This is a genomic window from Sinomonas sp. ASV486 (genome assembly GCF_030908215.1).
Taxonomy (GTDB): domain Bacteria; phylum Actinomycetota; class Actinomycetes; order Actinomycetales; family Micrococcaceae; genus Sinomonas; species Sinomonas puerhi.
Genome location: NZ_JAVFJK010000001.1, coordinates 1 through 115343, shown reverse-complemented (window position 1 = coordinate 115343; position 115343 = coordinate 1). Strand labels below are relative to the sequence as shown.

Here is a 115343-nt window from a genome sequence, read left to right as displayed (position 1 = left end):
CACCGCGCTACGGCGCCCGCATGACCATCCAGGACCACCGCTTCCACTGACCGGCCCTCGCCGCCACAGTTCATGAGCGGCAGCAGCGATCCGCGCGGCGCCCGCGTCCGAGCCGCTTTGGTCGTCCCTAGACTGTTCCCATGCCCTTGGCCGCAGTGGGAGCCGTGCTCCTCGTCCTGGGGGGCGCTGCGGCGGCCGCAGGCATCCTGCCCTGGCCAGCGGTGGGTGCCCTCGCCGACCGGATCGTTCCCATCCTCGCGTTCGTCGCGGCGATCACGGTCGTGACGGAACTGCTCAATGCGGCGGGACTGTTCGAGTGGATGGCCTCCCATTTCCGCCGCTGGGGCCGCGGGCGCACCTTGGTGCTCTGGGCGCTCGTCGCCGTGCTGTCGCTGGCCGCGACGGTCTTCCTCTCGCTGGACACGACAGCGGTGCTCCTGACGCCGATCGTCGTGCTCCTCGCCAGGCGTTGCGGACTCCCCCCGCTGCCCTTCGCACTCACGGCCGTGTGGCTCGCCAACACCGGATCGCTGCTCCTCCCGGTCTCGAACCTCACGAACCTGCTCGCCCTGCACAGCCTCGGGAACGTGCCGCCCTCGGCGTTCGCGGCGCGGATGGCGCTGCCCGCGCTGTGGTGCGCGCTCGTGCCGGTGGCCGCCGTCGCGGTCCTCTTCCGCCGGGAGCTGCGCGGGAGGTACTCCACGGTCCGCACCTCCCGTGTGCACGGGCAGCCCGAGGCGCCCGCCCCGCCGGACCCGGTCCTCCTCGGTGTCGGGGCATCGGTCCTCGCGGGGCTGCTGCCCGCCCTCGTCTCAGGTGTTCCCGTCTGGATTCCCTCGACCGTGGCGGCCGCCGTCCTCGTGCTCGCCTTCGCCGCACGACGGCGCGCGGTGCTCAGGTGGGCGCTCGTGCCGTGGCAGCTCCTCCTCTTTGCGGCCGGCCTGTTCGCGGTCATGGAGGCACTCCAGCACCTGGGCGCCCGCGAGCTCGCCGCCGGACTCCTGGGGTCGGGGAGCGGGCCGATCGACCTCATCCGCGTCTCGGCAGCCGGCGCCGCGGGTGCCAACGTGGTCAACAACCTTCCCGCCTATCTTGCCTTCGAGAACGCAGCTGGCAGTCCGGCCCGCCTCGCGGCGCTCCTCATCGGCGTCAACGCCGGTCCCCTCATCACGCCGTGGGCCTCGCTCGCGACCCTCATCTGGCACGAGCAGCTGCGGCGGCTCGGCGTCGCCATCTCATGGTGGGGCTACGCGGCAGCGGGCCTGGTCCTCGTGCCGGTGATGGTCATCCCGGCGGCCCTGCTCGCGGCGATCCCGTGAGCCGTCTGGCGCCGCGTGGGAGGACGGGAAGATGACTGGCCCGGACAGGCTCGAGGACCCTGCCGTGGAGCGGTAACCCCCGTGTCAGCCGAGCCCGAGGCGCTCCACGGCCTCGTCGCGCATCTGGACCTTGCGGATCTTCCCGGACACCGTCATCGGGAACGACTCCCGGATGTCCACGTACCGCGGGACCTTGTAGTGCGCGAGCCGGCCGCGGCAGTATGCCCCGACATCCTCGGCGGACAGCTCCTCGGCGCCGGGCTTGAGGATGATGCACGCCATGAGCTCCTCGCCGTACTTCGCATCCGGCACACCGATGACCTGCACATCCTGGATGGACGGGTGCTGGTACAGGAACTCCTCGACCTCTCGCGGGTAGATGTTCTCGCCCCCGCGGATCACCATGTCCTTGATCCGGCCCTCGATCAGAAGGTACCCGTCGGCGTCCATGCGGGCGAGATCGCCGGTATGCATCCAGCCGTCGGCGTCGATGGCCTCGGCGGTCTTGTCCGGCTGGTCCCAGTAGCCGGCCATCACGGCGTAGCCGCGGGTGCACAGCTCTCCGATGACGCCGCGCTCCACGGTGGCCCCGGTGGCGTCCACGATCTTGCTTTCGAGGTTCGGCATGGTCCGGCCCACGGTCTCGGTGCGCTGGGCGAGGGTGTCGCCGTCACGGGTCATGGTCGAGACGGGCGAGGTCTCGGTCATCCCGTAGCAGATCGCCACGTCCTCCATGTGCATGTCAGAGATGACGCGCTTCATCACCTCGATCGGGCATAGCGATCCGGCCATGACGCCGGTCCGGAGGGTGCCGAGCCGGTAGGAGGAGAAGTCCGGCAGCGCGAGTTCGGCGATGAACATCGTGGGCACGCCGTAGAGCGATGTTCCTCCGAAGTCCTGGACCGCGCGCAGCGTCGCATCGGGCTTGAAGCCCCTTCCCGGCAGGATCGTGGCACAGCCGTGCGAGTACGCGGCGAGATTTCCGATCACCATTCCGAAGCAGTGGTAGAAGGGCACGGGGATCACCACGCGGTCCGCTTCGGTGTACTCCAGGAGCTCGCCGATCGAGTATCCGTTGTTGAGGATGTTCCGGTGAGTGAGCGTCGCGCCCTTGGGGAATCCCGTGGTCCCGGACGTGTACTGGATGTTGATCGGGTCCTCCGCCGTCAGGGTCGCGGCACGCTCGGCGACGGCCGACGCCGGCACCTCGCCCGCGCGGGCAACGAGGGCTTCCCACGTGGTCTCCCCGGGCGTCGACGGGATCCCGGCCTCGAATCCGGCGCTCCCCGCGTGGGGGACCGGCAGGAACACGAGCTCGCGCAGGTCGGGGCACACGGCGAGCGCCTCGCGCGCCATCCCCACGTACTCGCTCGTCCGGTCGCTTGGCGCAACGACGAGCATCCGCATGCCGTTCTGCTTCACGACGAACACGAGCTCGTGGCTCCGGTATGCGGGGTTGACGTTGACGAGGATGGCCCCGATCACCGCCGTGGCGTACTGGAGGATGGTCCACTCGGCGCAGTTCGGGCTCCAGATGCCCACCCGATCGCCTTGTCCGATGCCCGCGGCGAGGAGCCCGCGGGCTGCCGCGTCGACGTCGTGCGCGAGTTCGGCGAACGTCCAGCGGCGGGCGGCGTCAGCACCGCCGTCGGCCGCCGCCTCGATCAGGGCCTCACGGTCGGGGAAGCGCGCAGCGATCCGGGCGAAGTTCGTTCCGATGGTCTCTTCGAGAAGCGCCGCTCCGTTGCGGCCGCCCTCCGTGTAGGACTCCATGGGGGAACGCTACCAAGTGGATAGGCTTGGTGCCCATGACAGATCCCGTTCGTCTCCAGGCCATTTTCATCCCCAACGAGGGCGAGTCCTTCCGTGTCAAGCTAGCCCTCGAGATCGCGATCGAGGAGGTCGTGCGCGAGCCCGGCTGCCTCCAGTATGAGATCACGGACGAGTCCGAGGAGCGGATCGTCCTGTCCGAACTGTGGGCTTCTGCGGAGGACCTCGAGAAGCACTCGAACGGCATCGCCGTGCAGGACCTCAACGAGTCGCTCAGCGCCCTGCTCGCCGAGCCGGTCAAGATCGAGCGCCTCTAACCTCCTCCGCCTGCCCACCCAGCCCTAGACGCGACGGCGCCGCTCCCCAGCTGCGGGAGCGGCGCCGTCGTGCGATGCGAGTGGACTCTCAGTGCGTCAGTTCTCGTTGCCCTTGGCCTGCGCCTCGGCGACCTTCTGGTGGACGTCCTCCATGTCCAGGCCCTTCACCGCGGTGATGACCTGCTCGAGCGCGGACGCCGGAAGGGCGCCGGGCTGCGAGAAGACGAGGACCTTCTCGCGGAAGGCCATAAGGGTCGGGATCGAGGTGATGTTCGCCTGGGCGGCGAGCATCTGCTCCGCCTCGGTGTCTACCTTGGCGAAGACGACGTCCGGGTGCTTCTCGGACGCGGCCTCGTAGGTCGGGGCGAACTGGCGGCAGGGGCCGCACCATGATGCCCAGAAGTCCACCAGGACGATGTCGTTGCTGTCGATGACCTCGGCGAACTGCTCGCCGGTGACGTTCTTCGTTGCCATGCCGCGCTCCTCACTGTTTGTGCGGGTTTCGGACATTTCAACGATACCCACCGGGGTTTCATTCCCACGAGGTCTGCGAGCTCAGATCGCCGCGGGCTCGTGCTCCTGGACGAACTTCTTCCCCGTGAGCGCGATCACTATGGCCACCACGAGGGCCGCGGCCGAGGCGTAGAAGGGCACCGGCGCGCCGAAGGTCTCACCGAGCCACGTGGCGATGAACGGCGCGAGCGCGCCGCCCATCCAGCGCACAAAGTTGTAACCGGCGCTCGCCACGGGACGGGGCGCGTCGGAGACGCCCATCGCGAGCTCGGTGTAGACCGTGTTGTTTACGCCCAGGAGCGCGCCGGCAACGATTGTGAGGACCACGACGGCGGGCACTGCGTGCAGCGTGGCGGCCACGGCCACGCCGACCAGGACGACCGCAAGTCCGGACAGGGTACCGGCGAGGACCTTGATGTCGCCGAACTTCGCCTGCAGCGGCGGCGCCACGAAGACGGAGAACACGGCTAGGGCCACGCCCCAGCCGAAGAACACGGCACCGATGCCGTAGGCGCCCATCCCCAGGATGAACGGCACGAACGCGAGGATCGTGTAGAAGCCGAAGTTGTAGAAGAACGCGCTGCCGGCAACGGACCTCAGACCCGCGTGTCCGAGGGCGAGGAGCGGGTCCCGGAACCGCGTCTTCATGCCCGCGGGCGGCGTCTTGGGCAGGGTGGCCATGATCGCCATGAACGCGATCGCCATGAGCGTCGCGGTGCCGAAGAACGGCATGCGCCACTGCCATCCGCCGAGGAGGGCGCCGGCGAGGGGGCCAAGCGAGAGCCCCAGGCCGAGCGCGGCCTCGTACAGGATGATCGCGGTGGAGGTCCCGCCCGAGGCGACGCCCACGATCACGGCGAGCGCCGTGGCGACGAACAGGGAGTTCCCGAGACCCCAGCCGGCGCGCCAGCCGATGAGCTCAGCCACGCTGCCGCTCGTGCCGGAGAGGCTCGCGAAGACCACGATGAGGGCCAGGCCGATGAGCAGGGTCTTCTTGCCGCCGATGCGGGAGGACACCCAGCCGGTGACGAGCATCATGACGGCCGTGACGAGGAAGTAGCTCGTGAACAGGAGCGAGACCTGGCTCGGGGACGCCTGCAGGTTCTGCGCGATGGCCGGGAGGATCGGGTCGACGAGCCCGATGCCCATGAAGGCGAACACGGACGCCGCGGCGGTAGCCCAGACGGCCTTCGGCTGGCGGAAGAAGGAGGCCTTCTCCGCCGCGAGCGTCTCATGACCCGCGGGGTGTCCCTGATGGGTTGTCTGGTGTTCGAGGGTCGAAGGCTCTGAGTCTTCGACGACGCCGGGTTCGGCGGTCATACGGGCATCTCCTGGTTCGTCACATACTGGTTGATCTTGTCCATCACGGGCAGGGCGGCCCTGAGCGCTGCCCGCTCGTCGTCGTCGAGCACCGCGAGCGCGGCGGCCATCCGCTCAGTGCGGCGGTCGTTGGCGCTGCGGGCAGCCTCGTCCCCGGCCGGGGTACGGCGCACGACGACGACCCGTGCGTCGCGCGGGTCGTTGCACCTTTCGAGGAGGCCGGCCTTCTCGAGACGGGCCACCTGTTCGGTCGCGGAGGGCACACGGACGCCGAGGTTCTTGGCCACGGCCCCCATCCGGAGCCCCTCCCCCGCCGTCATGTTAAGCACACTGAGCTGGGACGCGGACAGCTCGGAGACCTCATCCAGACGGCGTGCAACGTACACGCCGTGACGGAGCGCGTCGCGGAATGCGTGTGCCAGCTCGGCCAACTCGTCGTTCATATTTAGGTATCCTAATAGTTAGGTAGCTTAAATGCAATCGGGACAAGCGCAGGTCACGGCCCGGATGGGGTTGTGCCGCGGCAAGCCCACCACGGCACCCGGCCACATCATCGGGCCCCTGCACGCACGGTGGCGGCGACCACCCGGAACTCACTGCGACGGCGCGCCCCCATCACGACGCAACAGATCGGCCAATTCATCACCGGCGGGACAACGGATGGGCCTTTTCGCCTGGACCAATACCCACAAAATCTGGACCAATACCCAGAAAAGATCCTCGCGAAACAAAGATCCCCGCGAAACCGTGGAGTACGCGGAAAACCCAATAGAACCAGCCAAACGGGATCCGGTCCTACCCCGTTCATCATGAATTAATAGCGCTTCCCCGGCCACTCTTACCCAGTAGCAGGAGAAATAAACGTGTGAATTCCAGCGACTGTCGAATAGCCTCGACTTGGTACGGGACACAACAAAAGGGTCACCCACTCGCGAGCCTTCTTGGCCGGCAAATGGGTGACCCCTGAAACGCGTTCGTCACGCCCGCGACGAAAGCAAACGTCAGCTAGGCATGAGCAATGGTGACAGGCCCGGTTGGCGTCGTGCAGACCGTCTGGCTGACGCCCGTCGTCGCGGCCTGATGCGCGAGTACGGCCACCGGGCCGACCGCCACGTTGCACACATTGGCTGCGACCTGGGCAGCGACGCCGACGTTCGCATTGTTGAGAACACTCACGTCACCAACTTGGACATTGACCAGTCCGCTCTGCGCCTGATTCGCGGCCTGGGCTGGCGCCGCCAGTCCCCCAGCCAACAGTAGGGAGCCGGCAAGCGCTGCACCTGCAAAGGACTTCTTCATGATTCTCATGATTTACCTCCTATGATTAGGTCTGGTCTACGCTACGCAGAGATGCGTAGCGAGGTCAATAAAATTGCCATCTTGAATAGTATTCACCGTGAGGGGCGCGCGCTCCCCGCTTGCGGCTCATTACCCGGGTCTGGAGGTCAATACCCGGAGAACGCAGCTATAAACACCGGCCAAACCAAAATGGTGGACTGGCCAGTCGTCGGCGCGCTGGCGCTAGCCCAGGGGGCCCGAATCGTCGGTGCCGGGGGCCGAGGAGCACCGGTCCGGACCGATCCACGAGCTGCGGCTTACTGTTCGCGCTAATCCAGCCCGAGGCCAGGCAAGGCTAGTGAGCACACCCGTGGGCAAGGCCTGCTCACCCTGTGCCCACATCGACCCGTCCGAGGGCAAAAAGAAGGACCCGCTGTCCCCTCCGTAGAGGTTCTAGCGGGTCCAACAGGCCCGGAATTCCGGGGATTTTGTGGCAGATGAGGGATTCGAACCCCCGTAGGCAATGCCAGCTGATTTACAGTCAGCCCCCTTTGGCCGCTCGGGTAATCTGCCGAACGCCACTCCGCTGACTACGGCAGGCTTGTGGCCGATGCCGTGTTCCGCGGTGCGAGCAAGACAACCTTACAGAACATTCGGCCACGCGTCGAATCGGCCCGAGCACTGCGGAATCAGACGGTCGAAACGTCTCGCGAGCCTGCGGCGCCGGACGTCGGCGAGGCCTCCTCCGAGGAGATCGAGCGGGCGATCTGCGCCTCGAGGAACGCCGCCTGCTCGTCCGTGATCTGGCGGAGGGCGACGGCGCGTGCGAGATCCTGATGGACGCCATTGAGCCGCGCAGAGGGCGCCGGGGCCGGGGACATCACGATGCCGGCAGCGAGGGCAGCGACCGCGACAACGCCGCTCGCCGCCGCTGCAGCCCGTCCTGCAATCGACTTCTTCACGGGCGCATCCCCGTCGGGGCCTGTCGCGTCCTTTGCCACCGGTTCCTCCCCTCTGCCAGCCGTTCATGTGATCCAACGTACCCAGTCCCGCTTGCGATCCCACTGGGCTTCGGCTGTGAGTGAACTGTGGGGCCTCGCCCGGGTCCCGGCCGTCGCATTCCGGCTCTCCGCGGGCCCGAGCGGCTAGGCTGGTTGGCAGCATCAGACCCACGAATCCGGGAGGTTTCCATGGCAGATTCGACATTCGACGTCGTCAGCAAGGTGGACAAGCAGGAGGTCGCCAACGCCCTCAACCAGGCGCAGAAGGAGATCGCCCAGCGCTACGACTTTAAGGGCGTCGGAGCCGAGATCGACTTCAGCGGCGAGAAGATCCTCCTGAAGGCCAACTCGGAGGAGCGGGTCAAGGCTGTTCTGGACGTCTTCGAGTCCAAGCTCATCAAGCGCGGCATCTCCCTCAAGTCCCTCGACGCCGGCGAGCCCTATGCCTCCGGCAAGGAGTACCGCCTCGAAGCCTCCATGAAGGAGGGCATCTCGCAGGAGCACGCGAAGAAGATCTCCAAGCTCATCCGCGACGAGGCACCCAAGACCGTCAAGGCGCAGATCCAGGGCGACGAGCTGCGCGTCTCCTCGAAGTCCCGCGACGACCTTCAGTCGACGATCGCCCTCCTGAAGGGCTATGAAGACGTCGACCTGCAGTTCATCAACTTCCGCTAATATGGCCCGTTCTGCCGCGTGTGGCGGAGATCGTGGAGGGTGTACTCCTCGGGGAGCCCTGCGGCCTTGCGCACGCTGCGCCACTGGTTCCCCGCGGCGTTGCGGTTAAGGAGCAGCCCGGCCTTGAGGTCCGCGCGCTCTCGACGGCGTCGGCGACGCTGAGGCCCGTCTCGCTCTGCGACCGGATCATCAAGACCGTTGCCGAGACGAGCGGCCTCCGCCACCCGCTCAGGAGTCGCCCTTCCTCCCGGCCTCGAGGGCTGCTGTGAGTCTGGCCATCTGGTCCGACAGAGACCGGATTTGGTCCTCGAGGGGCTCGTCAATGGCCTCGATTGCTGCCACGGCCGCGTCTGTGACTTCCTTCGCCCTCGCCGCTGTCTCGGTCGACACGCTCTCGACCAGCCAGGATGCAATCGACGCCGTCACGACACCGAGTACCGCGATACCCGCAACCATCAGCCCGGCCGCCGCCAGACGGCCCACGATCGTGACTGGGTAGTGGTCGCCGTATCCCACCGTCGTTATGGTCGTGAGCGCCCACCACAGTGCATCGCCGATGGACTTGATGTTGGCTTCCGGGTCATTCTGCTCCGCATCCAGGGCGGCGAGTGCGCCGCAGTAGACAAGCATGGTTGCCGAGGCGATCACGTAGACCAGCAGCCGCCCGCGCAGAGCGTTTCCCGCACGGCCGTACACCACCTTCAGCAGTGTCACGAGCCGAAGGAGACGGAGCGGCCTGAGCGCCGGTAAGGCCAGGATCGCCAGCTCATGGAGGTTCCGGACGAACCACCGGCGCCGGTTCGGTGCAAGCCAAAGGCGTGCCCCGTAGTCCACTAGGAACACGGCCCATGCCACCCACACCACCTCGTCAGCCCAGATCCCCTCGTTGTCGGGGAGATCCGCGATGACTTGGACCGAGTAGGCGACGAGGAACAGGAGCGCGGCCACCACCATGGGCCACTCGGACATCTTCTGCCAGCGTTCGAGCGTCATAACCGAAAGCTACTCTCAAGGAACGCAACCAACGCCTAAGGGCGGACCGGCAAAATGGACACGCTGAGGCCGTCAGCCCAGTCCCAGCATCGAGCTGCCCCGCGCCGAGGCACTCGGCCTCATGGCAGCCCGGTCACGCCGCCGTAGTTCGTCAACTTCCGCTGACCCGTACACGCGCAGCTGCTAGCATCCGCGCATGTACATCGGCCACTACGCTGCGGCGGCGGCGCTTCTCGCAGTCGCTCCCGAGACCCCGGTGCTGCCCATCGCCGTAGCGGTCGCTTGGCCGGACGTCGTGTGGTCGGGCCTCGTGGCCTCCGGCGTCGAGAAGGTCCGCGTCGACCCGAGCAGCCCGCTCCAGAGCACGATCCGGTTCACGTGGTACCCGTACTCCCACTCGCTTGTCCTCTCGGCAGCACTCACGCTCATCCCGGCCTTGGCCTTCGGCCTGATCTACCAGAGCGCGTGGGTGGGGATCGCCTTCTGGCTCGGCGCCGTCTCGCACTGGCTCCTCGACGTGCCCGTACACGGCAGGGACCTACCGGTCCTCGGGCGGGTGGGCAGCCGCGACGGGCGGGGCGACCGGTTCGTGGGGTGGGGGCTATGGTCCCGCCCGCGCCTCGCCTTCGTGGCCGAGTACACCTTCTTTGCCCTCGTAGCGCTCACGACGGCGCCCCGCTCGGCTCTCGTGGGCCTGCTCGCCGGGGCGCTCCTGCTCCATCTCCTCAACGCGAACTCGTTCTTCGGGTTCACGCGGGGCAACCCCACGGGGACGCCGCGCCGGTACGCCGGCTTCGCGCTCGCCGGCTTCGCCGCAGCGATCGCCTGGTTCACGCTCGCTTGGCAGTAGGGGCGCACGACGCCGCGGGGACGGGCCGCGAGCGAGTCCGCGACCGCCGTCGTACTCACCGCTACGGCGTAGGGTTCTCCGCGTCGTAGCGGGCGAACCGCGGCTGCGCGACGTGCAGCACCCAGACTAGCGCGATGCACACGAGCGCACCGACCACAATCGACCAGCCCTCGCCCAGCCAGGAAGCCGTCCCGCCGGAGAAAACGTCCCCGAGGCGGGGACCGCCGCCCACCACCACCGTGAACACCCCCTGGAGGCGCCCGCGCATCGAGTCCGGAGTCGCGGCCTGGAGGATGGTGGACCGCAGGGCGGCGCTCGTCGAATCGGCGGCTCCGGCCGCGACCATGCACAGGATCGCGGGCAGGATCCACCACGTGCCTCCGTCCGGCGACGTGCGCCCCGCAGCGAGCACCACGATCCCGAACGCGAGGATGCTGGCCCCCCACGAGACCACTGCCCACTGGACCCCGCGCCCCTGCCAGCGCAGCCGCGCCACCGGCCCCGAGAACAGCCCACCGAGGAATGTCCCGCCGGCGATCCCGGCGAGGAGGGCATCTGCGGTCGCCGCGCCGCCGCCGAGCGAGAGCACGGCGACGGCCGGGAGCACCGCCCGCGGCATCGCGAAGACCATGGCGCACATGTCGATGAGGAACGTCATGCGGATGTTCGCCGCGTCCCGAGGAAGCCGAAGCCCTCCGCGACGGAACGGATGCCGGCCCTCCGCACCGTGCCCTCGGGCGGGAGCGGGGGGAGGCGGAACAGCGCCCACATGGCCACCGTGAAGCTCGCGACGTCGATCGTGTAGGTCCAGCCGTAGCCGACCGTCGCCACAAGGGCCCCCGCGAGGAGCGGGCCTGCTGCGCCGCCGAGGCCGAAGGTGATCATGTTGAGCGCGTTCGCCGCGGCAAGCTTATCCGGGCGGATGAGCCGCGGGATGATGGCACTGCGGGCTGGCATGTTGATGCCTGTCCCCAGCGCCTGGAGCCCCACGAGGACGTACACCAGCAGGACGTTCCCAAGCTGCAGCCAGGCCTGCAGGGCGATGAGCGCGCTCGTGCCCCACAGCAGCCACGACGAGAGGAGCGCGACCGTGCGCCGGTCATGCGCGTCCACGATCGCGCCGCCGTAGAGCCCGGCGAACACGAACGGCAGCAGTGCCACGAGGCCCAGCAACCCCACATTGAAGCTCGAGTGCGTGAGGGCATAGACCTGCAGGCTCACGGCCGTGACCGTCAGCTGGGAGCCGAGGATGCTCAGCAGCTGGCCGATCCACATGCGCCGGAATTCGAGGCTTTCCGTCAGCGGGGAAGTATCGGCCAGGAGGGTGCGCACCGCAATAGCCTAGTGCCGCTGTCCGGGCCCACCGCCGGTGCCGCGCACGACCCCGGTGGCCCGCCTTCGCTGTGCCCGGCGGGTGTCGTGGTGGTCGCCACGGATCACCCGAGCCGCTGGACGACCTCCGCGGGCGCGAAGAACCGGCGGCTGCCTTCGACCTCGTGCACCAACCGGGTGATGGCGGCGTTGACGGGTGCCTCGATGCCGAGCGCGTGGGCGCGCTCGGCGACGGCACCGTTGAGGTAGTCGATCTCGGTGGGCAGGCCGCGATGGACGCTCTGGAGGGTTGAGCCGAGGACCGGCTCACTGCCGAGCCGCCGTGCCATGATGCGCAGCAGGAGGCGTCCGACGGCGGGCGGCGCGGATCCGAGCAGGCCGAGCGTGAGCGGGTTCATTCCCTCGAGGGAACCGAACGCCACGCCCTGCCTCCGCCCGATGTGGATGGCCTCGCGCATGCTCGCGAAGACGGCGCCGCACAGCCTGGAGTCGGCGATGGTGGCCTGGACGCTCATCCCCGTGATGGCGGGCATCGCATTGATCTGGTTGACGACCAGCTTGGTCCACTGGCAGCCGACGAAGTTCCCCACCGCCTTGGCGGAGATGCCGGAACTCAGGACGCCAGCCGCGTTGACGGCGTCGGCCGTGGGCTCGCCGTCGCCCGCGCCGAGGTAGAGCGGCCCCGGGACGAGGACCCTGACATGGCCCGGGGCCGGGCAGTCCGCGGCGAAGAAGGCGATGGCGCCGACGGTGGGTGAGCCTCCGTGGAGCCTTTGCGCCTGAGCCAGCCCGTCGAGCCCGTTCTGCACCACCACGAGCGGGACCCCCTCGAGGGCCGCGGCGTTGGCCCGGATAGCGTCCGCCTCGTCCTGGGCCTTCACGCTGATCAAGGCGAGGTCGGGCGCCGTCGTCAGCCGCTCGCCGGCGGCGATCTGTGCGACGTGCTCGCCCCAGGCTCCGGAGAGGTGGATCCCGCCGCTCTTGATCGCGGCGAGCCGGTCACCACGGGCCGTCGCTTCGACGGTGTGGCCGGCGCGGTCCATCAGGGCCGCGATGGTTCCACCGATCGCACCGGCTCCGATCACGCCCACCCTCATGGCTCGGCTCCTATCCGCCGCAGGGACCACGATCAGTAGACCACCGCAGGGCGGCATGGCGGAAGGAGACGACGAGCGGCGGATCCGGCTACTAGCCGATCTGGACTACTGGCCGATCTGGCGTCCCGCCATCTGCTCGAGGCGCGCGATCCTGTCCGCCATCGGCGGGTGGGTCGAGAACATGCGCTGGAGGCCCGCTCCGCCGCGGAACGGGTTGGCGATCATGAGGTGGGAGGCGTTGACGAGCTTCTGGTCGTCCGCTGGGAGCGGCGCCGCACGGACTCCGCCCTCGATCTTGTTCAGGGCCGAGGCAAGCGCGAGCGGGTCGCCCGTGAGCTGGGAGCCGTCCTCATCCGCGTCGTACTCCCGCGTGCGCGAGATCGCGAGCTGGATGAGCGAGGCCGCGAACGGCGCGAGGAGGCTCAGCGCGAGCAGCGCGAACGGGTTCGCGTTGCGGTCCCGGCCCCCCCCGAAGAACATCGCGAACTGCGCTACGGAGGTGATGACGCCGGCCACGGCCGCGGCGATCGAGGACGTGAGGATGTCCCTGTTGTAGACGTGCATGAGCTCGTGCCCGAGCACCCCGCGCAGCTCACGAGCGTCGAGCAGCTGGAGGATTCCCTCGGTGCAGCAGACTGCGGCGTTCTTGGGGTCCCGACCCGTCGCGAACGCATTCGGGGACTGCGTCGGGGAGATGTAGATGCGCGGCATCGGCTGGTTGGCGCGCTGCGAGAGCTCACGGACGATCTGGTAGAGCCCCGGCGCCTGCTCCTCGGTGACGGGATAGGCCTGCATCGCGCGCAGCGCGATCTTGTCGCTGTTCCAGTAGCTGTAGAACGTCACGGCGACCCCGAGGGCGGCGAAGATCAGGATCGGCGATCCGCTCCGCGACCAGACGCCCACGAGCGCCCCGATTCCCAGCAGTACCGCCCAGAGCACGCCGAAGAGTGTGGCCGTCTTGAGCCCGTTGTGGTGTTTGTGCACGGTTCCTCCTGTACCTCCTGCCGCTTCAACGAGTATGGCCCCCCGCGCAGTTCCGCGGGATCGGTTAGGCTCACCTTATTGTGAACTTATCAAAATAAGTGTTTGAATGAGGCCATGGAACCGAGCGCGGAGCACATCGAATGGGCAACTGCCCTGCGAGCTCACGGACGCCGGGTCACCAAGCAGCGGCTTGCGGTGCTGGGTGCCATCGAGTCTCATCCGCACTCGTCGGCAGACGCGATCCTGGCCGCGGCCCGTGACGATCTGCCGGAGATCACTCCGCAGTCCGTCTACGTGGTCCTCGGCGACCTCACGGACCTCGGCATGCTGCGCCGCTTCGAACCGCCGCACTCCCCCGCCCTCTACGAGACGCGGGTCGGCGACAACCACCACCACGCGATCTGCTCGGTGTGCGGTCGCGTCGAGGACGTCGAGTGCGCCGTCGGCCATGCCCCCTGCCTCACCCCCAGCAATACCCACGGGATGACGATCATGATCGCGGACGTGACGTATATCGGCCTCTGCGCCGAGTGCGCCGCGAAGACTGCTCCGTCCGCTCCCACCCCCGCGGTCTGAACCGCACCACAGCTCCCCTCCCACGAAACCAGTACAGCGCAGTACGCGCGGAACAGAAGGAGAGACATGACGGTCAACTACTCGACCACCCAGTCCGGCGCCCCGGTCGCCTCGGATGCGCACGCCCAGTCAGTCGGTGCTGACGGCGCGATCATCCTCACGGATCACTACCTGATCGAGAAGCTCGCCCAGTTCAACCGCGAGCGCGTGCCGGAGCGCGTGGTCCACGCCAAGGGCGGCGGGGCCTTCGGCGTCTTCAAGACCACCGAGGATGTCTCGAAGTACACCAAGGCGGCCCTCTTCCAGCCGAACGTCGAGACCGAGATGCTCATCCGCTTCTCCTCGGTGGCCGGCGAGAACGGCTCCCCCGACACGTGGCGCGATCCGCGTGGGTTCGCCGTCAAGTTCTACACGACCGAGGGCAACTACGACCTCGTGGGCAACAACACCCCGGTGTTCTTCATCCGCGACGGCATCAAGTTCCCCGACTTCATCCACTCGCAGAAGCGACTCCCGGGCAGCCACCTCCGCGACGCGGACATGCAGTGGGACTTCTGGACGCTCTCCCCGGAGTCTGCCCACCAGGTGACGTGGCTCATGGGCGACCGCGGCCTGCCGAAGACGTGGCGTAACATGCAGGGCTACGGCTCGCACACCTACCAGTGGATCAACGCGGAGGGCGAGCGCTTCTGGGTCAAGTACCACTTCCACACGAACCAGGGCGTCGAGAACCTCACGGGCGAGGAGGCCGAGCGGATCGCCGGCGAGAACGCCGACTACTACATCCAGGACCTCTACGAGAACATCGCCGAGGCCAACTTCCCGAGCTGGGACCTCTTCGTCCAGGTCATGCCGTACGAGGACGCCAAGACCTACCGGTACAACCCGTTCGATCTGACGAAGACGTGGTCCAAGGAGGACTACCCGCTCATGAAGGTCGGCACGATGGAGCTCAACCGGAACCCGGAGAACTACTTCGCGCAGATCGAGCAGGCCGCGTTCGCGCCGTCGAACTTCGTGCCTGGCATCGCCGGGTCGCCGGACAAGATGCTCCAGGCGCGCATCTTCTCCTATGCTGACGCGCACCGCTACCGCGTGGGCACGAACCACGCGCAGATCCCGGTCAACGCACCGAAGAGCGAGGTGCGCAACTACAGCCAGGACGGCGCCGGCCGCCTGAGCTTCAACTCTGCGGCCGCCCCGGTCTATGCGCCGAACTCGCTCGGCGGCCCGGCCGCCGTCGAGTCCTCTGTGGCTGGCGGCGTCGGCGGCGGCTGGGAGAACGACGGCGAGCTCACGCTGTCCGCCCACTCCCTCCACGCCGAGGATGGCGACTTCGTTCAGCCGGGCATCCTCTACCGCGAGGTGTTCGACGACGCTGCGCGCGCCCGCTTCCTCGACACGATCGCAGGCGCCGTCGGGGGTGTGACGAGGGAGGACATCAAGGAGCGTGCGATCCAGTACTGGACGAACGTCGATGCCGACCTCGGCGCCAAACTCCGAGCAGAGCTCGGCAGGTAGAAGCTCGGCAAGTCAAGTCTCAGGCAACCCGAGCCTGATCCACGGGGAAGGCCCGGTGCACATGCACCGGGCCTTCCCCGTGTGGAGCAGCAGTCCGATGGTCCCGCATCAGGACACGCGGTGATGGGCCGCCCCTTCGTACTGCGCGACGAACGCCTCGGACAGGAGGTCGAAGCTCTCGAGCACGGCGCGCTTGTCCCCCGTGATGACGAAGTCGTAGAGGAGCCCAAGGATCGATCCGACGTAGAGTCGCGCCAAGGCATCAGCCCGTTTGGCCGCGACGCCCTGGCCGCGCAGCCAGCGCGCGAGGAACCCGCGCCAGCGCGCGTAGCTCGCGACGCCGGCTCCCCGCGGTCGCTCGGCCACCACGTCCTGGACGGACGCCTCGAACTCGAGGCGCTGGAGGTGCCGGCCGCGGTGGTCGAGACACAGTTCGAACGCCTTGCGGGCCCACACCACAAAATCGCTGGGCGAGGCGGATGCGGGAGTCCCGGACTCGAGGGGCTCGTATCGCCCCATGATGCCGTGGATGATCTCCGTGACGAGCTGCTCGCGGCTGCCGAAGTGGTAGACGAGCACATAGCTGCTGATGCCCAGTCCGTCCGCGAGGCTGCGGAAGGTCAGGTCGGCGAGGGTCGAGTCGAGGAGGAAGTCCAGGATCTGGTCGAGCAGTTCGTACTTGCGTTCGGGCCGTGGGGGTCTCGCCATGACGCCCATCATAGACTCGATCACTCATCTTTGTGACAAGACTTGCAATATCTTGCCCACTTCCTGCACAGCACGCGACTACTTCGGAGCGTCCTCGACTGCTCGGCGCTCCGCTGCGAAGCGCTCGTTGAGTCGCGAATGGCGCTGGCCATACGTGAAGTAGATGAGGAGGCCTACCACGAGCCAGCCCGCGAAGTAGATCCACGTCTCGACCGCGAGGTTGGTCATGAGGTACAGGCACAGGAGAGCGGAGACGATCGGGATCACCTTGCCGAACGGCACCCGGAAGGCCGGCTTGAGGTCGGGGCGCTTCCGGCGCAGGACGATGATGCCGAGGCTGACGACGACGAATGCCGAGAGCGTGCCGATGTTGATCATCTCCTCGAGCACGTCCACCTTCGTGAGGCCCGCAACGAGGGCCACCGCAACGCCGCAGATGATCTGCACGCGTGCCGGCGTGGAGCGCTTGGCGCTTGTCACGGACAACGCGTGCGGGAGGAGTCCATCGCGGCTCATCGCGAGGATCACCCGGGCGAGGCCCATGAGGAGCACCATGATCACGGTGGTGAGGCCGACGAGGGAGCCGAACGCGATGACCTTGGCGGCATCGGTGTTGCCCACGGCTTCGAACGCGGTGGTGAGGGTCGGCGCCTCGGCCTGGGCCAAGACCGTGTAGGGCACCATCCCCGTCAGCGCGAGGGAGACGAGGATGTAGAGGAGCGTCACGATGGCCAGACCACCGAAGATCCCCCGCGGGAGCGTCCTCTGCGGGTCCTTGACCTCCTCGGCGCTCGTGGCCACGACATCGAAGCCGATGAACGCGAAGAAGACGAGTGCCGCCCCGCCGAACACGCCGAAGAGTCCGTAGTGGGCCGGGGCCGAGCCGGTGAGGAACGAGAACAGGGACTGCTGGAGGACCTCGGTGCCACCCGCGCTCTTCGCGGCCACGGCGTCCGGGATGAAGGGCGCGAAGTTCTCGGCCTTGACATAGAAGAAGCCGACGACGATCACGAACAGCACGACGGCGATCTTGATGACCGTGAAGACGTTGGCAACCCGGGCCGAGAGTTTGGTGCCGATCACGAGGAGCGCCGTGAAGACCGCGACGATAAGGAAGGGCCCCCACACAAGCTCGATGGGTCCGAACTGGATGCTGGGCGGGACATCGAGGCCTGCGAGCGAGAACACCTTGCTGAGGTAGATGCCCCAGTACTTGGCGATCACGGCAGCAGCGGTGAAGAGCTCGAGGATGAGGTTCCACCCGATGATCCAGGCCAGCAGCTCGCCCATCGTCGCATAGGTGAAGACGTAGGCCGAGCCGGCAACCGGGATCGCGGTGGCGAATTCGGCGTAGCACATGATCGCGAGCGCGCACGCGACGGCGGCGATGGCGAAGGAGAGCGTGACCGCGGGGCCCGCGAAGTTGGCTGCGGCCTTGGCACCGACGGAGAAGATGCCAGCGCCCACTGCGACGGCGACTCCCATGATCATGAGGTCCCACGTGCTCAGCGAGCGTTTGAGACGGCGACCCGGCTCGTGTGTCTCGGCGATAGTCGCCTCGATCGGCTTGGTGCGGAAAATCTGCATCCCGGACTCCTGATGCTTCAGGGAATTGAACAAACCCGTCTACTTTACGAGTCCAGCCAGTGAGATCTTCACCGGGTCTCACATGATGAGACGACTCGTGCGGACTCCGGCGCCGCGGGTTCAGGTGCCGAAGGTGACCGGCTGGGCCAGCGTGCCGAGCGACGCCGTGGCGCTGACCCCGGACAGCGACTGCTGGGTGGTGGTCCAGACGACGCCCACTGCAGGAAGCGCCCCGCCCTTGAGCACGCCTTGATGCGTGCAGTGCACGGTGCTGCCCGCGGTCGTGCAGTTCCAGCCGTTGCCAGTCACGGTGAACGTGCCCTGGGCGGTCCCGGGGTACGTGATGTCGAGTGTGACCGTGGCCGTCTGCTGCTTCCCCGAGGCGAGGTCCGCCGATACCGCGAACCTGTCGGTCCGCTGCCCGCGGCTCGCGGACCACGTCTGGGCGAGCGAGCCCGACAGGACATAGGGGAACCCCATCGGGGCTGGCGCTGGGCTGGCAGTGGGCGCAGGCGTCGGGGCGGGCGTGGTGGGGAAGGCAGCGGGCGCAACCGCCACGGGCGGCGCCGGAGCGGCAGCAAGGGGGACCAGCACCGGCGCGGGTCCGGCCGGTGGCGCGACGGGCACTGCTGCCGGCGGATCATAGGCCAGCGCGGGTGTCTCATCGGCCGGGGCGGACTCCGGCGCCGGTTCCTCGGGGATCGGCGACGCCGCAGACTCAGCCGTCACGGCCGGTGCGGGAGTACTGGGTGCAGGAAGGCTCGGCGTGACGGCTGCCGCGGGGGGCTGCTCCGACGTCGTCGGCGCCTCCAGCACCCCGAACGCGATGCTGCCGGCCACGACGGTGACGGTCGCGGCGCCGGCAAGGACCGCGTTGCCGATGCCCATCTTCTCGATGATCTGCCGGAACCACTCGGCGATGGCAAGGAAGATCCCGCCCACAGCCGCCTTCGACGCAGCCACGGGGACGAAGGCGAGGCCGGTGACGAGCGGGAAGACGACGCCCCGCATGCCGTAGCCCACGTCTTGGATCTGCAGGAGGGCAGCGGTGCACCGAGGGCATTCCTCGAGGTGCTCTCTCACCTTCGCCTCGTTGCGGGGGCTCAGGGCGCCACGCGCGTGGGCACCGAGCTTGTCGGCGAATGGCGCGCACTTGTCCTCGACCGCGCTCGCATCCACATGGGCTTGGAGGTAGGCCTGCCGCAGCCCCTCCCGGGCGCGCAGCGCCAGCGCCGAGACGCCGTTGGCCGAGAGCCCTAGCAGCGGGGCCACGGCCGCAGGCGTCAGGCCGTCCACCTCGGTGTACCAGAGAACGGCCTGCCAGCGCTCCGGGAGAGTCCTGAAGGCCGTCGAGACGGTGTCCGATTCGAAGCCCACCATGACCGGGTCGTCGTAGACCTGCTCTCCCTCATACTTCTCCATCTCGTCGCTGGGCGTCTGGCGGCTCGCCTTGACGTTGCCGCGGGCCGCGAGCCGCGAAATGGAGGTGAAGAGGTACGCGCGGAAGAAGACGTCGGGACCCGAGCCGCCCGTGATCGCGGTGAAGACGTTCGTGAATCCCTCGGCCGCGAGATCCTCAGCGTCCGAGGCGTTGCGGGCGTACCGGCGGGCAAGGCCCACGGCCGCGGCGCGATGGCGGCTGAAGAGCTCGCCGTAGGCCTCAGTGTCACCTGCGCGCACCTGCGAGATGAGCTCGGCGTCGCTCGCCGTCTCGGGGGCTTCTCCCACCAGTGCATCTGTCGCCGTCATGAGTGGCTGTCCCCCCGCCCGAACGTGTCCGTAGTGTGCTGACTCGGTGCCATCAGTGGCGCGGCCCGGACGCAACACAGGCCAGCTGGTGCAGACGGGCCCCGGGCCATTCTATAACGCGGTCCCCCAAGGCCGGCAGCGCAGCCGGCGCTCAGCCGCCGTTCTCGGACTGGCCCTCACGCGAGATCCGCACCATGTCCTCGCGGGGCACCACTTTGACGCGCTCGCGCTTGACCTGCTCTCCGCTGGCGCCGCGCTCGGCCGCCTCACCGCCGTCGGCCTTCGTCCAGGCCTCGCCGAGCGCCTTCTCGTGGGCGTCGAGCTCGTTCCAGCCCGCCCACGTCGTGTACTCGACGCCACGCTCCTCGAGCAGGGCGATCACGGCGTGCTCGTCCGGGACCTCGGCCGGGGGCAGCGAGTCGCGGTCCTCGAGGAGGCAGCCGATCGTCTCGAGGGCGTCGCCCTTGGTGTGCCCGATGAGGCCCACGGGGCCGCGCTTGATCCAGCCGGTCGTGTAGAGGCCGGTCATGGGGACGCCGTCCTCGTCGAGCACACGGCCGCCCTCGTTCGGGATGACGCCGCGGCGGGCGTCATACTGGATCTCGGCCAGCTCGGATCCGCGGTAGCCGATCGCCCGGTACACGGCCTGGACGGAGTAGTCCTCGAACTGGCCCGTGCCGCGGACGTTGCCGGTGCCGTCCAGCTCCATGCGCTCGAACCTGATGCCCGCCACGTGACCCGGGGTCTCGGGCGAGTCGTAGATCTCCACCGGGCTCTGCAGGAAGTGCAGGTGCAGGCGCCGTGAGGCACCCGTGTCCTGATCCTCGGCGATCCAGTTCGCGAGCGTGTTGACCATCGTCTTGACCTGGTTGTTCGTCTTGATGGCCTCGTCCGAGGCGTCGTCGAACTCGAAGTCCTCCGGGTACAGGACAATGTCGACGTCCCGAGCGTGGGAGAGTTCGCGCAGCTCGAGCGGGGTGAACTTGACCTGCGCCGGACCGCGGCGGCCGAACACGTGCACGTCGGTCACGGGGCTGGCATTGAGCGCCCGGTAGACGTTGTCGGGGATCTCGGTCACGAGCAGGTCGTCGGCGTGCTTCGCGAGCATCCGCGCGACGTCGAGCGCCACGTTGCCGTTGCCGATCACCGCGACCTCCTTCGCCGTCAGCGGCCACTCGCGGGAGACGTCCGGGTGGCCGTCATACCAGGACACGAAGTCCGCCCCGCCGAAGGAGCCCTCGAGGTCGACGCCCGGGATGTCCATCGGCGCATCCTTGAGCGCACCGGTCGCGAAGATCACCGCATCGTAGAAGCCGCGGATGTCCGCGAGCGCGAGGTCACGGCCGTAGGTCACGTTGCCGATGAAGCGGATGTCCCCGCGGTCAAGGACCCGGTGGAGTGCGTTGACGATGCCCTTGATGCGGGGGTGGTCCGGGGCCACGCCGTACCGGATGAGCCCATACGGGGCCGGGTACTGGTCGAAGAGGTCGATGCTCACCTCGAAGTCCCCGTCCTTGACCTCGTTGGACTTGGTCAGGATGTCCGCAGCATAGACGCCGGCCGGGCCGGCTCCGATGATGGCAACCCGCAACGGCCGTTGCAGGGCACCGGCATCGCCTCGCTCGGACGGACCGTCCTGTGCGGGACCGCTTTGCGCGGTGCTTTCTGCGGGAGCTTCGGACACGTCGGATTCCTTCCGGAGGTCAGCGCGCGGGTCGGGGGCGCACAGCCTCCTATTGTAGTTCTCGTGCAGACGTCAACGCTTCTGGGACTCGGGCCCGGCGTTGCCGCCGCCGTCGTCATCCTCGCCGCCCTCGCCGCCGCTGTCCACCGCTGGGCGCTCGACGGCGGGTGGCTCCCCCCGCTTACGGCGAGCCTGCGCGCGGTGGTCCAGCTCGCCGTCGTCGCCCTCCTCGTGGCCCAGCTCGGGCAGAATCCGTGGCTCGCGCTCGGCTTCGCGCTCCTGATGTTCGTCATTGCGACTGTCACGTCCGGCCGCCGAGTGGACCGAGGGCGCTGGTGGTGGTCGGCGGGACCCATCGCCGCAGGCGTGCTGCCCGCCACTGCCGTGCTCCTGGTCACCGGGGTGCTGCCGTTCGCGGGCCTGGCGCTCATCGCACTCATCGGGCAGCAGGTGGGCGGGGCGATGACGACCACGAGCCTCGCCGGCCGCCGCGTGGTCGCCGAGCTCGCGGGGCGGCGCGGGGAGGTCGAGGCCGCCGTGGCCCTCGGCTTCGAATGGCCGGCCGCTCGGCTCCTTGTCGCGAGGCACACGGCCCGCGAGGCGCTCGTCCCTGCGTTGGACCAGACTCGGACCGTGGGCACGGTGACCCTGCCGGGGGCGTTCGTGGGCATGGTCCTCGGCGGGGCGAGCCCGGTGGACGCCGCCATCGTCCAGCTCGTGGTGCTCGTCTCACTCATGGCCGTCGGGAGCCTCTCGGCCGCTACGACGCTGTGGTTGTGCGCTTCAGGGGGCTGGGGACTGAGTACGGCAGGCCTCGCGCGGGAGGTCTGAGGAATAATTCCTTCAAGGCCCGGGCTGCTACGTTCGTGACCGTGAAACCCGATGCCTCAACCCGGCCCGCGACAGCGACTGCCCCTGCCCGAGCGGGCCTCCTCTTCGGCATCGGTGCCTACGGTCTCTGGGGGCTGCTCCCCCTGTACTTCCTGACCCTCGCCCCGGCCGGTCCGGTGGAAATCGTGTCCGATCGCGTCCTGTTCTCCCTCGTGGTGTGCTTTGTGCTCATCGCCGTGACCCGGGCCTGGCGGTCGCTCGGCGCCGTGCTGCGCAGCGGGCGGGTCTTCTGGGCCCTCGCCCTCGCGGCCGCTCTCATCGCGGTGAACTGGCTCACGTACACGTTCGGCGTACTCACCGGGCACACGATCGAGGCCGCCCTCGGGTACTTCATCAACCCGCTCGTGTCGGTGCTCCTGGGCGTGCTCGTGCTCAAGGAACGGCTGCGGCCGATCCAGTGGGCGGCGGTCGGCACAGGCGCGGTCGCCGTCGTCGTGCTCACGGTGGCCTACGGCCAGGTGCCGTGGATCGCGCTCATCCTGGCCTTCAGCTTCGGCTTCTACGGGCTGGTCAAGAACCGCGTCGGCGCAAAGGTCGATGCCGTCACGAGCCTCACGGTCGAGACGATCGTGCTCGCTCCCGTGGCCCTCGGCGTTGTGGTGTGGCTCGGCGTTGCCGGCACACTCACCCTCACAGGCTACGGTGCGGGCCACTTCTGGCTCCTGGCTGCGAGCGGCATCATCACGGCCGTGCCGCTGCTGTTCTTCGGGGCGGCCGCCCGACGGCTGCCCATGACGACCATCGGGCTCCTGCAGTACATCGCACCGGTCATGCAGTTCATCATGGCCGTGACCGTGCTCGGGGAGCACATGGCGCCCGAGCGGTGGATCGGCTTCGGCATCGTGTGGCTCGCCCTCGCGGTCCTGACGGCGGACATGCTGCTCGTCTCACGGCGGCGCCGGATGAACCTGCGCCGGGCTGGGCTCGCGACCCAGTCCGAGGCCCAGTCAGCGGCGGACTTGGCGGACCGGGAGGACAGTGCCGCGGTGGCTGCGCAGACCTCCACCGGCCAGCTCCGCGCCCCGCACGAGGCCTGATCGGGCAGGCCGAGGTCTGCAAGCCTCTTGGCAGGCTCTCGGCGGCATAACGGGCCGTGGCGCGCGCATGTTATGCCGGTCGGGGCCTGTCGTGCTCGGGTCGGTGGCGTGTACCGGGGCCCGAACGCGTCAGGCCGTGACCTTCCGTGCCCTCGCGAATGCCGATTCGAGCTTCGCGATGATGACGCCCGGGGTCTCGAGATCGGCTCATCGCGTCCTCACCACGGTCCACCCCTCCTCCATGAGCGCGACCTCGCGTCTGCGCTCGAGGAGGAGCGCTTCGGCCGTCGGGCGGTAGTCGAAGTACTTGGAGTCACCGTCGAACTCCAGAATGACCAACAAGTCGGGCCACGCGAAATCCGCCCGGAACAGACCATGGATCGTCGGAATCTCATATTGAAGGTGCGGAGCAGGGAGTCCTGCGGCCGCCAGAGCCAAGCGGGTCCGCGTCTCGCCCGCAGACTCGGACCTCCCGTCGAGGACCGCCAACAGGTCCTCCACCTTCCGCGATCCTCGTACCACCCGGGTCCGCTCGGCGGCCGCCCGGATGCGCTCGATCGTCACCCCTCGCCGCAGTGCGCTGTCCCCGATGATCGCGGCGCGCTCGATGTCCAGAGTGCGGGCACAGTCCGCGACCGTGCGTTCTACACCGACCGCTGTGGCGATGCGGCCCGGTGCGATCGCCACTCGTGCCAGGTCAACCTCGGGCACCGGGAGCGAATGTGCGACGACGTCGACTCCGTGGCTCGTCTTCGAGCCGGAGTACGGCACCGTGACGTGCACCTTCGGGCCGACGTCCCACGTGCTGAGCCCGTGAGCGCGTGCGCCCGACGTATGGCTGTATACGGCGGAGCCGCCGGTCGACAGCCAGTGCGCCTCGATCCTCAACCGGTCCTGTTCCAAAGGCTTGAGTGACAGCCACGTAGTGCGGCGGACGTACACGCCGCGCCGTAGCCGGACAAGCTCCCGCCGCTTCACGGCCTCGGTGAGGACCCTGTGGTCAACGCCGCGCGCCGCGAGTTCGCGGGTCGACGCGACAGTCACGTCTGGCCATCGCTCATCGAAGAAGTTGGTCAGGGTCGGTGTGCTCATGGCGGCAGTCTCGCGCTCCCGGGAAGGCCGAGTCGCCCTACTGGCGAGCCATGTGGATAACACGTCCCGAAGCGCCGGGTCCGTTGGCAGGCCCAGAACGGCGTGGCAGGTGCTGGTGCGGGCCTGCTGTGCCGTTCAGGGCCTGCTGTCGCGCTCAGGACCTGCGGCGCTGGTGGGGGCCTGCTGTGCCGCTCGGGGTCCGATGTGGCGCTGGAGGCCCGTCCGCGTTCCCTACGCGGCCGGGTCGCCCTCGGGCGGGGCGGTGCCCTCGGCCTCGACGTCGAGAGCGACTCCCGTGGACCGGGTCAGCGCCTCGTCGAAGTCGCCGTCGGAGCAGACGTCGACGCGGGTGAGGGCGATGCAGTGGGCCGCTGCGGCGGTGCGGAGGTCGTTGGACACGCACGTTGCCGCCAAGTGCAGGAGATGGCCGCCGGACGGGACGGCGAAGGAGACTTCCGTCGCGCCCGTCTTGTGGTGCCGGATGAGGATCCCCTCGGTCGACACCGCCCCTGCCCGCCGACCGGGCGCCGAGGTGATGTTCGCCGCGAAGTCCGTCACCGCTATCCCAGTGGGTGGGACTCGGCACGCTCGTAGTCGCGCGGGACCACGACCATGGGCACGGGCAGGGAGCGCAGGACTTTGTTCGCGGTCGAGCCCAGGAACAGCTGGTTCTTCTGGGCGAGCCGGCTCGATCCGACGAGCACGAGTTCGCCGTCGAGCCAGTCGAGGCTGTCCACGGCCTCCTCGAACGTGCGCCCGTGCGCCACCTCGACACTCGCCTCATGGCCGGGCGGGAGGCGGTGCGCGGCCTCCGTGAGGACGGTGTTCGCGTGGCGGTGGGCGGCGTTGATGTTCTCGCCGAAGTCGTCGGCCCGCTCATCGAGCTCCACGAGGGAGACGAACCGCAGCGGCACGTTCCGCCGCCCGGCGGCGACCAGTGCGACGTCGACCGCGGCCTCTGACCCCTCGCGCCGGCCGATGAACGCTGTGATGCGCTCGATCGGATCCATGCGGTGATAGCCACGCGGCGCGAGTGCGACCGGGATCGGCGAGGCGTGCAGGAGCGCGTTCGCAACGGAGCCGACCGTATACCGCTTGAAGAGTCCGTTGCTGGCGGCGCCGACCACGATGAGTGCGGCCTCGAACTCGACGCCGGCCTCGATCAGGGTCGCGGCGAACGAATGGCCGTGCCGCACATGGAATGTCGCCTCGACGTCGGAAGGGACCAAAGCGAGGGCCTCGCGTTGGGCGGTGAGAGTCTGCTGCTCCTCGGGGTGGACCCGTTTGCCGTCCGGATTGGCCGCAACGTAGGGGGCGTCCTCCCCGATGACGAGCATGAGGTCCAACGAGGCGCCCTGGGCTCGCGCGATCGCGACGGCCAGGGCCACCGCATCCGCTCCCCGCTGGTCTGCCTGGTAACCGACGACGTAACGCATGGCCCACCCTTCCTTCAGGTCGAGTCACGGCAGACGGCGAGGGCGCCCGGGGTATCCGGGCGCCCTCGTCCCGGTCTGCGGCTGATACCGCAGACTCTACCGGGAAGTGATGCCTACGCGACGGCGCGGATCGCCGCCTCGAGCACATCGAGTCCGTCGTTGAGCAGCTCATCGTTGATCACGAGCGGAGGCAGGAGCCGGATCACGTTGCCGTAGGTGCCGCACGTGAGGATAATGACGCCTTCCTTGAGGCAGTAGTCGGCGATCGCCTTGGTCGTGGCGGCGTCCGGCTCCTTGGCCTGGGCGCTGCCGCGCTTGACGAACTCGAGCGCCAGCATGGCCCCGCGGCCGCGGATCTCGCCGATGATGCCGTTCTCGCCGAGCTCCGCCTGAAGCTTGCCGAAGCGCTCCTTGACGGTCGCCTCGATCTCGCGGGCGCGGCCGCGCAGGTCCTGGGAGTCCATGGTCTCGATCGCGGCGAGCGCGGCGGCGCAGGCCACCGGATTGCCGCCGTAGGTGCCGCCCAGACCGCCGCCGTGGACGGCGTCGAGCAGCTCGGCGCGGCCCGTGACCGCGGAGAGCGGCATGCCGCCCGCGATGCCCTTCGCCGTCGTAATGAGGTCCGGGACGACGCCCTCGTGCTGAACGGCGAACCATTCGCCCGTGCGGGCGAAGCCGGACTGGACCTCGTCCGCGATGAAGACGATGCCGTTCTCCTTCGCGAACTCGGCGAGGCGCGGCAGGAAGCCCTCGGCCGGGACGATGAACCCACCCTCGCCCTGGATCGGCTCGATCACGATGGCCGCAATCTGGTCGGCGCCGATCTGCTTGCTCATGGTCAGGATGGCGCGCTCAGCGGCCTCCTTGCCTGTGATCTGCGCGTTCTCCTCGCGGAACGGGTAGCTCATGGGCGCGCGGTAGATCTCGCTGGCGAACGGTCCGAAGCCGTACTTGTACGGCATGGCCTTCGCAGTGAGGCCCATCGTGAGGTTCGTGCGGCCGTGGTAGGCGTGGTCGAAGGCGACGACGGCGCTGCGGCCCGTGGCGACTCGGGCGATCTTGATCGCGTTCTCGACGGCCTCGGCACCGGAGTTGAACAAGACCGTGCGCTTGGCGTGGTGGCCCGGGGTGAGCTCGTTGAGCTTCTCGGCGACGGCGACATAGCCCTCGTAGGGCGTGACCATGAAGCACGTGTGCGTGAAGTGCTCGACCTGCTCCTTCACGGCGCCCACCACCGCCGCATCGGACGCGCCCACGGTGGTCACCGCGATGCCCGAGCCGAGGTCGATGAACGAGTTGCCGTCGACGTCATGGATGATGCCGCCGTCGGCGTCCGCGACGTACACCGGCACGGACGAGGCGACGCCCGCGGCGACGGCCGCTGCGCGACGTGCGGTGAGCTCGAGGGACCGAGGGCCCGGGAAGTCCTTGAGGACCTTGCGCTTCTGCTCGAGGCGGTACTGGATGTCCATGGATGCAATCCTTTCGTCGGTCCCAAGGTAATGCGAGGCAGGCCACAGCAGGAATGGCCGATCGCACGAGTCACCCGGCGCAACGTAGTGCGATCAACCAGCGCCCTTGCCTATAGTTGAACGCATGGCCCTCACCCTCGCCGAGCTCCTCAACCACGCCGATCTCGGCCTCCGGCTCGCGGGCTCCGCCACCGCCACGCTGCGCGAAGAGATCCGCTGGGTGGCCGTCACGGAGCTTGAGGATCCGGCGCAGTTCCTCACCGGCGGGGAACTCGTCCTCACCACCGGGGTCCGGCAGCGCACCGCCATCGAGCAACGCCGGTTCGTGCGCGTGCTCCGGCGGGCCGGCGCCCTGGGCATCGGTTTCGGCGTAGGCCTCGGGCACGACGAGATCCCGCCCGCCCTCATCGCAGAGGCGAACCGCTGGGGCGTGCCGGTGATCGAGGTCCCGTACCGGACGCCGTTCATGGCCATCGGGAAGCTCGTCGCCGATTCCCACTCGGCCGACCACTATGCGAGCCTCGAGCGCCTCATCGGCGCGCATCAGGTGTTGGCACGCTCGCTCCTAACGGGCGGCGGCCTCCACGAACTCCTCAAGCACCTCGGCACGATGCTCCACACCGAGATCATCCTGACCCAGTTCACAGCCCAGCTCTACGCCTCGGGACCCGAGGCAGGGACGCCCACCATGGACCGATGGGTCCCGTACCCCGTCCCAACCGGTCGCCGCGACGCGTGCACCCTGTGGGCCAGGAAGCCGTTCGAGGACACGGGGATCATCTCGTACGCGCAGAACCTCATCAGCATCGAGCTCAACAACCTCACGAAGCAGCGCCAATCCCAGCGGGCCCTCGCCGGGCAGGTGATCAACGACGTCGTGCGCGGAACCCTTGAAGCCGAGGAGGCCTCTCGCCGGCTCGCCGCGATCGGGGTGAACTCGACGAAGCGCAACGTGGTGCTGCTCGCCGAATCCGCCGCACACCACAAGAACCTGCGCGGTGCCACGCTCCCTGCCGCGCTCGACGGCGCGGTGACCGCGATGCTCGACCGCGACCTCGTGGTGGTGGTGGAGGACGACGGCGCCGCCGCGCCGAAGCTGGGCCGCCTCCTCTCCGACCACCTCACCGAGGCGGGGATCCACGCGACGATCGGTATAGGCGGTGCCTACACGAAGCCCAACGGCCTGCGCTGGAGCTACTTCGAGGCCAAGGATGCCGCCGCACGCGGCCTTGAGGTCAACGAGCCCGAGCGCCTGAGCATCACCTCGCTCCTGCTTGCGAGCGAGGACGTTCCCCTCGCGGACATGGCCGGGGAGGCGATCGGCCCGCTCGCCCGGTTCGACCGGCAGCACGGCGCGGAGCTCGTGCACACGCTCGAGACGTACCTCACCCTCAACGGCTCGGTGGCACAGGTCGCCGAGCAGCTCAACCTGCACCGGAACACCGTCCGCTACCGGCTCGGGCAGATCGCCGAGCTCACCGGGTACGACCCCGCCGTCACCGCCGACCGCGTGCAGCTGTACCTGGCCCTCGCGGTGAGGAAGGTCGCGAAGGCGTAGCGCACCCCTTCTCGCCGAAGTTGGTTCTGCGGCCCGGCCTCGGCGTCACACGGGGTGACCTCGCCCCCACACGGGGTGACGTCGGGCCCACACGGGGTGACCGCGGCACCACACCCAGTGACCTCGCCACCACACGGGGTGACCTCGCCCCCACACGGGGTGACATCGGCGAAGGAGGAGTCAGTCAGCCTACGACCGGGGCACCGTTCGAGATCTCGACCATGTCCTCGCGCGCCACGACCTTGACGCGCTCGCGCGCCACCGGGCCCTTGTGCGTCGGAGCCGGCTCCGCAGCGGCGCCCAGGGCCTTCTCATGCGCGTCGAGGGCGAGCCAGCCCTCCCACGTCGTGTACTCGATGCCCCGCTCGGCCAGCAGGTCCGTCACGGCGGCCTCGGCGGGGGCCTCGGCGGCGGGCAGGTCCTCGCGGGCATCGAGCAGGTGCCCGATGGTTTCGAGCGCATCGCCCTTCGTGTGCCCGATGAGGCCCACGGGCCCGCGCTTGATCCAGCCCGTGGTGTATACCCCCGGCACCAGCGAGCCGTCAGCGTCGAGGACGCGGCCGCCGTCGTTCACCACGACGCCGCGGCGATGGTCGAACTCCACGTCGGGCAGGGCCGAGCCGAAGTAGCCGATCGCCCGGTACACGGCCTGGACGGGGTAGTCGACAAACTCGCCGGTGCCCCGAACGGCGCCGGTCCCGTCGAGCTCCTGGCGCTCGAACCGGATCCCGGCCACGCGGCCGGGCGTCTCGGGCGAGTCGACGATCTCGACCGGGCTCTGCAGGAAGTGCAGGTGCAGGCGGCGCGAGGCGGTGAGCTCGGAGACATCCTCGGGCTGCTCGGCGATCCAGTTGGTCAGCGTGCCGACCATGGTCTTGACCTGGTTGTTGGTCTGGATCTCGCGGTCGGAGGCATCGTCGAACTCGAAGTCCTCGGGATAGAGGACGAGGTCGACGTCGTGCAAGTGGGACAGCTCGCGCAGCTCGAGCGGGGTGAACTTGACCTGGGCCGGGCCGCGGCGCCCGAACACGTGCACGTCGGTGACCGGGGACTCCTTGAGGATCCGGTACACGTTGTCCGGGATCTCGGTGACCAGGAGCTCGTCGGCGTGCTTCGAGAGCACGCGCGCGACGTCGAGCGCGACGTTGCCGTTGCCGATCACCGCAACCTCGCGCGCTTCGAGCGGCCACTCGCGCGGCACGTCGGGTTGGCCGTCATACCACGAGACAAAGTCGGCACCGCCGAAGGAGCCTTTGAGCTCGATGCCGGGGATGTTGAGGTCCGCGTCCTTGATCGCACCGGTCGCGAAGACCACGGCATCGTAGTGCCGCTGCAGGTCAGCCAGTGAGAGGTCCGTGCCATAGTCCACGTTGCCGAAGAAGCGGATGTCGCCGCGGTCCAGGACCTTGTGCAGCGCGTTGACGATGCCCTTGATGCGCGGGTGGTCCGGAGCCACGCCGTACCGGATGAGCCCGTACGGGGCCGGGTAGCGGTCGAACAGGTCGATGCTCAGCGTGAGCTCGCCCGAGGCAACGGGGGCGCTTTTCGTCAGCAGGTCCGCGGCGTACACGCCGGCGGGTCCGGAGCCGACGATGGCCACGCGAAGGGGACGCTGGGCGGTGCCCCGCGGGGCGGGGTTGAGGTTCGACACGGCTGTGTTCCTTCGGTTCGTTCTGAGGGTTCAGTGGAGTTGCGTGGTCAGGGATGCGCCGAGATCCGCGGTCGCGTAGGGGCTCACGCGCACGACGTCGCCGATCACGATCACCGCGGGGTTCGCGACTCCAACGGCGCGGGCACGGTCAACAATGGTACCCAGTGTCGCGATCGTGACGCGCTGATCGGGTGTCCAGCCGCGCTCGACGATGGCGACGGGCGTGTGCGCCGCGAGACCGCGCACACGCAGCACGGCGACGGACTCCGCGAGCCGGCGGACGCCCATGAGCAGGACGATCGTGTGGTCCGACCGGGCGGGAAGCTCGGCGAGCTCATCGTGGCCCGTCGCGACGCTAAAGCCCGTCGCGAGGCCGCGGTGTGTCACGGGGATGCCTGCGGCGGCAGGCACCGAGATGGCGCTCGTGACACCGGGGACCACCTCGACGTCGACGCCATGGCGCCGGCAGAACTCTGCCTCCTCGCCGCCGCGCCCCAGGACGTACGGGTCGCCGCCCTTGAGGCGCACGACGACGTTTCCGGCCAGAGCCTCGCGCACGAGGATCTCGTTGATCTCGTCCTGCGTGGCCTGATGTGCGCCGGGGGCCTTGCCGACCTCGATGACGCGCGGGCCGCCCGCCGCGGCGTCCCCGAGCTCAGCGAGGAGTCCACGGGGCCCGAGCCTGTCGGCCACGACGACGTCGGCCTCGGCCAGCAGCTGCCGGCCGCGGACCGTGATGAGCCCGGTATCGCCCGGACCCCCGCCCACGAGGGCGACCCGCCCGCCAAGGGACCGGCTGCCCGTGGGAGCGAGCCCCGCGCCGTCGTGCGCGTCCCGTCCGGGAGAGGTGCGGCGGTGCCGCCGCAGCGGCAGATTCCCGGTGCGCAGCGCCAGGACGATCGCGTCCTTGAGGGCCTTCGCGCGGCGCGGGTCTCCCCCGGCGTTCACGGCGACGGTGACGTCGTCGACCCGGGCGGTCGCGGGTGTCCAGGCGGCGGAGGCCTCGTGATCGGCGGCATTGACGCACCAGATGCGCCGACCCTCGGCCTCTGCGGCCACCCGCGCGTCCAGCTCCGGCAGGCCCGTCGCGGTCTGGACGAACCACACGCCCTCGAGATCAGACGTCGCGTAGCCGCGGCGCACCCACGTGACGAGGCCAGCCTCCGCGAGGCGCACGACGTCGTGCCCCGCCTCGGGCGCCACGACGGTCACCTTCGCGCCGGCGTCGAGCAGGCCACGGGCGCGGCGCGCAGCCACGGCGCCGCCGCCGACCACGAGCACGTCCCGGCCGAGAAGCCGCAGCGAGGTGGGGTACAGGTCGATGCCGCTCATCGCGTGCCTCCCGTGAGAAGTCCGCGGCGGGCGAGGATGCGCCGCTCGAGGGGTCCGAACACGGCCAGCTCGATCGCAATGCCGACGGCCAGGATCACAAGGATCGCGCTCATGACCACGCCCATGTCGCTCAGGGTCCGGCCCTGATCGAGAAGGGATCCAAGCCCGTACCCGAGAGTCCCGCCCACGGCGATGATCTCCGCGGCCATGAGCGAGCGCCACGAGAACGCCCACCCCTGCTTGAGCCCGGCCACATAGCCCGGAAGCGCCGCGGGGAGCACGATATGGAGCGCGAGCTCGGTCCGCGACGCGCCAAGGACCTTGCCGACGGACCGGTACTGCGGCGGGATCTGGTCGATCCCCGCAATGAGCCCGTTGATGATCGAGGGGATCGCACCCATGAGCACCACGAAGTACACGGTCGCATCGGTGAGTCCGAACCAGATGATCGCGGCCGGCACCCACGCGACGGACGGCAGGACCTGGAGGCCCGAGATGAGCGGGCCGAACGCGCGGCGGAGGGGCTTGACCTGGCCGAGGAGCAGCCCGAGCGGGGTCGCGACGAGCGCACTGACCGCGAAGCCGAGCAGCCCGCGCTGGAGCGAGGTCCAGACCGCTTCCTGGGCCCGGCCCTCCTTCCACAGCTCGCCGAGCGACGCCGCAACGTCAAGCGGGCCGGGGACGAGGTCGCGGCGCTTGAGGCCGAGCGTCACGTAGAGCTGCCAGGCGAGGATCAGGACCACGACGGCGGCAAGCGGCAGGAGCGCCCGTGACCAGTCCCGGTGGCGCCTGACGGTGTCCGACTGGAGCTGGTCGAGCCCTGATTCGAGGGCGCGGAGCTCCTCTCCGGTCGGCTCGCCGACGGTCGAGACGTTGGTGAGCGGCGGGAGGCCGCGGTCCTGGGAGGCCTGCGTGTCCTTTTCGAGCAGCGGATTACTTGGCATGGCGGGCGATCTCCTGCCGCAGTCGGGAGGTGAGCTCGGCTGTCAGGGCGGCGGCCGCGGCGGCGTCATGCTTCGTGGCGTCCGGGACAGACCACTCGGCGACGACGCGCCCGGGCCGCGACGAGAGCAGCAGGACGCGCTGTCCGAGCCGCACAGCCTCGCGGACGTTGTGCGTGACGAAGATGATGGTCCGCCCGGTCTCCCGCCAGATCCGGGTGAGCTCCTCGTGGAGGAGGTCGCGCGTGATGGCGTCGAGGGCCGCGAACGGCTCATCCATGAGGAGGACCTGCCGGTCCTGCGAGAGCGCCCGGGCCAGGGCGACGCGCTGCCGCATGCCCCCCGAAAGCTCGTGCGGGCGCTTGTCCGCGGCCTCGCCGAGGTGAACGAGGTCGAGGAGTTCGACGGCGCGTGCCCGCCGCTCCGCCTTCGGCACCCCGCGGAGCTTGAGCGCGAGCTCGATGTTGGCCCGTGCCGTGAGCCACGGGTACAGCGCGGCGTCCTGGAACATGAACGCGGCACCGTCCGCCGGGACCTCGAGCGCGCCAGCGGTGGGCCGCTCGAGACCGGCGATGATGTTCAGGAGCGTGGACTTGCCGCAGCCCGAGGCGCCCAGGAGTGCGACGAACTCGCCTTGGGCGATGGTGGCGTTGACGCTGTCGAGCACGGGCGCGCCAGCGCCGAAGCGCTTGCCGAGGTTCTCGAGCACTACGGTCATGTCTTGATCCTCTCGTCCCGTCAGTCCTGGCCCAGGCCAGCGGCGCTGACCTTCGCCTGGCCCGACAGTGCGTTCAGTGCGCGCAGGTCGAAGAGGCCGTGGAGGTCCGCGGTCTTCGTGACCCCTGCTGTGACGCCGTCCGCAAGGAGCTTGGAGTAGGCGCCCGCGAGCGGATCCGTGGTGAACGTGATGTTGCCCAGGGCCCGCTCGATGACGTCCGCGGGCAGCTCAGACCCTGCCGCGGCCTTGAGCGCCGCGTTGACGGTGCTCGCCTTCTGGGTGGAGGTCGCGCGGCTGAGCCAGTCGACGGCGGCGACGTGGCCCTTCAGGAGGGCTTCGACCGTCTGAGGATGCTGTGCAGCGAACGTCTTGTTGACGATGAGGATCGTGGTCGGGAACTCGCCGGGCTTTCCCGTGCCGCTGCCGTCCCACAGGTCCTTCTCGTCAACGAGCACGTTGGCGCCGGCCTGGAGCACGAGGCGGGACGCCCACGGCTCGGGGAGCCACGCGCCGTCGAGCTTGCCGTCCTGGAAGAGCTTGAGGGTCTGCGCGTTCTCGGTCGGGTTGATGGTGACGTCGCCGCCGCCGTTCGGGGTGGTCTTGAGGCCCTTCGACGCGAGGTACGCGCGGAGTGCCACGTCCTGGGTGCCGCCGAGCTGGGGCGTCGCGAGGACCTTGCCCTTGAGCTGCTCCGGGTCCGTGATGCCCGGCTTGACGACGAGCTGCGCGCCGCCCGCAGCCGCGCCCGCGATGACGGAGACGGACTCCCCGTGGCTCTGCACGAACGAGTTGATGGCCGGGTTCGGGCCGACGTATGCGGCGTCGATGGCGCCCGCGTTGAGCGCCTCGATCGCCGCAGGGCCCGCGTTGAACACCTGCGTGGTGAGGCTGTTGGTGCCGGCATCCTTGAGGGTGCCCGCGATGAGACCGTTCTGCACTCCCACGAGGGCGGGGGCGTGGGTGACGTTGCCGAAGTAGCCGAGCCGCAGCTGTGGTGCCGGGGTCCCGGTGGCGACGGACGACGTCGTGCGCTGCTCGCCGCTGTTCAGTGCTGTGGCGACCGCTGTGCCCGCACCGAGGAGGATCACGACGGCGGCCGCGATGCCGAGGGCGATCGCTCGCCCACGTTTCGGGGGACCCGAGTCGGCGGTGATGCGGATGGTTTCAGGGGTCTTGACGGTCTCGCTCATGGGAGGTTCCTCGATCTCGCAGTGTCGTCAGGTCTCGGACGGGGCCTATCGACGGGCCCGACATCGGGGCATTCGACGCCCGGTCCGGGTGGTGCGCTGCGTGATCATGGGTTCCAGCATGGAGGGACCCCGGGTGCGTGGCCAAGGGTCCGGTCACGGGCGTTCACGCTGCGTCACGAGACGTCACACGACGGGCCGGGGGTTCCGCCTCACCCGTCTGTGTGCCCCGGCCCGGTTGTCATTTCCCAATCACTCCGGCACGCGGCGTGTCGGCTCGAGAGTGCGTGTCGCGTTCCGAGAAGCGGGCAGGAGCGCACCACGTGCGAGCCGTGGGCCGAGGCCACACCCGGCAGGTGTTCGAAGAGGCGGGATTCACCGAGCTCGCGCACCCGACACCCCGTCGCGTGATCATGAACTTCGACTTCGCCCGGGCCTGACGTCCGGCTGCGCCGCTGCCCGAGGAGCGGCGCCGGGAGCCCCGCTCTGGGGCAATTCTGGGAAAGTCGGGAAAGGTGTTGACTGCGGCCTTCAGGAAATTTAACGTTTCAATGCAGAAAGCGCTTTCCCGCTCAATCGCGGGGCTTTCGTGGGTGGATACCGCGCAGCGCAGCCTGGCCAGCAGGCGATCCCCCGTGAAGGAACGACCTTGTGCAAGGCAACGACGCCGAAGGAGCTCCACTTATGTCCACACCCCTCGCCCGCCGCACCGTCCTCGGCCTCATGGGCCTCGCCGCGGGTGCCGCGGCCCTCCCCCTGTCGGCTGCACCGCGGGCCTCCGCTACTGCTACTGCCGGGCCCGACGTCACGCTCGTCGACAACGGGACGTCTGTGACGCTTGCCAACGGAATCGTGCGGTTCACGGTCGTCAAGACCACAGCCGAGATCCGGGACCTGCGCCTCATCGGCAGCGTCCAGGGCAACGAGAACGTCAACCTGCTCAGCGGCTCACACGGCCACGGCTACACGACGTTCAACTACTCCGGTGCGGCCGGTGCGGCCGGGATGTCCGGCGCCACGTTCCGCGTAGTCAGCCAGACAGCAGACCGGATCGAGGTCTCGGTCCTCTCCAACGATCCGTCCAGGCTGACCTTCTACCTCGACCTCCGCATCGCCCTGGAGCGCGGCGCGTCGGGCCTGCACCAGTACTGGATCGTCAAGTACACCGAGAACATGCCGGACGGGCTCTCGCTCGGGCAGCTGCGCTACGCCTTCGCGGCCGACGACCCCTCCTTCCGCTGGTTCGCGGTCGACGACGAGCGCGGCATCCGGCAGCGCCCCAGCCTCTACGACGCGGCGCACTGGACCACGCTCCAGGACACCACCTATGCCCTGCCGGACGGGTCGATCTGGTCCAAGTACCAGAACGCGTCGAACCTCGAGGGCGACAACCACGTGTTCATGATCTCCAACGGAAAGGTGGGGCTCTCGCTCGTCCAGGCCAGCAAGGAGTCCTTCGGCGGACCGACCCGACAGGAGCTAACCTGCCACGATTACTACAGCGGCATGATCCTGCTCTGGCACCCGCTCACGGGCCACTACGGAGAGCCGGACGTCGTGCCCGCCAAGGGGTGGGAGAAGGTCTACGGGCCGTTCTACCTCCATGTCGGCGAGGCCTCGGTTGGCGACGAGGCGCATAACGTGGCGGCCCTCTGGGAGGATGCCAGGCGGGCGGCTGCGGGAGAGATCGCCGCGTGGCCTTACACGTGGGTCGACGACCCCGCCTACGGGGCGCAGGAGCGCTCGCACGTGACAGGGAAGCTCACGGTCTCCTCGCTCGGGGCCGTCGACAACGGCTGGGCCGTGCTCTTCCGGCCAGGGCCCGACCGCGCCTACGAGGGCGTGACTCTCGACGGCGACGACTGGCAGTACCTCAACCTCGACTACATCTACTCCGCCAAGATCGGGCCAGGCGGCAGGTTCACGATCCCGGCGGTGCGGCCCGGGACGTACACGCTCGCCGCCTTCACGAAGGGAGCGATGGGCGAGTACCGGCGCACCGGCATCACGGTCCTGGCGGGGACGTCCCTGGACACCGGCAACCACGTGTGGCAGCCGACAGAGCACGGCCCGACCCTGTGGCAGATCGGAACGCCGGACCGCTCGGCGGAGGAGTTCCACATCCACGGCGGTATGGACGGCTTCCGCCGCACGCTGACGTGGCTCGAATACCCCTACGAGTTCCCGCAGGGGGTGGACTTCAAGGTCGGGGTTGACGATCCAGCGACCTCGTGGAACTACTTCCACCCGGCGGTCAAGACCCCCGGCACGGACACCCAGCTTGCATGGCGCGGCACCACACCGGACCGCAGCCTCGAGACGTGGAAGATCCGGTTCGACGCGCATCGGTTCGAGCAGGGAACGGGGTTCCTCGACATTGCCCTCGCGGCCCAAGTCTTCGCGACGCTCGAGGTGACACTCAACGGGACCACGATCGCCTCCCTCGACCCGCTGCCGGGCGTACCCGGCGACAACTCCTCCTACCGGCTCGTGGCCCGCTCGATGCACCGCCAGATCCCGACCGTCGCCTTCCCGGCAACGCTCCTGCGCGATGGCGAGAACGTGATCACCCTGGCCCACACGAAGCCTGCCACGGCGCCGACCTCCGACACCTGGATGCAGCCGATGGCCGGGATCATGTATGACACGATCCGCCTCCAGGTGAACGAAGGCGCCAGGCCCTGAGTCCAGCTGCGGACCGCCGAGCGCCGTCGGGCGGACTCCGGGCCGGCCAAGCTGGGGCCGGCCCGGAGCTCCGCCTAGTGGAGGTCGAACCGGTCGAGCTCCATGACCTTCGTCCAGGCCGCCACGAAGTCGTTGACGAACTTCTCGTTTGCGTCGTCGCTCGCGTAGACCTCCGAGAGCGCGCGCAGCTGCGAGTTGGAGCCGAAGATCAGGTCGACCGCGGTCGCCGTCCACTTGAGCTCGCCCGTCGCGACGTCGCGGATCTCGTACACGTTCTCCTCGCTCTCCGAGGCCTTCCACTGGGTGCCGGGAGAGAGCAGGTTGACGAAGAAGTCGTTGGTCAGCACGCCCGGCCGGTCGGTGAGGACGCCGTGCGCAGAGCCCCCGTTGTTGGCTCCCAACGCCCGGAGACCGCCCAGGAGCGCAGTCATCTCCGGCGCGGAGAGGTCGAGCATGTAGGCCTTGTCCACGAGCAGCGTCTCCGCCGGCACCTTCTCGCCGGGACGCAGGTAGTTGCGGAAGCCGTCGGCGCGGGGCTCGAGGTACGCCACCGACTGGACGTCCGTCTGTTCCTGCGTCGCGTCGGCGCGGCCGGGCCGGAAGGGCGCCGTCACGTCGAATCCGGCGTCCTTAGCGGCCTTCTCCACAGCGGCAGAGCCGCCGAGGACGATCAGGTCCGCAAGGGAGACGCGCTTGCCATTGGTCTGGGCGACGTTGAATGCCTCCTGCACGCCCTCGAGGGCCCGGAGCGCAGCCTCGAGCTGCTCTGGCTGGTTGACCTCCCAGTCGCGCTGCGGCTCGAGCCGGATGCGCGCACCGTTGGCGCCGCCTCGCCTGTCGGTCTTGCGGAAGCTCGACGCCGCGGCCCACGCCGTGCCGATGAGCTGGTCGGCACTCAGCGTGTCGAGGAGCCGAGCCTTGAGGGAGGCGATGTCGGCGTCGTCGACGAGCTCGTGGTCGACGGCGGGAACCGGGTCCTGCCAGATCTGGGGCTCCGGTACCCACGGGCCGAGCATGTGCGGTCCGACCGGGCCCATGTCGCGGTGCAGGAGCTTGTACCAGGCCTTGGCGAACGCGAGCGCGAACTCGTCGGGGTTCTCTAGGAAACGGCGCCCGATCGCCTCGTACGTGGGATCGACGCGCAGCGAGAGATCCGTGGTGAGCATCGTCGGACGGTGCTTCTTCTGCGGGTCGAAGGGATCGGGGATGATCTCGGGAGCATCTTTGGCGACCCACTGGTGTGCGCCGGCCGGGCTCTTCGTCAGCTCCCACTCGTAGCCGAACAGGATCTCGAGGAAGCGGTTGCTCCACTCGGTCGGCCGGTCGGTCCACGTGACTTCGAGGCCGGAGGTGATGGTGTCGGAACCGTGGCCCGTCCCGTAGGTGCTGAGCCAGCCGAGGCCCTGGTTCTCCAGATTCGCGCCCTCGGGCTCGGGGCCGACGTGCGAGTCCGCGGGGGCGGCGCCGTGGGTCTTGCCGAACGTGTGCCCGCCGGCGATGAGGGCGAAGGTCTCTTCGTCATTCATCGCCATGCGGCCGAAGGTCTCGCGGATGAAGGCCGCGGCCGCGGCCGGATCGGGGTTGCCCTTGGGGCCCTCGGGGTTGACGTAGATGAGGCCCATCTCGGTCGCGCCGACCACCGGGACCATCTCGTCCTCGCTGACGTACCGGTCCTCGGCGAGCCACGTGTCCTCCGTGCCCCAGAAGATCTCCTCCGGCTCCCAGACGTCCTCTCGGCCGAAGGCGAACCCGAAGGTCGTGAAGCCCATCGATTCGAGGGCGACATTGCCCGCGAGAACGAGCAGGTCGGCCCACGAGACCTTCTGGCCGTACTTCTGCTTCACGGGCCAGAGCAGGCGCCGGGCCTTGTCCAGGTTGGCGTTGTCGGGCCAGCTGTTCAGCGGCGCGAAGCGCTGGCTGCCGTCGCCGGCGCCCCCGCGGCCGTCGAACACGCGGTACGTGCCGGCGTCGTGCCAGCTGAGCCGGATCATGAGGCCGCCGTAGTGCCCGAAGTCGGCGGGCCACCAGTCCTGCGACGTCGTGAGGACCTTGGCGATGTCCTGTTTGAGCGCCTCGACGTCAAGCTTCGCGAACTCGTCGCGATAGCTGAAATCGGCACCGAGTGGGTTGCCCTTGGGGTTCTGGGCGTGGAGCACGGAGAGGTCGAGCTGGTTCGGCCACCAGTCCGAGTTCTGCCGTGGGCGGTGGGCCTTGGGCTCAGGCGCCGGGATGGCGGGGTTTTCGCTCTCGCTCCCGGTCCCGGTCCCGGTCCCGGACGACGAAGCGCCGTCATGCATCACGGGGCATCCGCCCTGCTGGATGTCTCTCATCTGCTTCCTTCCTCCCCCGAGGCTCACCTCGGACTCGGTGCAACCTGTCGAACTCTGGGCATCCGATCACTGTGACAAGCACGACTGCCGGAACGCGCGGACTGCGGAAGGTGCGGCCACGGCGCCGTACTGTTCACTGCTGACGCTAGCAGTGTGAGGGACCCCACGCCTGTCCCCTGTCCATTCATCGGACAGACCGGGTGTGGGTCGCGCCGCCCGGAGACGCACGACGACGCCCCTCGCCTCGGGAGGTGAGGGGCGCCGTCGGGGGCAGAGGGACTGGTGGCCCAAGCTGCTCATGCCGACACGTGCTGAATCAGATCTGGCGGCGGCCTGAGGTGACGCGCATGTCAGGGCGCATGTCAGGGTTTCCCATCAGATCAGGTGCCGGGGCATTCCGCAGCGCTGCTGTAGCGGACAAGTGCGCTTCGGTGGCACTTGTGCGCTACGGCGGCACTGCAGGGTTGAGCCGGTGCAGGTTACCGGGCCCAGATGGGCGTCGCCGCCATCTCCAGGGCAAAGGCGCACAGCCGAAGTTTCGACCTGGCTTCGCTCCGCTCAGCCAGTGAGATTCGACTCCGGGCTTCGACTTCGCTCAACCACCGGCGCCGGTCAGATCCAGTAGCGCTCGTCCTCGGTATCGCCGGGGTGCGTGCGGACCATGCCGGCGGCGAGGGTGTTGCCGTTCTGGGGATCGATGACGAGGAAGGCACCCGTGCGGCGGTGCGCCGCGTACGGCTCGAGCGGCAGCGGCGCGGCCAGGCGAACCTGAACCTCGCCGATGTCGTTGAGGTCGAGGCCCGACGCCGGCGCCACCTCGAAGCTGTCGAGGTCTAGCTTGCCGGTCACGGCACGCACCAGGCCGCGCACTGTCGAAGTGCCGTGCTTCACGAGCACCTTGGCACCCTCACGAAGCGGCTTCGTCGAGAGCCAGGCGACGGACCCATACAGATCGGCGGTGCTCTCCGGCAGCGTCCCCGCGGCCGCGATCGTGTCGCCGCGCGCCACGTCGAACTCGTCCGCGAGCCGTAGGGCCACGGAGAGCGGCGCACCGGCCTCCTCAAGAGAACGGCCCGCGACGTCGATCCCCACCACGGTCGTCTCACGTGCCGTCTGGCCGGGGGTCACAACGGCGACGCGGTCGCCCACGCGCACGGTCCCCTCGGTGACCTGCCCGGCGTAGGCCCGGTAGTCACGGAACTCGCCCTCGTCCAGACCGGGCGCGAGCGCGCCCTGGGGCCGGATGACGGTCTGGACCGGGAAGCGGAAGGCCTCTCCCTCGTCAGACAGCTCGTCCGTGCTCGGCAGCGACTCGAGCAGCTCGATCAGGGTCGGCCCTGAGTACCACGGCGTCCGGTCCGACCGGTCGACGACGTTGTCGCCGTCGAGCGCGGAGACCGGCACAGCCACCGCCTCGCGGAGGCCGAGCTCGGAAGCCACCCGCGCGACGTCGGCCGCGATCTGGGTGAACACAGGCTCCGAGAAGTCCACGAGGTCGATCTTGTTCACCGCCACGACCACGTGCGGCACGCGCAGGAGCGCCGCGACGGACAGGTGCCGGCGGGTCTGCTCAAGCACGCCCTTGCGCGCGTCGATGAGCAGCACCACGGCGTCCGCGGTGGACGCACCCGTGACCGTGTTCTTCGTGTACTGCACATGGCCCGGGCAGTCGGCGAGGATGAACGTGCGGCGGTCGGTCGCGAAATAGCGGTACGCGACGTCGATCGTGATGCCCTGCTCGCGCTCGGCCCGCAGGCCGTCCGTCAGGAGCGCGAGGTCCAGGCCGCCGCGCTCCCCACCGAAGCCTCGGTCCGCGGAGGTGCGGGCCACGGCGTCAAGCTGGTCGGCGAGGATCGCCTTCGAGTCGTGGAGGAGACGGCCCACGAGGGTGGACTTGCCGTCGTCGACGGAGCCGGCGGTCGCGAAGCGGAAGAGGGTGCCCTCGGAGAGCGTGGTTTCGGCAGGCTCAACCAGCGTGTTCATCAGAAGTACCCGTCCTTCTTGCGGTCTTCCATGGCCGCCTCGGAAATCCTGTCGTCGGCGCGGGTGGCCCCGCGCTCGGTGAGGGTCGAGGCCGCGACCTCGCGCACCACGTCAGCCACCGTGTAGGCGTCGGAGAGCACGGCGCCGGTGCAGGACATGTCTCCCACCGTCCGGTAGCGCACGGTGCGCACGACGACGCCCTCCCCCTCGCGCGGGAGGCTCACCTCGCCGACGGCCCGCCACATGCCGTCACGCTCGAACACGTCGCGGTCATGGGCGTAGTAGATGCTCGGGAGCTCGATCTGCTCGCGCTCGATGTACCGCCAGATGTCCAGCTCGGTCCAGTTGCTGATGGGGAACGCGCGCACGTGCTGGCCCACGGTGTGGCGCCCGTTGTACAGGTTCCACAGTTCCGGGCGCTGGTTGCGCGGGTCCCACTGGCCGAACTCGTCGCGCAGGGACAGGATGCGCTCCTTGGCGCGCGCCTTGTCCTCGTCGCGGCGGCCGCCGCCGAACACGGCGTCGAACTTGTTGCGGTCAATGGTGTCCAGGAGCGGGATGGTCTGGAGCGGGTTACGGGTCCCATCGGCGCGCTCGGCGAGCTCGCCGCGGTCGATGAACTCCTGGACGGAGCCGACCACGAGCTTGAGCCCGAGACGCTGGACCGTGCGGTCGCGGAAGTCGAGGACCTCGGGGAAGTTGTGGCCCGTGTCAACATGCAGGACGGGGAACGGAATCTTCCCCGGCCAGAACGCCTTCGCGGCGAGGTGCAGCATGACTACGGAGTCCTTGCCGCCCGAGAACAGCATCGCGGGACGCTCGAACTCGGCGACGACCTCGCGGATGATGTGGATAGATTCGGCCTCGAGCGCGTCGAGGAGGGGCAGTGACGCCGCCTGGGCCGGGGCTGGCACGGCCGCCCCCGCCCCTTCGCCGCGCGGCTGACCTGCGGTCAGCCCAGCGCGCGGCTCAGGAAGGCCCGAAGCCACTCCCGGGGCGGCCGTGCCAGCTCCGGCGGTCTCGTCTAACTGGGTGCTCATGTGTGGAGTCCGCATTCTGTCTTGTCGGTGCCGGACCAGCGGCCGGCTCGGGGATCCTCTCCAGGGGCGACGGGGCGCGTACACGGCGCGCAGCCGATGGAGGGGAACCCCTGGGCAAGGAGGGGATTGACGGGCAGGAGGTTGTCCTCGGAGTACTGCACGAGCTGGTCGAAGGACCAGGCCGCGACAGGGTTGACCTTGACGAGGCCGTTCTTCTCGTCCCACGTCACGAGCGGGGTGTCCGTTCGGGTCGGGGACTCGTCGCGGCGCACGCCCGTGAACCACAGCTCGTACCCGGCGAGCGAACGGCTCAGGGGCTCGACCTTCCGCAGCGCGCAGCAGCGGCCGGGATCGCGGGCGAAGAGATCCTTGCCCTCGGCGGCATCCTGCTCGGCGACGGTCTGCCTCGGCGTGACGTCGACGATGGTCACGCGCAGGTTCTCGGCAACGGCGTTCCGCGTCTGGTAGGTCTCCGGGAAGTGGTAGCCCGTGTCGAGGAAGAGCACGTCGACGCCCGGGAGCTGGTCGGCAACGAGTGCCGGCAGGACGGCGTCGGCCATCGAGCAGGCGACGGCGGTCGCCTCGGTCCCGAAGTTCCTCGCCACCCAGCCGATCACCTCGTCCGCGGAGGCGTCCCAGCCGAGCTCGGCCGCGCCGGCCTCGGCGAGCGCCTTGAGCTCCTCCTTGGACCGCAGGTTTCGGCCCCGCTCACCCGCCGTCTGCTCAGCCACCGTTGGCTCAGCCACCGTCTCCTCAACCGCTGTCGGATCGCTCACTGGAGGGCCTCCTCGTCTGCGGCGTGCGCCCACTCGGCAAAGGTCTGGTTGTCATCGGCGCGCTCGGCGAGGAACCGCCGCGTGACGCGCTCTACGTAGTCGGGCAGATCGTCGGTCGTGACCTTGAGCCCCCGGACCGTGCGGCCCGTCCCGGCCTCCTCGCGCGAATCGGACGCGAGGCCTCCGCCGAGGTGCACCTGGAAGCCGGGGGTCTGGCCACCGTTGCCGTCGGGCAGGAGCTGGCCCTTGAGTCCGATGTCCGCCGTCTGGATGCGCGCGCACGAGTTCGGGCAGCCGTTCACGTGGAGGGTGAGCGGACGCAGGAGCTCGTTGGCACCGCCTGCGTCCGTGGTCCCCGCGGGGAAGCGCTTCTCGAGCTCGGCGATCGCCGAGGTGGCGGTGTCCTTCGTGTCCACGATCGCGAGCTTGCAGAACTCGATGCCCGTGCACGCGATGGTCGAGCGGCGCCACGGGCTCGGATTCGCGTAGAGGCCGAGCTCCTCGAGCCCTGCGACGAGGGAGTCGACGCGGTCCTGGTCGACGTCGAGCACCACGATCTTCTGGTGCGGCGTAGTGCGGAGGCGGGCCGAGCCGTGCGCCTCGATGAGGTCCGCGAGCTTGAGGAGGGTCTCGCCGGACACGCGGCCCACGGTCGGCGTCGCGCCGATGTAGAAGCGCCCGTCCTTCTGGCGGTGCACGCCCACGTGGTCGCCTGGCGTCGTCGGCTTGACGGCCGCGGGACCGTCCGGAAGCGGGGCGTCGAGGTACTCGGTCTCGAGGACGTGCCGGAACTTCTCGGCGCCCCAGTCCGCGACGAGGTACTTGAGGCGCGCGCGGTTGCGCAGGCGCCGGTAGCCATAGTCGCGGAAGATGCTCGTGACGCCGAACCACGCCTCGGCTGCCCGTGAGGGCTCGACGAACGCGCCCAAGCGGACGGCGAGGTGCGCCGACGTCGAGAGGCCGCCGCCCACCCACAGGTCATAGCCCGGGCCGAGCTCGGGGTGCACCACTCCGATGAGCGCGAAGTCGTTGATCTCATGGACCACGTCCTGGCTCGGGTGGCCCGTGATGGCGGTCTTGTACTTACGCGGGAGGTTGGCGAAGGACTCGTCGCCGATGTATCGGTCCGCGATCTCGCGGATCTGCGGCGTTGGGTCGAGGATCTCGTCCGCCGCGATGCCGGCCACGGGCGATCCGAGGATCACGCGGGGCACGTCGCCGCACGCCTCGGTGGTGTGCAGGCCTACCGCCTCGAGGCGGCGCCAGATTTCAGGCACGCTCTCGATCTCCACCCAGTGGAGCTGGATGTTCTGCCGGTCGGTGATGTCCGCGGTGCCGCGGGCGAAGTCGCGGGAGATGCCGCCGATGACGCGCAGCTGCTCGGTGGTGAGCGCGCCGCCGTCGATCCGCACGCGCATCATGAAGTAGCGGTCCTCGAGCTCCTCGGGCTCGAGCGTGGCGGTCTTGCCGCCGTCGATTCCGGGCTTGCGCTGCGTGTAGAGGCCCCACCAGCGGAAGCGGCCGTGCAGATCGGTCGAGTCGATCGAGTCGAAGCCGCCCTGAGCGTAGACCGTCTCGATGCGCTCGCGCACGCTGAGGCCGCCGTCCTCCTGCTTCCACACCTCGTTGGCATTGAGCGGGGTGGTGCCGTCCACCTTCCACTGGCCGTTGGGCTTGGCGGCGCGCGGCCGTGCGGGGCGGGCGCCCGCAGCGTCGGCTCCCCCAGTGCGCGGAGATACAGCGGTCTCTGTCATGGATTCGAGGGTACGGAGCAGGACGGGCGTGTCCCTAGGGCCCTGCAACGCACGGTCACGCGAGGACACATTTCGTCGCACTCATGGACATGATGGGGCCGGCCCTTGACGTCAGCGCATGGCGTCAGGACATGGCGTGCGCGAGGGTGTGGCGCACGACGACGCCCGCTCGCCTCAGTGCCCGAACGACGTCCACGGGTGGGTCGCCCCATACCGCCTGAGCCACAGGGCCAGCCCCGCGCACACGACGTAGCCGCCGCCCACGGTGAGCCACCCGACGTCGTACGCGCCGGTCGCATCCGCGAGGACGCCCATCAGGAGCGGCCCGAGCGCAAACCCCGTGTACATGCCCGCCGCGAGGACCCCGGAGGCAACACCGATGCGGTCCGGCGGGACCACCACGAGCGTGGCCGCATTCATGATGACGTTGGCGCCCAGCACCGTTGCGCCGTGGAGCGCCACCCCGATCCACACGAGCCACGGCTGGTGCCACGCGCCCGCACCGAGCAGGCACAGCACCCCGACCACCGCGCCGAGCGCGAGCGCGAACAGGAGCACCGACGGCCGGGCGCCCTGCGCCATGCGGCGGCCCCAGATGATGCGAGAGGAGACACCCACGATCCCCGAGACGCCGGCCGCGGCGCCCGCGAGGACGAGTGGGAAGTCGAGGACCCGCACGGAGTAGAGCGGCAGGTACACGTTCGTGGCCTGCATCCCCAGGCCCGAGAAGAACGCGAACGCGGCGAAGAGCCACACCGAGAACGGCAGCGGGCCGCCGGAACCGTGGGCCGCGGCGGTGCGGGGCTTCGCGGGCTCGGCCGGCACCTGCGTGAACCCATAGGCGAGGAGCCCGAGCGCGACGACCGCGGCGAGGCCGAACGCGCCCTGCCAGCCGAGCCACAGGGCCACGGCCGGGAAGAACAGGCCGGAGAACAGCTGGCTCGCCTGCACGCCCGACTGCTTGATCCCTATCCACCCTGGGCGCTTGTGCGGGGGCACCTGGGTGACGATCACGCGGTTCGTGGTGGGATTCGAGATCGACTGGGCCGGGCCGGCGAGGATGACGGCGATGAGGAGCACCCAGAACGCGTGGGCGAGGGCCGCGATGAGGAGCGCGACGACGGTTCCACCGAAGATGAGAACGAGCTGCGTGCGAATGCCGACGCGGTCGCTGAGGCGTCCCAGGGAGAAGCTGCTCACGGCCGCGGAGGCGAACACGGCGCCCGCCAGCAGCCCGAACTGGGACTGGCTGATTCCCAGGCTCGCGATGATGAGCGGGCTCACCGCGCTGAGGCCGTAGTTCAGCAACGGGCCGACGCCCATCGCCGCGACGAGGATGACGAGCAGGCCGCGGTGCGGCACGGGGGTCTTGGTGGGCATGCTCGGGGTCATGCGCGCGGAGCGGCCGGGGCGTCCGGGGCGCTGGTTTCCGCGGCTGCGATGGCCTCGTCATAGCGGTCGAGGGCGATCTGGGCGATGACCGGCGCGGGGAGCAGCGGCGCCGTGACGGCGTCGGCTCCGGCCAGGGCGAGCTGGTCGTGGAAGTAGCCCGGCGCAAGGAGGTAGGAGGCGACGACGACGCGCACGGCGTCGTCCGCTCCGTCCGTCTCCCCCAGCCCGCGGTCGGTGAGGGTCCGACCCTCCTCGGCGCGGAACTCGGCGACGGCCTCGGGGACGGTCGGGACGGCGCTCGCGCCGTAGCCGGGAAGGACGCGGTTGGGGATCCGGCGGCGGAGCATGTCGGCGAGGCGTTCGACGTCGTGCGCCGCCTGCGGGTTCGACGATCCGGCAGCGGCGAGCACCACGGCGTCCTCGGCCCCGAGCCCCGCCTCCCCGAGGCGGTCGGCGAGGACATCCGCGAGGCGCTCATCGGGGCCGAGCGGGCCCGCCGCGAGCGTGCCGGGCCGCAAGGCGGCGGCGCGGGCGATGTCCACCCTGACGTGGTAGCCGACGCTCAGCAGGAGGGGCACGACGACGGCACGCGCGTCAGCAGGCAGGCCCGCCACCACGTCGGGCAGCTCGGGGCCATGGACGTCGACGTACGCGTCCAGGACGGTCAGGCCCGGTCTGGCCGCGCGGATCTGGTCCACGATGCCGAGGATCGCGGCCTTTCCCTCCGGATTGTTGGTTCCGTGGGCGCACGCGACGAGGATCTCCGGGCTCATGAGGCGAGCGTACCCGGCGCCTCTGGCGGCGGGAGAACCAGGGCCAGGCGCGCGGCTAGGATGAATCCCATGAACGAGATGTTCCTGGAGCGATTCCGCGCGCTTGTCCCCAAGTACCTCGAGGATCCCTGGCAGCCCGAGGACGGCATCTCGGATCAGGAGCTCGACGCCGCCCTCGAGGAGCACGCGTTCACGATCCCCCAGGCGCTGCGCGAGTTCTACCTCGCGCTCGGCGGTTCGGAGCTCATGGAGGCCTACCACTTCTTCTGGGACCCCGAGGAACTCGAGATCGACGACGAGGGTTTCCTCATGTTCCTCGAGGACGAGGAGGAGCAGTTCACGTGGGGCTTCCGTTCCGGAGACCTCCGCGTTCCGGACCCGATCGTGTACCGCAAGAACAACGCCCGCGGCGAGTGGGTGTCCGAGGACGGCACGTTCTCCGAGTTCACGTTCGACATGTTCGAGTGGGTCTTCAGCGAGGACGACGAGGCGGACGAAGAGGGCTGAGTCGCCCCGGCGAATCTGATTTACCACTATCACTGGACAATTTACAGATCTGTCATATGCTTGTGAATGGGTTCACTTCTTAGCCTCCAGTGAATCCGGGTGCGAACGGAAAGCGGCCCCGGGACTCGTCAACCGAGCCTCGGGGCCGGCCCCGTTAATGGGACCGTTGAGGGGTCACTTCCCCATTGAGGGGTCACTTCCCCGACGAGGGGTCATATCCCGGGCGGCGCTGCCACCCTGTGGAGGACATTTCCCATCCGCGAGATCACGCGGGACGCCTCCCAGGCTGTGGATAACTCTGAACAGGGTCCGAGATTTCGTGTCACGATGCGGGCATGGCAACGCCCACCGCTCTCGACCTCATGCTCGCCCATCCGTTCACCTCCGCCGAGGCCCGTCGGCTCGGCCTCGATTACGCCGACCTCGTCAAACAGGAAGTCACGCGCGTCAGCCGTGGAATCTACGTGCCGCGTGTCGGCGTGCCGACTCTGGTGGATCGGGCGCGCGCCACCCTCGCCGTGACGCAGGGGGCCTGGGCATCCCACCGGACGTCGACCGCCCTCAACGGTCTCTGGCTGCCCGACCCGTCATCGGACCATTCCCTCCTCCATTTGAGCAAACCGTCGCACCTTCCGCGGGTGCGGCGGGAGGGCGTCGTCGGCCATCGGGTCACCGCGCACCCCGGGGAAGTCATCGAACTTGAGCCGGGCATTATGGCCAGTTCACCCGCCCGATCATGGCTGGATCTGGGGCAGGAATTGGGTCCGGTGTCACTGGTTGCGCTCGGAGATCAGCTGATCCGCAAGCCGCGACCACAATTCGAAGGCAGATCCGAGTCCTACGCCACCATTGCGCAGCTGACGGAAATGATTCGACTCCACCCGAAGATGAAGGGCGTCGCCAAATGCCGGGCCGCACTCGCGGACATGCGTGTTGGCGCCGATTCCATCCCGGAGACACTGCTCCGCCTCTGCCTCCTCGCCTACGGTTTCCCGGAGCCCGAACTTCAGATCGTCCTGCGCCCGTCGGACGCGTTCTCCCCGAGCGCCGACTTGGGCTATTTAGCCCTGAAGATCGCCATCCAGTACGACGGCGCGCATCACCTCGCCGACCAACAGCGCCTCCGCGATGCTCGCCGCGACGCAGCCTTCCGCGAAGCGGGCTGGACTGTCATCATCGTGACCGCGGCCGATCGCGAGGACGACTTCGGTCGTGTCCGCCACAAGCTCCGGTCGGCGCTTCGATCGCGAGCGGCGTAGGCACAGGGCCTTTCAACCGGGAAATGACCCCTCAACCCGGTTGTGACCCCTCACGGGGGAAATGACCCCTCAACCCGGTCTCGGGCGGTCAGGCTTGGCGCTCCACCACCGCGTCGGCGAAGGCGGCCAGGGACTCCTTGACCACGCCCTCGGGCAGCGGTTCCAGAGCGGCCTTGGCCGCGTCGGCCCACTCGCGCGCCACGGCCCACGACTGATCGGTCACGGGATGCGCCGAGATCGCCGCGACGGCGGCGGCCAGCGCGTCGTCGCCCGAAAGGTCCGCGTCCACGAGGGCGAGGACCCGCCGGGCGGAGGCATCGCCGTCGGCCGCGGCACGGCGCAGCAGGAGGACCGGGAGCGTCGGGACGCCCTCGCGCAGGTCGGTCCCGGCGATCTTGCCGGAGGTGACCTTGCCGCCGGTCACGTCGATGACGTCGTCGGCAAGCTGGAACGCGACGCCGACCTTCTCGCCGTAGTCCACGAGCACGTCTTCGAACTCGGAGGGGGCGCCGGAGAAGATCACACCGAACTGCCCGGAGGCCGCGATGAGGGAGCCCGTCTTGTCCGACAGCACGGAAATGTAGTGCTGGAGCGGGTCTTCGCCCTCGCTCGGGCCCACGGTCTCGTGGAGCTGGCCGAGGCAGAGCCGCTCGAACGTGCGGGCCTGGATGGCCAGGGCCCGGCCGCCAAGGTCGGAGACGAGGATCGAGGCCCGGGCGAAGATGAGGTCGCCGGCGAGGATCGCCACCGTGTTGCCCCACACCTCGTGGGCGGTCGGTGCGCCGCGGCGGTAGGGCGCGGAGTCCATCACGTCATCGTGGTAGAGGGTCGCGAGGTGGGTGAGCTCGACGACGGCGGCGGCCTGGAGCACCGCGGCCCGGTCAGGATCCCCGAGGTGCGAGGCCAGGATGGTCAGCAGCGGGCGGATCCGCTTGCCGCCCGCCTCCATGAGGTGCCGGCTCGTCGCGTCCGCGAGCGGGTCCGAGTTGGAGATCGCCTCACGGAGCACACGCTCGACGCGCGCCATGCTCGTGGTGATCGCAGGGCCAAGTTCGGCGTCCTCGGCGATGGCAATGAAGCCGGCCGGGAGCTGCATGCCGACGGCGATCGCCGTGGTGGTCGGAGGCGGCTCGGCGGACTCGGGGCGGCCGTGCCCCGCGTGCGTCCAGCGGCTCTCTGCAGATTCAGTCACGGTCTCAAGCCTAGCTTTCTCGGGCGCCCTACCGGCGCGGTGGGGGAATCGGTGTTGGACGTGGCGGGCACGAGCGACTCGAGGATGCGGATCGCGGCGTCCGGAAGACTCGTGCCGGGGCGGTCCGTGAGGTTGGCGAGGAGCCGCACCACGAGGCGCATGAGAGGGGGCACGGGCATGCCCGTCGCGAGCGCGGCCCGCATGACGGCCGGGTGCCCGATGAGAGAGGCGAAAGCGCGGCCCAGCGTGAAGTGGCTCCCCCACTCGCGCCGCACGCGGTCGGCATAGGCATTCAGGCGACGGTCGACGTCGGCGGCATCGGGCCGCGTCCGGCCCGCCGAGCGCTGGGCTGCTGCGGCGTCGACGAGGTACTGGGCCGCGAATCTGGCCGACTCCATGGCGTAGGAGATGCCCTCGCCGTTGAACGGGCTGACCATTCCCCCGGCGTCGCCGAGGAGAGCCATGCCGGGCACCACGTGGGGCGTGCGGTTGAAGCCCATAGGGAGCGCCGCGCCGCGGATGGGGCCGACCTGGTTGGCCTCGGTGAAGCCCCACCCCTCCGGCATCGCGGCCGTCCACTCGCGCAGCACCTGGCGGTAGTCGAGCCTGCCGAACTCCTTGGAGGAATTCAGGATGCCCAGGCCCACGTTGCACGTGCCGTCGCCCACGCCGAACACCCAGCCGTACCCGGGCAGCGGCTTGCCGTCGGCACCGGGGAGCTCGAGCCAGCCCTCCATCCAGTCGTCCTCGTGGCGGGGGCTCGTGTAGTAGGTGCGGTAGGCCACTCCGAGCGGGCGGTCATCGCGCTTGGCGAGGCCGCGGGACACGGCCGCGCGGGTCGAGTTGCCGTCGGCAGCGAGCACGAAGTCGGCACGGAACTCCCGTGTCTCCCCGGTCTTCTTGCCGGCCTCGTCCACAAGGTGCGCCCGGGCACCCACTACGCGACCGCCGTCGTCCGTGATCACCTCGGTGACCGAATGCCCCTCGAGGATCTGCGCGCCTGCAGCACGCGCGTGCTCGGCGAGGGCCTCGTCGAAGCCGAGCCGCGTGCGCACGAGGCCGTAATCCGGGAAGTCGTCCAGGTCCGGCCACGGCAGCTCGAGGCTGCGGCCGCCCGCGATGAGCCGCAGGCCGCGGTTGCGGCGCCAGCCGTCCTGGGGCGCGTGCGGGAGGCCGAGGAGCTGGACCTCGCGGACGGCTCGGGGCGTGAGCCCGTCTCCGCAGACCTTCTCGCGGGGGAAGCTGGTCTTCTCGAGGACTGTGACGGGCACGCCGGAGCGCGCGAGGTAGTGAGCTGCGGTCGAGCCGGCGGGGCCGGCTCCGATGACGAGGACTTCCATACCGGACGTGGGCTGGCCGTCAGTGCCCCGCCGTGCGGCGGGCACGGCGGAGCTTGGCCGGCAGCATGCCGCCCGGAGCGTGGGAAGGATCGCGTGCAGCGGGCTTGTGGGCCCGGTGCACGGCGACGATCCCGCCGGAGAGGTTGCGGTAGGTGACGTCGCCCCAGCCTGCGTCGGCGAGCCACGCGGCGAGGTTGTCCTGGTCCGGCCACGCGCGGATCGACTCGGCGAGGTACACATAGGCGTCCGGGTTCGAGGACGCACGGCGGGCCACCTCGGGGAGCGCGCGCATGAGGTACTCGATGTACATGGTGCGCCAGAGCGGGTTGGTCGGCGTCGAGAACTCCGCGATGACGATCCGCCCACCCGGCTTTGCCACGCGCAGCATCTCGCTCAGGGCCTTCTTCGGGTCGTTGACGTTGCGCAGGCCGAAGCTGATCGTGACGGCGTCGAAGGAGTTGTCCGCGAAGGGCAGGTTCGTCGCGTCCCCGGCGATGAAGTCGATGTCGGGACGGCGGCGCTTGCCCACACGCAGCATGCCTAGGGAGAAGTCGCACGCGACGACGTCCACACCCGCGTCGGCGTAGGGCTCGGACGAGGTTCCCGTCCCGGCGGCGAGGTCGAGGACGCGCTGTCCCGGGGCGGCGTCGACCGCGTCGAGCACGATCTTGCGCCACCGGCGCGTCTGGCCGAGCGAGAGGAGGTCATTCATGACGTCGTATCGGGGCGCCACCTCGTCGAACATGGTGGCGACCTCGTCGGGCCGCTTCTGGAGGGTTGCCCTCTTGCCTGCGCTGCTCACCCGCACCATTCTGCCAAACTTCAGAACCGCAGAAGGACCTTCGGCGCACCGAGCCGCGTCCTCCGCTGCGCGGAAGGCACCAGCCACCTCCTTGGCCGCAGAATTACCCACCAGCGACGGCCCGACGTCGGGGCCCGGGCCTGCACGGCATGCCCGGATGGCGTCCTGCCGTCTCCCGCGGCGCGCAAGCAGCGCACGCCGTCGGCCACGTGTCCCGACCGCGTACTCTTGATCCATCATGAAGCATCCCTTGCGCGCCCTCACGATCGATCTGGGCACGGTCGATCAGGGCACCGACGGTCTGGGCACCGCAGATCTGGGCACATGCCTCACCGCACCGGACGCGTACTGCTGGATTCGTCGCGGCGAGGGGCAGGTCGGATTCGGCGAGGCGGCCCGCTTCAGCGTCACCGGGCCTGAACGGTTCATCGAGGCCGAGGCGTGGTGGAAGCAGGTCACCCTCGACGCCTGCATCACCGATCCCGTGCAGCATCCCGGCACCGGCCTCCTCGCGTTCGGCAGCTTCGCGTTCTCCAAGACATCGCGCTACCTGTCGCGGCTCATCGTGCCGGAGCTCGTGATCGGCATCCGTGATGGCCGCGGATGGGCCACGCTCGTGACCAACGACGGCCGCGAGCCCAGCGAACCCGAGGTGCGGGCCGCCGTCGTGCGCGTGCTCGCGTCCCGCACCGGCGCGGCGAACCAGCTTTCCGGAGGCACGACGGCGCACGCGGACTCCGCGGGCGACGGCGCGGTCCGCGGGGGCGCCGGACCTGAGACGGCTGCGGCCGGCCCAGGGTTCCCCGAGACGACCCTGCACGGGCCAGTCACGCTCGGCCCCGGCGCGCTCGGCGAGCAGCGGTGGATGGACGCGGTCTCCGCCGGCGTCGCGAGGATCTCCGCGGGCGACCTCGAGAAGCTCGTGCTGGCGAGGGACATCGTCGTCACGCACGGCGCTCCGATCGAGCGGCACGAGGTGCTGCGGCGGCTCGGGGCGGCGTACTGGGACACGTGGGTGTACGGCGTCGACGGGCTGGTCGGCGCGACTCCGGAGATGCTCATCCAGGTCGAGGGTCGGACGGCGCAGGCCCGCGTGCTCGCGGGCACGCTCGACCGGCGCGAGGCCAACGGCAAGGGCGAGAACTACGCCGAACGCGTCCTGGCTGGCTCGCCCAAGCAGCGGCACGAGCACGAGATCGCGATCCAGTCGCTCACCTCGGCCCTCGAACCGTTCTCGGAGGCCATGAACGCACACGACGAACCGTTCATCCTCGAGCTGCCCAACGTGTTCCACCTCGCCTCGGACGTCAAGGCGGAGCTCGCCGACGTCGAGGGGCATGTGCCGACCTCTCTCGCGCTCGTCAATGCGCTGCATCCCACCGCGGCCGTGTGCGGCACGCCGACCTCGGTCGCGGGGGCGCTGATCCGGGAGCTCGAAGCCATGGACCGCGGGCCGTATGCGGGGCCCGTGGGCTGGCTCGACGCCGCCGGGAACGGAGAATGGGGCATCGCGCTGCGCGGCGGGGTCATCGAGTCGCCGACGGCGATGCGGCTGTACGCCGGGTGCGGGATCGTCGAGGGTTCCCAGCCCGCGGTGGAGCTCGCCGAGACGTGGGCCAAGTTCCGTCCGATGCTCGAGGCGCTCGGCATCGAGCGCTAGCGCCAGAGACCCCACAACGGATCAGGTCCGTTGTGGGGTCTCTGGCGAGCCGTTGCGGGGTCTCTGGTCTTAGAGGACCTTGCTCAGGAACGCCTGGGTCCGCTCGTGCTGCGGATTGGCGATGACGTCACGGGGGTTGCCCGACTCGACCACCACGCCGCCGTCCATGAACGTCAGGGTGTCCCCGACCTCACGGGCGAACCCGATCTCGTGCGTCACGACGATCATGGTCATACCAGACTTCGCGAGGTCCTTCATGACGTTGAGCACATCGCCGACGAGCTCGGGATCCAGGGCCGAGGTGGGCTCGTCGAAGAGCATGAGCTCGGGATCCATCGCCAGGGCACGGGCGATCGCCACACGCTGCTGCTGGCCGCCGGAGAGCTGGGCCGGGTAGTGCCCGGCCCGCTCTGACAGGCCGACCCGGTCGAGGAGCTCGAGCCCCCGCTTCCGGGCGGCAGCCCGGTCCTGGCCCTTGACCTGGATCGGGGCCTCGATGACGTTCTCGAGGGCGGTCTTGTGGCCGAACAGGTTGAAGCGCTGGAACACCATGCCGATGTTGCGGCGCTGGCGGGCGATGTCCTTGACCGTAAGCTCGTGGAGCTTGCCGCCGTGCTCGCGGTAGCCGATGAGCTCGCCGTCGACCGCAATCCGGCCGGCGCTGATCGTCTCGAGGTGGTTGATGCAGCGCAGGAGGGTGGACTTGCCGGACCCAGAGGGTCCGATGAGCACCGCCACCTCGCCGGACTTGACGCTCATGTCGATCCCGCGCAGCACGTGGTGCTGGCCGAAGTACTTGTGCACGCCCTCGATCCGGACGAGTTCCCTGGCCCCGGGACGGAGGCGTTTTGTGTTCTCGGGAGCTGGTGCGCTCATCGTCCGCTCTCCTCGATGTCCTTGCCGGCCACGGTCGGGCCGCCGGGCATGGTCTGCGATGCGGGACCCAAGCCTGCCCCGGCGGCCTTGGCCGCCGCCGCGTTGACCGGGGCCTGGGCGAGGTTGTCCACGCCCTTGCCGTAGTACTTCTCGATGTAGTGCTGGCCCACCATGAGCACGCTCGTGACCAGCAGGTACCAGAAGGCCGCAACGATGAGCAGCGGAATGGGCAGGTACGTGCGGTTGGCCAGGGTGTTCGAGACGAACGTCAGGTCCAGTGTGAACGGCACGGCCAGGACGAGGGAGGTCGTCTTGAGCATGCCGATCGTCTCGTTGCCCGTCGGTGGCACGATGATGCGCATGGCCTGGGGAAGGATGATGCGCCACATGATCTTGCCGTTGCGCATCCCGAGGGCCTCGGCGGCCTCCATCTGGCCCTTGTCCACGGACTTCAGCCCGGCACGGAAGATCTCCGCCAGGTACGCGGACTCGTTGAGGCCCAAGCCCAGCACGGCCGCCCAGAACGCGTTCAGCAGGTCCTGCGTCGTGAAGGCGAACAGCTCGGGACCGAACGGCACCCCAACGCTCAGCTTCGGGTAGAGCACCGAGACCAGGCCCCAGAAGATCAGCTGGGTGTACACCGGGGTGCCGCGGAAGAACCACACCCAGAACCAGGCAGACCAGCGGAAGATCGGGTTGTCCGACTGCCGCATGAACGCCAGAAGGATCGCCAGCACGATCGCAATCACCATCGACAGGACCGTCAGGAGCAGCGTCCAGCCCACGCCCCGGATGATGTTCACATCCAGGACGTACAGCGCGAACGTGTCCCAGTGGAAATTCGGGTTCGTCGCAAGGCTCTGGACGGTCAGGGCCACGAGGATCAGGATGACGGCAGCGCCGACCCACCGCCACGGGTGGCGCACCGGGACAGCCTTGAGCAGCTCCGGCGCGCCGCCCTTCACGGCCTCAGGGGTTTCCATCCGATGTGTAGTCATGGTGGTCACGAGGAAACAGACGGGTTGACTTCAGACTTCGTGACGGCGCCGTCGGAGTTGTTCCACCCGTCGAGGATCTTCTTGTAGCTGCCGTCGGCGATGAGCTTGGTCATCGTCTTCTGGATCAGGTCGGCCAGCGCGGTGTCGCCCTTGGCAACGGCAATGCCCTCAGGCGCGACCTCAGTGGTCTCGCCGACCTTCTCGAGCGAGCCGTTCGTCTGCTGGATCGCGTAGGCGACCACGGGCGAGTCTGCGGACATCGCGTCAATGGCGCCGTTGACGAGACGGGTGTTGAGGTCCGTCTGCTTATCGAGGGTCACGATGTTGATCGCCGTCTTGCCGCCGGCCGTGCACTTGTCGCTGAGGGCCTTGACCTCGTCGGCCTCGGTGGTTCCGGTCTGGACGCCGATGGACTTCCCGCACACGTCATCGGTCGAGAACTTCTTCGGGTTGCCCTTCTGGACGGCCCACGAGACGCCGGCGTTGAAGTAGCTCACGAAGTTGACCGCCTGAAGACGCTCCTTCGTGATCGTGAAGGAGCTGATGCCGAGGTCGTACTTCGGGCCGAGCGCCGGGAGGATGCCGGTGAACTCCGCAGTCTGGACGTCGGCCTTGAGGCCCAGCGTCGCGGCGATCGCCTTGGCGATGTCCACGTCGTAGCCCATCGCGGTGTGGTTGTCCGCACCGCCCAGGAACTCCGCCGGGGCATACGTCGTGTCGGAGCCGATCACGAGGGTGCCCTTGGACTTGATCGCGGCAGGGACCTGCGAAGCGAGCGAGTCGTCCTTGGCCACGCTGCTCGGGTCGAACGAGGCCGCCGCGGAGGACGTGCCTGAGGGCTTAGCGCCGCCGGTCTCGGAGGCGTTCGTGCAGGCGGTGAGTGCCAGAGCGCCGACAGCGAGGACGGTTGCGCCCTTGGCCGCGAGCTTCGCGGAGAAAGTCATATCTCTGCCTTTACTTGTGAGGTATATGTCAAGAGTGCTAGTGCGACGTCCAATCCTACCCCTGCCACCGGCCGGATGAGATGTGCATCACAGGCAACTTCTGTTTCACTATTGGACAACATGCAGGCGAGGGAATCAAGCCCCGAAGGCCGGCGTGCCGTCCGGGATGACAGACGATGCCCACACCTCCCACCAGATGCGGGGTCACCTCCCTGCGATGCGGGGTCACCTTTCTAAAGCAGAGAACGCCCGTCCTAGACACGTGCCCCCGCAACATTGAGAAGTGACTCCGCAACGTTGACACCTGACTCCGCAACGCCGAGAGGTGACCCCTCATCAGGAGGTGACGCCCACGGCGTCTGCCACCGCCGCGCGGATCCGGGCGTGCAATCCGCGCAGCCCGGTCCTGTCCACTCGCGCCTCGACGATCTCGCGCCCCGCCCGCCGGGGAGCCGACAGCGCGGCCGCGGCCTCCGCCGTCGTGCGCACGATCGTGTGCCGTATCCCGTACGCCGCGGCGAGCGCGCGGAGGTCGGCACGGTGGGGCGTGCCGAAGAGCCGTTCGACGGCGGCTGCCGCGCCCGGGCGGCCCGGCTCGCCGCCCACCCGTCCGTGTTCGAGAATCCCGAAGATCGCCCCGCCGGCGTCGTTGAGCACGACGACGCGCAGGTCGGGCTCGGCTTCCCCCTCGCCGAGGAGCAGCCCGCCGGCGTCGTGCAGGAGCGTGACGTCGCCGAGGAACACCGTGGTCTCGACGCGGCGGCCGAGCCAGAGTCCGGTGGCCGTGGACACCGTCCCGTCGATGCCGGCGAGGCCGCGGTTGGCGAACACGCGTGCCCAGGGCAGGGTGGGCGGGGCCGCGGCGAGGTCGGCGTCCCGGATCCCGTTGGAGGAACCGAGCATGAGCTGGCCCCTCGCACTCTGCCACACGAGCTGGGCCAGACGCGGGCCGCTGAGCGCGGCGCCCGGGGCGCCGATGACTCGGTCCACCGCTTCCTGGGCCGCGGCACCGGCAAGCAGCCACGCGTCCAGCCAGCCCTCGGCGCCGCGGCCCGCGAACTCGGAGAGGACGTCGAGGTCCGCCACGAGGCGTTCGCGGCGGCGCCCCTCACGGAACCACGCCGCCGGGCGCGGGTGGTACAGGGCGGTCTGGACGCCCTCACGCGCGAGGAGCGCGGTGACCGGGCGGGAGAGCGTGGGCCGGCCGAACAGCACGACCCGCTCGATCACGTCTCCTGGCGGCCCGTCGAGCAGGAGCCGGTAGGGGCCGACGGCGTGCCCGCCGAAGCGGGCGTTGGAGCTGGGCTCGGCCAGGAGTGGAAGGCCATGCGCCGCGGCGAACGCCTCAGCGATCGGCCCGGCGGCGTGGCCCGCGAGGACCACCGTGCGCCGCGGCTCAAGCCCGCTGAGCGCCGCCACGGGCGGACGCCGGTACGCGTATTCCTGGACGGGCGGAGGGTCCCATCCGCTCAGCGGTGGCTCCCATCCGTCCTCGGGGACGAGCGGCTCGCGGAAGCACAGGTTGAGCTGGGCCGGTCCGGCGGGGACGCCCTCGAGCACCCCTGTCGCCGCGGAGACCGCCGTCCGGACGGAGGACGACGGCGACGCGCCAGCCTCGACCGTCACGGCGAACCGCACGTGCTCGCCGAAGAGGTCGAACTGCTCGGTGGTCTGGTTGGCGCCGGTTCCGTGGAGTTCCTCGGGCCGGTCGGCGGAGAGCACGATGAGGGGGACCTCGGCATGGTTGGCCTCCATGACGGCGGGCAGGAGGTTCCCGACGGCCGAGCCGCTCGTGGTGACGACCGCCGTCGGCCGTCCCGAGGAGAGGGCCGCGCCGAGGGCAGTGAAGCCGCCCGCACGCTCGTCGATCCGCACGACAAGCTCCAGATGGCCCCTCCCCTCGGCCTCTGCGAGCGCGTACGCGAGGGGTGCGCTCCGGGAGCCCGGGCACACAACAACACAGCGGACGCCGCCCGCGAGCAGTTCGGAGACTGCTTCGCGGGCGGCGTCGAGAGAACTGAGGGGACTCACCTCCCCATCGTAGGGACTTGCGGCCCTTCCGAGCCGCGCAGGACGACGATCCGGCGCGCTCCTTGGTCTGTCGGATGCTGCTGGCAGACTGGTCCCATGACGCCGAGCGCAGGGCAGAGCCGAACCCGATCCGACCAGCCGACGCCCACCACCGCCGAGCACCGCCGCCTCTCAGAGTCCCCCGGCGACACCGATCCGTGGCGCCTCTGGGGCCCGTACCTAGCGGGCCGGCAATGGGGCACCGTTCGGGAGGACTACTCCCCCGACGGCGATGCGTGGGACTACTTCCCGTTCGACCACGCCCATCGCCGCGCGTACCGGTGGGGCGAGGACGGCATTGCTGGGCTCTGCGACCGGTTCGGGTTCCTCAACCTCGGCGTGGCCCTCTGGAACGGGCGGGACGACCGCCTCAAGGAACGCTGGTTCGGCCTCACCAACGGCCAGGGCAACCACGGCGAGGACGTCAAGGAGCACTGGTGGCACCTCGACGCAACCCCCACCCACTCGTGGGCGAAGACGCTCTACCGCTATCCGCAGGCCGCCTACCCGTACGAGGATCTCGTGCGCACCAACGGCTCGCTGCCCCGCACGGCCCAGGAGTACGAGCTCGCCGACACGGGCGTCCTGGCCGAGGACCGCTTCTTCGACGTCGAGACGGTGCACGCGAAGGCCTCCCCCGATGACATCTGCGTGACCATCACCGCGACCAACCGCGGCCCGGACCCCGCGCCCCTGGACCTCATCGCCCAACTGTGGTTCCGCAACACCTGGGGATGGGGCCGGGACACGCGGGTCCCGGCCCTCCGGAGGCTGCGCGCCCCGGAGCTCTCGCCACCGTCGGTCGTGGCCCTCGAGGCGACGCACGGATTCCTCGGCCGCTACCTCCTCGCCGCCGACGGTTCCGGACCCCTCGGCGCACCGGAGGCGCTCTTCTGCGACAACGAGAGCAACAGCGCGGCCCTCTTCGATGGCGGCGAGAACCGCTCGCCGCACCCGAAAGACGCCGTGGACGCCGCCGTCGTACGCGGCGACCGTTCCCTGCTCAACCCGGCCGAGACCGGGACCAAGGCCGCGCTGCGGTGGCATGCGGACGCCGTCGCGCCCGGGGCGAGCGTGACCGTGCGCCTGCGGCTCACCGGTGAGATCCTGCCCGCGGACCCGTTCGGCCAGGGGTTCGACGACGTCCTCGCCGACCGCGAGCGCGAGGCGGACGAGTTCTACGCGACCGTGATCCCGGCACCGGCCAGTGCTGGGGGCACGGGCAGTGCTGGGGCCTCGAGCAGGCTCGCAGGACCCGAGCGCCGCGATGGCACGACGGCGGGCGACGCCTTCGTGGCCCGGCGCGCCTTCGCGGGGCTCCTGTGGGGCAAACAGCACTACCGCTATTCGGTGCGCGAGTGGCTCGAGGGCGATCCGGCGTTCCCTCCGCCGCCGGACGGGCGCCGTGGGCCATCGGGCCGGAACACGGGCTGGCGGAACCTGGCGCTCGCCGACGTCATCAGCATGCCGGACGAATGGGAGTACCCGTGGTTCGCCTCGTGGGACCTCGCGTTCCACTGCGTCGCGCTCGCGCATGTCGACCCGGAGTTCGCCAAGAACCAGCTCGTGCTGCTGTGCCGCGAGTGGGCCATGCACCCGGATGGGCAGCTTCCGGCCTACGAATGGGCGTTCGGGGATGTGAACCCGCCGGTGCATGCGTGGGCCGCGTGGCAGGTGTACCTCCTCGACGGCGCGCGGGACACGGACTTCCTCATGCGCGTCTTCGCGAAGCTGCTCCTGAACTTCTCGTGGTGGGTCAACCGGAAGGACGCGGATGGCTCCAACCTTTTCGAGGGCGGCTTCCTCGGCATGGACAACATCGGCCTGTTCGACCGGTCGAAGGATCTCCCTGCGGGCCACCGGCTCGAGCAGTCGGACGCGACGAGCTGGATGGCGTTCTCGTGCCTGACCATGATGCGGATCGCGCTCGAGCTGGCCCGCGAGGACCGGGTCTGGGACGATCTGGCGACCAAGTTCCTCGAGCATTTCCTCGCCATCGCAGAGGCCATGGAGGCATTCGGCAGCTCGGAGGTGTCCCTGTGGGACGAGGCCGACGGCTTCTTCTACGACGTGCTCCTCGGCGAGGACGGCTCCCAGCAGCGACTCCCGGTGCGCTCGATGGTCGGGCTCCTCCCGCTCCTCGCGGTGGCGGTCGCGCCGGAAGCGATGACGTCCGCCCTGCCCGACTACGCGCAGAGCCTCCATTGGCTCCAGCGGCACCGGCCCGACGCGACGGACGCCCTCATCCGCAGCGGCGACGGCGGGACCACGCTCGCGATCCTGCACGGAGACAGGCTCGACCGCGTCCTGACGCGGCTGTTCGACGAGCAGGAGTTCCTCTCGCCCTTCGGCCTCCGGTCACTCTCTGCGGCCTACCGGGAGCCGTTCACGGTCGACGTCGCGGGGACACCGATGTCCATCGCCTACCTTCCGGGCGAATCGGACTCGGGTCTCTTCGGCGGGAACTCGAACTGGCGCGGGCCCGTGTGGTTCCCCGTCAATGTGCTCGTCGCGGACGCGCTGGCCGTGTATGCCCAGGGCGTCGGGCAGGGCCTCGAGGTCGAGTTCCCCACCGGCTCGGGCACGAGGATCCCGCTTGCGGCGGCCGCGCGCGACATCGAGGACCGCCTGATCCGGCTGTTCCGGCCGGGCGGCGGAGACCCCAGCAGCAGTGGTGCGGAAAGCAGCCGGAGGCCCAGCACCCCGCGTGCCCACCCCCCAGGCCCGCTCTGGGATGCGCACCCGACCTTCAGCGAGTACTTCCACGGCGACACCGGCGCGGGCCTCGGCGCGTCCCACCAGACCGGCTGGACGGCCCTCGTGGCCCATCTCATCTGCCGCCGCTGACCCGGCTCGGGACCCGGACGCCTCCCGAATCCGGTCAGAAGGTGACCCCAGAACGTGACCCCCAGAGGGCGACCCTCAGAAGGTGACCCTCAGATGGCGGGGCGGGCAGCGGCGAGGACGGCGTGGCAGCGGCGGAGGCGCTCGAGCCACCACTCGCGCCGCTCGGCCGGCGCCGCGAAGCGCGCGAGGAGCTCAGGGTCCGGCGTCGCCCGCTCCATGAGACGGTCCGCCGAGATGAAGCCGCCGTCCGGCACGAGAGGCGAGCGCACGACGTCGTGCGCAAGGAGCGCCCCGGTTCCGAGCCCGCACGCGTGCGGCAGCGACGGGAGTGCCGCCGCGAGCGCGACGCCCGCGGCGAGCCCCACCGACGTGTCCAGCGCCGAGCTCACGACGGCGGGCAGCCCCGCCTCGCGCACGATCTCCAGGGCCCGACGCACCCCGCCGAGGGGCGCGGCCTTGACGATGATGAGGTCGGCGGCGCGGGCCCGGGCCACGCGGAGCGGGTCCTCGGCCTTGCGCACGGCCTCGTCGGCGGCGATTCGCACGGGCGTCCCGCGCGCCTCGAGCAGCGCACGCACCTCGGCGAGCCCATTGATCCCGGGCACGGGCTGTTCGGCATACTCGAGGCCGAACTCCCCGAGGAGGGTGAGCGCCTCGACGGCCTCGGCGACCGTCCAGCCGGCATTGGCGTCGACGCGCAGGTCGGCCTCGGGAAGGGCCTCGCGCACGGCGGCGACCCGTGCGACGTCGTCGGCCAGGGACTGCCCGAGCTCGGCGACCTTCACCTTCACGGCGTCGACCGGGCCGAAGGCCGCGAGCACGTCCCGCACCTGCCCGGCAGGGACTGCGGGTACCGTGGCGTTGACCGGAACCCGCTCCCGGACCGGTGCTGGGAACCCCTCCCACGCGGCCTCGATGCCGGAGGCGAGCCAGCGGGAGGCTTCGGCGTCGTCGTACTCGAGGAATGGCGCGAACTCGCCCCACCCTGCCGGGCCCCGCAGGAGCAGCGCCTCGCGCTCGGTCACGCCTCTGAACTTCACGCGCATCGGCAGCCGCACGACGGCGGCACCTGCCTCGAGCTCCGAAAGGTCGGGCAATGTGGGGGGCCAGACAGCGCTCATGCGCCCACTGTAAGCACGGCGCCGGCCAGCACGGCCCACGAGGCAAGGCCTGCGAGCGCGATGACGGCGGCGAAGGCGAAGAGCCACACGGCCGAGGGAACCCCGGTCCTGCGGGACAGGATGTAGGCGTCCGAGCTGCCGAGCTCCCGGCGGCGCGACGTGTGCACCGAGACGACGTTCCACCAGTCGCGCGCGGCGCCGAGCACGAGCGCGAGTCCGACCGCGAGGGTCAGGTGACCCTGGACATCCGGCGGGACCGCCACGACGATCACGGCGACGGCGAGGATGGCTCCGGAGAGGATGAACACCCCGGCCATGTTCCTGATGAACAGGAACACGAGAACGAGGAGCACCACCGATACCGACAGCGCTGCCCGCCCGAACCCTGCCGCGGACGCCCAGACGAGCACCGCCCCCACCACTGCGGGCGACGGGTACCCCCAGAAGCCGAACCACACGGCCCTCCCCCGGCCCACACCGTGGGTCGTGCCGCCCTGGTCCAGGCGCAGCGTGATACCCGTGACGCGCATTCCGGTCGCAAGCCCCGCGAACGCGTGCCCCAGCTCATGGACGATGGTCACGAACCGGCCGAAGAATTGCCACAGGACCGGGACCACGCACAGCGCGGCCGCGGCACCGAGGAGGAGCGCGAGCTCCGTGGGCGGCACCACGAGGGGATCCGTGCGGGCGAACCCCTGCACGAACCCGTTGACGAACTCCTGCCACCAGTCTTGGATCACGGTTCCCGAGGGTATCGGAGGCGGCTGTGAGGCGCGGCATCGGGGCCAGAGGCACGGGCGCACAGCCAACCGCACACGTGTCAGGTACACTGCGGCCATGACCCGTAAAGCCACAGCACTCGACGTCGCGCACCGCGCGGGCGTGTCCCGCAGCGCCGTCTCGCTCGTGCTCAACGGGCGGGGGGACGGCAACGTCGCGAAGGAGGCCCAAGAGCGCATCCTCGCGGCGGCCGCGGAGCTGAGCTACACGCCCAATGCGATCGCGCGGAGCCTGCGCGACCGGCGCTCCCGCGTCATCGGACTCGTCTCCGACGAGGCTGTCACGAGCCCGTTCGACGGCGAGATCATCGCCGGCGCGGACGCGCTCGCCCGCAGCCACGGCTTCGTGACCCTCGCCACCGACACCGAGCAGGACGCGGGCCGCGACCTCGACGCCGTCCGCACGCTCCTTGACCGCCAGGTCGACGGGCTCATCTACGTCACGGTGGGCCTCCACGAGCTGCATGTGCCCCGCGGCATGCTCAGCGTCCCCTCGGCGCTCGCGAACTGCTACGCCGCCCCGGACTCCCCCCCGGGCTCGGCGGCCCTGCCGTCGATCCAGCCTGACGAGGTGCGGGGCGGGCACGACGCCGCCGCGCACCTCATCCGCCTCGGCCACCGACGCATCGCCTTCCTCGGGGGCCTGTACTCCTCCCCCGCGGTCGCGCTCCGCGAGGCCGGGTTCCGCGCAGCGATGGCCGAGGCGGGGCTCCCCGTGCGCGAGGAGTGGGTCATCGAGGCGGGCTGGGACTTCGCGCCGGGGCACCATGCCGCCACGGCACTGCTCTCGGCGCCTCCCGAGGAGCGTCCCACCGCGCTCCTCGCGGGCAACGACCGCGCGGCGGTCGGCATGGTCCTCGCCGCCGCGCGCCTCGGGCTCGAGGTCCCCCGCGACGTCTCCATCATGGGCTACGACAACGAACGGCGTGTCGCCGAGGTCATGGTGCCTCCGCTCAGCACTGTCGCGCTCCCCCTCCGGACCATCGGCGAGGAGGCCATGCGGGCCGTCCTCGCGGCCCTGGACGCGGGGGGTCCACTGTTGTCACGCACGACGGCGGGCGGCGGCTCGGGCACGCCGCCTGCGGAGCCGCTGCTGGTCCCCTGCACGCTCGTGGAGCGCGAGTCGACCGGTCCCGCAGCGGCGTCGAACCAGCGGTCGGCATAGAACCGGCACGACGCAGGATCCGCCCCACCCCAGCTCCGGAACGTTGCGCGGCCTCCTCTTCGCGGTCCACCGGGGGGCCACACTCGCGCAACCCCGCAAGTCGTCAAGAAACGGCCCTCTTGGGGTGCTAGGTTGCTCCGGTGGGGAACTATAAGAAGCCAAAGGTTCGGATCCATCGTGAGTTCTTATATCTGAATCACGACACGATCATCAACTCTCTTTCTGCCTTTGAATCTGGCAAGGTGGATGAAATTATCCAAAAGGCGTCCGAAGCAAGCGAGGGTGGCTTGGATGGCTCGATCGGGTATGGGCCGGTTAAGGCAGGCGGAAAGAAGACGTCGACTAAAAACGTTCAAGAGGAACTGGTGTTGACGCGGACCAAGTTCTCGGCTTTTGACGCATGGTTTGGCCACCTGGATGCCGCTGACGCACTCGGAGTGCTCGAGGGTTGGGATGCGGACACCCGCGAGGAGCTCGGTGTGGGTGAGACCGTCCGGCTCGAGGCTCACGTCGCCCTCGCTCCTCTCTATCAGATCTTTAATACTTTCATTAGCTTCGCCAATGAGGCCTCCAACCCTGACTCTGTGTTCAAACAGAAGGCGGCGGATGTTGCTGAGACAAAGAAGACTGCCCGTCAGATGCTTGGATGGATGAAGGGTAAAGGGGATGCGAAGAACATCCTCGTCGAACTGAATCCGTTTGGGGTTTCGGATCCCAAAGTGGTAGCGAGACTGGATGAGAGGTACTTGGTCGCTGGGGCTCAGGCCATTGAGGGGCAGTACACAATTATCGGACAGATCGAACACCTTTTGGTACCCGAGGAAAAGGTTCCTTCTATCCGGATAATTCGGGACGCGCCGCCGACGGAGCTGGAGACATCGACGATTACGGAGGCGTTGCGGAACTTCATCGAGCCCGCCGCAGCTTTGGGCGTAACGGTTGAAGAGAGCGATATTCGTCTCGAATACCCCACGGTTATCCTCCACCCAATCGCGATCTTCCGCTGAACCAGCCTTAGCCTGAGGTTAGCCCCGGCGCACCGAAGGGCCCCGGGGCTAAGGCCGCGCGCAGCGCGACCCTTTACTTGAAGTAGCAACGTAACTCGGGGGCAGTGGTGGGGCCTCGGTCGGTAGACGCGAACGGTTGCCAGCCACGGGCTCGGGGGAGGCGTGGACCTCGTTTCGAGGCGGCCTGCCGCCGGACCCGACCGGTCACCGGCCGGACGATCCGCGCCCGGGTGCGCACGGCGGTTCCCGGGTGAATCCTACTTCCCGGGCACCGCGAGGCGCCAGGCCCTCAAGGCGACGCCGGGGCCGAGGTCGAGCCAGTACGTCTCCTCGCCACGGGGATAGGCGCGCAGGGTCGTCGGGACGCCGCCAGCCCGGTAGACCTCGATGATCGAGGCGTCGAGGAGCACGCGCACCTCGTCGCCCGCCGCGAGCTCGCCCTCCCAGACGAGCTGTTCGCAGAGCGGGTCCCCGGCCGCACCCAGCACGAGGCGCACAGCGCCCGAGCCGGTGAGCACCGCCTCGGCCTGGTCTGGCAGCGGCAGGTGCGTGCCGCCGTCGTGCGCGGAGCCGGTGACCGGCGCGAGTTCCGCGGCTCGCAGCGCGGCGAGCTCGGACGCGGGACGCACCTCGACGGCGTCGCCGAGCACGCCCAGCTCCCGCGGGAACGTGAGCGCGCCGGACCAGCCGACGGCGTCGCAGTCCTCTTGCGTCCGGCCTCGGACCCCGGCCGGCGCAGCCTCCTTGGCCCACCCCCACACGAGTACCCGCTCGGGCGCGCCTGCCGAGGCAGGGACCTGGACGGCCTGCGGCGCGTAGAACGAACTTCCAAGGTCCGTGAGGCCGGTGGCCCGGGGGGAGAACACGGGCAGCCCAGTGGCGGGGTCCTGCGCGAGCGATCCCACGAGGTGCCCCACGCCGGTGAGCTGGTCGTCGCGCCACAGCGAGACCACGGCGGCCCAGGAGTCCCCCGAATGGACCAGCTGTGGGCACTCCCAGATGTTCGCCTCGGGCAGTCCGGCCGCCACGGGGTCCTCCGACGTGAGCCACACGCCGTGGTATTCCCACGCGGACAGGTCGTCGGCGCCGTACAGAAGCAGAGCAGCGTGCCCGGAGTCGAGGCCGGCGCCTTGGAGGGCCCACCGCCGCCCGGCGAATTCGAACACGAACGGGTCGCGGACCGCGACGACGCGCGGGTCGGCGGGCATCCCGGCGGCCACGGTACCGTCCTGCGTCCATGCCTCGAGGTCTACCGAGCCGCGGGCGAGCACCACCTGCGAGCGACCGGAACCGTCCACCACACCGGAGTACACGGCGGTCGGCACGCCGGCGTCGTGGGTGACGACGCCGGTCCAGCACCCGTAGGCGTCCGGTCCGCCCTCCTGGGGCGCGAGCGCCACCAGGTGGGCGTCCCAGCACACGAGGTCCGGCGAGCTCATGTGGCCCCAGTGGATGCGGTGGTGGCGCGCCGACTCGGGGTTGTACTGGTAGAACACGTGCCAGCGCCCGTCGGCGAAGGCGACGCCGTTGGGGTCGTTGACCCAGCCCCGGTCGGGACGCGGGTGGAGGCGGGGGAAGGAGCGGTCCGGGTGCGCGGCCGACGCAGCCACGGGAGATGCGACCGGCGCGACGGTTACGGGTGCGGGGTACACGGAGGTCATGGAGGTGCTTTCTACTTGCCGGCGCCGGCGGTGAGGCCGTCGCGGAGGGTGCGCTGACCGACGAGGAAGACGATCAGCGCAGGGATCATGGACAGGACGACGCCGGCGAGGACCACGGAGATGCTCCCGGTGCCCATGTTGCCCTGGAGGGACACGAGGCCGAGGGGCAGCGTGAAGTTCTGCTCGGAGATGGTCAGGATGAGGGGCCGGAAGAACTCGTTCCAGTGGAAGTTGAAGGCGAGGATCCCCACGATCGCGAGGCCCGGCATGGCCAGTGGCGCATAGACGGAGCGGAAGATGCGGAACGGGGACGCACCGTCGATCGCGGCAGCCTCGGCGAGCTCGGCGGGGAGTCCGAGGAAGTACTGCCGCATGAGGAACGTGCCGAACGCGGTGGGGATGGCCGGGAGGATGAGGGCCAGGAGCGTGTCGGAGAGGCCCATGCCGCGGATGAGCATGAACACAGGCACGATCGTGACCTGGACCGGGACCATCATGGTCGCGAGGACGAGGGAGAAGAGGGCGCCCTTCCCCTTGAACTTCAGGAACGCGAACGCGTAGCCCGCGAGCGCCGCGGAGAACATCTGGCCGAGGGCGATGAGCCCCGTGACGAGTGCGCTGTTGAGCACGAGCAGGGCCATGTCGACCTGCTTGAAGACCTGCGCGTAGGAGCTGAAGTCCGGGTTGAGGGGGAGGAACGCGGGCGGCAGCTTGAGCGAGTCCGCCGGGGGCCGCAGCGACGTCGACAGGGTCCACAGGACGGGTCCGAGCGTGAGCGCCGCGGCCAGGATTAGGACCGCGATGCGGCCGGCGAGAGACCAGTCGAGCGGGCGACGGCGGCGTGTCGCCCAGGGGCGCGGGCTGTGGTCCTGCTGCACGGGACTGCCAGAGCGGGCTCGCCGGTTCGAAGGGGTGGCGGGGACTGGGGTCGCGGTGGTGGTCATGGTGGGCCTCACTGGTAGAAGACGAAGCGCTTGCTGAGCCGGAACTGAAGGGCCGTGACGGCCATGATGACGAGCATGAGGACCACGCCGATCGCGGAGGCCTTGCCGAACTGGAGCTGCTGGAACGCCGTCTCGAAGATCACCATGACGGCCGTGCGGGTCGAGTCGCCGGGGCCGCCGCGGGTGAGCACGTAGGGCTGGTCGAAGACCTGGAGGGCGTTGATGATCGCCATGACGGAGGCCACGAGCGTGGTGGGGCTGATGAGCGGGAGCGTCACGTAGCGGTGCTTGCGCCATCCGGTCGCGCCGTCGAGGGACGCCGCCTCGTAGGTCTCCTGCGGGATCGCGGACAGCGCGCCGAGGAAGAGCAGGAACGAGAACCCGAAGTTCTGCCACACGTAGACGAGCACCACCACGCAGGCCGAGCCGAACGGCGTCGTGAGCCACGGGACCGCCGGGATGCCGACTGTGCCGAGGAGCCAGTTGACCACGCCGAACTGCTCGTTGAAGAGGTACTTCATGAAGATCGAGACGCTCGCGGCAGAGAGGATGAGCGGGAAGAAGAACGCGGAGCGGAAGAAGACGCGCAGCCAGTTCGGCAGTCGGTCCTGGATGAGGACGGCGAGGCCGAGCGCCACACCCAGCTGGAGCACGACGGCGACGACCACGAACGCGAGCGTGTTGCCGAAGGCCACCCGCACCGTGGGGTCCGTGGCCATCTCGGCGAAGTTGTCCAGCCCCGCGAACTGCGGGGCGCTGAGGATGTCCCAGCGGAAGAAGGCGAGCCCCACGGAGGCAACGATGGGGACGAGGGTGAACACACCCATGCCGACGATCGTGGGGGCGAGGAAGAGCCAGGCCATCGCGCGGGAGCCGCGCGATGCGCTGGGCACGGCGCCCGGGGCGGCTGCGGGGGCGCCCCGGTTCGAGGCCCCGCGGATGCGGGAAGCGCGGGGGCGGGCGGCCATGGTGCTCATGCGGTCCTCCTGAGGGCCAGCTCGAGGTCGCTCTGCAGGGAGGCGAGCGCGCTCTTGAGCTGCTGCTCGTCCCCGCTCACGGCGAGCGAGACGTTCTTGATGAGTGCGGTTTCGACGGCGGCCTGCTGCGGCGGCGCGGGGATGGGACCGGTCGCGGGGAACCGGTCCAAGGTGTCGTAGAAGACCTTCCAATGGGCTGGACCCTTGCCCGAGTAGAGGGCCTCGTTGACCATCGAGCGGCGGGCCGGGGTTGTGGTCGGAGTGGAGAAGATGAGCTCCATCGCCTCGCGGGAGGAGCTGAACTTGATCCACTCCCACGCGGCGTCCTTGTCCTTCGCGGTCTTCATGATCGCGTAGCCGGCGGTGCCGAACTGGTGGCGCTGGGCGGCAGCGCCGGGGCCGCTCGCCCAGCGGGGGAAGAAGGAGACGTCGAAGTCGCCCGGGCCCATTCCCGCTTGGGAGAGGCCCTGGACCCAGTAGCCGCCAGCCGGCGTCGCACCGATGCGGCCGGAGGCGAAAAGCCCGACGAGCGAGTTGCCGCCGCCTTCCTCGGGGCGGACTCCGAGGCCGTCCTTGACGAGTCCGCGGAGGAAGTCGAAGGTCTCGAAGACGCGCGGGTCATCGGCGTTGGGCGTCTGCCAGAGGTACCCGCCGGAGCGGGACGCGCGGGAGGGGTCGGTGCCGTAGAAGCGGTCCCAGAGCCAGTCGCCGCCGGTGGCGCGCTCTTCGGCGAGGAAGGAGGTGCCGTTCGCGTAGAGCCACGGGACCACGCCGCCGAAGAGCCGGTTGGTCCAGTAGTAGGGGGTGAAGCCGCTCGGGTTGGCGCGGCGCATGGCCGCGAGCGAGGAGCGGAAGTCGAGGTGGGTCCAGTCGTCGGCCGGGCGGGAGAGCCCAGAGGCGGCGAACACCTTCGTGTTGTAGTACATGTCCGCCGCGTTCCAGTCCATCGGGAGCTGGTAGAGGCTCCCCCGGTACATGAATGCCTCGACAAGGCTCGGGTGGACATCGGCGAAGTACTCGGCCATGACAGACGCGTCGCGGCGGAGGTACTCGTCGAGCGGGTGCGCGAGCTTCTCGGCGAAGAGCTGCGCGCCCTCGGTGGCCACGTAGACGACGTCCGGTGGGTTGCCGGCGGCGACCATGGTGAGGATCTTGCTGAAGAAGTCCTTCCAGTCCACTGCCTGGATGGCCTGGACGCGGACCTTGATCTCGGGGTGGAGGCGCCGGAACGCGTCGACGGCCTTCTGGCGGGCCGCCGCGTCCGCGGCCGTGCCGAGGATCGCGATGCTGAGGCTTCCGTCGTTGCGCCCGGGGATGTCGGTGCCGGTCAAACGGGGCCACGAGGCCACCGTGGCTCCGAGGATCCCAGCGCCGAGGGCCCCGAGCGCGGTGCGCCGCGAGATCTCGCGCAGAGTGAGCGAGTCGCCCATGACTCTCCTTTTGAGGGGGTTGTGCGGTCTTTTGGACCGCGCCTAACACGTGTTAGGAATCGTAGATGTGACACCTAACACGTGTCAAGTGCTCGATGTCACGTGCATCACAGCAGGCCCATCGGCGGCCGTACAGGACGGCATGACAGGCTGGTTCCATGGCCTCTCCGAGCCCCGTGCGCCCGGGGCCCTTCCTGCTCGCCTCGCTGGCGGCCGCGGCCGGATTCGCCGCGGTCTACCTCGTGTTCGTCCGCACGAACGCCGGCCAGAACCTTGACGAGCGCGGGCTCCTCGAATCCGCCGCCATGTTCGGCGCCTGGTCCAGGACCACCCTCGCCTTCCTCAACGGCATGCCTGCCTTCTCAGTGGTGCTCGCCGCGGCGGCGCTGTGCTGGGCCGCGCTCATACGACGCCGATGGGTCGCCTCCGCGATCGCTCTCGTCTCGGCCCTCGCGGCCAACGCGGCCACCTACGTTCTCAAGCAGTACGTTCTCGACCGTCCCGACCTCGGCCACAACGCGCTCGGCGGCAATTCGATGCCCTCGGGCCATGCAACGCTTGCGGCCTCCGCCGCAGCAGCCGTCTACCTCGCAGTCACGCCGCGCTACCGCCCGCTTGCGGCGTTCGCTGGGGCCACTTACGCCGTGCTGGCCGGCGTCGTCATGCTCGTCAACCAGTGGCATCTCGCGGCGGACGTCGTGGCTGCCTTCCTGCTCGTGGCCGCCATCGCGGCACCCGCCACGTGGCTCGCGCTGCGGACGGAACGCGCCTCCGGCACTCCCCCACAGCTGCGGATCCGTTGGGAACGGGTGTCCCTGCGTATCGCCCTCGGCGCGGCCGTCGTCGCCGCCCTTGCACTCATGCTCGTCCTCGTGGTGCCCCCCGAGGGCTGGCGCGTGGGCACCGTTCCCCAGTTCTTCGCGGCCGGCGCGGCAGCCATCACGGCCAGCGGATACGCGTGCTCGGCCGCGGCGTGCCGCCTCGTCACCCGGGCGGCGCGCCGGTCGCACACGGCCAGCGCACGCCCCTGACCGCCGCGCCCCTGCCAGGCTCCGCTTGGGCGCTCCTCAGATGCGTGTGGGAGGGTAGACCGCATGCCCGTCAAGAGCAACGCGAGAGAGACGACCCAGGCAGCACGCCACGCGACGCCGACCGAGGACCCCGAACCGATGCGTTCCCGGCGGCCGCCGATCGGCCCGTTCCTGCTCGCAGCCCTCGCGGCCGTGGCCGGCCTCATCGGAACCTATCTGTTCTTCGTGCGCACCACGACGGGCCAGTTCATCGACGAGTCGGCGCTCGTGGAGGCGACCGAGCTGTACGGAACCGCGGTCAAGGCCTCCCTGCGATTCCTTGACTTCCTGCCCGCGATCTCCGCCGCCCTGGGAGCGGGCGCGCTCGGCTACGCCGCGATCGTGCGACGCCGGTGGGCCGCCTCCCTCACGGCCCTCGCCGCCGCGGGGGCCGCCAACCTTGCGACGCAGGTGCTCAAGAACGACGTGTTCACGAGGCCCTACCGCGGCATTGAGACCTTCACCGAGAACTCCCTTCCTTCCGGGCACACGACCCTCGCAGCCTCGGCCGCCGCGGCGATCTTCCTCGTGTCCTCGCCGCGCTGGCGGCCGTTCGTCGCGTTCGCCGGCGCCACGTACGCCGTCGGTACCGGCATCGCAACCCTCGTGAACCAGTGGCACCGCCCGGCGGATATCGTGGCCGCGTTCCTCGTCGTCGCGGTCTTCATGGCCCCCGCGGCGTGGGTCGTGCTGATCACCGGCCGGAGCTGGAACGCCTGGGAGGGCTTCGGAAGCCACCCGGGCTCCTCGCGCCTCTGGGTCGCCCTGCCCACGCTCGCGGGTCTGGGTGCCGCCGCAGTGGCGGTCGTGGCGCTCGTGCGCATCGCGCCCCTGCCCGGCCAGGAGGCGAGCACCACGAACTACTTCTGGGCGGGCTGCGCGTTCGTCGCGATCAGCGGATACCTCGTCTCTGTGGCGGCGTCCTGGCTCGTGAGCGCCGCCGCGCGCCGCACTTGAACCGCGGGGCCTGTCGGTTCTCCACAGCTGCCGGGCTGCCTGAACCGCGGAACCCGGCCGCGCGCCGTCGTACGCGGCCACCCGCGCCCCACGGGGGCGCGTCTCACGCGCGAGGGCTCGCCTGCGCCCTCGGGACGCTCCACGCGAGCACGGCTGCTGCCACCAGCCCGAGCCCACCTGTCGCGGCCACGCCGATGCCGAGAGTTGCAGCGGCGGTGACGGCCGAGAGGAGGATAGGCCCCACGGTGCTCCCGGTGTCCGCCATGAGACGCCACAGCCCGAGGAATTGTGCCCGTCCGTGGGCGGGAGAGAAGTCGGCGCCGAGGGTCATGATCATTCCGGACCCGATCCCGTTGCCGAGGCCCAAGAGGCACGAGACCCCCAGGAACGGCCAGAACGAGGACGTGGACGGCATGGAGATGAGGGCCAGGCCCATGATGGTCATCGAAGGGATCGCGACCGCGAGCCGGCCGCGCAGGTCCATCAGCCGGCCGCCGGGATAGAAGAGGAGGAGGTCCACGCCTCCGGCGATTCCGTAGACGAGAGAGGCAGCCTGGGCATCCAGGCCGAGGTGCTCGGCCCACAGCGGGATGACCACCTGCCGAGACTGCCGGACGGCAGAGATGAACAGCACCCCGAGCCCCACGGTGGTGAGGACCCTCCAGTGCGCGGCCGCGACCCGGCCGAGGCGCGGCTGGGGAGCCCGCGAGGGCCCGGCGACGTCGTCCTCGAGATCAGGCATGAACAGCGCGACCGCGGCCGCGCCCACGAACACGACGGCTCCGACCCAGTACGCGCCGCGGAGGCCCCCCACGGAGATCGCGGCGGCTCCGAGGAATGGTCCGAGGAACAGCCCGATCCGCAGCGTCCCCCCGAGCGTCGAGAGGGCGCGGGCGCGGAACTGCGCCGGCACCGCCTCGGTGAGGTACTTCTGCCGGGCCAGGTTCGTGACGCTGGACGCCATTCCGAGCACCACCAGCGCGGGCATGAACTGCCACAGCTGGGTCGCTAGGGCCGCGGTCACGAGGGCGATGGCCCCCGTGGCCTGCGCCCCGACGATCGCCCAGCGCTCGCCGAACCGGACCGTGAGGAGCGAGGCCGGGAGGTTGAAGACGAGCGATCCGAGGCCGATCAGCGTCACGGTGAGGGCGGCAACCGCCACGGAACCGCCGAGGTCACGCGCGGAGAGCGCCACGACCGGAAGCACCGCGCCCTCGCCGAGGGAGAAGAGCACCGACGGGCCGAAGGCCGGAACGGCGATCGAGAGGAGGGAGAACCGCTCGTTGCCTGATCGAACCACTCCCCCACTCTAGGCGAGCAGACTGGGCCCAAATCCCCTTGTTTGTCGCCGTGGCCGCGGGTATCTTAAGTCCAGTGTCTGGATAAACCATTCGCGAAGAACCGTGCGGGTGCGTGAGCGCCCTGTTCGGTGCTGTGCGGACGTCATGGGGGCAGCACTGAGAAGGGACACGGCCGCTATTGGGGGCGGCCGTGCTCCTCCTGCCTTCTGGCCCCTCTCGCGGCTCTAGGCCTGGGGACCCTGCCGCTGGTAGCCCGAGACAATCGCCGCCGCGATCTCCCGGTACGCCTCGCGCGTCGCGGGGCGCAGGCGGTCAAGGTCCACGAGGTCGCCATCTGCCATCGACCGGTCGTGCGGCACGGTCACGAGCGCGCGGCACATCCCGGAGAGCGTCGCCTCGATCGCACTCTTGTCCACCCGGGCCGAAACGTCATCCTTGTCGGTGACGACGACGATCGCGCTCTGGGCGAGGCGATCGTAGCCGTGCGCGGACAGCCACCGCAGGGTGTCCCGCGCTCGCTTCGCACCGCTGACCGCATATCCGGCCACGACCACGATGTTGTCCGCGTCCTCGAGGATTCCGCGCATCGCGGGGCGGCTCACCCCCGTCCCGCAGTCGGTGAGCGTCACGGTGAAGTGCCTCTTCACGAGTGCGTGCACGCGGCGGTAGTCCTCGGGCGTGAGGGAATCGGACAGCTCCGGGTCCTGCTCCCCCGCGAGAAGGTGCAGGCTGCCGGCGTGGTGGAGGTACTTCACGAGGTCCGCCCGCGAGTTCACGGTGTCGAAGTCCCTCAGGAGGCTCGTGATCGAGTGCCGCCGCTCGGACTCGTAGGAGCCCTCGCCGAGGGCACGCTCCACGAGATCGCCGGCATCCGGGTTCGCGTCGATCGCGCACGGAGGCTCGGGCCTCAGCTCTGCCAGCGTCAGGCCTACGCCCACCGTCGTGGATGTCTTGCCGATCCCGCCCTTGAGCGAGAGGAAAGCTGTGTTCCAGTTCCCCTCCAGGCGACGCGAGATCTGCTTCTGGACGAGTTCGTCCTGACGCGCACGCTCCGACTGGCCGAGGTTCAGTGCCCCGCCCGTGACCCGGTACAGGAAGCCGCGGAGCCCCCCGGGCGGCGGAACGGGAACCGAACGGATGAACCCCGCCGGCGCCTCGACGGGCTCCTGCGTGGGGGCGACGGAGCGTTCGCGGACGGTTGCGACCGTGGGCTCGGCCGGCCTCTCGACGTGCCGGCTCGTCGGTGGGACGGGTGCCGGTCGTTCGGGCGTTGGAGCGGCCGGAACGACGGGCGCCGCGACGGAAGGTTCGGGTGTCTGAATAACGGGGGCTGGCGCGGTGGGCGACGGCCCTGACCGCACGACGGGCGCAACCCGCGGCGCCAACGGCCTTGCCTCGGGAGCCGCCCGAGTCTGGGGAGCCGCCGTCGGCCGCTCGGGAGGTTTTGCCGCCTGCTGAATCGGCGGGGCCTGCGGTCGGGGAGGGACGCCGCCCGCACCGAGCGGGACGGCCGACGGCGCGGCTTGCCCCTCGCCTGCGGGTTCGCCGCCGCCTGCGGCCTCCCGTTGCTGCTCGCTCCCCACTGTGCCAGCGCGATCCCGATCGTCGGAAGGCATGTCGGGAGAAGCCGTGTCGGGAGCCGAACCGGCCCGCTCCGGCGAGCGGTCGCCGTCGTGCGCCACCTCCGTCTGGGGCTCAACCGTGCGCCCTCCGGTGGCAGGCGCCTCGTCAGGAGGCGTCTCGCCAGGAGCCCCATCCGCAACCGGATCAACCGTGGGTTCAGCCTGCCCGCCGCCGGACTGCCCGCGCGACGTCTGGCGTTCCGCCTCCTCCGCTTCGCGCAGGCGCCGGGCCTCGCGGCGGGTCATCGGAACCGGTGGCGGAGTCTGCTCCCCAGCTGACATCTCCATCGTGCTGCCCCTCTCGTCGGCGTGCCTGGCGAAAGCGGTTCAGCTCAGGCTGGCAGCCTTGAGCCGCCGGATGAACAGCCGCGACTGCTCCGGTCCGTATGGGAGGATCGGGACTGCCTTGGTGGCGTCGTCAGGCGTCTCCCGCGTGGCCTGGATGGCCGAGCGCACCGCCGTCGCCATAGTATCGGCCATTGTCCGCACGAACGCGTCGCTGCACAGCCGGCCGTGCCCCGGCACGAGCGACTGGTACCGGTTGCGCAGTGCCGAGATGTGGCGCAGCACGTCCGCCCACTCTTCCGGGAACGAGTCCCCGAATTCCGGATACGCGCCCTCCTCGACGAGGTCACCGGCGAACAGCGTCGACGCCGTGCCCACGAGCAGGTCGCCGTCCGTGTGCCCGCGGCCCAGGTGGAACAGCGTGACCGAAGCGCCGCCGAGGTCCACGAGCACTGGCTGGTCCCGCACGATCCCCGTGGGAACGACGATCTCCGTGTTCTCGCCCTCACCAGCGGCCATCGCGGGCTCCGCCTCGGCCACGGCCGGGCGGTGTGCCTCGCCGTTCTGGGCGATCTCGGCGACAGCGTTCTCGTGCGCGTAGAACTCCGTGGCCCCGGCGGCCGCGAACACGGCGTTGCCGAAGTAGTGGTCGTAGTGCGCGTGGGTATTCACGACGACGAGCGGCAGCTCCGTCTTCTCGCGCACCGCCGCGAGGATCTCGGCGCCCTGGCGGGGCCCGTGGCCCGTATCCACCACGAGCGCACGCTCCTCGCCGACCACGAGGCCAATGTTGAGCCGGAGCGGCTCCGTGGCCAGGACGTAGGTGTTCGCTCCGAGATCCTGCCATCCAGCCACTTGTGTGCCGTCCTTCCTTTGGCGCTCAGGGTTGTCCCCGATTCTGCCATGCACCCTACAGGTCCGCGAGGACGCTGCCGGGCTGCTCGACCGCGTCGGCGACGAAGCGGAGGAATCCGCCCGCCGTCCCACCGTCGCACACGCGGTGGTCGAACACGAGCGTGAGCTGCACGACCTTCCGGACCGCGAGCTCGCCGTCCACGGCCCAGGGCCGGTCGATGATCCGGCCGATTCCGAGGATCGCGGCCTCGGGGTGGTTGATGATTGCGGCACTGCCGTCCACGCCGAACACGCCGTAGTTGTTGAGTGTGAACGTTCCGCCCGTGAGGTCTGCCGGAGATGCCTTGCCGTCCCTTGCCAGACCGGTGAGGCGGCGGAGCTCGGCGTCGATCTGGCGTGCGCTCAGGCGGTGGGCGCCGCGGATGGCGGGGACCATGAGGCCCCGGTCGGTCTGGGCCGCGAAGCCCAGATTGATGCCATCGAACCGGACGATCTCCTGCGCGCCCTCTGCCGTCTCCTCGAGTCGGGTGTTGAGCTCGGGGTACTTCACGAGGCCCGCGAGCACGAACCGGGCGATGAATGCGAGGAGGCTCGGCGTGGTGTCCGGGTCGCGGCGTTTGAGGTCGCTGCGGAGCTTCACGAGTTCCGTCGCGTCGGCGTCGACCCAGACCGTGGCCTCCGGGATCTCCGTGCGGGAGCGGACCATGGCCTGCGCCACGGCCTTGCGGACGCCCGTGACGGGGGTGCGGGAGGCGATGCCGAGGCCCGTCTTCGCGTCCGTCTCCCCCGCCGAGGTCACCCCCTGTGGCGCCGAAGTCACCCCGTGTGTCGCCGAAGTCACCCCCTGCGGAGGTGAAGTCACCCCCTGCGGTGCCGAAGTCACCGCCTGCTGAGGTGAAGTCACCCCCTGCGGTGCCGAAGTCACCCCGGCGGACTCGACGTCACGGCGCATGATGAGCCCATCGGGGCCTGATCCGGAAATCGATCCGAGCGTGATGCCCAGGTCCGCGGCGAGCTTGCGGACGATCGGCGAGACGACCCGCACGGCCCGGCCCGGCGCCGTCGTGCGCGATGGTTCCGCGGCAGGCGTGGCGGACGACGGCGGGGCCCCCTTGCGTCGCCGGGTGCGGCCGCCTACCGTTCCCCCCGCGGTGCCGTAGCCGATGAGGACGTTGCCGGAGCCGGAGTCTTCAGGACGCCCCCGCGAACCGGCTCGCTCTTCGGTGCGATAGATCTCATCGGGGGACGGCGTGACCTCGGCGCCAGAGGGCGTGACCTCAGCGCCACCAGGGGTGACCTCAGCACCACCAGAGGTGACCTCGGCACCAGAGGGGGTGACCTCGGCGACGGTGATGAGGGGCGCGCCGACGTCGAGCGTCGATCCCGGCTCGCCGTGCAGCACGGCAACGGTGCCTCCGAACGGGGTCGGGACCTCGACAATCGCCTTGGCCGTCTCGACCTCGGCGATCGGCTGGTCCACGGCCACGGTGTCCCCCACGGCCACAAGCCAGCGCACGAGTTCAGCCTCGGTGAGGCCCTCCCCGAGGTCGGGCAGCAGGAACGTCTTCTGCGCGGCGGTGCCGTGCGCAGTCACTGTCGTTGGCATGTCAGTCCTCCCACTGCAGGTCGTCGAGGGCGTCGAGGATGCGGTCCACGCTCGGCAGGTAGTAGTGCTCGAGCTTGGGCGGCGGGAACGGGATGTCGAACCCCGTCACGCGCCGCACGGGCGCGGCGAGCGAGTGGAAGCAGCGCTCCTGGACTCGCGCCACGATCTCGGACGCGACAGAGGCGAAGCCCGCTGCCTCCGCGACCACGACGGCGCGCCCGGTCTTGCGCACGGAGGCGCACACGGTCTCGTCGTCGAACGGGACGATCGTGCGCACGTCGATGACCTCGACCGAGCGGCCCTCGGCCGCGGCCGCCTCGGCCGCAGCCAGGGCGGTCGGGACGCTCGGCCCGTACGCGATGAGCGTCGCGTCGGTTCCGGCGCGGGCAACGACGGCTGCGCCATCGACGCTCAGCCGCCGCGCGCCGCCGTGCCCGGGACCTGCCGCGAACTCAGCGCGGAGCGCCTCGAGGTCCACGAGGTCCTTGGACCAGTAGAGCTTCTTGGGCTCGAGGAACACGACGGGATCGTCGCTCGCAATGGCCTCGCGGAGCATCCGGTAGGCGTCCGGGACGGTGGCGGGCGCGAAGACCTTGAGACCCGGGGTGTGGGCGTAGTACGCCTCGGACGAGTCGCAGTGGTGCTCAACGCCGCCGATCCCGCCGGCATACGGGATGCGGATCACGAGTGGGAGCCGGACCGCGCCCCGAGTGCGGTTGTGCATCTTCGCGATGTGGCTGGCGATCTGCTCGAAGGCGGGGTAGGCGAAGGCGTCGAACTGCATCTCGATCACGGGGCGGAGCCCGTTCATGGCCATGCCGAGGGCCATCCCCGCAATCCCTGACTCGGCCAGCGGCGTGTCGAAGCAGCGCTCGGCCCCGAATTCCTTCTGCAGGCCGTCGGTGATGCGGAAGACCCCGCCGAGCGTGCCGACGTCCTCGCCGAACACGACGACGTTCGCATCCGTGCGCAGGGCGTCCGCCATCGCGGTGGTCAGTGCCTTGGCGAAGGTGAGGGCCTCGGGGCCCGCCGTCGCAGTGGCTCGGGCCTGCGCGGCCTCAGCAACCGTGCTCATGCTCAGCGCTCCTCTCGGGAAAGCTCGTCGGCCAGCTGGGCCGCCTGCTCGCGCAGCTGGGGGGTCGGTTCGGTGTAGACGAAGCGGAAGAGGTCCTGGGGATCCACGTCCGTGTCGGCGCCCAAGCCGTCGCGGAGCTGGCGTGCCACGTCCTCGGCGTCCGCGGCGAAGGAGGCCTCGGTCGCCTCCGTGAGGGCGCCCACCGCGCGCAGGTACTCGCGCATCCGCACGAGCGGGTCCTTGGCCGCCCAGGCTTGGACCTCGGCGTCGTTGCGGTAGCGGGTCGCGTCGTCGGCGTTGGTGTGGGCCTGCATCCGGTACGTGTAGGCCTCGACGAGGAGGGGCCCCGAGCCGGCGCGTGCCAGGCGCACGGCTCGGTCGAGGACGGCGAGGAGGGCAACGGCGTCGTTCCCGTCCACGCGCTCCCCCGCCATGCCGTAGCCGACCGCCTTGTGGGCGAGCGACGGCGCGGCGGTCTGGTGCGCGAGCGGCACGGAGATCGCGTACTGGTTGTTCTGGACGAAGAAGACCACGGGCAGGTTGAAGACCGCTGCGAAGTTGAGGGCCTCATGGAAGTCACCCTCGCTGGTTGCGCCATCGCCGCACATCGCCAGGACTACGGTGTCCTCACCGCGCAGCTTCGCGGCGTGCGCGACGCCCACGGCGTGCAGCAGCTGGGTGGTCAGCGGCGTGGACTGGATGCCCACCTTGTGCTCGTGGCAGTCGTAGCCACCGTGCCAGTCGCCGCGGAACAGCGTCATGGTCTCCACGGGGTCCACGCCGCGGGTCATGACGGCGACCGAGTCGCGGTAGGTGGGGAACATCCAGTCGCCGTCCGCGAGGCACAGCGCGGCGGCGACCTGGCAGGCCTCCTGGCCATGGCTGGAGGGATAGACGGCCATGCGGCCCTGGCGCACGAGCGCGGAGTTCTGGTCATTGACGCGGCGGCCGATCACGAGCCGGCGGTACGCCTCGAGGAGCTCGCCCGCGGCTGGGATCGGGTACTCGTGGCCGGGGGCCGAGCCGCGCTCATCCTCGGGGCGGAGGGTACCGTGCTCGTCGAGAATCTGGATCTGGGGCACGCGGCCGTGCACCGGGAGCATGTAGTCCTCGATGCTGATCCCGAAGCTGCGGATGGCCTCCTGTGCCTCGGTTGGGACGGTCATGGCTCCTCCTTGGTACGACGCCGGACTTTCCTCAAGTATCCGCTTCGGTGGCTATTCGTATGCGCAAGGAGGGTAGATCATGGAGGAGTGGTGCTGAGAGAGTCGATTTCGTAGACATCCAGTCACCATGACGTGGATCACAGGAGGTTCCATGGACGATCTGCACGCGAGTCAGGAGGCTCCCCGGCGACCTGCCGAGCCGAAGCCGCTCGACGACGTCGACCGCGCGATCCTTGCCCAGCTCACCGCGGACGCGCGGCGGTCTGTCACGACCATTGCGGAGAACGTGCACGTCTCCCGCGCCCACGCCTACAACCGGATCGCGCGGCTCCAGGCGGACGGGGTCATCACGAAGTACACGACGCTCGTCGATCCGCTCAAGGCGGGGCTGCGGTCAAGCGCCTACGTGACGCTCAAGGTGCGCCAGCAGTCCTGGCGCGAGCTGCGCGAACGCCTGCGGACCATCCCCGAGGTGCAGCACATTGCGCTCGTCGGCGGGGACTTCGACGTCATCATCCTGGTCCGCGCCCTGGACAACACCGACCTGCGCCGCGTGGTCTTCGACCAGCTGCAGGACATGCCCGGAGTTCTGGACACGCAGACCTTCCTCATCTTCGAAGACCTCGACACGCGCTGACCTGCTCGGATCCGTACCCGAAACGACTCGGGACGGCCGGGTCAGTGGTGGAAGGCGCCCGAGTGGCCCGGGTCCGGGAATGGAGTTTCGGCGGCGTCGAGGAAGGCCACGGCAGAGCGCAGGTCGTCGAGGAAGCTCGAGGCCAGATCGCGCGTGAAGCCGTTGCGTACCACGATCCGCTGCACGGTGAGGTCGGCGAGCCCGTCCGGCATGGGATACGCCGGAACGAGCCACCCGTTCATGCGCAACCGGTCCGAGAGGTGGTGCAGGTTCCATGTGTCCTGGCGCTCGGGCCGGAGGCTCCACGCGAAGACCGGGATGTCGGAGCCGTCGTTCCACAGCTCGAACGCATCCATGGCGCCGATCTCGCGGGCGAGGTACTCGGCGACGTCGCGGGACGCCGCGTGCACGGCCCGGTAGCCCTCGAATCCGAGCCGCAGGAACAGGTAGTACTGCAGGAGCACCTGGGCCCCGGGCCGCGAGAAGTTGAGCGCGAACGTGGGCATGTCGCCGCCGAGGTAGCTCACGTGGAACACGAGATCGTCCGGCAACGCCGACGAGTCCCGCCACACGACCCACCCGAGGCCCGGGTACACGAGTCCGTACTTGTGGCCCGACGTGTTGATCGAGGCGACGCGCGGCAGGCGGAAGTCCCACACGAGCTCGGGCGTGAGGAAGGGCGCGATCATGGCGCCTGAGGCACCGTCCACGTGGATCGGGATATCGAGCCCCGTGGAGGCCTGGATCTCGTCGAGGGCCTGCGAGATCTCGGCGATCGGCTCGTACATGCCCGTGTACGTGACGCCCATGATCGCGACGACGCCGATCGTGTTCTCATCGACGTACTCGGAGAGCCCGTACCCGTCGAGGACCCGGTGCTCCTGTGAGATGGGCACGTAACGCGGCTCGACATCCCAGTAGTTGCAGAACTTCTCCCAGCACACCTGGACGGCAGAGCTCATCACCAGGTTGGGCCTGTCCGAGGGCTTGCCGGCGGCCCGCCGGGCGTGCTGCCAGCGGCGCTTGAGCGCGAGCCCAGCGAGCATGGACGCCTCGGACGAGCCGATCGTGGACGTGCCGACGGCGTGCGCCGGATCGGGGGCATTCCAGAGGTCTGCGAGCATGCGCCAGCAGCGGTGCTCGATCTCGGCCGTCTTGGGGTACTCGTCCTTGTCGATCATGTTCTTGTCGACGGTCTCGGCGTAGAGCCGAGCAGCCTCTGGCTCCATCCACGTGCCCACGAAGGTCGCGAGGTTGAGCCGGGCATTGCCGTCGAGCATCGCGTCGTCGTGGACTACCTGGTACGCCGTGCCGGGGAGGCTCTCCCCCTCGGGAAGCGTGAACCGCGGGAACTCGGTGGCCTCTCCGGCCCGGCTGAACAGTGGGTTCAGCTCGACGTTCGACTCAGGCTCCGGACGCGAGCCGGCGACGTGCCTGCGGGAGGATGGCTGGAAGGAAGAGCGTGTGGCGGACACGGTGGGACTCCTGTGGGGTCGCGTCAAGGGTCACTGCTCGCCACGGCTGGCGGCGGCCGGCCGGACAGCCCCACGCTACCTGTGCCCGCGGGGGACGTCGAGCTGGCGCCCGGCGTGGGATGGTTGGATCAGGCACGCACGCGTGAGGAGGGCCGATGGCGACCGACAGCGGGGCCGCGACTCGGCGCCCACCATGGGTGTGGCTCCTCATGGCCGCGTGCGTCCTCGTGGGCGTCGGGGTGATCGTGGCTGTCGCGGGACTCTTCATGGCGCCGTCCTCGCGGCCGCCCGCGACCGAGCCGACGCCATCCGCGGGAGCCAGCCCCGCGGCGTCGTCCGCGCCGGCCGTACCCGTCACCGCATATGGGCTCTCCGATGCTCTCCCGCTGACGGTACCGCCGGTCTGGCACGCCGAACCGGGCGCCGACTACATGCTCACCGCGGCCGCCGACTCGCTGACTTACGCGTCCGCATCAGACTCCTGCCTCCTCACGTTCGGCGTCGGGCCGTTGCGCCCGGTGCCGAGCGCGTCGGCAGGACGCACGACGCCGGCCCCCTCCTCCGTGCCCACGTCGCCGGCGCTATCCGGTCCGGACTCGGAGACCGCGGCAACACGCGCGGCCCTCGCGGGCGCCGTCGAGTCGCGCCGGAGTTCCGCGGCACGGGTGAGCGTCACCGCACAGGACTTGACGGTCGTGACGACCCTCGACTCGCTCAGCGGCCCCCTCGTGGACATGGCCGGAGCCGATCTCCGGGTGGCACACACCGACGGCACGGTCACGTACGTCCGTCTGGCCGTACGCGCCGTGCCGTCGGCGAAGTCCGCCGTGTCGATCAGCGCCGAGTGCCCCTCCGCTGAAGGGGCCGCGACAGCCATGAACCACGCGAGCGTGCGCGCCTATCTCTCCGGAAATTGAGGGAACCCGTAAAACGGCCAGAGACCCCACAATCCACCGCCAGAGACCCCACAATCCACCGCCAGAGACCCCACAACGTTGCGGGGTCTTTGGCGCGTCGTTGCGGGGTCTCTGGCGCGTCGTTGCGGGGTCTCTGGCGCGTCGTTGCGGGGTCTCTGGCGCGCGTCAGCGCCCGGAGAACACCGGCTTGCGCTTCTCCTGGAAGGCCTTGAAGCCCTCGGCGTAGTCCTCGGAGGCGCAGAGGGAGGCCTGCGCCTTGTTCTCGGAGTCCATGGACTCCCACAGCCCGAGCCTTCGGTCGCGGATCTGCGCGACGAGCTCCTTCGACGCCATGAACGCGCCAGTCGCGCCCCCGGCCACTCCGGCGACGATCGCGCGGGCCCGCCCAAGCAGTTCCTCGGCAGGGAAGGCCCGGGAGAACATCCCGGACCGCACGGCATCGGCGCCGCTCATGAGCTCGGCCGTGTACACGAGGTCGAGGGCCCGGTGCATGCCCAGGCGTTCGGTGAAGTACCAGTGGCCACCCGAGTCGAGCGTCGCTCCGAGATTCGCGAACGGCGAGCCGATCTTGGCGTTCTCCGCGACGTACACGACGTCCGTCGCGAGCAGGAGGCCGAGGCCCACGCCGAGCGTCGCCCCCTGCGCCGCGGCGAAGGTGGGCGCCGGGAAGGCTGCCATCTTCTGCATGAGCGGCGTCACGAGCCCGCCGAGGTAGCCGAGCACGTCGTCGTCGGCCGGGTTCACGCCGGAGATGTCGCGGCCGGCGCAGAACGCGCGCCCCTCGCCGCGCAGGAGAAGCGCCCGCACCTCACCGCGGGAGGCTGCGGCAGCGGCGTCGTCGTACGCGGCCGAGAGCTCGGCGAGCGCGGCCTCGTCCAGGGAGTTGAGCTTCGCGGGCGCGTCGAGGATAACCTCGGCGACGCCGTCGGCGATGGACAGGGTGATCATTCAGGCTCCTACGCGTCGAAGTCCACGGACACGCAGTCCGAGGTCGGGCGGGACTGGCACGTCAGGACGAAGCCGCGCTCGACCTCATCCGCCTCGAGCGCGTAGTTCTCCGCCATGTCCACGGTGCCCGTGACGAGCTTCGCGCGGCACGTTCCGCAGACGCCGCCGGCGCACGCGAACGGAACGTCAGGGCGCACGCGCAGTGCCGCGTTGAGGATCGTCTCGTTCGCGGAAACCGGGGACTTCACAGAGCCGGACAGCCCGTCGAGCCGGAACTCGATCTCGAAGTTCTTCCCACTCGGGTCCTCGACCACCGGCCGGCCGATGTTGCCCTCGAGGTTGGTCGGCGTTCCGGTCGTGAACAGCTCATACCGGACCTTCTCGGGCTCGACGCCGCGCCCGGAGAGCGTGTCCCGGACGAGCTGGACGAGCTCGAACGGACCGCACAGGAACCACTCGTCGACGTCGTCGGCGTGGATCACGGTGTTGAGCAGCGTGGTGAGCTTCTCGGCGTCGACCCGGCCCGAGAGCAGGGGCGAGATGCGCTGCTCGCGCGAGAGGACGTGGTGCAGGGCGAACCGCGAGGGGTAGCGGTCCTTGATGTCGGCGAGCTCCTCGACGAACATGACGTCCATCGCGGCCTTGTTCGCGTAGACGAGGTCGAAGCGGACGTTCTCGTTCGCAGCCAGGACGGTGCGGGCGATCGCCATGATCGGCGTGATGCCCGAACCGGCGGCGACGGCCACGAACGTGTGCTCGGCCTCGGTGTCGATGCTGCTCGGATCGTTCAGGCCCGTCATCCTGTGCTTCGAGATGAACGCGCCGGCGGGGCTCATGACGTCGAGGGTCGCGCCAGCCTCGAGGCTCTCGTTGGCCCACGTCGAGAAGACGCCCCCGAGGTCACGCTTGATCGCGACCTTGATCTCGCTGGACCCGTCGTCGAAGCGCTGCGGAGCGGCGCAGATCGAGTACGAGCGGCGGACCTCACGCGGCGTGCCCTCGCCTCCATCCGCGGGGTCCGCAAGCTGGGCGCGGAGGGCCACGTACTGGCCGGGGATGTAGTCGTACTCGTCGGCGAGCACGGGCGGGACGGCGAACGTCACCTCGATCGAGTCGTTGGTGAGCCTTCGGACCTCGCTCACCTCGAGCGTGTGGAAGGACGCACGACGGCGCGCGGTCCCCTCGGTCCCGCCCGTCTCGTCGTCGACGGCGTTGGCGTCCGCGGGTTCTGCGGCTGCTTCTGCGGCCGCATTCAGCTGTTCAGTCATCTAGAGCACCTTGAAGTAGTCGAAGGTTTCGTGGCAGTCCTGGCAGACATAGAGCGCCTTGCAGGACGTTGAGCCGAAGCGGGACATCTCGCGGGTGTTGAGCGAGTGGCACTGGGGGCACTTGACGGTCAGGCCGAGCTTGATGGGACCGCCGTGGGCCTTCCCCGTCGGAGGGGCGATCCCGTACTCCTCGAGCTTCGCCTTCCCCTCTTCGCTCATCCAGTCCGTGGTCCACGCCGGCGAGAGCACGAGGTCGACCTGGACCTTGTCGTGCCCTGCCCCGGCGAACACCGTGGCGAGGTCCGCGCGGATCGTGTCCATCGCGGGGCAGCCCGAGTACGTCGGGGTGATGGTGAGTCGCACGGTGCCGTCCGGCTCGATCCGGCCGTCGCGGAGGATCCCGAGATCGGCGATCGAGAGCACGGGGATCTCCGGGTCGGTCACAGTGGCCGCGAGCGCGCGGACCTCGTCATCGGTGGTGATCATGTGGGTTGCCTGCTGCCTTACCAGGTGGCCCCGGGGTGCTTGCGCGCGAGGACCTGCATCTCGGCGAGGATGTAGCCGAGGTGCTCGGTGTGCTCGCCGCGGCGGCCGCCGCCGGTGGCGCGGGGGACGTTGGGGAGGGTGAGGGTGGCCTCGTCGAGGACCTCGGCGAGGTGCTTGTCGAAGGTCTCTCGCAGGGTCGAGGGGCGCACGCCCGCGTCGCCGACGGCGTCGATGAGCTCGTCGTCGTCGAACAGCTCATCGACGTATGGCCAGACGAGCTCGAGCGCGGCCTGCATGCGCCGGTGCGACTCCTCGGTCCCGTCGCCGAGGCGTACGGTCCACTGGATCGCATGGTCGCGGTGGTAGTCGACCTCTTTGATCGCCTTCGCAACGATCGCGGCGAGCGTCTTGTCACTCGAGTCCAGCAGCTCCGTGTAGAGGAGGTACTGGAAGATCGAGACGACCAGCTGGCGGGCGATCGTCACGCCGAAATCGCCGTTGGGCTGCTCGACGAGCCACGCGGAGCGGAACTCCTCTTCCTCGCGCCAGTAGGCGAGGTCGTCCTCCGTCTTGCCCCATGCGTGGCCCGCATAGGAGAGGAACGAGCGCGCATGGCCGAGCGTGTCGAGCGCGATGTTGCCGAGGGCAATGTCCTCCTCGAGCTCCGGGGCGCGCGAGATCCAGTGGCCGAGCCTCTGGGCGAGGATGAGGGCGTCATCGCCCAGGCGCAGCGCGTACTGCGCGACCTCCTCGCTGGGCTTCTCCGGCGCGATCGCGATGTCCTCGGGGCGCAGCGCGTTGCCCGGGGTCACGCGAGTGGCCGAGGCTGCGGCGTCTCCGAAGGAGTCGAGGGAGTGGTCAGTGGCAGGGTGTGCAGGAGAGGACTGGCTCACAGGTGCTTCACGCCCTCGCTCTTGGTGTAATACGTCGCGTGGCGGTAGTCCTTGCCCTGCGGGGACTCGAAGTAGGCGCCCTTCGAGTCGGGGTCCGAGGATGCGATCGCGTCCGACGGGACGACCCAGATTGACACGCCCTCATTGCGGCGCGTGTAGAGGTCACGCGCGTTGCGCAGCGCCATCGCTGCATCCGGGGCGTGGAGGGATCCGGCATGGACGTGCGAGAGGCCGCGGCTCGACCGCACGAAGACCTCCCAGAGTGGCCAGATGTTGGTCTGCTCGCTCACTTATGCTGCTCCGATCTCTGCTGCGGCGCGCTGGGCCCGCTTCTCCGCTGTCTTGTCTGCATATGCGCGGGCCGCCTCGCGGACCCACGTGCCGTTCTCGTGTGCCTCGCGGCGGCGAGCCATGCGCTGGGCGTTGCACGGGCCGTTGCCCGCGATGACGTCCTTGAACTCCTGCCAGTTGAGGTCGGCATGGATCCACTTGCCCGTCTCCTCGTCGTAGCGGAGCTCGGGGTCAGGGAGGGTGAGGCCGAGGACCTTGACCTGCTCGGCGATCATGCCGACGAAGCGCTGGCGCAGCTCATCGTTCGAGAAGCGCTTGATGTTCCAGGCCATCGACTGCTTCGAGTTCGGCGAGGTGTCGTCCGGCGGCCCGAACATCATGAGGGCCGGGGCATAGAAGCGGTCGACGGCGTCCTGGGCCATCTGCTTCTGGGCGGGGGTGCCGTTGGAGAGCTCGAGCAGGATCTCGAAGCCCTGGCGCTGGTGGAACGACTCCTCCTTGCAGACACGCACCATGGCGCGTCCATAGGGGCCGTAGCTAGCGCGGCACAGCGGGACCTGGTTCGCGATCGCGGCGCCGTCGACGAGCCAGCCGATCGCCCCCATGTCGGCCCACGTGCGGGCCGGGTAGTTGAAGATCGACGAGTACTTGGCCTTGCCGTCCAGAAGCTGCTGGTTCAGCACGTCGCGCGGGGTCCCGAGGGACTCGGCCGCGGAATAGAGGTACAGGCCGTGGCCGGCCTCGTCCTGGACCTTGGCCATGAGGATCGCCTTGCGCTTGAGGCTCGGGGCACGGGTGATCCAGTTGGCCTCGGGCTGCATGCCGATGATCTCGGAGTGCGCGTGCTGGGACACCTGGCGCACGAGCGTCTTGCGGTAGGCCGCAGGCATCCAGTCGCGGGGCTCGATGCGCGAGTCCTCCGCGATGATGCGATCAAAATAGGCCTGGCCCGCAAGGTCCTCAGCGGACGGGGCCTCATCACCCTGTCCAGGCTGGGACTGGGGCACGGACTGCAAGGTCGCAGCTGCCATGTCTCCTCCTCAAGAAATAATTACCGACCGTTCGTTCAGAATATGGGAGCGCCTGCCGAGCGTCAAGCGAATTCACGATGGCGCGCGCTGCTAGCCTGAACCGGTGACGCGCCCCCGACGCCGGCCGCTCCCGCTCTGGGCAGCGATCATCCTCAACCTCGCGGTCGGCCTGACTGTGGTCGGCCTCGTGCAGGCCTTCGTCGTCAAGATCGGGCGCATCCCGTCCGGATCGATGGAGCAGACGCTGCAGAGCCAACAGTGGGGCGGGGACCGCATCCTCGTCAACAGGCTCGCCTATGTGGGAGGCGCCGCGCCGCGCCCGGGCGACATCGTCGCCGTCGTGCGCCCTCCCGGCTGGCCGGGCGCGCTCCCGCCGGCCGCAAACCCTCTCTCGGCGCTCGTGAGGGGGTTCGGCGACCTGACGGGCCTCGGACCGTCCAACGAGGACTACATCGTCAAGCGTGTGGCGGCCGTGGGCGGGCAGCGCATCAGCTGCTGTGACGTCCAGGGCCGGCTCCTGCTCGACGGCAAGCCGATCGATGAGCCCTATGTGTACCAGGACCTCCCGTTCGGGCCGGGCCGCCTCGACTGCACGACGGCGCCCCGCTCGCCGCGCTGCTTCCCCGAGACTCTCGTGCCGGCCGGACAGCTCGTGCTCCTGGGAGACCATCGGTCCAACTCCGAGGACTCGGCTGCCCAGTGCCGCTATGCCGGCTCAACTGGATCCAACCCCGCGGGCTCCGGGGCCTCGGCCACGTGCGTGCGGACGGCGGCTGCATCGGCCGTGGTGGGGCAGGTCATCTTCCGCGTGTGGCCGCTCGACAGGATCGGGGTACCGCGCTGAGACGGCGCGCCCCCGCGCCCTCCGGCGGTGCTACGTTGGACGGGATGACCGACGATCCGTTCCGCATTCTGGTGGTCTGCACTGGGAACGTCTGCCGCTCGCCTGTCGCCGCGGCAGTGCTGCGTGACGCCCTCGCCGAGATCGCGCCGGGAGACTTCGTCGTCGACAGCGCCGGGACGCGCGCGCTCGTCGGCGAACCGGCCCAGCCGGAATCAGCGGCGATCGCGACGAGATTCGGCTCGACGCTCGAAGGCTTCACCGCGCGGCAGCTCACCGAGTCGATGGTCGCGCGGGCGGATCTGGTCCTCATTCTCGCCGAGCGGCATCGAGCATCGATCCTGCGGCTGCATCCCGCGCTGAAGAGGACGTTCACGCTCCGCGAGTTCGCGCGGCTCGTCGCGACGCTGCCCGTGGATCCGTCCGAGCATGCTCTGGCCCAGGACGGCGAGCCCCGCGGGGCGTGGCGTCATCTGGTCGCGAGGGCCTGGGAGGCCAAGAGCGCTGACAGTCCCGCATCTGAGGGCGAGAACGACGTCGTCGACCCCTATCGGCTGGGGCCCGAGGTGTGGTCGCAGATGACCGATGAGCTCGTACCCGCGCTCGAGGTCATCTTCGGGCGCGCAGACCTCGTCGCGCGGGGCTGAATCCTCCGGCCGACGCCGCGATGGAGGTGCCGCTCAGCCCGCCGACCGGCGCCCGCGGACCTGCACCGGCAGCCAGAGCTCTCCCTCAGTGGGCGATTCGGCCGCGTTGTCCGTGACGGTGTCGTCGGCGGGGAGGTCTGCGCGCGACTCAGCGTCCTTCCCGGGCGTCTCCAGCGCAGCCCCTTCTCGGTCCACGCCGGTACCCCCGTCCTCGCCTTTCGGGGCAGCCGCCACTGAGGGGGCCGAGGACTCGGCCGGCAGTTCGGGCCCCTCGGGGGCAAGAGAGAGGCTCAGGGGGGTGGCTGAGATGATCGGCTGCGGCCGTGTCGTGGTGAAGTGCAGCCAGCCGCGCGAACGGTCCTGGCGCTTTGCGGCCACCCCACGCACGGCGTCATCGTCCCGTGCGTCGTGGTCCACTGGGCCGAAGCGCGGTTCGTCCCCATGCACAGCGTCCCCATGGACTGCTTCGTGGCGGACTGCTTCATGGTCAACTGCGTCGGGCTCAGCTGCGTCGAGGTCCGTGGCACCAAGGGCCTCAGCCTCCGGTGAGCTCCCGAACGGAAGCCCGTCCGCCTGCCCGCCGTGGTCCGACGCTCGCTGGTCGGGGCCCACGTAGTCTGAGACCACGAGCTGCGGCGGCGGGAAGGCCCGAACCTCGCCGTTGGTGTGCGCGCCGTGCAGCGGAACCGGCATGGCAAGAGCTGCTGGCTCGTCCTCGACGTCCACCGCATGGTGTGCGCCGGATGAGTCCGGCACGAAGGACTCCGCGACGGGACCGGCTTGGGCGCGGTAGTCCTCAGAGGGCGCATCCTCTGCACGATAGTCCCCCACCGGGGCCGCCTGCTCGAGGAAGTCCGCCGCAGGGGCCGCGTGAACCTGATCCGCCGCGTAGGCGGGCGCCGGCACGGCGACCTCAGCGGGCGCGGAAGCGGGACGCGGCTTCTTGACCTTGACCTTGCCCTTGGAGCGGATCTTCTCGTGGCCGCGCTGATGCTCGGAGTACGTCCCGTAGTAGCCGTACGTGTAGGACTCGGGGCCCTTGGTCGACACCCCGTTGAGGATGATCCCGAGGACCTTGCCCCGCACCCGCTCGAGGTTCCCGACGGCGCGCTCGAGACTGTCCGTCGTCGTCCTGCCGACGCGGGCAACGATGATCGTGCCGTCCGCCGAGCGGGACAGCACCGCGGCGTCGGTCACGGGCAACAGCGGCGGTGCGTCGACGAGGACCACGGCATCCTCGGCGAGGTGCGTGAGCAGGTTGCTCATCATGCGCGATCCGAGGAGCTCGGAGGGGTTCGGCGGGATCCGGCCGGCGCCGAGGACGCGCAGGTTCGGGTGGCCTGGGTATGACTGCAGGACGTCGTCGACCGTGGCCCGGCCCGCGAGGACGTCGGTGAGGCCGACGCCAGGGACCACGCCGAAGACCTCGTGCACGGTCGGGCGGCGGAGGTCGCCGTCGACCACCACGACGTTCTCGCCCGCCGAGGCCATCGTGGCTGCGAGGTTGCCGATCACCGTGGACTTCCCCTCGGAGGGGACGGAACTCGTCACGAGGAGGATGCGCGGGGGATTGTCCACGTCGATGAACTGGAGGTTGGTCCGCAGCTCCCTCAATGCCTCCCCCATGGCGTGGCTGCCGCGGGCGCCCGTGCTGGGCGCATCGAGGATGTGGCTGCCCTCGGCGAGACGCGCATCGTTCGGGAGGGTTCCGATCACAGGGTGCCCAGCGGTCCGTTCCGCCTCGCTGGCCGTACGGATGCGACGGTCGAGGAAACCGCGCAGCAGTGCGTAGCCCAGACCGAGGAGCAGGCCGGCAGCGGCACCGATGCCGAGGGTGAGTTTGAGGTTCGGGGAGACCGGGGCGCCGGGCAGGGACGCCTTCGCGAGGGGAACCACGCGGACGGCAGGCTCGGCCGTCGGTGAGCTCGAGCTGGCCTGCTCGAGTTCGCGCACCTGGGCGGCCAGGGCAACGACCCACTCGTCGGCGATCTTCTGCGCCATCTGGGGGTCGGTGGAGGTCGCCGAGACGTGGAGCTCTGCGGTGTCGGCGGGAATCGTCACGCTCACGCCGGAGATGGCCGCGCCGGCCGAGGTGAGCCCGAGGTCCTTGACCACACGATTGGCCACGAGGAGCGACTCGGCGACCGACTTGTACGACTTGACCTTCGCCTTGGCCAGGTTGTCCCCCGCGAGGGAGAGTCCGAGGTTGTCGGCGCCGCCTGCCACGACGATCCCGCTGGAGTCGGCGGCGTACATCTTCGGCTGGATCGAGTACCATCCGAACGCGACGGCGGTAGAGAGCGCCACCAAGGCGATGATGCCGATCCAGTAGCGCCGGACGAGCCGAAGGCCATCCGTCAACGTCAGCGATTTCCCGTCCTGCCGGCCCTCGGGCTCTTGTTCCACGCTCGTTGCTCCCCATCGTCGTGGCCCGCACAGGGCACAGATCATCGGCGCAAGTCTACCGGAGCCGATATTGGACCGGCGAAAGCACCCGTCACAGGACGACGTCGACGAGCCCGCTGGCCTTGAGCTCCGCCAACGCGGCATCAAGGATCGGCTCGTAGCCGTCAGGGAGTCCGATGCTGACCTCGAGGGCAGCCGCGAGGTCGGCGCGGGTCAATCCCGCTCCCCCCGTTGTCCCCGCGAGGGCGTCCCACACCGCCGGTGCAATGCCGCCCAAGCGCAGGAGCGTCGGTCCGGCGAGCACGAGCACCTCTGCCGCTCCCCCGTCGGCGCCGGGGACCGCAACCGCATCCACGACCTCACGGCGGCGGACCCGTCCCGGACCCGGGCCGGCGGCGCCACCCGGGGACGCCTTGGCGAGGGGCGGGACCGTCGCGCCCGAGGCGACCAGCGCGCCGTCGTGCGCGTCCCGCCATGAAGGCGCGAGCGCGGGGAGTGAGATCACATCCGGCAGGACGGCGGCAAGCTGCTCGGCCTCGGTGTAGCGCACCCGGACCGCACCGCCGCACGCGTCGAGGATCCCGCACAGCCAGGCGAGGGGCCGCTCGATCCTTGCCAGCGCGGACGTCTGGGGCGTGAGGTCGGTGATCGCGTCCGCATGCCCCACGGGCTCGACGACCGCAGCTTCGAGGCCCGCCTGCCGTTCCAGGAGCACGACGCCGGCGAGTGTCGCCCCGGCGGGTGCCGGGGCGAGCCCAAGCTCATCGGGCCCGCGTTGGACCTTCGGCGCGGGCGGAGGATCGTCGATGACGGAGAGGGGCTTGGGGTACGGGAGGATCCGGCCCGAGCGGTCGACCGCCACGGTCTCGTCGCTCACGTAGCCGAACCGGGTCGCCAGCTGACGTGTGGCCGTGGTCTTGCCCATGCCGGAGCGGGCCACGAGTGCGACGGTCCGGCCCGTTCCGGGCTCCGCGAGGCCGGAGGCGTGGAGCATCATGAGCTCGCCCGCACGTTCCTCGATCGCCGCGACGGTCAGGCTCGAGGTGAGGTAGGAGGCGAACTCAGGGACCGTCGCGGCCTCGACGGCCACGGGTGCCGCGCCGCCGACGGCGAGCACAGCCCGGACGCTGAACCCTCCCGTATCGGCGGGCTCGGGACTCTCCGCGGGTGAGTCCTTGCCGGCCGCGGCGGCCGCGAGCGCGTTGTCCTCGGGCGGGTTGTCGTCGTCGAGCGCGTCGTCGTCGGGCGCCTCGTGATCGGGGGAGTCGTCGAACACCGCATGGCACCGCGACCAGGCGGCCGCAAGCCGTGCGGCGTCCTCGTCGCCGATCCCGCGGCCCCAGTGGACCACGGCCGGCACGCCGATCAGCTCGAGCCGCATCGGCGCCGTCATGCGTCTGGTCCTACGGGGTGGCGGGGGGAATTCGTCTCGCCGAAGGCGTCCTCGGCGAGGCCTTCGTCAGCGGGACCCTCTTCGATGAGCCGGCGCGAGGCGAGCTCGGCGAGGAAGCGCGAGACTTCGCGTCCGATTTCCTCATCCAACGCGGTCCCTGGCTCGGCGCCGTAGTCAGACCCGAGTTCCGCATGGATCTGGTCGTCGGTGCGCCGCCCGTCCACGAGGCACCAGATCCTTGCGGCCGAGCCCGTCAGGACGATAGGCCGCGTGGTGTCAACGTTGAGCACTGCAGCGCGCTCGCCGTCGTCGGAGACAACCTCCGCGACACGGCGGGCCCTGCGCCAGATGCGTGCCATGCGTCCCCTCTTCGTCCCCCATGCCGGTTCGGCCCGTGGCGTGGCCGGCTGGCTGTCCAGGTGCTGGCCGCCCAGATGCTGGCCGTCCACGTAGTGGCACCAGACCTCCGGTCCGTCGACATACTGGCGATGGCACACGGGTCATGTTGATACTATCCACAAACGTGACGCCAAACAGGGAGGGGGCTGTGCCGTGACGCTGCCTGGACAGGCCCCGGACGAGGCCACTAGAACAGTCTCCGAATCCGAAGATCAGAGCCGACCGAAACGCCGAACGGGGCTCATTGTGCTCCTCTCCGCGCTAGGCGTCGTGGTGCTCGCTGCCGTCGTCGCGATCGTCTACCTCGCGAATGTGGCCGGGACGTTCGATTCGAAGACCGGGAAGATCGCCACGGCCTTCCCCCAGGAATCGACCCGCCCCTCGGCGACCCCTGCGGCGAACGGTAAGACGCCCGTCAACATCCTGCTCGTCGGTTCGGACAGCCGCGGCGCCACAATCGATCAGGCCGAGTCCGGCCAGGCGTCGGACCAGCGCTCGGACACGATGATGCTCGTGCACGTCCCCGCGGACCGCAAGAACGCGTACGTCGTCTCGATCATGCGGGACCTCTGGGTGCCGATCCCCGGCCACGGGACGGCGAAGATCAATGCCGCGCTCGCGTACGGCGGGGTCCCGCTCATGGTCGAAACCGTCGAATCGCTCCTGCACCAGCGCATCGACCACGTCGCGTTCATGGAATTCGACGGCTTCAAGGGCCTCACGGACGCAGTCGGCGGGGTCACGGTGAACGTCACGCGGCCGTTCTCCTCGACCATGGCCGAGAACCCGGGCCTACGCTTCGATGCAGGCCCGATGCACATGGATGGGAAGACCGCCTTCGCGTTCGTCCACGAGCGGTACGCGTTCGCCGACGGCGACTACCAGCGTGTGCGGAACCAGCAGACATATCTCAAGGCCCTCATGGCGCAGATCGCCAAGCCGGAGACGCTCGCGAACCCGGTCACCGTGAGCCAGATCGTGAGCCAGTTCTCGCCGTTCGTGACGGTGGACACCGGCCTCGACTCGAAGGCAGTCGCGGGGCTCGCCTTCGAGATGAAGGACATCCGCCCAGCCAGCGTCGTGAGCTTCACGCTTCCGACCTCCGGGGTCGGGACGTCCGCGGATGGGCAGTCGATCGTGAACTTCAACCAGGAGGCCACGGACGCCCTCGCCACGGCGATGGCCAACGGCACGGTGCCGCAGTACGTTGCCGATCGGAACCTGCAGAACGGCAACTGAGACCGCTCCCCTGCCCGGTGTCCTAGTCCCCCGGCGTGCGAGGACTGTCGTAGACGCCCGCTAATGTGGGGCCATGGCTGAAGCTCCCGTCGCGAAGAAGGTCCCCGCAGCACGCACGCACCACGGAGACACGTTCGTGGACGAGTACGAGTGGCTGCGGGACAAGGAGAACCCCGAGGTTGCCGCCCACCTGACGGCCGAGAATGCCTATACCGACGCCGTGACAGCGGACCAGCAGCCCCTGAGGGACGCGATCTTCGAGGAGATCAAGGGCCGCACCCAGGAGACCGACCTCTCCGTTCCCTCCCGCCGGGACGGCTGGTGGTACTTCTCGCGCACGGTTGAGGGCCAGCAGTACCCGATCTACTGCAGGGTCAGGGCTGCTGATGCGTCAGGCGCGCACGGCTCCCCTGCCGGTCCCGGCGGGGATCTGGCGGCATGGACGCCGCCCGCCGTCGTGCCCGGCACCCCGATCGAGGGCGAGCAGGTGCTCCTCGACGGCAACGCCGAGGCCGAGGGCCACCCGTTCTTCGCCCTTGGCGGCGCCGCCGTGACCCGGGACGGGAACCTGTACGCCTACTCGGTGGACCATTCCGGCGACGAGACCTTCACACTCCGGGTCAAGGACCTCCGCACCGGCGAGCACCTCCCGGAGGTCATCGAGAACGTCTTCTACGGGCTCGAGTTCGATCCCGAAGGCTCGCGCCTGTTCTATATGGTCGCGGACGAGTCATGGCGGCCCTACCAAGTGCGCGTGCACGTCCTCGGCACACCCGTGGACGAGGACACCGTGCTCTATCAGGAGGACGACGTCGCACAGTGGACTGGGATCGACCTGTCCGCCGACCGGCGGTGGCTCCTCGTGGGGATCGGAAACTCGGAGTACTCCGAGACACGCATGCTCAAGCTGACCGATCCCGACGCCCAGCTCGAGCTTCTGCTCGGTCGCGACGATCGGATCCTGCACTCCGCCGAGCCTTTCGAGCACGAGGGCCGTACCCGGGTGCTGCTCGTGCACAATGGCCGGCCCGCAGGGCCCGAGGGCGCTGCGCCGAACAACATGATCTCCCTCGTCGACCCGGCCGAGTTCGCAAAGCCGCTCGCCGAGCAGGAATGGACCGCTCTCGTGGCCCACGACGACTCCGTGAAGATCGAGGGCGCGGACCTCACGGCGACCCACCTCATTGTCTCGCTGCGTCGGGACACGATCCCGACCCTTCGGTTCGCCCCGCTCGCCGATGCCGTCCGGGCCGCCGGCGCGGGGACTACGCCGCCCTTCTCCGAGCCGGAGTTCGGCGAGGAGCTGTACACCGCGAACGGAGGCGCCTCCGAATACGGGGCGCCGCTCGTCCGGCTGAGCTTCACCTCCTACGTCACTCCCCCACAGGTCTATGACTACGTTCTGGCCACCGGCGAGCTGCTCCTGCGCAAGGAGACGCCCGTGCTCGGCGGGTACAGGCCGGCAGACTACGTCGCCGAGCGCGCCTGGGCGACGGCCGACGACGGCACCCGGGTTCCGCTCTCGGTGCTGCGGCGGGCTTCGGTGAAGCAGGACCGCTCGAACCCCGCTCTCGTCTATGGGTATGGCTCGTACGAGGTCAGCATGGACCCCGGCTTCGCGATCTCCCGGCTGAGCCTGCTGGACCGGGGCCTCGTGTTCGTCGTCGCGCACATCCGTGGCGGCGGCGAGCTCGGCCGGAGGTGGTACGAGGACGGCAAGAAGCTGCACAAGAGGAACACCTTCACGGACTTCGTCGCGGCCACGGACTGGCTGGCGGCCTCGGGGTGGGCGGACCCGAAGAGGATCGCCTGCATGGGCGGTTCGGCGGGCGGGCTGCTCATCGGCGCTGTCCTGAACCTTGCACCCGAGAAGTACGCCGCCGCCGTAGCCCAGGTCCCGTTCGTGGACGCGCTCACGACGATCCTCGACCCCGAGCTGCCGCTCTCCGCCCTCGAATGGGAGGAGTGGGGCAACCCGATCGAGGACGCAGAGGTGTACTCGTACATGAAGTCCTACACGCCGTACGAGAACGTCCACGCCGCCCCATACCCGAAGGTCGCCGCCGTGACGAGCTTCAATGACACCCGCGTGCTGTACGTGGAGCCCGCGAAGTGGGTCCAGGTGCTGCGCGAGGCCACGAGCTCGGGGCAGCCGATCCTGCTCAAGACAGAGATGGACGCCGGGCACGGCGGGGCCTCGGGCCGGTACGAGGCGTGGAAGGACCGGGCCTGGGACTACGCATTCATCGCCGACGCCCTCGGCGCGCGGGACCTCCTCCCGTAGCATCCCGCGCCGAAGTCACCCCACCCGACGCCGAGATCACCCCGCACAACGCCGAAGTCACCCCCACCGACGCCGAGATCACCCCGCACAACGCCGAAGTCACCCCCACCGACGCCGAGGTCACCCCCACCCAACGCCGAAGTCACCCCACCGGCCAGGGCTGGAAGCGCCGTCTTCCGGCCTTCAGGCAGAACTCGGCGGAGCGTGAACCTCGCTGGTGTACAGTTCCGGTTTCGCCCTCACGCGCTCTTTTGGCGGACTGCCCTGCAAAAAAGGGACCTCCCATCAAGACAGGTGAGCCTCCCGAGGGGTATTCATCTGGCTCCCTTTGGCGTGGCGCCTTGGACCGGCAGACCCGACCTCGACGCCACACGGGGTGACCTCAGCACCACACCCGGTGACCTCGACGCCACACCCGGTGACCTCGACACCACACGGGGTGACCTCGGCGTCACACGGGGTGACCTCGGCGAGAAGGGGGGGGTGGTTGTTAGCTAGGCTCTGGCGTCGACGCGATCGTGGGGCGTTCCAAGCGCCTGCGCCTCCGCCGCCGCCTCAGCAGCCCGCGAAGCCTCGCGGCGCTTCACAAGGAGCCAGCCGAGCCACAGGAGCACAGCGATCACGGGGACGCACAGGATCGTGTAGAGCCCGATCGGGAAGACCTCGCCCGTGGCCTTGTCCGTCATGCTGTCGAAGCCGATGAGCACCGTGATCGCGAGCAAGGCGGCCAGTCCCAGCCAGCTGGTCCAGGGCGAGCCCGGCATCGGGAGCGAGGACGCGGCGTCGCCCTTCTTCCTGCGGAGCATGATCTGCGAGGCGAAGATCGAGCCCCACGTGAAGATGACGCCGATCGAGGCGGTGTTGAGGGCAAGGTCGAACGCGTGGCTGCCGCCGGCCCAGATGTTCAGGACGATGCCCACGAGGTACACGGCACCGATCGCCAGGACGGCCGCGTAGGGCACGTAGCGGGAGGACATACGGGTGAGCCACGCCGGCGCATGGCCGTTGTCCGCCATGGTGCGGAAGATCCGCCCGATCGAGTAGAGCCCCGTGTTGGACGAGCTCAGCGCCGCGGTGATGACCACGAGGTTCATGACGGATCCGATCCAGCCGAGCCCGAGCTGGTCGAAGACCGTCACGAACGGGCTCACTCCGGCCTTGTACTGGTCAGAGGGCAGGAGCATCGCGAGGAGCAGGACCGAGCCGACGTAGAAGACGACGATACGCAGCACGACGGCGCGGATGGCCCGCGGAACCTCGCGTTTCGGATCCTCCATCTCGCCCGCCGTGATGCCCACGAGCTCGATCGCGTTGTAGGCGAAGATCACGGCATTGAGCACCAGGATCATGGCGAAGGCCCCGTGGGGGAACATCCCGCCGTCGTCGGGCACGAGGTTGGCCGGCGAGGCGTGGGTCGCGCCGACCTGGGTGTTGAGCACCACCATGACGGTCCCGGCGATGAGGAAGAGGGAGATCGCGCCGACCTTGAGCACAGACGCCCAGAACTCGAACTCGCCGAATGCCTTGACGCTCAGGAGGTTCACCGCGACGAGCATCACGAGGGCGCAGATGGCTGTGACCTCGACGGGGACGTTGGGGAAGAAGTACTGGAAGTACAGGCCGATCGCGAGGAGCTCGGCGATGCCCGTCATCGCCCAGTTGACGAAGTACATCCACCCGGACAGGTAGGAACCCTTCGGCCCGAAGAGCTCCCCCGCGTAGCTCACGAACGAGCCCGAGGTCTGCCGGTACATGATGAGCTCGCCCAGCGCGCGCATGAGCAGGTAGGCGATGGCACCGGCGATCGCGTAGGAGAACACGAGCGCTGGCCCGGTCGAGGCGAGGCGTCCTCCGGCGCCCATGAAGAGCCCGACACCGATCGCCCCGCCCATGGCGATCATCTGGACGTGCCGTCGGGTCAGGGTCTTCTTGTAGCCCTCAGCGGAGACTGCTGCGTCCCTCGTCGTGGGATGCTCGTGGGTCATCGTGGTCCTTCAGGAGATTCGACCGCGCCAGCGGGCGCGGGCCGCCGACCAGTGTAAGCACGATCGATGTGCTTCAGATCTCCCGTGTGGCCCAGATCTCGTGTGGGCTGTGTCTCTCCCCTCGACGCTAGCCGCGCGCCGCAACGCGCACGACGGCGGCCGTCGCCTCCGCGATCGCGCGCTCCTCGTCGGTGGGAACCACCAGCAGCGGAATGGCCGATTCAGGGGCCGAGACCGTGCGCGGATCCTTGGATCGCACGGCGTTGAGGTCGTCGTCGAGCACCACGCCGAGCGCCCCGAGCCGGGCAGCGACCCGGGCACGGAACGGCGCGGAGTTCTCCCCGATCCCGGCCGTGAACACGATGGCCGCGGCCCCGCCGACGGCCACGTGGTAGCCGCCGATGTACTTCGCCAGCCGGTAGGACGCGACGTCGAGCGCGATCGCCGCGTGCCGGTCCCCCGCATCCGCGGCCTCGACGACGGTGCGCATGTCGTTCGACCCCGCGAGCGCCGCAAGCCCGGACTCGCGGTTCAGCAGATGGTCGATCTCGTCCGCGGAGTGTCCCTGGCGGACGAGGAACACGAGAATCGACGGATCGAGGTCCCCCGATCGCGTGCCCATGACGAGGCCCTCGAGCGGCGTGAACCCCATCGACGTGTCGATACTCTTCCCGCCCTGCACGGCGGTCGCGGAAACCCCGTTGCCGAGGTGGAGCACGACGCCGTCGAACTCCTCGGGCGCGACGCCGAGGAACGCGGCAGCACGCCCCGCGACGTACTGGTGCGAGGTCCCATGGAAGCCGTAGCGACGGATCCCGTGGTGGGTGTAGAGCCAGTCCGGCACCGCGTAGCGCCAGGCGTGCTCGGGAAGCGTGCGGTGGTAGGCGGTGTCGAACACGGCAACCTGTGGCATGTCCGGCCACTTCGAGGCGATCGCGCGCAGACCCAGGACGTTCGCGGGGTTGTGGAGCGGAGCTAGCGGGTTGAGCCGCTCGATCGCCCGGATGATCTCGTTGTCCACGAGGACCGGCTCGCCGAAGCGCTCGCCGCCGTGGACCACGCGGTGCCCCACCGCATCGATGCGCCGGTCGCCGAGCACGGCGGCGAGCGCGGCGTCGAGGTCGCTGAGGGCCTTCGCGTGGTCGGCGGGACCGCCGTCGAACCCGATCCGCTCGACGACGCCCTCGGTGAGCACCGCCGACTCCGGCTCGGCCGCGTCGACGTCCCGCAGCTGGTACTTGAGGGACGAGGACCCGGAGTTGATGACGAGGACGAGCATGCGTGGCTCCTAGTTCTCCTGCGCGGTCGGCTGCGGGTTCTGCTGCGGGTTCTGCTGCGCTGTGTTCTGCTGCGCGGTCTGCTGCGCCTGGATCGCGGTGATGGCCACCGTGTTGACGATGTCCTCGACCGTGCATCCACGCGACAGGTCGTTGACGGGCTTGCGCAGTCCCTGGAGCACGGGCCCGACGGCCACGGCGCCCGCCGACTGCTGGACCGCCTTGTAGGTGTTGTTGCCCGTGTTGAGGTCCGGGAAGATGAACACGGTCGCCTGCCCGGCCACATCCGAACCCGGGAGCTTGGAGGCAGCGATCGAGGCGTCCACCGCGGCGTCGTACTGGATCGGGCCCTCGACGGCCAGGTCCGGCCGCCGTCCGCGCACGAGCTCGGTCGCCCGGCGCACCTTGTCGACCGACTCGCCGGTGCCCGACCCCCCAGTCGAGTAGGAGAGCATCGCCACCCGCGGCTTGACCCCGAACTGGGCTGCCGTCTCGGCCGAGGCCAGTGCGATGTCAGCGAGCTGTGCCTCGTCCGGGTCCGGGTTGACGGCGCAGTCGCCGTAGACCAGCACGCGGTCCGCGAGGAGCATGAGGAACACCGACGAGACGATCTTCACTCCGGGCACGGTCTTGACGAACTCGAGCGCGGGCCGGATGGTGTGGGCGGTCGTGTGCGCGGCACCGGAGACCATTCCGTCAACGATCCCGAGCTGGACCATCATCGTGCCGAAATAGCTCACGTCGAGCATGACCTCGAGGGCCTTCGCGAGGTCCACGCCGCGGTGGGCGCGCAGCCGCGCGTACTCCTCGGCGAAGCGCTCGCGCAGCGGCGAGAGTGCCGGATTGACCACGTCGATCCCGGTCAGCGAGACGCCGTTCGCTGCGGCGATCTCGCGGACCTCGGCCTCGCTCCCGAGAAGGGTCAGATCGCACACGTCGCGGCGCCGGAGGATCTCGGCCGCCCTCAGGATGCGCACGTCCGTGCCCTCGGGGAGCACGATCCGCTTGCGCTGGGCGCGGGCGCGGCCGATCAGCTCATGGAGGAACCGCAACGGCGTCATCGTGTCGGGGCGAGGCAGATTGAGTCGCTCCACGAGTTCGTCGTCGTCCACGTGCTGGGACCAGGCGCCGAGCGCGGAGGCGACCTTGCGGCGGTGTCCCGTCCAGATCTCGCTGCGGACCTCGGAGACGCCCCGCGCCGCATGGTACGTGTCCTCGTCATAGACGAAGACCGGGAACGGCGCCTGGGCGAGGAGCGGCAGCACGTGCGGGTCCGGAGGGAGGCCCCCGGTGAGCATCATGGCGGCCGGGACGGGGAACTCCGGGGAGAACGTCGAGGCGAGTGCTCCCACCATGACATCGGCCCTGTCCCCCGGCACGATCACGAGATCACCGCTCTCGAGCGCACCGATGAAGTTGGCCACGCTCATCGCGGCGACCTTCACCCCGCTGACCTCGCGCTCCATGTCCGCGCTCCCGGCGATCTGGCGGAGCCGAAGCGCCCCCGAGACCTCACCCGTCGTGGGGCGGGAGATCTCGGTGAGCTCGGGCAGGACGTAGACGGGCCGGTGGGAGAGGCCTGGCCGGATGACCGCATGGATCTGGTCGATGTGCTCGGGATCCGCGCGGTTGACCATCATGACGAGCAGGCTGCAGTGCGCGGCGTAGAGCTCCTTGCGGGCCACGTCGACGGCATCGGCGATCTCCTCGGGCGTGCGGTCACGCCCGCTCACGACGGCGATCACGGGGCACCCGAGGTCGTTGGCGAGCCGCGCGTTGAGCGCGAACTCGACCGCGGAATCCTGTCCGGTGAGGTCAGTGCCCTCGACGACGACGATGTCCACGTGGGTCGCGATCTCGGCGAACACCTCGACGCAGCGGGAGTCAATCTCCTCGCGCTGGCCCTCGGCGAGGAGCCGGCGCACCTCGCGCGCGGTCAGGCCGCCGCGGCACACGTCCGGCGCGAGGTGGAACCGCGAGCGCATGAGCGCGACCATGGGGTCCTCATCCGGGCTCTCGCCCAGCACGACGGGCTTGAAGAACCCGATCCGGCCGGTGCGCGTGTGGAGGGCCTCGGCCACGCCGAGTGCGATCAGCGACTTGCCGGATCCCGGGGTCGTCGCGCTGACATAGATGCCTCGTGCCATGTGGGCTCCTGGTGATCTCGGTGCCGCCGGACTGCTCGCTCCAGTCTCTCAGGTGTTGCGCACGACGGCGCGCGTAACGTGCCGCTCTCGGGCAACCGCCCGCGCGAGTCGTCTCACGCCACGGTGTGCGCCTTGACACATCGGGGCCTGATGGGATTACCTAATGAACATTCGGTAAATAATTGCGAGAGGTGCCACCTATGAGCGAAGTTGCTCCCGCCCACACGCTTGCCCACCCGATCCTCACCGACGACTTCGCGACGGAGTGGATGGGCCTGAAGGTCCTGGAACTGGGCGACGGCACCGCGACCGTCTCCGCGACGCTCCGCCGGGAGATGCTCAACGGCTTCGGGATCGCCCACGGGGGGATGCTCTTCGCGATCGCCGACTCGGCCTTCGCGCTCGCGTGCAACCCGCACGCCCCCGCCGAGGACCACAACACCATCACCGTTGCCGCAGGCGTGGACGTGAACTTCCTGGCACCCGCCCACGAGGGCGAGACCATCACAGCTGTCGCCGCCCAGCGTGCCCAGGCTGGCCGCAGCGGCGTGTACGACGTGCAGGTCTTCGCCTCGCCGGCAGGAACCGCGCACACCGCCGATGCCCCCGGCCGCCTCGTCGCCGAGTTCCGGGGCCGCTCCCGCACCATCCCCAGGCGCTAGCCCACTGAAACCGCAGCGCTAGCCCACCGAACCCGCAACGGCGCCCACCCGCCGTCGTCCGCGAGACGCCCAGCCAGCACCAGACACATCCGAACCAGACAACGAAGTGAGCATCCCCTTGACCCAGACCGCTTCCGCCCCTGAGACCCCGACGTCCTCGGTGACCCCGGCGTTCGGCCCCGCCATCCTCGACGCCGAGGAGACGATGAGCCGCGACGAGATCGAGGCCCTCCAGCTGACCCGCCTGAAGGAGACCGTCAAGTACGCGTACGAACGCGTGCCGCACTACACGCGCAAGTTCGACGCGGCCGGCGTGCGCCCCGAGGACCTCAAGGAGCTCGACGACCTCGCCAAGTTCCCCTACACGACGAAGGAGGACCTCCGCGAGGAGTACCCCTTCGGGATGTTCGCTGTGCCGATGAACGAGGTGACCCGCATCCACGCCTCCTCGGGCACGACGGGCCGCCCCACCGTGGTCGGCTACACGCGGCAGGACCTCGACAACTGGGCCTCGATCGTGGCCCGCTGCTTCCGCGCCGCGGGCGTACGCCCGGGCATGAAGGTCCACAACGCGTACGGCTACGGCCTCTTCACGGGCGGCCTCGGCGCCCACTCCGGCATCGAGAAGCTCGGCGCGACCGTCATCCCGATGTCCGGCGGCCAGACCGAGAAGCAGATACAGCTCATCGAGGACTTTGCCCCGGACGCGATCTGCTGCACGCCCACCTACCTCCTCACCATCGGTGACGCGATGAGGCACAAGGGCATCGACCCGCGCAAGACTTCCCTCAAGTACGCCGTGCTCGGCGCCGAGCCGTGGACCAACGAGATGCGCACGGAGCTCGAGGAGATGTTCGACCTCAAGGCGTCCGACATCTACGGCCTCTCCGAGGTCATGGGCCCGGGCGTGGCCGGCGAGTCCGTCGAGACACAGGACGGCTCCCACATCTGGGAGGACCACTTCCGCCCGGAGATCGTGGACCCGTTCGACCTGGCCAAGACGATGTCCGACGGCGAGACGGGCGAGCTTGTCTTCACCTCCCTGACCAAGCAGGCCCTGCCGATCATCCGGTACCGCACCAAGGACCTCTCCACGCTGCTCCCGGGCACCGCGCGTCCGGGCCACCGCCGCATGGGCCGCATCTCGGGCCGCACGGACGACATGATCATCCTGCGCGGGGTGAACCTGTTCCCGTCGCAGATCGAAGAGATCGCCCTGCGGATCCCCGAGCTGAGCCCGCACTTCCAGCTCATCCTCACGCGCCCCGAGGGGCATCGCATGGACTCGCTCACGGTCAAGATCGAGCCCCGCGACGGCACGACCCCGGAGCAGCGCCAGGCCGCCGGCGCAACGCTGCGCCAGCAGATCAAGATCCACGTCGGGTCCTCGTGTGTGATCGATGTCGTGGAGCCCGGCTCGCTCGAGCGCTCGAACGGCAAGCTCCGCCGCATCTACGACCTGCGCAGTCAGGCGTAGGCACCCGCCTAGACTGTCCCCCATGCCCACGACCACAACAGATGCCGACGGACGCGTGCCGTCCGGTCCAACGCCGTCCGGAAACGTGCCGTCCGGACGGCGGGGGCGCCCGGGCTACGACCAGCAGTCCGTGCTGAATGTGGCGGTCGAAGTCTTCAACCGCCACGGCTACGACGCGACCTCGATGGGGATCCTCGCCGAGAACCTGGGCATCTCGAAGTCGGCGATCTACCACCACGTGCCCTCCAAGGAGGACTTGCTCTCCCTCGCGCTCGAGCAGGCGCTCGGTGGTCTCGAGTCCGTGTGGGAGGCGCCCGCCTCGCAGTCCGGGACCGCCGAGGAGCGGCTCGAGTTCGTGGTCCGCTCCACGGTGGGCGTGCTGGTGGACAGGCTGCCTTTCGTCACCCTGCTCCTGCGCGTGCGCGGGAACACCGAGACGGAACGGGCTGCCCTCGAGCGCAGGCGCGGGTTCGACCGCAAGGTCGCCGGGCTCATCGACGAGGCGCGCGCCGAGGGGACGGTGCGCACCGACATCGACCCGCGCACGGTCGCTCGCCTCCTCTTCGGCACGATCAACTCGATCGTCGAGTGGTACCGGCCCGGCGGCTCCCTCACCCCGCAGCGGCTCGCGGACGACGTCGTGACCGTCCTCTTCGACGGTCTCCACACGCGCAACTGAGGCTCACAGCCTCCTCACAGAAAAAATGAACGTTGGCTGAATTGATCGGCAAATAGGGCTTCTCGGGCTGCGCGTGGCCTTAGGGTCAATGCGGGGATTCATGTAAACACTCGCACCCTCGGGGTCACCATCCGCCTCGAGAAAGCACACCGCCGATGTCGAAGTTCAGCATCCGTGCCGCGGCAGCAACGAGCGCGTTCGCGCTCACAGCTGCCACGGTTGGAGGGGCCGTCGCTGCCCTGCCCGCGCAGGCCGCGTCGTCTACAGCCACACCCATCAAGCATGTCGTCGTGATCTTCGGGGAGAACGTCTCGTTCGACCACTACTTCGCGACCTACCCGAACGCCGCCAACACCGCCGGTGAGAGGGTCCAGGGAACGGGAACCGCGGCGTCGTCCTTCACGGCCGCCGCCAACACGCCCAAGAACATCAACACGCTCGAGAACGCGAACCTGCTCGCGCCGAACAACCCCAACTCGGTCCAGCCCGCGCGCCTCTCGCCCGCCCAGGCCGTGACGTGTGACCAGAACCACGAGTACACCGCCGAGCAGAAGGCCTACAACGGCGGCCTCATGAACAAGTTCGTCGAGAACACGAGCACGGACACGTGCAAGGCTCCCCTGTACTCCGCGCCCGGCCTCACCATGGACTACTACGACGGCAACACCGTCACGGGCCTCTGGAACTACGCCCAGCACTTCGCGATGAGCGACAACAGCTTCAGCGACACGTTCGGGCCGTCCACGCCGGGCGCGCTCAACCTTGTGGCTGGTCAGACCCACGGCGTCACGAGCGTCGATGCGTTCACGGGCAAGCCGACCGCCACCCCTGACCCCTACACGGTCAAGTCCCCGAACGCCGCCGGCGTCGGCACCATGACCGAGGACCCGGATCCGGCCTTCGACGACTGCTCGGACAACAGCCACGCCAAGTCCTTCGCGCTCGCATCGATGAGCGGCAAGAACGTCGGCGACCTGCTCAACGATAAGAACGTCTCGTGGGGCTGGTTCCAGGGCGGCTTCACGCCGAACGGCACCAAGAAGATCGGCGGCACCGACTACGCGCAGTGCACCACCGCGCACGCGAACATCGTCGGCGGCTCCCGGATCGACTACAACCCGCACCACGAGCCGTTCCAGTACTACGCGTCGACGTCGAACCCCCACCACCTCGCCCCGGCGAGCGACGCCGAGATCGGCCACAACGGCCGGGCCAACCACCAGTACGACCTGACGTCGTTCGACAAGGTGGTCAACTCGGACAACATGCCGGCCGTGTCGTTCCTCAAGGCGCCGAACTACCAGGACGGGCACGCCGCGTACTCCGACCCGATCGACGAGCAGAAGTTCGTGGTCGAGCAGATCAACGCGATCCAGAAGTCGCAAAACTGGGACTCCACCGCGATCGTCCTCGCCTACGATGACTCCGACGGCTGGTACGACCACGTCGCGACGAAGGTCCTCAACGCGTCGAACGACCCGAAGGAAGACGCCGCGTGGTGCATGGATGCCGCGAAGGCAGGCGCGCCAATCCTCAATGGCTACGCCGACCGCTGCGGCCCCGGCCCGCGCCAGCCGCTCCTCGTGGTCTCGCCGTTCGCGAAGCGCAACTTCGTCGACCACACGGTCACGCAGCAGTCCTCGATCCTGCGCTTCGTCGAGGACAACTGGGGCCTCGGCCGCCTCGGCGACGGTTCGTTCGACTCGATCGCCGGCTCGCTGGGGAACATGTTCAACTTCAACGCACAGCCCCGCCACGACGGCCTGATCCTCGACCCGACGACGGGTACCGTGGTCCAGCCCGCCTACTGTGCCGGCAACAACGGCCTGCACCTCGGCCAGGGCGGCTCCTGCAGCTAGCCCGGCCCGTCGCCAGCCTCTGGCCGGCTGAGCGCCACGTACAACCGCCCCTGGCGGGCATGACCGCTGGTTTCGACCGGCTGTCATGCCCCTCAGGGGCGGTTGTGCATTGTGGGCGGGGCTTGCTACCTTCCGCGCGCAGGCACAGGCTGGCCCTATGGCCGTCAGGATTTCCCATGAACTCAAGCGCCTCGGGCCGCAGCTGAGGTACGAGCCCACCCCGAAGCGCCTGCGCGCGCGATTCGGCGACGCTCCCGTGCTCGACTCGCGGCGCGCCGTCGTCCTCTGGGAACCCGAGCGGTACCTGCCGGTCCACGCGGTACCCGAGGACGACGTCGTCGCGCGCCTTGAGCCACTCGGCGCGGAGTCCGGTCCGGCCCCGCATCTTCCGGGGCCGGCGAGCTCGCGCTACCCCTTCTCGCCGCACACCGCCGACGGCGAGCCGCTCACGGTCGTCGTTGGCGGCACCGACGGCGCCCGCCTGCCGGACGCGGCCTTCCGTCTGGCCGACCCGGATCTGGCCGGCTATGTCGCCTTCGATACAGACGCCTTCACATGGTTCGAGGAGGCCGAGCCGGTGATCGGGCATCCGAGGGACCCGTTCAGCCGGATCGACATGCGTGCGACCGGGGTACGGATGCGCGTCTCGCTCGACGGCGTGGTGCTCGCGGAGTCGTCCGAAACCGTGCGGCTCTTCGAGGGCCGGCTGCCGCCGCGAACGTACTTCCGCCCCGAGGACGTCGTCTGGGACCGCCTCGAGCCGGACCCGCTGCGCACCATCTGCCCGTACAAAGGCGTGGCCGTGTACTGGTCGGCCCCGGGCCTCGGAGACGGCAGACCTTTGGCCTGGAGCTATGGCGCCGGCGCGCCTGGCCTCCCCGGGTTCCCCGAAATGGCTCAGATCCACGGCCGTATCGCCTTCTTCGACGAGCGTGTCGACACCGAGGCCGACGGCGCCGCCGTGCCCCGGCCCCAGACGTCATGGACCTAGGGGCTCGCGTAGAGACCGTCGACTCAGTTACGGCAAACGTTGCCATCGTCTTGGCATCTCACGCGGTCGCACCTATAGTCGAAAACGTGACCTGCATCTCAATGACGCGATGCAGGTTTTCTTCTGCCCCCTTGCAGCTGGCGGCGTGGCACCCCCGCCGAACCGATGCGGGGTCACCGCCCAACGATGCGGGGTCACCTCTCACCCGAGAGGTGACCCCGCATCCGCGAGAGGTGACCCCCCACCGGAAGCGAAGCCCAGGGGCGCGGTCAGACGGGCTGCGCGGCGCGTGCCTCCTTGACGACCGTGACGACCGCGTCGTGCAGCGGATGGTCCGCGCCGAGGCCGGTGAGCTCCTCAGCCAGTGCGGCATCGGTCGAATCCCCGCCGAGCATCGCCTGAAGGCGCATGGCTTCCTCGTCGTCGGGCACATCGAAGGCGAGGGCCGCCCCCATCGCCTCGAGCAGCGCATCGGCGGGCATCCCGCGCTCGGCCAGTTCCGCGGCAGGGCCCACGAACCGCTCGTGCCGCGAGAGCTTGCGCAAGGGCGCACGGCCCACGCGCTCCACGGTGTCCGGCAGTTCAGGGTTCGCGAAGCGGCCGAGGATCTTCTCGACGTACGCCTGCTGCTGCTCTGGGGCAAAGCCGTACTTTGCGACGAGGAGGGCCTTCGTCTCGGCCAGGACCGCCTCGACCTTGGCGTGGACCTCGGGCAGCGCGAGCGCGTCGGAGATCTTCTCCGCGCCAGCACGCCTCCCGAAGTAGGCCGACGACGCGTGTCCCGTGTTGACGGTGAAGAGCTTGCGCTCGATGTACGGCCCGAGTGAGTCGACCCACGTGACGCCGGGGATCTCGGGGGCATCGTCCCCGAACGGTCCCTGCTCGATCGCCCACTCGAAGTATGGCTCGACCCGGACGTCGATGCCTTGCCCCGGAGCCTGGGCGGGCACGATCCGGTCCACCGCAGTGTTGGCGAAGACGGCGCGCGCGTCCACGGCGTCGTCGTCGAGCCCCTCCTCCGAGGCCGCGGCGCGGACCGAGGCCTCGAGGATGTCCGTCGCGTTGATCGCGTTCTCGCACGCCATGACCGCGAGCGGGCCGGCGGCCGCCGGACGGGCGGCGATGCCGCGGGCGATGGCCGGGGCCACGAACTTGAGGATGTTGGGCCCCACGGCCGTGGTCACGATGTCCGCATCTGCGATCCGGTCAACGAGCTCGGCCTCGTTCGTGGCCGAGTTCACGCCCACGTAGCCGTCCACGACATGGTCGACGCCGCCCTCGCCCACCTCGTGCACGGTGTACGACGGCGTCGCGTTGATCGCGTCGATGAGCGGGGCCGCGACGTCTGCGAACACGAGTCGGTAGCCGGCGTTGTGCAGGAGCAGCCCCACGAAGCCGCGGCCGATGTTGCCGGCCCCGAAGTGTACGGCCGTCCTGGACGCCCCGGAAACCTCACTCATGCGTTGACCTTCCCGAGGATGTCGAGGATCTCGTCGACCGTCGCGGCGGATTCGAGCTGCGCCACCTGCTCCTTGTCGCCGAAGACCTTCGCGATCTTGGCCAGGATGCCGAGGTGCTCCTTGCCCTTGCCCGCGATCCCCACGACGAACTTCACCGGCTTGCCGTTCCAGTCGATCGGCTGCGCGTACCGGGCGAACGTGACGGCCGAGGACTGGATGTGGTCCTTGGCCTCGTTCGTGCCGTGCGGGATGGCGAGGAAGTTGCCCATATAGGTCGAGACGGACCGCTCGCGCTCGTGCATCGACGCGATGTAGGCGTCGTCGACTGCGCCGGCATCCTTCAGGAGCCTTCCCGCCTCGTCGATGGCACCGGACATGTCACCCGCGGCGCCGGCCAGGACGACCGACTCACGCCGCAGCACCTGTGCCGGGCGCGTGGTACCCGCGGCGGGCGCGGTCACGGCGTCGGCTGCGGGCGACGGCGCGACGTCACCGGCCGTAGGCGCTTCGCCGTACCCGTTGGCGGCCTGCTCGTCCAGCAGCGCGACGATCTCGTCGTACTTCGGGCTGCCCATGAAGTTGTCGACCGTCACGAGTTGGGCGCTCGGCGTCTTCTGCCCGGCGCGCAGGGCGAGGTCCTGGTGGACCACGACCAGATCGTACGTGTCGGTGAGGTTCGCGATGGCGGCATTCGTGACCTTCACATCGCCATGGCCGGCGGCCTTGATCTTGTTGCGGAGCACCGAGGCCCCCATCGCGGAGGAGCCCATGCCGGCATCGCACGCGAACACGATGTTCTTGATGTCGGTGGCGAGTGCAACGCCGCCCGCCGTCCCACCGCCGACAAGCAGGCTCGAGGCCATGGACTTCTTGCCCTTCATGCCCTCCATCTGCGTCGTGGCGGCGGCAAGGTCGCCCTCGCCCTTGTCCTTGGACGTGCGCAGGATGACCGAGGCGATGACGAATGAAACGGTGCAGGCGAGAAGCACCGAAAGGATCACGCCGAAGTAGCTACCCCTCGCCGTCTGGGCCAGGACCGCGAGTATCGAGCCCGGAGCAGCAGGCGCCACGAGACCGGACTGGGTGATCGCGAGGGTAGCGATGCCCGTCATGCCGCCCCCGATCGTGGCGAGGATGAGGATCGGCTTCATGAGCACGTACGGGAAGTAGATCTCGTGGATCCCGCCGAGGAAGTGGATGATCGCGGCGCCAGGCGCGGACGCCTTCGCGGCCCCCTTGCCGAAGAAGGAGTAGGCGAGCAGGACGCCGAGGCCCGGGCCGGGATTCGCCTCGAGGAGGAACAGGATGGACTTGCCCGAGTCGAGGGACTGCTGAATACCGAGCGGCGTCAGGACGCCGTGGTTGATGGCGTTGTTGAGGAACAGGACCTTGGCCGGCTCGATGAGGATCGAGGTAAGCGGCAGGAGATTGCTGTCGACGAGGAAGTGGACCCCGTCACTCGCCCTTTCCGTCAGGTACACGACGACCGGGCTGATCGCGTAGAAGCCCACGAGCGCGAGCAGCGCGCCCCAGATGCCGGCCGAGAAGTTGTTGATGAGCATCTCGAAGCCGGGCCTGATCTTGTGCGTCCAGATGGCGTCGAGCTTCTTCATGGTCCAGCCGCCGAGAGGACCCATGATCATCGCACCGATGAACATGGGGATGCCCGCGCCGATGATGACGCCCATGGTCCCGATGGCCCCGACGACGCCGCCGCGGACGTCGTAGACGGCCTTGCCGCCCGTGTAGGCGATGAGCAGGGGAAGGAGGTAAGTGATCATCGGCCCGACGAGCCCGACATAGGGCACGCCGGCCGCATCCTTCCCGAACCCGCCGAGGGCTCCGATCGGGATGTAGCCCTTCTCGATGAAGAGGGCGGTAATGAGGCCCCAGGCGATGAACGCGCCGATGTTCGGCATGATCATGCCTGAGAGGAAGGTACCGAATCTCTGCACCCCGGCGCGGGCCGTGTGCAGGCGCGACGGCGCTGCTGTGGTCGACATGGAGATCCTGCTTTCGTTTCAGGACGCAGCGCGCGGCTGCGGGGATGGAAAGGTCAGCCCGTCTGTTCTGGATCGAGCGGCTGGTCCGGCGCGACGGCGGGCGTCGTCGAGAGCCGGTGGAGCCATTCCAGGAAGAGCTTCATCTCGGTCCCGGACAGCTGGTCCGGATGCGAGGACTGGAGTGTCGCGTTGAGGGCGATGGCGGCAGCCACGTAGCTCGGCTGCCCGTCCCCTCCGGCCGACGCTCCGGCGTGAGGTGTATCGACGATGCTGGGGTCTATGAGTACCGAACGCAGCACCGCGTTACGGGTCTGGGTCGATAGGGGCGAGGCGACGAGGGCCTTGACGCGTGCCTCCGCCGATTGCCTGGTCCCGGCCGCAACGGGGGTCTCGGAGCTCTCGGCGATGAGCATGAGGGTCACTCCGATGTTGGACGCGAGGACGGCCCTCGCTGCCTCGCCGGGTGGAACGGCGAGCTGTCCTGCGACGGCGAGGCGGCTGAGCTCCTTCTCGAGGAGCCGCTCGGCTTCCACGACGACGGCGGGCCGCAGCCCTGTTCCCGCGCCGAACATGAGCACGTAGAGCTGCTCGTGCGTCACGCCGAATTCGACGTGGACGTCCCAGAGCCCCTTGATGTCATGGATCGGCGATTCGGACCGCTCGATGCTTCCTTCGCGGCCCATGAATTCCTCGAACCCCCGCGCCACGACGGCCCCCATGAGGCCGTCCTTGTCGCCGAAGTGGTGGTACAGCGTGGGTGCCGTCACGCCCGCTCGCTCGGTGATCTGCCGAGTCGAGACGGGGCTTCCACCGGAATCGGCCACGAGGTCGAGGGCCGCCCGGAGGATGCGCTCCCTCGGGGAGGGGGCCGGGGTCGGTGGACCCTGGGCCTCTCCTGCGAGGTCCGTCACATCGTCACGCATGGCCGCTAGCGTAACGGATATAGCATTGCTACACAAGAAGCCTTAGTGATGCGTATCACTTCGACTCGGGGATCATGTTCTGCTTGGTATAGCAATGCTATAGGCGCTAAGGTAACCGAAATCACTCCGAACCACCACGGCTGCGGAGGCCCTCCCCGAAAGGACTCTTATGGATCAGTTTCACGGTGTCGGTGTGACTCCGGGGCGGGTTGTGGGGCGGGTGCGGCAGATGCCGGCGCCGGTGTCGGAGCCTGGTGTGGGGTCGGGTCTGGGCGCGGGTGCGTCGGTGGAGGGTGAGGGCGAGCGGATCCGGGCGGCGTCCAGGGCCGTCCAGTCGGCCCTGAAGGCCCGTGCCGCGGCGGCGTCGGGGGACGCGAGGGGCGTGCTGGAGGCCACTGCCCTGATGGCCGCGGACCCGGTGCTGGTCAAGGGCGCCGTTAAGCTGCTGGACCCGGGCGCCGACGGCGGGGGCCGGTCGGCGGAGCGGGCCGTGTGGGAGTCCGGGGCGGCGGTGGCGGCGAAGCTGAAGTCCCTGGGCGGGTACATGGCCGAGCGGGCCGCGGACGTCCTGGACGTCCGGGCCCGGATCGTCGCGGAGCTGAGGGGCCTGCCAGCCCCGGGGATCCCGGCCTCGGAGGAGCCGTTCGTGCTGGCCGCGCACGACCTGGCCCCGGCGGACACGGCCACCCTGGACCCGGGAAGGGTCATCGCCCTGATCACCTCCGGCGGGGGCCCGCAGTCCCACACCGCGATCCTGGCCCGGTCCCTGGGCCTGCCCGCGGTCGTGGCCGCGCCCGGGGTCGAGGGCATCCCGGACGGGACCGAGGTCTACGTCGACGGCGCCGCCGGGACCGTCGCGACCTCCCCGGGCGCCCCGGAGCGGGACGCCGCGGCGGCGTGGGCGGTGGCCGCCGCGGCCCTGGCCGGCGGGTTCGCCGGGGCCAACCGGCTCGCGGACGGGCACCCCGTGCCACTGCTGGCCAACGTCGCCACCGGGGCGGACGCGGCCAAGGCCGCCGCGGCCGGGGCGGAGGGCGTGGGCCTGCTGCGCACCGAGTTCTGCTTCCTGGACCGGGACACCGAGCCCTCCCACGCCGAGCAGGTCGCCGCCTACACCGCGGTCTTCGCCCAGTTCCCCGGGAAGAAGGTCGTCATCCGCACCCTGGACGCCGGCGCGGACAAGCCCCTGCCCTTCCTGACCAACACCGAGGAGCCCAACCCCGCCCTCGGGGTGCGCGGGTACCGCACCGACTGGACGAGCCCGGGCGTCCTGGCCCGCCAGCTCGCCGCGATCGCCCACGCCGCCGCACAGAGCGAGGCCGAGGTCTGGGTCATGGCCCCCATGATCGCCACCACCGAGGAGGCCGCGCACTTCACGGCGCTGGCGAAGGACGCCGGGCTGCCCACCGCAGGGGTCATGGTCGAGGTCCCCTCCGCGGCCCTGACCGCCGGGCACATCCTGGCCCGCACGGACTTCGCGTCCCTGGGCACCAACGACCTCACCCAGTACGCCATGGCCGCGGACCGCATGCTCGGGCCCCTGGCCCACCTCAACGACCCCTGGCAGCCCGCCGTCCTGCACCTGATCAAGGCCACCTGCGACGGCGCCGCCGCCGCCACCGCCGCCACCGGCACCCCCAAACCCGTCGGGGTCTGCGGGGAAGCCGCCGCAGACCCCGCCCTGGCAGCCGTCCTGGTCGGACTCGGCGTCACCACCCTGTCCATGTCCCCCCGCGCCCTCACCGCCGTCAACCGCGTCCTGGCCACCATCACCCTCCACCAGGCCCAGACCCTCGCCGAGGCGGCCCTCACCGCCCCCGACGCCCACACCGCCCGCACCGGCGCCCGCTCACACCTGCCCATCCTGAACGAACTCGGCCTCTGACC

Annotated in this window: 95 protein-coding genes, 1 tRNA gene and 2 pseudogenes (1 of these 98 running past the window's edge); 31 read left to right on the top strand and 67 right to left on the bottom strand. The window is 69.5% G+C overall.

All coding sequences use genetic code 11. The annotated features are described in order from the left end of the window. Positions 1-50, top strand: partial view of a DNA-3-methyladenine glycosylase gene (locus RBS60_RS00490; RefSeq protein ID WP_374049186.1) — the end only. Its footprint begins 934 nt before the window's first position; 50 of the gene's 984 nt are visible here — the last part of the coding sequence; its start codon lies beyond the left edge, outside the window; it ends in the stop codon at positions 48-50. Positions 51-140: 90 nt separating this feature from the next. After that, entirely contained in the window at positions 141-1319 is a 1179-nt protein-coding gene (locus tag RBS60_RS00485) for an SLC13 family permease (RefSeq protein WP_307955555.1), read from the top strand. Between the two features lie 84 nt (positions 1320-1403). Here RBS60_RS00485 and RBS60_RS00480 read toward each other — a convergent pair whose 3' ends face one another. Next, positions 1404-3092, bottom strand: a complete 1689-nt coding sequence (locus RBS60_RS00480; RefSeq protein WP_307955554.1) for an AMP-binding protein — start codon at positions 3090-3092, stop codon at positions 1404-1406. Positions 3093-3127: 35 nt separating this feature from the next. Between RBS60_RS00480 and RBS60_RS00475 the strand changes: the two genes are divergently transcribed. After that, positions 3128-3406 carry an antibiotic biosynthesis monooxygenase gene (locus RBS60_RS00475; RefSeq protein ID WP_307955553.1) on the top strand — a complete coding sequence of 93 codons (279 nt, stop codon included), beginning with the start codon at positions 3128-3130 and terminating at the stop codon, positions 3404-3406. Between the two features lie 96 nt (positions 3407-3502). On the opposite strand, the gene trxA is transcribed toward RBS60_RS00475, so the two are convergent. The 6 genes from trxA to RBS60_RS00445 form a co-directional block, all read right to left on the bottom strand. Continuing rightward, positions 3503-3880, bottom strand: coding sequence for a thioredoxin (gene trxA, locus RBS60_RS00470; RefSeq protein WP_307955552.1), 378 nt, complete (start codon positions 3878-3880; stop codon positions 3503-3505). A gap of 81 nt (positions 3881-3961) precedes the next feature. Beyond that, positions 3962-5239, bottom strand: a complete 1278-nt coding sequence (locus tag RBS60_RS00465) for an MFS transporter (protein WP_307955551.1) — start codon at positions 5237-5239, stop codon at positions 3962-3964. Further along, positions 5236-5682: a MarR family transcriptional regulator gene (locus tag RBS60_RS00460; RefSeq protein WP_307955550.1), complete on the bottom strand. Its 447-nt coding sequence runs from the start codon at positions 5680-5682 to the stop codon at positions 5236-5238. The genes RBS60_RS00465 and RBS60_RS00460 overlap by 4 nt, the downstream gene beginning before the upstream one ends. Before the next feature lie 562 nt (positions 5683-6244). Further along, positions 6245-6547, bottom strand: coding sequence for a hypothetical protein (locus RBS60_RS00455; protein WP_307955549.1), 303 nt, complete (start codon positions 6545-6547; stop codon positions 6245-6247). A 461-nt stretch (positions 6548-7008) separates the two neighbouring features. Continuing rightward, a tRNA-Tyr gene (locus RBS60_RS00450) sits at positions 7009-7090 on the bottom strand. Between the two features lie 116 nt (positions 7091-7206). Further along, positions 7207-7479 carry a hypothetical protein gene (locus RBS60_RS00445; protein ID WP_307955548.1) on the bottom strand — a complete coding sequence of 91 codons (273 nt, stop codon included), beginning with the start codon at positions 7477-7479 and terminating at the stop codon, positions 7207-7209. A 228-nt stretch (positions 7480-7707) separates the two neighbouring features. Here RBS60_RS00445 and RBS60_RS00440 point away from each other — a divergent pair, with 228 nt between their 5' ends. Further along, positions 7708-8193: a YajQ family cyclic di-GMP-binding protein gene (locus RBS60_RS00440; protein WP_307955547.1), complete on the top strand. Its 486-nt coding sequence runs from the start codon at positions 7708-7710 to the stop codon at positions 8191-8193. Here the strand turns inward: RBS60_RS00440 and RBS60_RS00435 are convergent. Next, entirely contained in the window at positions 8190-8417 is a 228-nt protein-coding gene (locus RBS60_RS00435) for a hypothetical protein (protein ID WP_307955546.1), read from the bottom strand. The genes RBS60_RS00440 and RBS60_RS00435 overlap by 4 nt on opposite strands. A gap of 4 nt (positions 8418-8421) precedes the next feature. Beyond that, on the bottom strand, positions 8422-9186 hold the full coding sequence (locus tag RBS60_RS00430) for a potassium channel family protein (protein WP_307955545.1): 765 nt from the start codon (positions 9184-9186) through the stop codon (positions 8422-8424). Between the two features lie 196 nt (positions 9187-9382). Between RBS60_RS00430 and RBS60_RS00425 the strand changes: the two genes are divergently transcribed. Then, positions 9383-10036 carry a hypothetical protein gene (locus RBS60_RS00425; protein WP_307955544.1) on the top strand — a complete coding sequence of 218 codons (654 nt, stop codon included), beginning with the start codon at positions 9383-9385 and terminating at the stop codon, positions 10034-10036. A gap of 61 nt (positions 10037-10097) precedes the next feature. On the opposite strand, the pseudogene RBS60_RS00420 reads toward RBS60_RS00425, so the two are convergent. The 3 genes and pseudogenes from RBS60_RS00420 to htpX form a co-directional block, all read right to left on the bottom strand. Continuing rightward, positions 10098-11368 (bottom strand): annotated as a pseudogene (locus RBS60_RS00420) (MFS transporter). 104 nt (positions 11369-11472) lie between these two features. After that, positions 11473-12465, bottom strand: a complete 993-nt coding sequence (locus RBS60_RS00415; protein ID WP_307955543.1) for a 2-dehydropantoate 2-reductase — start codon at positions 12463-12465, stop codon at positions 11473-11475. Positions 12466-12570: 105 nt separating this feature from the next. After that, positions 12571-13449 carry a zinc metalloprotease HtpX gene (gene htpX, locus RBS60_RS00410; protein WP_307955542.1) on the bottom strand — a complete coding sequence of 293 codons (879 nt, stop codon included), beginning with the start codon at positions 13447-13449 and terminating at the stop codon, positions 12571-12573. A gap of 114 nt (positions 13450-13563) precedes the next feature. Here htpX and RBS60_RS00405 point away from each other — a divergent pair, with 114 nt between their 5' ends. Further along, entirely contained in the window at positions 13564-14025 is a 462-nt protein-coding gene (locus RBS60_RS00405; RefSeq protein WP_307955541.1) for a Fur family transcriptional regulator, read from the top strand. A 66-nt stretch (positions 14026-14091) separates the two neighbouring features. After that, positions 14092-15546 (top strand): catalase, encoded by a 1455-nt coding sequence (locus RBS60_RS00400; RefSeq protein WP_307955540.1) that lies wholly within the window; start codon positions 14092-14094, stop codon positions 15544-15546. A gap of 108 nt (positions 15547-15654) precedes the next feature. Here RBS60_RS00400 and RBS60_RS00395 read toward each other — a convergent pair whose 3' ends face one another. The 4 genes from RBS60_RS00395 to RBS60_RS00380 form a co-directional block, all read right to left on the bottom strand. Next, complete coding sequence (locus tag RBS60_RS00395; protein WP_307955539.1) at positions 15655-16254, bottom strand: TetR/AcrR family transcriptional regulator; 600 nt, start codon at positions 16252-16254, stop codon at positions 15655-15657. 78 nt (positions 16255-16332) lie between these two features. Then, positions 16333-17841 carry an amino acid permease gene (locus RBS60_RS00390; RefSeq protein WP_307955538.1) on the bottom strand — a complete coding sequence of 503 codons (1509 nt, stop codon included), beginning with the start codon at positions 17839-17841 and terminating at the stop codon, positions 16333-16335. A gap of 120 nt (positions 17842-17961) precedes the next feature. Then, positions 17962-19590, bottom strand: a complete 1629-nt coding sequence (locus tag RBS60_RS00385; RefSeq protein WP_307955537.1) for a sigma-70 family RNA polymerase sigma factor — start codon at positions 19588-19590, stop codon at positions 17962-17964. A gap of 151 nt (positions 19591-19741) precedes the next feature. Continuing rightward, the gene (locus tag RBS60_RS00380; RefSeq protein WP_307955976.1) at positions 19742-21193 is read right to left on the bottom strand and encodes an FAD-dependent oxidoreductase; all 1452 of its coding nucleotides are present in this window, start codon (positions 21191-21193) and stop codon (positions 19742-19744) included. 144 nt (positions 21194-21337) lie between these two features. Between RBS60_RS00380 and RBS60_RS00375 the strand changes: the two genes are divergently transcribed. Continuing rightward, complete coding sequence (locus RBS60_RS00375; protein ID WP_307955536.1) at positions 21338-22105, top strand: ABC transporter permease; 768 nt, start codon at positions 21338-21340, stop codon at positions 22103-22105. Between the two features lie 35 nt (positions 22106-22140). After that, entirely contained in the window at positions 22141-23202 is a 1062-nt protein-coding gene (gene rarD / locus RBS60_RS00370) for an EamA family transporter RarD (RefSeq protein ID WP_374049185.1), read from the top strand. A 207-nt stretch (positions 23203-23409) separates the two neighbouring features. Here the strand turns inward: rarD and RBS60_RS00365 are convergent, their stop codons facing one another. From RBS60_RS00365 to gabT, 4 genes are all read right to left on the bottom strand, one after another. Then, entirely contained in the window at positions 23410-24294 is an 885-nt protein-coding gene (locus RBS60_RS00365; RefSeq protein WP_307955534.1) for a type IV toxin-antitoxin system AbiEi family antitoxin domain-containing protein, read from the bottom strand. Between the two features lie 231 nt (positions 24295-24525). After that, positions 24526-24852, bottom strand: coding sequence for a hypothetical protein (locus RBS60_RS00360; protein WP_307955533.1), 327 nt, complete (start codon positions 24850-24852; stop codon positions 24526-24528). A 2-nt stretch (positions 24853-24854) separates the two neighbouring features. Then, positions 24855-25730 (bottom strand): universal stress protein, encoded by an 876-nt coding sequence (locus RBS60_RS00355; protein ID WP_307955532.1) that lies wholly within the window; start codon positions 25728-25730, stop codon positions 24855-24857. A gap of 113 nt (positions 25731-25843) precedes the next feature. Further along, on the bottom strand, positions 25844-27202 hold the full coding sequence (gene gabT / locus RBS60_RS00350) for a 4-aminobutyrate--2-oxoglutarate transaminase (protein ID WP_307955531.1): 1359 nt from the start codon (positions 27200-27202) through the stop codon (positions 25844-25846). A gap of 124 nt (positions 27203-27326) precedes the next feature. Here gabT and RBS60_RS00345 point away from each other — a divergent pair, with 124 nt between their 5' ends. Continuing rightward, on the top strand, positions 27327-28760 hold the full coding sequence (locus RBS60_RS00345) for a PucR family transcriptional regulator ligand-binding domain-containing protein (protein WP_307955530.1): 1434 nt from the start codon (positions 27327-27329) through the stop codon (positions 28758-28760). Positions 28761-28944: 184 nt separating this feature from the next. On the opposite strand, the gene RBS60_RS00340 is transcribed toward RBS60_RS00345, so the two are convergent. From RBS60_RS00340 to RBS60_RS00320, 5 genes are read right to left on the bottom strand one after another with little or no spacing between them, the layout of a single operon-like run. Beyond that, the gene (locus tag RBS60_RS00340) at positions 28945-30411 is read right to left on the bottom strand and encodes an FAD-dependent oxidoreductase (RefSeq protein WP_307955529.1); all 1467 of its coding nucleotides are present in this window, start codon (positions 30409-30411) and stop codon (positions 28945-28947) included. A gap of 30 nt (positions 30412-30441) precedes the next feature. After that, positions 30442-31743, bottom strand: coding sequence for a uroporphyrinogen-III C-methyltransferase (gene cobA, locus RBS60_RS00335; protein WP_307955528.1), 1302 nt, complete (start codon positions 31741-31743; stop codon positions 30442-30444). After that, entirely contained in the window at positions 31740-32687 is a 948-nt protein-coding gene (locus tag RBS60_RS00330; protein ID WP_307955527.1) for an ABC transporter permease, read from the bottom strand. The genes cobA and RBS60_RS00330 overlap by 4 nt, the downstream gene beginning before the upstream one ends. Continuing rightward, a complete protein-coding gene (locus tag RBS60_RS00325; protein ID WP_307955526.1) occupies positions 32677-33402 on the bottom strand; it encodes an ABC transporter ATP-binding protein in 726 nt (241 codons plus the stop codon). The genes RBS60_RS00330 and RBS60_RS00325 overlap by 11 nt, the downstream gene beginning before the upstream one ends. A 20-nt stretch (positions 33403-33422) precedes the next feature. Continuing rightward, a complete protein-coding gene (locus RBS60_RS00320) occupies positions 33423-34592 on the bottom strand; it encodes an ABC transporter substrate-binding protein (protein ID WP_307955525.1) in 1170 nt (389 codons plus the stop codon). 681 nt (positions 34593-35273) lie between these two features. Here RBS60_RS00320 and RBS60_RS00315 point away from each other — a divergent pair. After that, entirely contained in the window at positions 35274-37274 is a 2001-nt protein-coding gene (locus RBS60_RS00315; protein WP_307955524.1) for a polysaccharide lyase family protein, read from the top strand. A 74-nt stretch (positions 37275-37348) separates the two neighbouring features. On the opposite strand, the gene katG is transcribed toward RBS60_RS00315, so the two are convergent. From katG to RBS60_RS00280, 7 genes are all read right to left on the bottom strand, one after another. Then, positions 37349-39604, bottom strand: a complete 2256-nt coding sequence (gene katG / locus RBS60_RS00310; protein ID WP_307955523.1) for a catalase/peroxidase HPI — start codon at positions 39602-39604, stop codon at positions 37349-37351. 612 nt (positions 39605-40216) lie between these two features. After that, a complete protein-coding gene (locus tag RBS60_RS00305; protein ID WP_307955522.1) occupies positions 40217-41587 on the bottom strand; it encodes a GTP-binding protein in 1371 nt (456 codons plus the stop codon). Continuing rightward, a complete protein-coding gene (cysD, locus tag RBS60_RS00300; protein ID WP_307955521.1) occupies positions 41587-42627 on the bottom strand; it encodes a sulfate adenylyltransferase subunit CysD in 1041 nt (346 codons plus the stop codon). The genes RBS60_RS00305 and cysD overlap by 1 nt, the downstream gene beginning before the upstream one ends. Then, a complete protein-coding gene (locus RBS60_RS00295; RefSeq protein ID WP_307955975.1) occupies positions 42624-43358 on the bottom strand; it encodes a phosphoadenylyl-sulfate reductase in 735 nt (244 codons plus the stop codon). The genes cysD and RBS60_RS00295 overlap by 4 nt, the downstream gene beginning before the upstream one ends. 41 nt (positions 43359-43399) lie before the next feature. Continuing rightward, positions 43400-45157 carry a nitrite/sulfite reductase gene (locus RBS60_RS00290; protein WP_307955520.1) on the bottom strand — a complete coding sequence of 586 codons (1758 nt, stop codon included), beginning with the start codon at positions 45155-45157 and terminating at the stop codon, positions 43400-43402. A gap of 174 nt (positions 45158-45331) precedes the next feature. Beyond that, on the bottom strand, positions 45332-46537 hold the full coding sequence (locus tag RBS60_RS00285; RefSeq protein WP_307955519.1) for an MFS transporter: 1206 nt from the start codon (positions 46535-46537) through the stop codon (positions 45332-45334). 8 nt (positions 46538-46545) lie between these two features. After that, complete coding sequence (locus RBS60_RS00280) at positions 46546-47322, bottom strand: CbiX/SirB N-terminal domain-containing protein (protein WP_307955518.1); 777 nt, start codon at positions 47320-47322, stop codon at positions 46546-46548. A gap of 69 nt (positions 47323-47391) precedes the next feature. Here RBS60_RS00280 and RBS60_RS00275 point away from each other — a divergent pair, with 69 nt between their 5' ends. Together RBS60_RS00275 and RBS60_RS00270 are read left to right on the top strand one after the other, a co-directional pair. After that, positions 47392-47829: a hypothetical protein gene (locus tag RBS60_RS00275; RefSeq protein WP_307955517.1), complete on the top strand. Its 438-nt coding sequence runs from the start codon at positions 47392-47394 to the stop codon at positions 47827-47829. Between the two features lie 335 nt (positions 47830-48164). Then, the gene (locus RBS60_RS00270) at positions 48165-49088 is read left to right on the top strand and encodes a hypothetical protein (protein WP_307955516.1); all 924 of its coding nucleotides are present in this window, start codon (positions 48165-48167) and stop codon (positions 49086-49088) included. A gap of 88 nt (positions 49089-49176) precedes the next feature. Here the strand turns inward: RBS60_RS00270 and RBS60_RS00265 are convergent, their stop codons facing one another. Genes RBS60_RS00265 through RBS60_RS00255 form a run of 3 tightly spaced genes read right to left on the bottom strand, consistent with a single transcriptional unit; the run spans position 49177 to position 52422 of the window. Continuing rightward, positions 49177-50280, bottom strand: coding sequence for a polyprenyl synthetase family protein (locus RBS60_RS00265; RefSeq protein WP_307955515.1), 1104 nt, complete (start codon positions 50278-50280; stop codon positions 49177-49179). After that, positions 50277-51620: a geranylgeranyl reductase family protein gene (locus RBS60_RS00260; protein WP_307955974.1), complete on the bottom strand. Its 1344-nt coding sequence runs from the start codon at positions 51618-51620 to the stop codon at positions 50277-50279. Before RBS60_RS00260 ends, RBS60_RS00265 begins: the two co-directional genes overlap by 4 nt. A gap of 19 nt (positions 51621-51639) precedes the next feature. After that, positions 51640-52422 (bottom strand): demethylmenaquinone methyltransferase, encoded by a 783-nt coding sequence (locus tag RBS60_RS00255; RefSeq protein WP_374049184.1) that lies wholly within the window; start codon positions 52420-52422, stop codon positions 51640-51642. 238 nt (positions 52423-52660) lie between these two features. Between RBS60_RS00255 and RBS60_RS00250 the strand changes: the two genes are divergently transcribed. Beyond that, positions 52661-54082 carry an isochorismate synthase gene (locus RBS60_RS00250; protein ID WP_307955513.1) on the top strand — a complete coding sequence of 474 codons (1422 nt, stop codon included), beginning with the start codon at positions 52661-52663 and terminating at the stop codon, positions 54080-54082. 69 nt (positions 54083-54151) lie between these two features. Here the strand turns inward: RBS60_RS00250 and RBS60_RS00245 are convergent, their stop codons facing one another. From RBS60_RS00245 to menD, 4 genes are all read right to left on the bottom strand, one after another. Beyond that, positions 54152-54958 (bottom strand): amino acid ABC transporter ATP-binding protein, encoded by an 807-nt coding sequence (locus RBS60_RS00245; protein WP_307955512.1) that lies wholly within the window; start codon positions 54956-54958, stop codon positions 54152-54154. Continuing rightward, complete coding sequence (locus tag RBS60_RS00240; protein ID WP_307955511.1) at positions 54955-55941, bottom strand: amino acid ABC transporter permease; 987 nt, start codon at positions 55939-55941, stop codon at positions 54955-54957. Before RBS60_RS00240 ends, RBS60_RS00245 begins: the two co-directional genes overlap by 4 nt. Positions 55942-55961: 20 nt before the next feature. After that, on the bottom strand, positions 55962-56900 hold the full coding sequence (locus tag RBS60_RS00235) for an ABC transporter substrate-binding protein (RefSeq protein WP_307955510.1): 939 nt from the start codon (positions 56898-56900) through the stop codon (positions 55962-55964). 336 nt (positions 56901-57236) lie between these two features. After that, positions 57237-58931: a 2-succinyl-5-enolpyruvyl-6-hydroxy-3-cyclohexene-1-carboxylic-acid synthase gene (gene menD / locus RBS60_RS00230; protein WP_307955509.1), complete on the bottom strand. Its 1695-nt coding sequence runs from the start codon at positions 58929-58931 to the stop codon at positions 57237-57239. Between the two features lie 96 nt (positions 58932-59027). Between menD and RBS60_RS00225 the strand changes: the two genes are divergently transcribed. Further along, positions 59028-61817, top strand: a complete 2790-nt coding sequence (locus RBS60_RS00225; protein WP_307955508.1) for an MGH1-like glycoside hydrolase domain-containing protein — start codon at positions 59028-59030, stop codon at positions 61815-61817. 89 nt (positions 61818-61906) lie between these two features. On the opposite strand, the gene RBS60_RS00220 is transcribed toward RBS60_RS00225, so the two are convergent. Beyond that, positions 61907-62938: an o-succinylbenzoate synthase gene (locus RBS60_RS00220; RefSeq protein WP_307955507.1), complete on the bottom strand. Its 1032-nt coding sequence runs from the start codon at positions 62936-62938 to the stop codon at positions 61907-61909. Beyond that, positions 62935-63678: a M50 family metallopeptidase gene (locus tag RBS60_RS00215; RefSeq protein ID WP_307955506.1), complete on the bottom strand. Its 744-nt coding sequence runs from the start codon at positions 63676-63678 to the stop codon at positions 62935-62937. Before RBS60_RS00215 ends, RBS60_RS00220 begins: the two co-directional genes overlap by 4 nt. A 97-nt stretch (positions 63679-63775) precedes the next feature. Here RBS60_RS00215 and RBS60_RS00210 point away from each other — a divergent pair, with 97 nt between their 5' ends. Beyond that, entirely contained in the window at positions 63776-64882 is a 1107-nt protein-coding gene (locus RBS60_RS00210; protein WP_307955505.1) for a LacI family DNA-binding transcriptional regulator, read from the top strand. A gap of 140 nt (positions 64883-65022) precedes the next feature. Next, the gene (locus tag RBS60_RS00205) at positions 65023-65889 is read left to right on the top strand and encodes a hypothetical protein (RefSeq protein ID WP_307955504.1); all 867 of its coding nucleotides are present in this window, start codon (positions 65023-65025) and stop codon (positions 65887-65889) included. 257 nt (positions 65890-66146) lie between these two features. Here the strand turns inward: RBS60_RS00205 and RBS60_RS00200 are convergent, their stop codons facing one another. Genes RBS60_RS00200 through RBS60_RS00185 form a run of 4 tightly spaced genes read right to left on the bottom strand, consistent with a single transcriptional unit; the run spans position 66147 to position 70901 of the window. Then, on the bottom strand, positions 66147-67550 hold the full coding sequence (locus RBS60_RS00200; protein ID WP_307955503.1) for a glycoside hydrolase family 32 protein: 1404 nt from the start codon (positions 67548-67550) through the stop codon (positions 66147-66149). Between the two features lie 11 nt (positions 67551-67561). Continuing rightward, entirely contained in the window at positions 67562-68494 is a 933-nt protein-coding gene (locus tag RBS60_RS00195; RefSeq protein WP_307955502.1) for a carbohydrate ABC transporter permease, read from the bottom strand. A gap of 8 nt (positions 68495-68502) precedes the next feature. Then, a complete protein-coding gene (locus RBS60_RS00190) occupies positions 68503-69471 on the bottom strand; it encodes a carbohydrate ABC transporter permease (protein ID WP_374049183.1) in 969 nt (322 codons plus the stop codon). Beyond that, positions 69468-70901, bottom strand: coding sequence for an extracellular solute-binding protein (locus RBS60_RS00185; protein WP_307955501.1), 1434 nt, complete (start codon positions 70899-70901; stop codon positions 69468-69470). The genes RBS60_RS00190 and RBS60_RS00185 overlap by 4 nt, the downstream gene beginning before the upstream one ends. A 158-nt stretch (positions 70902-71059) precedes the next feature. Here RBS60_RS00185 and RBS60_RS00180 point away from each other — a divergent pair, with 158 nt between their 5' ends. Both RBS60_RS00180 and RBS60_RS00175 read left to right on the top strand, forming a co-directional pair. Continuing rightward, entirely contained in the window at positions 71060-71932 is an 873-nt protein-coding gene (locus RBS60_RS00180) for a phosphatase PAP2 family protein (RefSeq protein WP_307955500.1), read from the top strand. Between the two features lie 63 nt (positions 71933-71995). Then, on the top strand, positions 71996-72928 hold the full coding sequence (locus RBS60_RS00175) for a phosphatase PAP2 family protein (RefSeq protein ID WP_307955499.1): 933 nt from the start codon (positions 71996-71998) through the stop codon (positions 72926-72928). Between the two features lie 103 nt (positions 72929-73031). Here the strand turns inward: RBS60_RS00175 and RBS60_RS00170 are convergent, their stop codons facing one another. From RBS60_RS00170 to pdhA, 6 genes are all read right to left on the bottom strand, one after another. Beyond that, on the bottom strand, positions 73032-74228 hold the full coding sequence (locus RBS60_RS00170; RefSeq protein ID WP_307955498.1) for an MFS transporter: 1197 nt from the start codon (positions 74226-74228) through the stop codon (positions 73032-73034). A 225-nt stretch (positions 74229-74453) separates the two neighbouring features. After that, complete coding sequence (locus RBS60_RS00165) at positions 74454-76139, bottom strand: MinD/ParA family protein (protein WP_307955497.1); 1686 nt, start codon at positions 76137-76139, stop codon at positions 74454-74456. A gap of 39 nt (positions 76140-76178) precedes the next feature. Beyond that, positions 76179-76991 (bottom strand): MBL fold metallo-hydrolase, encoded by an 813-nt coding sequence (locus RBS60_RS00160; protein ID WP_307955496.1) that lies wholly within the window; start codon positions 76989-76991, stop codon positions 76179-76181. Between the two features lie 55 nt (positions 76992-77046). Next, positions 77047-78597 carry a dihydrolipoamide acetyltransferase family protein gene (locus tag RBS60_RS00155; protein ID WP_307955495.1) on the bottom strand — a complete coding sequence of 517 codons (1551 nt, stop codon included), beginning with the start codon at positions 78595-78597 and terminating at the stop codon, positions 77047-77049. Between the two features lies 1 nt (position 78598). Beyond that, positions 78599-79672, bottom strand: a complete 1074-nt coding sequence (locus RBS60_RS00150) for an alpha-ketoacid dehydrogenase subunit beta (protein WP_307955494.1) — start codon at positions 79670-79672, stop codon at positions 78599-78601. Between the two features lie 2 nt (positions 79673-79674). Continuing rightward, complete coding sequence (gene pdhA, locus RBS60_RS00145) at positions 79675-80838, bottom strand: pyruvate dehydrogenase (acetyl-transferring) E1 component subunit alpha (RefSeq protein ID WP_307955493.1); 1164 nt, start codon at positions 80836-80838, stop codon at positions 79675-79677. Positions 80839-80989: 151 nt separating this feature from the next. On the opposite strand from pdhA, the gene RBS60_RS00140 reads away from it, so the two are divergent. Further along, complete coding sequence (locus tag RBS60_RS00140; protein WP_307955492.1) at positions 80990-81475, top strand: Lrp/AsnC family transcriptional regulator; 486 nt, start codon at positions 80990-80992, stop codon at positions 81473-81475. Positions 81476-81516: 41 nt separating this feature from the next. Here RBS60_RS00140 and RBS60_RS00135 read toward each other — a convergent pair whose 3' ends face one another. Continuing rightward, positions 81517-82950: a glutamate decarboxylase gene (locus RBS60_RS00135; protein WP_374049182.1), complete on the bottom strand. Its 1434-nt coding sequence runs from the start codon at positions 82948-82950 to the stop codon at positions 81517-81519. A gap of 155 nt (positions 82951-83105) precedes the next feature. Between RBS60_RS00135 and RBS60_RS00130 the strand changes: the two genes are divergently transcribed. Continuing rightward, positions 83106-83867: a hypothetical protein gene (locus RBS60_RS00130; RefSeq protein ID WP_307955491.1), complete on the top strand. Its 762-nt coding sequence runs from the start codon at positions 83106-83108 to the stop codon at positions 83865-83867. Positions 83868-84032: 165 nt separating this feature from the next. Here RBS60_RS00130 and RBS60_RS00125 read toward each other — a convergent pair whose 3' ends face one another. The 6 genes and pseudogenes from RBS60_RS00125 to paaA all read right to left on the bottom strand — a co-directional run bounded on the left by RBS60_RS00125 (position 84033) and on the right by paaA (position 88784). Further along, positions 84033-84815, bottom strand: coding sequence for an enoyl-CoA hydratase/isomerase family protein (locus tag RBS60_RS00125; RefSeq protein ID WP_307955490.1), 783 nt, complete (start codon positions 84813-84815; stop codon positions 84033-84035). Positions 84816-84823: 8 nt separating this feature from the next. Further along, on the bottom strand, positions 84824-86083 hold the full coding sequence (gene paaE, locus RBS60_RS00120; RefSeq protein WP_307955489.1) for a 1,2-phenylacetyl-CoA epoxidase subunit PaaE: 1260 nt from the start codon (positions 86081-86083) through the stop codon (positions 84824-84826). Beyond that, positions 86084-86569 (bottom strand): 1,2-phenylacetyl-CoA epoxidase subunit PaaD, encoded by a 486-nt coding sequence (gene paaD, locus RBS60_RS00115; RefSeq protein ID WP_307955488.1) that lies wholly within the window; start codon positions 86567-86569, stop codon positions 86084-86086. A gap of 17 nt (positions 86570-86586) precedes the next feature. Continuing rightward, complete coding sequence (paaC, locus tag RBS60_RS00110; protein WP_307955487.1) at positions 86587-87462, bottom strand: 1,2-phenylacetyl-CoA epoxidase subunit PaaC; 876 nt, start codon at positions 87460-87462, stop codon at positions 86587-86589. Next, positions 87459-87814 (bottom strand): annotated as a pseudogene (gene paaB / locus RBS60_RS00105) (1,2-phenylacetyl-CoA epoxidase subunit PaaB). Before paaB ends, paaC begins: the two are co-directional and overlap by 4 nt. Continuing rightward, positions 87753-88784, bottom strand: a complete 1032-nt coding sequence (gene paaA / locus RBS60_RS00100) for a 1,2-phenylacetyl-CoA epoxidase subunit PaaA (protein ID WP_307955485.1) — start codon at positions 88782-88784, stop codon at positions 87753-87755. The pseudogene paaB and the gene paaA overlap by 62 nt, the downstream one beginning before the upstream one ends. Before the next feature lie 103 nt (positions 88785-88887). On the opposite strand from paaA, the gene lepB reads away from it, so the two are divergent. After that, on the top strand, positions 88888-89628 hold the full coding sequence (gene lepB / locus RBS60_RS00095) for a signal peptidase I (protein WP_307955484.1): 741 nt from the start codon (positions 88888-88890) through the stop codon (positions 89626-89628). Between the two features lie 44 nt (positions 89629-89672). Further along, positions 89673-90272: a low molecular weight phosphatase family protein gene (locus RBS60_RS00090; protein WP_307955483.1), complete on the top strand. Its 600-nt coding sequence runs from the start codon at positions 89673-89675 to the stop codon at positions 90270-90272. 33 nt (positions 90273-90305) lie between these two features. Here RBS60_RS00090 and RBS60_RS00085 read toward each other — a convergent pair whose 3' ends face one another. The 3 genes from RBS60_RS00085 to RBS60_RS00075 form a co-directional block, all read right to left on the bottom strand. Next, a complete protein-coding gene (locus RBS60_RS00085; RefSeq protein ID WP_307955482.1) occupies positions 90306-92678 on the bottom strand; it encodes a polysaccharide biosynthesis tyrosine autokinase in 2373 nt (790 codons plus the stop codon). Between the two features lie 91 nt (positions 92679-92769). Beyond that, a complete protein-coding gene (locus RBS60_RS00080) occupies positions 92770-94071 on the bottom strand; it encodes a hypothetical protein (protein ID WP_307955481.1) in 1302 nt (433 codons plus the stop codon). Further along, complete coding sequence (locus tag RBS60_RS00075) at positions 94068-94430, bottom strand: PqqD family protein (protein ID WP_307955480.1); 363 nt, start codon at positions 94428-94430, stop codon at positions 94068-94070. The genes RBS60_RS00080 and RBS60_RS00075 overlap by 4 nt, the downstream gene beginning before the upstream one ends. Before the next feature lie 286 nt (positions 94431-94716). Here RBS60_RS00075 and RBS60_RS00070 point away from each other — a divergent pair, with 286 nt between their 5' ends. Continuing rightward, on the top strand, positions 94717-95709 hold the full coding sequence (locus tag RBS60_RS00070; protein WP_307955479.1) for an LCP family protein: 993 nt from the start codon (positions 94717-94719) through the stop codon (positions 95707-95709). Positions 95710-95782: 73 nt separating this feature from the next. Continuing rightward, a complete protein-coding gene (locus RBS60_RS00065; protein WP_307955478.1) occupies positions 95783-97993 on the top strand; it encodes a S9 family peptidase in 2211 nt (736 codons plus the stop codon). Between the two features lie 494 nt (positions 97994-98487). On the opposite strand, the gene RBS60_RS00060 is transcribed toward RBS60_RS00065, so the two are convergent. The 3 genes from RBS60_RS00060 to pta all read right to left on the bottom strand — a co-directional run bounded on the left by RBS60_RS00060 (position 98488) and on the right by pta (position 103402). Continuing rightward, on the bottom strand, positions 98488-99978 hold the full coding sequence (locus RBS60_RS00060) for an amino acid permease (RefSeq protein ID WP_307955477.1): 1491 nt from the start codon (positions 99976-99978) through the stop codon (positions 98488-98490). 127 nt (positions 99979-100105) lie between these two features. Continuing rightward, complete coding sequence (locus tag RBS60_RS00055) at positions 100106-101257, bottom strand: acetate kinase (protein ID WP_307955476.1); 1152 nt, start codon at positions 101255-101257, stop codon at positions 100106-100108. Between the two features lie 9 nt (positions 101258-101266). Further along, entirely contained in the window at positions 101267-103402 is a 2136-nt protein-coding gene (pta, locus tag RBS60_RS00050; RefSeq protein ID WP_307955475.1) for a phosphate acetyltransferase, read from the bottom strand. Positions 103403-103602: 200 nt separating this feature from the next. Here pta and RBS60_RS00045 point away from each other — a divergent pair, with 200 nt between their 5' ends. The 5 genes from RBS60_RS00045 (at position 103603) to RBS60_RS00025 (ending at position 109070) form a co-directional block, all read left to right on the top strand. Beyond that, entirely contained in the window at positions 103603-104064 is a 462-nt protein-coding gene (locus RBS60_RS00045; protein ID WP_307955474.1) for a hotdog fold thioesterase, read from the top strand. A gap of 205 nt (positions 104065-104269) precedes the next feature. Beyond that, on the top strand, positions 104270-105541 hold the full coding sequence (gene paaK / locus RBS60_RS00040) for a phenylacetate--CoA ligase PaaK (protein ID WP_307955971.1): 1272 nt from the start codon (positions 104270-104272) through the stop codon (positions 105539-105541). A 22-nt stretch (positions 105542-105563) separates the two neighbouring features. Further along, entirely contained in the window at positions 105564-106220 is a 657-nt protein-coding gene (locus RBS60_RS00035; protein WP_307955473.1) for a TetR/AcrR family transcriptional regulator, read from the top strand. Positions 106221-106375: 155 nt separating this feature from the next. Beyond that, the gene (locus tag RBS60_RS00030) at positions 106376-108079 is read left to right on the top strand and encodes an alkaline phosphatase family protein (RefSeq protein WP_307955472.1); all 1704 of its coding nucleotides are present in this window, start codon (positions 106376-106378) and stop codon (positions 108077-108079) included. Between the two features lie 157 nt (positions 108080-108236). After that, a complete protein-coding gene (locus RBS60_RS00025; protein WP_307955471.1) occupies positions 108237-109070 on the top strand; it encodes a DUF427 domain-containing protein in 834 nt (277 codons plus the stop codon). Between the two features lie 269 nt (positions 109071-109339). On the opposite strand, the gene RBS60_RS00020 is transcribed toward RBS60_RS00025, so the two are convergent. From RBS60_RS00020 to RBS60_RS00010, 3 genes are read right to left on the bottom strand one after another with little or no spacing between them, the layout of a single operon-like run. Continuing rightward, positions 109340-110530 carry a mannitol-1-phosphate 5-dehydrogenase gene (locus RBS60_RS00020; protein WP_307955470.1) on the bottom strand — a complete coding sequence of 397 codons (1191 nt, stop codon included), beginning with the start codon at positions 110528-110530 and terminating at the stop codon, positions 109340-109342. Continuing rightward, the gene (locus tag RBS60_RS00015) at positions 110527-112533 is read right to left on the bottom strand and encodes a PTS mannitol transporter subunit IICBA (protein ID WP_307955469.1); all 2007 of its coding nucleotides are present in this window, start codon (positions 112531-112533) and stop codon (positions 110527-110529) included. The genes RBS60_RS00020 and RBS60_RS00015 overlap by 4 nt, the downstream gene beginning before the upstream one ends. 53 nt (positions 112534-112586) lie before the next feature. Continuing rightward, a complete protein-coding gene (locus RBS60_RS00010; RefSeq protein ID WP_307955468.1) occupies positions 112587-113456 on the bottom strand; it encodes a TetR/AcrR family transcriptional regulator in 870 nt (289 codons plus the stop codon). Positions 113457-113625: 169 nt separating this feature from the next. On the opposite strand from RBS60_RS00010, the gene RBS60_RS00005 reads away from it, so the two are divergent. Then, positions 113626-115341 (top strand): putative PEP-binding protein, encoded by a 1716-nt coding sequence (locus tag RBS60_RS00005; protein WP_307955467.1) that lies wholly within the window; start codon positions 113626-113628, stop codon positions 115339-115341. Positions 115342-115343: the final 2 nt, after the last annotated feature.

Coding starts and splice junctions, on each gene's coding strand:
- pta (WP_307955475.1), bottom strand. CDS start 103,402: ATGGCACGAGGCATCTATGTCAGCGCGACGACCCCGGGATCCGGCAAG.
- RBS60_RS00250 (WP_307955513.1), top strand. CDS start 52,661: ATGAAGCATCCCTTGCGCGCCCTCACGATCGATCTGGGCACGGTCGAT.
- paaK (WP_307955971.1), top strand. CDS start 104,270: ATGAGCCGCGACGAGATCGAGGCCCTCCAGCTGACCCGCCTGAAGGAG.
- RBS60_RS00035 (WP_307955473.1), top strand. CDS start 105,564: ATGCCCACGACCACAACAGATGCCGACGGACGCGTGCCGTCCGGTCCA.
- RBS60_RS00140 (WP_307955492.1), top strand. CDS start 80,990: ATGGACGATCTGCACGCGAGTCAGGAGGCTCCCCGGCGACCTGCCGAG.
- RBS60_RS00090 (WP_307955483.1), top strand. CDS start 89,673: ATGACCGACGATCCGTTCCGCATTCTGGTGGTCTGCACTGGGAACGTC.
- RBS60_RS00030 (WP_307955472.1), top strand. CDS start 106,376: ATGTCGAAGTTCAGCATCCGTGCCGCGGCAGCAACGAGCGCGTTCGCG.
- RBS60_RS00270 (WP_307955516.1), top strand. CDS start 48,165: ATGGCAACGCCCACCGCTCTCGACCTCATGCTCGCCCATCCGTTCACC.
- RBS60_RS00355 (WP_307955532.1), bottom strand. CDS start 25,730: ATGCGTTACGTCGTCGGTTACCAGGCAGACCAGCGGGGAGCGGATGCG.
- RBS60_RS00055 (WP_307955476.1), bottom strand. CDS start 101,257: ATGCTCGTCCTCGTCATCAACTCCGGGTCCTCGTCCCTCAAGTACCAG.
- RBS60_RS00065 (WP_307955478.1), top strand. CDS start 95,783: ATGGCTGAAGCTCCCGTCGCGAAGAAGGTCCCCGCAGCACGCACGCAC.
- RBS60_RS00225 (WP_307955508.1), top strand. CDS start 59,028: ATGACGCCGAGCGCAGGGCAGAGCCGAACCCGATCCGACCAGCCGACG.
- paaD (WP_307955488.1), bottom strand. CDS start 86,569: ATGATCACCACCGATGACGAGGTCCGCGCGCTCGCGGCCACTGTGACC.
- RBS60_RS00125 (WP_307955490.1), bottom strand. CDS start 84,815: ATGATCACCCTGTCCATCGCCGACGGCGTCGCCGAGGTTATCCTCGAC.
- RBS60_RS00020 (WP_307955470.1), bottom strand. CDS start 110,530: ATGAGTGAGGTTTCCGGGGCGTCCAGGACGGCCGTACACTTCGGGGCC.
- RBS60_RS00430 (WP_307955545.1), bottom strand. CDS start 9,186: ATGACGCTCGAACGCTGGCAGAAGATGTCCGAGTGGCCCATGGTGGTG.
- RBS60_RS00285 (WP_307955519.1), bottom strand. CDS start 46,537: ATGCCCACCAAGACCCCCGTGCCGCACCGCGGCCTGCTCGTCATCCTC.
- RBS60_RS00275 (WP_307955517.1), top strand. CDS start 47,392: ATGAACGAGATGTTCCTGGAGCGATTCCGCGCGCTTGTCCCCAAGTAC.
- RBS60_RS00220 (WP_307955507.1), bottom strand. CDS start 62,938: ATGAGCGCTGTCTGGCCCCCCACATTGCCCGACCTTTCGGAGCTCGAG.
- RBS60_RS00010 (WP_307955468.1), bottom strand. CDS start 113,456: ATGCGTGACGATGTGACGGACCTCGCAGGAGAGGCCCAGGGTCCACCG.
- katG (WP_307955523.1), bottom strand. CDS start 39,604: ATGAGAGACATCCAGCAGGGCGGATGCCCCGTGATGCATGACGGCGCT.
- RBS60_RS00280 (WP_307955518.1), bottom strand. CDS start 47,322: ATGAGCCCGGAGATCCTCGTCGCGTGCGCCCACGGAACCAACAATCCG.
- trxA (WP_307955552.1), bottom strand. CDS start 3,880: ATGGCAACGAAGAACGTCACCGGCGAGCAGTTCGCCGAGGTCATCGAC.
- RBS60_RS00465 (WP_307955551.1), bottom strand. CDS start 5,239: ATGACCGCCGAACCCGGCGTCGTCGAAGACTCAGAGCCTTCGACCCTC.
- RBS60_RS00165 (WP_307955497.1), bottom strand. CDS start 76,139: ATGGAGATGTCAGCTGGGGAGCAGACTCCGCCACCGGTTCCGATGACC.
- paaE (WP_307955489.1), bottom strand. CDS start 86,083: ATGACTGAACAGCTGAATGCGGCCGCAGAAGCAGCCGCAGAACCCGCG.
- RBS60_RS00060 (WP_307955477.1), bottom strand. CDS start 99,978: ATGACCCACGAGCATCCCACGACGAGGGACGCAGCAGTCTCCGCTGAG.
- RBS60_RS00130 (WP_307955491.1), top strand. CDS start 83,106: ATGGCGACCGACAGCGGGGCCGCGACTCGGCGCCCACCATGGGTGTGG.
- RBS60_RS00210 (WP_307955505.1), top strand. CDS start 63,776: ATGACCCGTAAAGCCACAGCACTCGACGTCGCGCACCGCGCGGGCGTG.
- RBS60_RS00180 (WP_307955500.1), top strand. CDS start 71,060: ATGGCCTCTCCGAGCCCCGTGCGCCCGGGGCCCTTCCTGCTCGCCTCG.
- RBS60_RS00245 (WP_307955512.1), bottom strand. CDS start 54,958: ATGAGCGCACCAGCTCCCGAGAACACAAAACGCCTCCGTCCCGGGGCC.
- RBS60_RS00150 (WP_307955494.1), bottom strand. CDS start 79,672: ATGAGCACGGTTGCTGAGGCCGCGCAGGCCCGAGCCACTGCGACGGCG.
- RBS60_RS00405 (WP_307955541.1), top strand. CDS start 13,564: ATGGAACCGAGCGCGGAGCACATCGAATGGGCAACTGCCCTGCGAGCT.
- RBS60_RS00385 (WP_307955537.1), bottom strand. CDS start 19,590: ATGACGGCGACAGATGCACTGGTGGGAGAAGCCCCCGAGACGGCGAGC.
- RBS60_RS00015 (WP_307955469.1), bottom strand. CDS start 112,533: ATGTCGACCACAGCAGCGCCGTCGCGCCTGCACACGGCCCGCGCCGGG.
- RBS60_RS00075 (WP_307955480.1), bottom strand. CDS start 94,430: ATGGCACGCATCTGGCGCAGGGCCCGCCGTGTCGCGGAGGTTGTCTCC.
- RBS60_RS00290 (WP_307955520.1), bottom strand. CDS start 45,157: ATGACAGAGACCGCTGTATCTCCGCGCACTGGGGGAGCCGACGCTGCG.
- RBS60_RS00480 (WP_307955554.1), bottom strand. CDS start 3,092: ATGGAGTCCTACACGGAGGGCGGCCGCAACGGAGCGGCGCTTCTCGAA.
- RBS60_RS00155 (WP_307955495.1), bottom strand. CDS start 78,597: ATGCCAACGACAGTGACTGCGCACGGCACCGCCGCGCAGAAGACGTTC.
- RBS60_RS00425 (WP_307955544.1), top strand. CDS start 9,383: ATGTACATCGGCCACTACGCTGCGGCGGCGGCGCTTCTCGCAGTCGCT.
- cobA (WP_307955528.1), bottom strand. CDS start 31,743: ATGAGCGGCATCGACCTGTACCCCACCTCGCTGCGGCTTCTCGGCCGG.
- RBS60_RS00305 (WP_307955522.1), bottom strand. CDS start 41,587: ATGAACACGCTGGTTGAGCCTGCCGAAACCACGCTCTCCGAGGGCACC.
- RBS60_RS00195 (WP_307955502.1), bottom strand. CDS start 68,494: ATGACCACCACCGCGACCCCAGTCCCCGCCACCCCTTCGAACCGGCGA.
- RBS60_RS00455 (WP_307955549.1), bottom strand. CDS start 6,547: ATGAGAATCATGAAGAAGTCCTTTGCAGGTGCAGCGCTTGCCGGCTCC.
- RBS60_RS00390 (WP_307955538.1), bottom strand. CDS start 17,841: ATGCAGATTTTCCGCACCAAGCCGATCGAGGCGACTATCGCCGAGACA.
- RBS60_RS00260 (WP_307955974.1), bottom strand. CDS start 51,620: ATGGAAGTCCTCGTCATCGGAGCCGGCCCCGCCGGCTCGACCGCAGCT.
- RBS60_RS00460 (WP_307955550.1), bottom strand. CDS start 5,682: ATGAACGACGAGTTGGCCGAGCTGGCACACGCATTCCGCGACGCGCTC.
- RBS60_RS00325 (WP_307955526.1), bottom strand. CDS start 33,402: ATGACCGTAGTGCTCGAGAACCTCGGCAAGCGCTTCGGCGCTGGCGCG.
- RBS60_RS00175 (WP_307955499.1), top strand. CDS start 71,996: ATGCCCGTCAAGAGCAACGCGAGAGAGACGACCCAGGCAGCACGCCAC.
- RBS60_RS00475 (WP_307955553.1), top strand. CDS start 3,128: ATGACAGATCCCGTTCGTCTCCAGGCCATTTTCATCCCCAACGAGGGC.
- RBS60_RS00240 (WP_307955511.1), bottom strand. CDS start 55,941: ATGGAAACCCCTGAGGCCGTGAAGGGCGGCGCGCCGGAGCTGCTCAAG.
- RBS60_RS00395 (WP_307955539.1), bottom strand. CDS start 16,254: ATGGCGAGACCCCCACGGCCCGAACGCAAGTACGAACTGCTCGACCAG.
- pdhA (WP_307955493.1), bottom strand. CDS start 80,838: ATGACCGTCCCAACCGAGGCACAGGAGGCCATCCGCAGCTTCGGGATC.
- RBS60_RS00200 (WP_307955503.1), bottom strand. CDS start 67,550: ATGACCTCCGTGTACCCCGCACCCGTAACCGTCGCGCCGGTCGCATCT.
- RBS60_RS00485 (WP_307955555.1), top strand. CDS start 141: ATGCCCTTGGCCGCAGTGGGAGCCGTGCTCCTCGTCCTGGGGGGCGCT.
- RBS60_RS00320 (WP_307955525.1), bottom strand. CDS start 34,592: ATGAGCGAGACCGTCAAGACCCCTGAAACCATCCGCATCACCGCCGAC.
- RBS60_RS00440 (WP_307955547.1), top strand. CDS start 7,708: ATGGCAGATTCGACATTCGACGTCGTCAGCAAGGTGGACAAGCAGGAG.
- RBS60_RS00080 (WP_307955481.1), bottom strand. CDS start 94,071: ATGACGGCGCCGATGCGGCTCGAGCTGATCGGCGTGCCGGCCGTGGTC.
- RBS60_RS00415 (WP_307955543.1), bottom strand. CDS start 12,465: ATGAGGGTGGGCGTGATCGGAGCCGGTGCGATCGGTGGAACCATCGCG.
- gabT (WP_307955531.1), bottom strand. CDS start 27,202: ATGGACATCCAGTACCGCCTCGAGCAGAAGCGCAAGGTCCTCAAGGAC.
- RBS60_RS00235 (WP_307955510.1), bottom strand. CDS start 56,900: ATGACTTTCTCCGCGAAGCTCGCGGCCAAGGGCGCAACCGTCCTCGCT.
- RBS60_RS00365 (WP_307955534.1), bottom strand. CDS start 24,294: ATGAGCACACCGACCCTGACCAACTTCTTCGATGAGCGATGGCCAGAC.
- RBS60_RS00025 (WP_307955471.1), top strand. CDS start 108,237: ATGGCCGTCAGGATTTCCCATGAACTCAAGCGCCTCGGGCCGCAGCTG.
- RBS60_RS00190 (WP_374049183.1), bottom strand. CDS start 69,471: ATGAGCACCATGGCCGCCCGCCCCCGCGCTTCCCGCATCCGCGGGGCC.
- paaA (WP_307955485.1), bottom strand. CDS start 88,784: ATGGCAGCTGCGACCTTGCAGTCCGTGCCCCAGTCCCAGCCTGGACAG.
- RBS60_RS00005 (WP_307955467.1), top strand. CDS start 113,626: ATGGATCAGTTTCACGGTGTCGGTGTGACTCCGGGGCGGGTTGTGGGG.
- RBS60_RS00185 (WP_307955501.1), bottom strand. CDS start 70,901: ATGGGCGACTCGCTCACTCTGCGCGAGATCTCGCGGCGCACCGCGCTC.
- RBS60_RS00330 (WP_307955527.1), bottom strand. CDS start 32,687: ATGCCAAGTAATCCGCTGCTCGAAAAGGACACGCAGGCCTCCCAGGAC.
- cysD (WP_307955521.1), bottom strand. CDS start 42,627: ATGAGCACCCAGTTAGACGAGACCGCCGGAGCTGGCACGGCCGCCCCG.
- RBS60_RS00045 (WP_307955474.1), top strand. CDS start 103,603: ATGAGCGAAGTTGCTCCCGCCCACACGCTTGCCCACCCGATCCTCACC.
- RBS60_RS00400 (WP_307955540.1), top strand. CDS start 14,092: ATGACGGTCAACTACTCGACCACCCAGTCCGGCGCCCCGGTCGCCTCG.
- RBS60_RS00345 (WP_307955530.1), top strand. CDS start 27,327: ATGGCCCTCACCCTCGCCGAGCTCCTCAACCACGCCGATCTCGGCCTC.
- RBS60_RS00315 (WP_307955524.1), top strand. CDS start 35,274: ATGTCCACACCCCTCGCCCGCCGCACCGTCCTCGGCCTCATGGGCCTC.